This is a genomic window from Alteraurantiacibacter aestuarii (genome assembly GCF_039523595.1).
GTDB lineage: Bacteria > Pseudomonadota > Alphaproteobacteria > Sphingomonadales > Sphingomonadaceae > Alteraurantiacibacter > Alteraurantiacibacter aestuarii.
The window spans coordinates 1-113,042 of sequence record NZ_BAAAFP010000001.1; the positions used below are offsets into that span (position 1 = coordinate 1).

The 113,042-nt window shown below is 62.9% G+C and carries 105 protein-coding genes and 2 tRNA genes (1 of these 107 running past the window's edge); 40 read left to right on the top strand and 67 right to left on the bottom strand.

The genetic code is table 11. The features are described 5' to 3' along the window. The 10 genes from ABDZ98_RS00005 to ABDZ98_RS00050 all read right to left on the bottom strand — a co-directional run. The coding region (locus tag ABDZ98_RS00005) for an outer membrane protein (protein WP_343805033.1) at positions 1-728 on the bottom strand (728 nt) is incomplete at its 3' end. 371 nt (positions 729-1,099) lie between these two features. Then, positions 1,100-1,438, bottom strand: a complete 339-nt coding sequence (locus ABDZ98_RS00010; RefSeq protein ID WP_160591031.1) for a P-II family nitrogen regulator — start codon at positions 1,436-1,438, stop codon at positions 1,100-1,102. A gap of 201 nt (positions 1,439-1,639) precedes the next feature. Then, the gene (locus ABDZ98_RS00015; RefSeq protein WP_160591030.1) at positions 1,640-2,977 is read right to left on the bottom strand and encodes an ammonium transporter; all 1,338 of its coding nucleotides are present in this window, start codon (positions 2,975-2,977) and stop codon (positions 1,640-1,642) included. Between the two features lie 29 nt (positions 2,978-3,006). After that, positions 3,007-3,345, bottom strand: a complete 339-nt coding sequence (locus ABDZ98_RS00020) for a P-II family nitrogen regulator (protein WP_160591028.1) — start codon at positions 3,343-3,345, stop codon at positions 3,007-3,009. 160 nt (positions 3,346-3,505) lie between these two features. After that, positions 3,506-4,198, bottom strand: a complete 693-nt coding sequence (locus ABDZ98_RS00025; RefSeq protein WP_160591026.1) for an endonuclease/exonuclease/phosphatase family protein — start codon at positions 4,196-4,198, stop codon at positions 3,506-3,508. Positions 4,199-4,207: 9 nt separating this feature from the next. Beyond that, the gene (locus ABDZ98_RS00030) at positions 4,208-4,783 is read right to left on the bottom strand and encodes a pyridoxamine 5'-phosphate oxidase family protein (protein WP_160591024.1); all 576 of its coding nucleotides are present in this window, start codon (positions 4,781-4,783) and stop codon (positions 4,208-4,210) included. 32 nt (positions 4,784-4,815) lie between these two features. After that, positions 4,816-6,348, bottom strand: a complete 1,533-nt coding sequence (locus ABDZ98_RS00035; protein WP_160591022.1) for a peptide chain release factor 3 — start codon at positions 6,346-6,348, stop codon at positions 4,816-4,818. 17 nt (positions 6,349-6,365) lie between these two features. After that, complete coding sequence (gene pheT / locus ABDZ98_RS00040; protein WP_160591020.1) at positions 6,366-8,768, bottom strand: phenylalanine--tRNA ligase subunit beta; 2,403 nt, start codon at positions 8,766-8,768, stop codon at positions 6,366-6,368. Further along, positions 8,765-9,865, bottom strand: coding sequence for a phenylalanine--tRNA ligase subunit alpha (gene pheS, locus ABDZ98_RS00045; protein ID WP_160591018.1), 1,101 nt, complete (start codon positions 9,863-9,865; stop codon positions 8,765-8,767). Before pheS ends, pheT begins: the two co-directional genes overlap by 4 nt. A gap of 97 nt (positions 9,866-9,962) precedes the next feature. Then, a complete protein-coding gene (locus ABDZ98_RS00050) occupies positions 9,963-10,838 on the bottom strand; it encodes an AraC family transcriptional regulator (protein ID WP_343805055.1) in 876 nt (291 codons plus the stop codon). Positions 10,839-11,106: 268 nt separating this feature from the next. Here ABDZ98_RS00050 and ABDZ98_RS00055 point away from each other — a divergent pair, with 268 nt between their 5' ends. Next, positions 11,107-11,988: an SH3 domain-containing protein gene (locus ABDZ98_RS00055; RefSeq protein ID WP_160591014.1), complete on the top strand. Its 882-nt coding sequence runs from the start codon at positions 11,107-11,109 to the stop codon at positions 11,986-11,988. A gap of 120 nt (positions 11,989-12,108) precedes the next feature. Here the strand turns inward: ABDZ98_RS00055 and rplT are convergent, their stop codons facing one another. The 6 genes from rplT to glpX all read right to left on the bottom strand — a co-directional run bounded on the left by rplT (position 12,109) and on the right by glpX (position 16,166). Further along, positions 12,109-12,468 carry a 50S ribosomal protein L20 gene (rplT, locus tag ABDZ98_RS00060; protein WP_160591012.1) on the bottom strand — a complete coding sequence of 120 codons (360 nt, stop codon included), beginning with the start codon at positions 12,466-12,468 and terminating at the stop codon, positions 12,109-12,111. A 29-nt stretch (positions 12,469-12,497) separates the two neighbouring features. Further along, complete coding sequence (gene rpmI, locus ABDZ98_RS00065; protein WP_160591010.1) at positions 12,498-12,701, bottom strand: 50S ribosomal protein L35; 204 nt, start codon at positions 12,699-12,701, stop codon at positions 12,498-12,500. Positions 12,702-12,860: 159 nt separating this feature from the next. After that, positions 12,861-13,643 carry an inositol monophosphatase family protein gene (locus ABDZ98_RS00070; protein WP_160591008.1) on the bottom strand — a complete coding sequence of 261 codons (783 nt, stop codon included), beginning with the start codon at positions 13,641-13,643 and terminating at the stop codon, positions 12,861-12,863. 10 nt (positions 13,644-13,653) lie between these two features. Further along, positions 13,654-14,067 carry a cupin domain-containing protein gene (locus ABDZ98_RS00075; RefSeq protein ID WP_160591006.1) on the bottom strand — a complete coding sequence of 138 codons (414 nt, stop codon included), beginning with the start codon at positions 14,065-14,067 and terminating at the stop codon, positions 13,654-13,656. Between the two features lie 2 nt (positions 14,068-14,069). After that, the gene (locus ABDZ98_RS00080; RefSeq protein WP_160591004.1) at positions 14,070-15,005 is read right to left on the bottom strand and encodes a ribose-phosphate pyrophosphokinase; all 936 of its coding nucleotides are present in this window, start codon (positions 15,003-15,005) and stop codon (positions 14,070-14,072) included. Between the two features lie 150 nt (positions 15,006-15,155). Further along, complete coding sequence (gene glpX, locus ABDZ98_RS00085) at positions 15,156-16,166, bottom strand: class II fructose-bisphosphatase (protein ID WP_160591150.1); 1,011 nt, start codon at positions 16,164-16,166, stop codon at positions 15,156-15,158. A 55-nt stretch (positions 16,167-16,221) separates the two neighbouring features. Between glpX and ABDZ98_RS00090 the strand changes: the two genes are divergently transcribed. After that, positions 16,222-16,773 carry a hypothetical protein gene (locus tag ABDZ98_RS00090; RefSeq protein WP_343805072.1) on the top strand — a complete coding sequence of 184 codons (552 nt, stop codon included), beginning with the start codon at positions 16,222-16,224 and terminating at the stop codon, positions 16,771-16,773. Between the two features lie 37 nt (positions 16,774-16,810). Here ABDZ98_RS00090 and ABDZ98_RS00095 read toward each other — a convergent pair whose 3' ends face one another. Then, positions 16,811-18,115 (bottom strand): homoserine dehydrogenase, encoded by a 1,305-nt coding sequence (locus tag ABDZ98_RS00095; RefSeq protein WP_160591001.1) that lies wholly within the window; start codon positions 18,113-18,115, stop codon positions 16,811-16,813. Positions 18,116-18,217: 102 nt separating this feature from the next. Continuing rightward, entirely contained in the window at positions 18,218-19,015 is a 798-nt protein-coding gene (locus ABDZ98_RS00100) for a hypothetical protein (RefSeq protein ID WP_237437449.1), read from the bottom strand. A gap of 397 nt (positions 19,016-19,412) precedes the next feature. On the opposite strand from ABDZ98_RS00100, the gene ABDZ98_RS00105 reads away from it, so the two are divergent. The 4 genes from ABDZ98_RS00105 (at position 19,413) to ABDZ98_RS00120 (ending at position 21,987) form a co-directional block, all read left to right on the top strand. Then, positions 19,413-20,078 carry an energy transducer TonB gene (locus tag ABDZ98_RS00105; protein WP_160590997.1) on the top strand — a complete coding sequence of 222 codons (666 nt, stop codon included), beginning with the start codon at positions 19,413-19,415 and terminating at the stop codon, positions 20,076-20,078. A 39-nt stretch (positions 20,079-20,117) separates the two neighbouring features. After that, entirely contained in the window at positions 20,118-20,888 is a 771-nt protein-coding gene (locus tag ABDZ98_RS00110) for a MotA/TolQ/ExbB proton channel family protein (protein ID WP_160590995.1), read from the top strand. A 79-nt stretch (positions 20,889-20,967) separates the two neighbouring features. Then, positions 20,968-21,507, top strand: coding sequence for an ExbD/TolR family protein (locus ABDZ98_RS00115; protein WP_202385982.1), 540 nt, complete (start codon positions 20,968-20,970; stop codon positions 21,505-21,507). A gap of 45 nt (positions 21,508-21,552) precedes the next feature. Beyond that, on the top strand, positions 21,553-21,987 hold the full coding sequence (locus ABDZ98_RS00120; RefSeq protein WP_160590993.1) for an ExbD/TolR family protein: 435 nt from the start codon (positions 21,553-21,555) through the stop codon (positions 21,985-21,987). A 213-nt stretch (positions 21,988-22,200) separates the two neighbouring features. Here the strand turns inward: ABDZ98_RS00120 and ABDZ98_RS00125 are convergent, their stop codons facing one another. Genes ABDZ98_RS00125 through ABDZ98_RS00150 form a run of 6 tightly spaced genes read right to left on the bottom strand, consistent with a single transcriptional unit; the run spans position 22,201 to position 29,522 of the window. Further along, entirely contained in the window at positions 22,201-24,651 is a 2,451-nt protein-coding gene (locus ABDZ98_RS00125; RefSeq protein ID WP_160590991.1) for a ligase-associated DNA damage response DEXH box helicase, read from the bottom strand. 39 nt (positions 24,652-24,690) lie between these two features. Beyond that, a complete protein-coding gene (locus tag ABDZ98_RS00130) occupies positions 24,691-26,046 on the bottom strand; it encodes an MFS transporter (RefSeq protein ID WP_160590988.1) in 1,356 nt (451 codons plus the stop codon). Between the two features lie 51 nt (positions 26,047-26,097). Next, positions 26,098-26,940, bottom strand: coding sequence for an arylamine N-acetyltransferase family protein (locus tag ABDZ98_RS00135; RefSeq protein WP_160590986.1), 843 nt, complete (start codon positions 26,938-26,940; stop codon positions 26,098-26,100). Positions 26,941-26,948: 8 nt separating this feature from the next. Further along, on the bottom strand, positions 26,949-28,355 hold the full coding sequence (gene pgmG / locus ABDZ98_RS00140) for a phosphoglucomutase/phosphomannomutase PgmG (protein WP_160590984.1): 1,407 nt from the start codon (positions 28,353-28,355) through the stop codon (positions 26,949-26,951). A 39-nt stretch (positions 28,356-28,394) separates the two neighbouring features. After that, complete coding sequence (locus ABDZ98_RS00145; protein WP_160590982.1) at positions 28,395-28,682, bottom strand: J domain-containing protein; 288 nt, start codon at positions 28,680-28,682, stop codon at positions 28,395-28,397. Between the two features lie 3 nt (positions 28,683-28,685). Further along, on the bottom strand, positions 28,686-29,522 hold the full coding sequence (locus ABDZ98_RS00150) for a division plane positioning ATPase MipZ (protein WP_337190188.1): 837 nt from the start codon (positions 29,520-29,522) through the stop codon (positions 28,686-28,688). 92 nt (positions 29,523-29,614) lie between these two features. On the opposite strand from ABDZ98_RS00150, the gene panC reads away from it, so the two are divergent. Genes panC through ABDZ98_RS00165 form a run of 3 tightly spaced genes read left to right on the top strand, consistent with a single transcriptional unit; the run spans position 29,615 to position 32,355 of the window. After that, entirely contained in the window at positions 29,615-30,475 is an 861-nt protein-coding gene (gene panC, locus ABDZ98_RS00155) for a pantoate--beta-alanine ligase (protein WP_160590980.1), read from the top strand. Continuing rightward, on the top strand, positions 30,475-31,965 hold the full coding sequence (locus tag ABDZ98_RS00160) for a DUF4403 family protein (protein ID WP_160590978.1): 1,491 nt from the start codon (positions 30,475-30,477) through the stop codon (positions 31,963-31,965). The genes panC and ABDZ98_RS00160 overlap by 1 nt, the downstream gene beginning before the upstream one ends. Before the next feature lie 9 nt (positions 31,966-31,974). Continuing rightward, positions 31,975-32,355: a nuclear transport factor 2 family protein gene (locus ABDZ98_RS00165; RefSeq protein ID WP_160590976.1), complete on the top strand. Its 381-nt coding sequence runs from the start codon at positions 31,975-31,977 to the stop codon at positions 32,353-32,355. A gap of 16 nt (positions 32,356-32,371) precedes the next feature. On the opposite strand, the gene ABDZ98_RS00170 is transcribed toward ABDZ98_RS00165, so the two are convergent. The 6 genes from ABDZ98_RS00170 to ABDZ98_RS00195 form a co-directional block, all read right to left on the bottom strand. Further along, complete coding sequence (locus ABDZ98_RS00170; protein ID WP_160590973.1) at positions 32,372-33,664, bottom strand: sugar MFS transporter; 1,293 nt, start codon at positions 33,662-33,664, stop codon at positions 32,372-32,374. 33 nt (positions 33,665-33,697) lie between these two features. Next, positions 33,698-36,097 carry a glycoside hydrolase family 3 protein gene (locus tag ABDZ98_RS00175; protein ID WP_237437448.1) on the bottom strand — a complete coding sequence of 800 codons (2,400 nt, stop codon included), beginning with the start codon at positions 36,095-36,097 and terminating at the stop codon, positions 33,698-33,700. Positions 36,098-36,176: 79 nt separating this feature from the next. Next, positions 36,177-37,379 (bottom strand): MFS transporter, encoded by a 1,203-nt coding sequence (locus ABDZ98_RS00180; RefSeq protein ID WP_160590971.1) that lies wholly within the window; start codon positions 37,377-37,379, stop codon positions 36,177-36,179. After that, complete coding sequence (locus ABDZ98_RS00185; protein ID WP_160590969.1) at positions 37,372-38,439, bottom strand: substrate-binding domain-containing protein; 1,068 nt, start codon at positions 38,437-38,439, stop codon at positions 37,372-37,374. Before ABDZ98_RS00185 ends, ABDZ98_RS00180 begins: the two co-directional genes overlap by 8 nt. A 4-nt stretch (positions 38,440-38,443) precedes the next feature. After that, positions 38,444-39,412, bottom strand: coding sequence for a glycoside hydrolase family 16 protein (locus tag ABDZ98_RS00190; RefSeq protein ID WP_160590967.1), 969 nt, complete (start codon positions 39,410-39,412; stop codon positions 38,444-38,446). Positions 39,413-39,540: 128 nt separating this feature from the next. Continuing rightward, a complete protein-coding gene (locus ABDZ98_RS00195) occupies positions 39,541-42,852 on the bottom strand; it encodes a TonB-dependent receptor (protein ID WP_160591143.1) in 3,312 nt (1,103 codons plus the stop codon). 282 nt (positions 42,853-43,134) lie between these two features. On the opposite strand from ABDZ98_RS00195, the gene ABDZ98_RS00200 reads away from it, so the two are divergent. From ABDZ98_RS00200 to ABDZ98_RS00225, 6 genes are all read left to right on the top strand, one after another. Beyond that, a complete protein-coding gene (locus ABDZ98_RS00200; protein WP_160590965.1) occupies positions 43,135-44,655 on the top strand; it encodes a tryptophan halogenase family protein in 1,521 nt (506 codons plus the stop codon). 107 nt (positions 44,656-44,762) lie between these two features. After that, positions 44,763-48,137 carry a transglutaminase family protein gene (locus tag ABDZ98_RS00205; RefSeq protein ID WP_160590963.1) on the top strand — a complete coding sequence of 1,125 codons (3,375 nt, stop codon included), beginning with the start codon at positions 44,763-44,765 and terminating at the stop codon, positions 48,135-48,137. A 5-nt stretch (positions 48,138-48,142) separates the two neighbouring features. Continuing rightward, on the top strand, positions 48,143-50,635 hold the full coding sequence (locus ABDZ98_RS00210) for a circularly permuted type 2 ATP-grasp protein (protein ID WP_160590961.1): 2,493 nt from the start codon (positions 48,143-48,145) through the stop codon (positions 50,633-50,635). After that, the gene (locus ABDZ98_RS00215; RefSeq protein WP_160590959.1) at positions 50,632-51,531 is read left to right on the top strand and encodes a transglutaminase family protein; all 900 of its coding nucleotides are present in this window, start codon (positions 50,632-50,634) and stop codon (positions 51,529-51,531) included. The genes ABDZ98_RS00210 and ABDZ98_RS00215 overlap by 4 nt, the downstream gene beginning before the upstream one ends. Positions 51,532-51,828: 297 nt before the next feature. Further along, the gene (locus ABDZ98_RS00220; RefSeq protein WP_160590957.1) at positions 51,829-54,375 is read left to right on the top strand and encodes a TonB-dependent receptor plug domain-containing protein; all 2,547 of its coding nucleotides are present in this window, start codon (positions 51,829-51,831) and stop codon (positions 54,373-54,375) included. A 65-nt stretch (positions 54,376-54,440) separates the two neighbouring features. Further along, complete coding sequence (locus tag ABDZ98_RS00225; RefSeq protein WP_237437447.1) at positions 54,441-55,493, top strand: cytochrome-c peroxidase; 1,053 nt, start codon at positions 54,441-54,443, stop codon at positions 55,491-55,493. A 13-nt stretch (positions 55,494-55,506) separates the two neighbouring features. On the opposite strand, the gene ABDZ98_RS00230 is transcribed toward ABDZ98_RS00225, so the two are convergent. Beyond that, positions 55,507-56,250 carry an energy transducer TonB family protein gene (locus ABDZ98_RS00230; protein ID WP_160590955.1) on the bottom strand — a complete coding sequence of 248 codons (744 nt, stop codon included), beginning with the start codon at positions 56,248-56,250 and terminating at the stop codon, positions 55,507-55,509. A gap of 101 nt (positions 56,251-56,351) precedes the next feature. Continuing rightward, positions 56,352-57,263 carry a LysR family transcriptional regulator gene (locus ABDZ98_RS00235; RefSeq protein ID WP_237437446.1) on the bottom strand — a complete coding sequence of 304 codons (912 nt, stop codon included), beginning with the start codon at positions 57,261-57,263 and terminating at the stop codon, positions 56,352-56,354. 237 nt (positions 57,264-57,500) lie between these two features. Between ABDZ98_RS00235 and ABDZ98_RS00240 the strand changes: the two genes are divergently transcribed. The 4 genes from ABDZ98_RS00240 (at position 57,501) to ABDZ98_RS00255 (ending at position 60,323) form a co-directional block, all read left to right on the top strand. After that, the gene (locus ABDZ98_RS00240) at positions 57,501-57,953 is read left to right on the top strand and encodes a carboxymuconolactone decarboxylase family protein (RefSeq protein WP_425543024.1); all 453 of its coding nucleotides are present in this window, start codon (positions 57,501-57,503) and stop codon (positions 57,951-57,953) included. A gap of 75 nt (positions 57,954-58,028) precedes the next feature. Next, positions 58,029-58,646, top strand: coding sequence for a pyridoxamine 5'-phosphate oxidase family protein (locus tag ABDZ98_RS00245; protein ID WP_160590950.1), 618 nt, complete (start codon positions 58,029-58,031; stop codon positions 58,644-58,646). Next, a complete protein-coding gene (locus ABDZ98_RS00250; RefSeq protein ID WP_160590948.1) occupies positions 58,646-59,110 on the top strand; it encodes a nuclear transport factor 2 family protein in 465 nt (154 codons plus the stop codon). The genes ABDZ98_RS00245 and ABDZ98_RS00250 overlap by 1 nt, the downstream gene beginning before the upstream one ends. Positions 59,111-59,372: 262 nt before the next feature. After that, positions 59,373-60,323 (top strand): CPBP family intramembrane glutamic endopeptidase, encoded by a 951-nt coding sequence (locus ABDZ98_RS00255; protein WP_160590946.1) that lies wholly within the window; start codon positions 59,373-59,375, stop codon positions 60,321-60,323. Between the two features lie 32 nt (positions 60,324-60,355). On the opposite strand, the gene ABDZ98_RS00260 is transcribed toward ABDZ98_RS00255, so the two are convergent. From ABDZ98_RS00260 to pepN, 9 genes are all read right to left on the bottom strand, one after another. Continuing rightward, positions 60,356-60,429, bottom strand: a tRNA-Gly gene (locus tag ABDZ98_RS00260). 57 nt (positions 60,430-60,486) lie between these two features. Next, a complete protein-coding gene (locus tag ABDZ98_RS00265; protein WP_160590944.1) occupies positions 60,487-61,092 on the bottom strand; it encodes an OmpA family protein in 606 nt (201 codons plus the stop codon). 23 nt (positions 61,093-61,115) lie between these two features. Beyond that, complete coding sequence (locus tag ABDZ98_RS00270) at positions 61,116-62,972, bottom strand: cation:proton antiporter (protein ID WP_160590942.1); 1,857 nt, start codon at positions 62,970-62,972, stop codon at positions 61,116-61,118. A 79-nt stretch (positions 62,973-63,051) separates the two neighbouring features. Further along, positions 63,052-63,585: an adenine phosphoribosyltransferase gene (locus ABDZ98_RS00275; RefSeq protein WP_160590940.1), complete on the bottom strand. Its 534-nt coding sequence runs from the start codon at positions 63,583-63,585 to the stop codon at positions 63,052-63,054. Between the two features lie 10 nt (positions 63,586-63,595). Then, positions 63,596-64,447: a cytochrome c1 gene (locus ABDZ98_RS00280; protein ID WP_160590938.1), complete on the bottom strand. Its 852-nt coding sequence runs from the start codon at positions 64,445-64,447 to the stop codon at positions 63,596-63,598. Positions 64,448-64,475: 28 nt separating this feature from the next. Further along, positions 64,476-65,765 carry a cytochrome b gene (locus ABDZ98_RS00285; RefSeq protein WP_160590936.1) on the bottom strand — a complete coding sequence of 430 codons (1,290 nt, stop codon included), beginning with the start codon at positions 65,763-65,765 and terminating at the stop codon, positions 64,476-64,478. 16 nt (positions 65,766-65,781) lie between these two features. Beyond that, a complete protein-coding gene (gene petA, locus ABDZ98_RS00290) occupies positions 65,782-66,348 on the bottom strand; it encodes a ubiquinol-cytochrome c reductase iron-sulfur subunit (RefSeq protein ID WP_160590934.1) in 567 nt (188 codons plus the stop codon). 180 nt (positions 66,349-66,528) lie between these two features. Continuing rightward, the gene (gene pgeF / locus ABDZ98_RS00295; RefSeq protein WP_160590932.1) at positions 66,529-67,323 is read right to left on the bottom strand and encodes a peptidoglycan editing factor PgeF; all 795 of its coding nucleotides are present in this window, start codon (positions 67,321-67,323) and stop codon (positions 66,529-66,531) included. Continuing rightward, positions 67,295-69,949 (bottom strand): aminopeptidase N, encoded by a 2,655-nt coding sequence (pepN, locus tag ABDZ98_RS00300; RefSeq protein ID WP_160590930.1) that lies wholly within the window; start codon positions 69,947-69,949, stop codon positions 67,295-67,297. The genes pgeF and pepN overlap by 29 nt, the downstream gene beginning before the upstream one ends. A 53-nt stretch (positions 69,950-70,002) precedes the next feature. On the opposite strand from pepN, the gene ABDZ98_RS00305 reads away from it, so the two are divergent. Continuing rightward, a complete protein-coding gene (locus ABDZ98_RS00305) occupies positions 70,003-70,818 on the top strand; it encodes a Rossmann-fold NAD(P)-binding domain-containing protein (protein WP_160590928.1) in 816 nt (271 codons plus the stop codon). Here ABDZ98_RS00305 and ABDZ98_RS00310 read toward each other — a convergent pair. The 5 genes from ABDZ98_RS00310 to ABDZ98_RS00330 form a co-directional block, all read right to left on the bottom strand. Continuing rightward, on the bottom strand, positions 70,796-71,725 hold the full coding sequence (locus ABDZ98_RS00310; RefSeq protein WP_160590926.1) for a DMT family transporter: 930 nt from the start codon (positions 71,723-71,725) through the stop codon (positions 70,796-70,798). The genes ABDZ98_RS00305 and ABDZ98_RS00310 overlap by 23 nt on opposite strands. Then, on the bottom strand, positions 71,722-72,717 hold the full coding sequence (locus ABDZ98_RS00315; protein WP_160590924.1) for a threonine aldolase family protein: 996 nt from the start codon (positions 72,715-72,717) through the stop codon (positions 71,722-71,724). Before ABDZ98_RS00315 ends, ABDZ98_RS00310 begins: the two co-directional genes overlap by 4 nt. Positions 72,718-72,790: 73 nt before the next feature. Continuing rightward, positions 72,791-74,374, bottom strand: coding sequence for a PH domain-containing protein (locus ABDZ98_RS00320; protein WP_160590922.1), 1,584 nt, complete (start codon positions 74,372-74,374; stop codon positions 72,791-72,793). Continuing rightward, positions 74,371-74,835 carry a PH domain-containing protein gene (locus ABDZ98_RS00325; RefSeq protein ID WP_237437445.1) on the bottom strand — a complete coding sequence of 155 codons (465 nt, stop codon included), beginning with the start codon at positions 74,833-74,835 and terminating at the stop codon, positions 74,371-74,373. The genes ABDZ98_RS00320 and ABDZ98_RS00325 overlap by 4 nt, the downstream gene beginning before the upstream one ends. Before the next feature lie 91 nt (positions 74,836-74,926). Further along, positions 74,927-75,001: transfer RNA gene (locus ABDZ98_RS00330), tRNA-Thr, on the bottom strand. 183 nt (positions 75,002-75,184) lie between these two features. Here ABDZ98_RS00330 and ABDZ98_RS00335 point away from each other — a divergent pair. The 9 genes from ABDZ98_RS00335 to ABDZ98_RS00375 all read left to right on the top strand — a co-directional run bounded on the left by ABDZ98_RS00335 (position 75,185) and on the right by ABDZ98_RS00375 (position 83,191). Next, complete coding sequence (locus ABDZ98_RS00335; protein ID WP_202385980.1) at positions 75,185-75,361, top strand: hypothetical protein; 177 nt, start codon at positions 75,185-75,187, stop codon at positions 75,359-75,361. Between the two features lie 98 nt (positions 75,362-75,459). Then, positions 75,460-76,146, top strand: coding sequence for a 2,3-diphosphoglycerate-dependent phosphoglycerate mutase (gpmA, locus tag ABDZ98_RS00340; protein WP_160590920.1), 687 nt, complete (start codon positions 75,460-75,462; stop codon positions 76,144-76,146). A 6-nt stretch (positions 76,147-76,152) separates the two neighbouring features. Then, positions 76,153-76,638 carry a 5-(carboxyamino)imidazole ribonucleotide mutase gene (gene purE, locus ABDZ98_RS00345; RefSeq protein ID WP_237437444.1) on the top strand — a complete coding sequence of 162 codons (486 nt, stop codon included), beginning with the start codon at positions 76,153-76,155 and terminating at the stop codon, positions 76,636-76,638. A gap of 12 nt (positions 76,639-76,650) precedes the next feature. Further along, a complete protein-coding gene (locus ABDZ98_RS00350; protein WP_160590918.1) occupies positions 76,651-77,715 on the top strand; it encodes a 5-(carboxyamino)imidazole ribonucleotide synthase in 1,065 nt (354 codons plus the stop codon). Between the two features lie 9 nt (positions 77,716-77,724). Then, entirely contained in the window at positions 77,725-78,264 is a 540-nt protein-coding gene (locus ABDZ98_RS00355) for a dihydrofolate reductase (protein ID WP_237437443.1), read from the top strand. Then, the gene (locus ABDZ98_RS00360) at positions 78,255-79,178 is read left to right on the top strand and encodes a bifunctional riboflavin kinase/FAD synthetase (protein WP_160590914.1); all 924 of its coding nucleotides are present in this window, start codon (positions 78,255-78,257) and stop codon (positions 79,176-79,178) included. Before ABDZ98_RS00355 ends, ABDZ98_RS00360 begins: the two co-directional genes overlap by 10 nt. Before the next feature lie 91 nt (positions 79,179-79,269). After that, the gene (gene ileS, locus ABDZ98_RS00365) at positions 79,270-82,245 is read left to right on the top strand and encodes an isoleucine--tRNA ligase (protein ID WP_160590912.1); all 2,976 of its coding nucleotides are present in this window, start codon (positions 79,270-79,272) and stop codon (positions 82,243-82,245) included. Next, on the top strand, positions 82,242-82,754 hold the full coding sequence (gene lspA, locus ABDZ98_RS00370; protein WP_160590910.1) for a signal peptidase II: 513 nt from the start codon (positions 82,242-82,244) through the stop codon (positions 82,752-82,754). The genes ileS and lspA overlap by 4 nt, the downstream gene beginning before the upstream one ends. Before the next feature lie 29 nt (positions 82,755-82,783). Then, on the top strand, positions 82,784-83,191 hold the full coding sequence (locus ABDZ98_RS00375) for a DUF3035 domain-containing protein (protein ID WP_160591135.1): 408 nt from the start codon (positions 82,784-82,786) through the stop codon (positions 83,189-83,191). 468 nt (positions 83,192-83,659) lie between these two features. Here ABDZ98_RS00375 and ABDZ98_RS00380 read toward each other — a convergent pair whose 3' ends face one another. Next, complete coding sequence (locus ABDZ98_RS00380; protein WP_160590908.1) at positions 83,660-84,952, bottom strand: hemolysin family protein; 1,293 nt, start codon at positions 84,950-84,952, stop codon at positions 83,660-83,662. Between the two features lie 147 nt (positions 84,953-85,099). Between ABDZ98_RS00380 and ABDZ98_RS00385 the strand changes: the two genes are divergently transcribed. After that, the gene (locus ABDZ98_RS00385) at positions 85,100-85,780 is read left to right on the top strand and encodes a YiaD family glycine zipper/OmpA-like lipoprotein (RefSeq protein WP_160590907.1); all 681 of its coding nucleotides are present in this window, start codon (positions 85,100-85,102) and stop codon (positions 85,778-85,780) included. Between the two features lie 53 nt (positions 85,781-85,833). On the opposite strand, the gene ABDZ98_RS00390 is transcribed toward ABDZ98_RS00385, so the two are convergent. Beyond that, entirely contained in the window at positions 85,834-86,616 is a 783-nt protein-coding gene (locus tag ABDZ98_RS00390; RefSeq protein ID WP_160590905.1) for a 3'(2'),5'-bisphosphate nucleotidase CysQ, read from the bottom strand. A gap of 106 nt (positions 86,617-86,722) precedes the next feature. On the opposite strand from ABDZ98_RS00390, the gene sucC reads away from it, so the two are divergent. The 4 genes from sucC to ABDZ98_RS00410 all read left to right on the top strand — a co-directional run bounded on the left by sucC (position 86,723) and on the right by ABDZ98_RS00410 (position 91,008). Further along, the gene (gene sucC, locus ABDZ98_RS00395) at positions 86,723-87,922 is read left to right on the top strand and encodes an ADP-forming succinate--CoA ligase subunit beta (protein WP_160590903.1); all 1,200 of its coding nucleotides are present in this window, start codon (positions 86,723-86,725) and stop codon (positions 87,920-87,922) included. Positions 87,923-88,243: 321 nt separating this feature from the next. Next, a complete protein-coding gene (locus ABDZ98_RS00400; RefSeq protein WP_160590901.1) occupies positions 88,244-88,993 on the top strand; it encodes an electron transfer flavoprotein subunit beta/FixA family protein in 750 nt (249 codons plus the stop codon). After that, positions 88,990-89,925: an electron transfer flavoprotein subunit alpha/FixB family protein gene (locus ABDZ98_RS00405; protein ID WP_160590899.1), complete on the top strand. Its 936-nt coding sequence runs from the start codon at positions 88,990-88,992 to the stop codon at positions 89,923-89,925. The genes ABDZ98_RS00400 and ABDZ98_RS00405 overlap by 4 nt, the downstream gene beginning before the upstream one ends. A 129-nt stretch (positions 89,926-90,054) precedes the next feature. Continuing rightward, a complete protein-coding gene (locus ABDZ98_RS00410) occupies positions 90,055-91,008 on the top strand; it encodes a hypothetical protein (protein ID WP_202385979.1) in 954 nt (317 codons plus the stop codon). 36 nt (positions 91,009-91,044) lie between these two features. Here ABDZ98_RS00410 and ABDZ98_RS00415 read toward each other — a convergent pair whose 3' ends face one another. From ABDZ98_RS00415 to ABDZ98_RS00440, 6 genes are all read right to left on the bottom strand, one after another. Then, entirely contained in the window at positions 91,045-92,253 is a 1,209-nt protein-coding gene (locus ABDZ98_RS00415; RefSeq protein WP_160591133.1) for a DUF445 domain-containing protein, read from the bottom strand. A 77-nt stretch (positions 92,254-92,330) separates the two neighbouring features. After that, positions 92,331-95,774, bottom strand: a complete 3,444-nt coding sequence (locus ABDZ98_RS00420) for an efflux RND transporter permease subunit (RefSeq protein ID WP_160590897.1) — start codon at positions 95,772-95,774, stop codon at positions 92,331-92,333. A 10-nt stretch (positions 95,775-95,784) separates the two neighbouring features. After that, the gene (locus ABDZ98_RS00425; RefSeq protein ID WP_160590895.1) at positions 95,785-96,981 is read right to left on the bottom strand and encodes an efflux RND transporter periplasmic adaptor subunit; all 1,197 of its coding nucleotides are present in this window, start codon (positions 96,979-96,981) and stop codon (positions 95,785-95,787) included. Between the two features lie 263 nt (positions 96,982-97,244). After that, complete coding sequence (locus ABDZ98_RS00430) at positions 97,245-97,511, bottom strand: GlsB/YeaQ/YmgE family stress response membrane protein (RefSeq protein ID WP_160591131.1); 267 nt, start codon at positions 97,509-97,511, stop codon at positions 97,245-97,247. 176 nt (positions 97,512-97,687) lie between these two features. Continuing rightward, a complete protein-coding gene (gene sciP / locus ABDZ98_RS00435; RefSeq protein ID WP_160590893.1) occupies positions 97,688-97,987 on the bottom strand; it encodes a CtrA inhibitor SciP in 300 nt (99 codons plus the stop codon). Next, positions 97,984-98,304, bottom strand: coding sequence for a hypothetical protein (locus ABDZ98_RS00440; RefSeq protein WP_160590891.1), 321 nt, complete (start codon positions 98,302-98,304; stop codon positions 97,984-97,986). Before ABDZ98_RS00440 ends, sciP begins: the two co-directional genes overlap by 4 nt. A 114-nt stretch (positions 98,305-98,418) precedes the next feature. On the opposite strand from ABDZ98_RS00440, the gene mnmA reads away from it, so the two are divergent. Beyond that, positions 98,419-99,570 carry a tRNA 2-thiouridine(34) synthase MnmA gene (gene mnmA, locus ABDZ98_RS00445; RefSeq protein WP_160590889.1) on the top strand — a complete coding sequence of 384 codons (1,152 nt, stop codon included), beginning with the start codon at positions 98,419-98,421 and terminating at the stop codon, positions 99,568-99,570. A gap of 21 nt (positions 99,571-99,591) precedes the next feature. Here the strand turns inward: mnmA and ABDZ98_RS00450 are convergent, their stop codons facing one another. Beyond that, positions 99,592-99,930 (bottom strand): hypothetical protein, encoded by a 339-nt coding sequence (locus ABDZ98_RS00450; RefSeq protein WP_160590887.1) that lies wholly within the window; start codon positions 99,928-99,930, stop codon positions 99,592-99,594. A 32-nt stretch (positions 99,931-99,962) separates the two neighbouring features. Here ABDZ98_RS00450 and ABDZ98_RS00455 point away from each other — a divergent pair, with 32 nt between their 5' ends. Then, positions 99,963-101,105: a serine hydrolase domain-containing protein gene (locus tag ABDZ98_RS00455; protein ID WP_160590885.1), complete on the top strand. Its 1,143-nt coding sequence runs from the start codon at positions 99,963-99,965 to the stop codon at positions 101,103-101,105. Here ABDZ98_RS00455 and ABDZ98_RS00460 read toward each other — a convergent pair. From ABDZ98_RS00460 to pdxH, 3 genes are read right to left on the bottom strand one after another with little or no spacing between them, the layout of a single operon-like run. After that, positions 101,090-101,890: a PhzF family phenazine biosynthesis protein gene (locus ABDZ98_RS00460; RefSeq protein ID WP_160591129.1), complete on the bottom strand. Its 801-nt coding sequence runs from the start codon at positions 101,888-101,890 to the stop codon at positions 101,090-101,092. The genes ABDZ98_RS00455 and ABDZ98_RS00460 overlap by 16 nt on opposite strands. A gap of 2 nt (positions 101,891-101,892) precedes the next feature. Beyond that, positions 101,893-102,837, bottom strand: coding sequence for a cation diffusion facilitator family transporter (locus ABDZ98_RS00465; RefSeq protein WP_160590883.1), 945 nt, complete (start codon positions 102,835-102,837; stop codon positions 101,893-101,895). After that, positions 102,834-103,439: a pyridoxamine 5'-phosphate oxidase gene (gene pdxH / locus ABDZ98_RS00470; RefSeq protein ID WP_160590881.1), complete on the bottom strand. Its 606-nt coding sequence runs from the start codon at positions 103,437-103,439 to the stop codon at positions 102,834-102,836. Before pdxH ends, ABDZ98_RS00465 begins: the two co-directional genes overlap by 4 nt. A 98-nt stretch (positions 103,440-103,537) precedes the next feature. Here pdxH and ABDZ98_RS00475 point away from each other — a divergent pair, with 98 nt between their 5' ends. Further along, complete coding sequence (locus tag ABDZ98_RS00475) at positions 103,538-104,494, top strand: DnaJ C-terminal domain-containing protein (protein ID WP_160590879.1); 957 nt, start codon at positions 103,538-103,540, stop codon at positions 104,492-104,494. 89 nt (positions 104,495-104,583) lie between these two features. Here the strand turns inward: ABDZ98_RS00475 and ABDZ98_RS00480 are convergent, their stop codons facing one another. Then, a complete protein-coding gene (locus ABDZ98_RS00480; protein ID WP_272916786.1) occupies positions 104,584-104,706 on the bottom strand; it encodes a hypothetical protein in 123 nt (40 codons plus the stop codon). On the opposite strand from ABDZ98_RS00480, the gene ABDZ98_RS00485 reads away from it, so the two are divergent. The 3 genes from ABDZ98_RS00485 to ABDZ98_RS00495 all read left to right on the top strand — a co-directional run bounded on the left by ABDZ98_RS00485 (position 104,699) and on the right by ABDZ98_RS00495 (position 106,811). Beyond that, the gene (locus ABDZ98_RS00485) at positions 104,699-105,550 is read left to right on the top strand and encodes a YihY/virulence factor BrkB family protein (RefSeq protein ID WP_337190186.1); all 852 of its coding nucleotides are present in this window, start codon (positions 104,699-104,701) and stop codon (positions 105,548-105,550) included. The two genes, ABDZ98_RS00480 and ABDZ98_RS00485, sit on opposite strands and share 8 nt — an antisense overlap. After that, the gene (gene fabI / locus ABDZ98_RS00490) at positions 105,547-106,350 is read left to right on the top strand and encodes an enoyl-ACP reductase FabI (protein ID WP_160590875.1); all 804 of its coding nucleotides are present in this window, start codon (positions 105,547-105,549) and stop codon (positions 106,348-106,350) included. Before ABDZ98_RS00485 ends, fabI begins: the two co-directional genes overlap by 4 nt. A 62-nt stretch (positions 106,351-106,412) precedes the next feature. Then, on the top strand, positions 106,413-106,811 hold the full coding sequence (locus ABDZ98_RS00495) for a GFA family protein (RefSeq protein WP_160590873.1): 399 nt from the start codon (positions 106,413-106,415) through the stop codon (positions 106,809-106,811). A 13-nt stretch (positions 106,812-106,824) separates the two neighbouring features. On the opposite strand, the gene ABDZ98_RS00500 is transcribed toward ABDZ98_RS00495, so the two are convergent. The 8 genes from ABDZ98_RS00500 to ABDZ98_RS00535 form a co-directional block, all read right to left on the bottom strand. After that, positions 106,825-107,199 (bottom strand): hypothetical protein, encoded by a 375-nt coding sequence (locus tag ABDZ98_RS00500; RefSeq protein WP_160590871.1) that lies wholly within the window; start codon positions 107,197-107,199, stop codon positions 106,825-106,827. A gap of 10 nt (positions 107,200-107,209) precedes the next feature. After that, positions 107,210-108,520, bottom strand: coding sequence for a UDP-N-acetyl-D-mannosamine dehydrogenase (wecC, locus tag ABDZ98_RS00505; RefSeq protein ID WP_160590869.1), 1,311 nt, complete (start codon positions 108,518-108,520; stop codon positions 107,210-107,212). A gap of 85 nt (positions 108,521-108,605) precedes the next feature. Continuing rightward, positions 108,606-109,733, bottom strand: a complete 1,128-nt coding sequence (gene wecB, locus ABDZ98_RS00510; protein ID WP_160590867.1) for a non-hydrolyzing UDP-N-acetylglucosamine 2-epimerase — start codon at positions 109,731-109,733, stop codon at positions 108,606-108,608. A 48-nt stretch (positions 109,734-109,781) separates the two neighbouring features. Beyond that, positions 109,782-110,375: a hypothetical protein gene (locus ABDZ98_RS00515; protein WP_160590865.1), complete on the bottom strand. Its 594-nt coding sequence runs from the start codon at positions 110,373-110,375 to the stop codon at positions 109,782-109,784. A 142-nt stretch (positions 110,376-110,517) separates the two neighbouring features. Further along, a complete protein-coding gene (locus ABDZ98_RS00520; RefSeq protein WP_160590863.1) occupies positions 110,518-111,051 on the bottom strand; it encodes a demethoxyubiquinone hydroxylase family protein in 534 nt (177 codons plus the stop codon). After that, a complete protein-coding gene (locus ABDZ98_RS00525) occupies positions 111,048-111,515 on the bottom strand; it encodes a disulfide bond formation protein B (protein WP_160590861.1) in 468 nt (155 codons plus the stop codon). The genes ABDZ98_RS00520 and ABDZ98_RS00525 overlap by 4 nt, the downstream gene beginning before the upstream one ends. An 11-nt stretch (positions 111,516-111,526) precedes the next feature. After that, a complete protein-coding gene (locus tag ABDZ98_RS00530; protein ID WP_160590859.1) occupies positions 111,527-112,864 on the bottom strand; it encodes a S41 family peptidase in 1,338 nt (445 codons plus the stop codon). Between the two features lie 98 nt (positions 112,865-112,962). After that, positions 112,963-113,042, bottom strand: the end of a protein-coding gene (locus ABDZ98_RS00535) for a murein hydrolase activator EnvC family protein (protein ID WP_160590857.1). The gene runs 1,126 nt beyond the window's last position; 80 of the gene's 1,206 nt are visible here — the last part of the coding sequence; its start codon lies off the right edge, out of view; its stop codon occupies positions 112,963-112,965.

Sequence of the window (113,042 nt, forward strand, 5' to 3'; positions counted from 1 at the left end):
GGCGGCGGAGGCGGCGGAGGCGGAGGCGGCGGGGGCGGAGGAGGCGGCGGCGGCGGCGGCGGAGGAGGCGGAGGCGGCGGTGCCACCGGCTCGGAACCACCGAAGTTGTAGATCAGGCTTACCAGCGCAGAGTGCGTTGCCAGATCAAACTTCGCCGAACGGCCAGCAGTATCGGTAACCGTGAAATTGCCGGTGTTGAGATACTTGTACTTGATGCCAACGTCGAAGTTCTTGGAGGCCGGAATACGCAGAGCAGCAATGCCCTGCCATGACCATGCGTGGTCCTGCGAATCAATGAAACCAGGGCCGGTGGAAGCGATAGAGGTTTCGCCGCTCATCCAGGTGTGGCCGAAACCGCCACCTACAGAGAAGCCGATGCTGTCATCGCCACCAAAGTCGACCAGGGCATTTGCCATCACGGAGGTGAGACGGGTCTCACCACCGGCAGCGAATACACCAGTGCGAAGAACGCCGGCACGGTTGGCAATTTCGCCACCGGTTACGCCGACAACCGTCGAAGACAGCTGCTCAGGATTGAATTCCTTGTAGGAACCTTCAATTTCCGTGCGGACCGGGCCGAAGTCATAGCCAAGAACGCCAGCGGCTTCCCAGCCAGTGTCGCTTTCAACCAGAACTGCGTCAGGTGTGCCGTTGATGTCGATATTATAGCTGTTAGGGAAAACAGCGCCACCATCGACGCCGAAATATCCCTGGCCGTCTCGTGCCATTGCAGGCGCCGCAAGTGCGGTAGCCGCAACGCCGAGGCAGAGCGCAAACTTTCTCATATTTACTTCCCCTTTGAACCTACTGAACACGTCATAATTGCAGCCGCATTCTCTGGCAACCGCAAGAAACGTTAGAAGCCTTATCATTTTGTGATGCGGTATGTCCGCAATCAACTCCTGTCGAAAGGTTGAACTCCTCTGTGGTTCCCGAGAAACGGCCTTTTCCGCCGGTTTTCCCAATAAACTGACCGATTTGCATGCGCCTTGTGGTAAATATGTAACAGGCCGAAGGACTTAGCTGCCAGAAGGCCTGTTCGCACAATTCTGGCTTCAGAATCAGCTGTCTCGTCAACTTGCGGTCGGACTGCAGCCTCTCAAAGCGCCAATTCGCCCGTTTCGCCGGTGCGAATCCTGACCACTTCGGGAAGGTCGAGAACGAAGATCTTGCCATCTCCGATGGACCCGGTGCCGGCCGCCTGGCGAATGGTCTCCACGATCCGCGGTGCCATCTCATCGCTGGTGGCAATTTCCAGCCGGACCTTGGGCAGCATGTTCACTGCATATTCTGCGCCGCGATAGATTTCCGTCTGGCCCTTCTGCCGGCCAAATCCCTTCGCCTCTGTAGCGGTCAGTCCGGCGACGCCTATAGCGGAGAGGGCTTCGCGAACCACTTCCAGCTTGAACGGCTTGATCACCGCAATCACCAGCTTCATTGCAACTTCCCCTTAAGATCAGAAACAGGCCGCGCGGCCCTCTTGCTTCACACCTGTATAATGGACCTGCCTGCTCTGCTGGCAACAAAAAAGGGCCGGAGCGACTGGCTCCGGCCCAAAGTTTGTACGTTCGCAGGAGGAACGTGGGGAGGCGGGGTCAGGGGGAGAGGAGGAGAAGTCCTGCCCCCGCCAAACTTGTGATCAGTTGTAGGCGCGCTCTCCGTGCTCGGAGATGTCGAGGCCTTCGACCTCGGCTTCTTCCGAAACCCTGAGACCGATGACTGCCTTGACGATCAGGCCGACAATCAGCGTACCGATGGCTGCCCATGCAATGGCAACAACCACCGCAACAACCTGGATACCGACCTGAGCCATCATGCTTTCAGCAGATCCGTTACCCGGACCGCCCCACAGCGTGTTGACGAAGCCGGTGCCGATGGCGCCGACGATGCCGCCGATGCCGTGGATGCCGAAGGCGTCGAGCGAGTCATCATACCCCAGTGCAGGCTTGAGCTTGGCAACTGCGAAGTAGCAGATCACCGAAGCCACGATGCCCAGCACAACGGCGCCGAACGGGCCCGAGTTGCCGGCAGCAGGCGTCACCGCAACCAGACCGGCGATGATGCCCGAGCAGAAGCCCAGTGCCGAACCCTTGTGGCCAGCCAGCTTTTCAGTGACCATCCACGCCAGACCACCGGCCGCAGTTGCGACGAAGGTGTTGATCATGGCGAGGCCAGCAAAACCGTCGGCTTCCAGCTCGGAACCGGCGTTGAAGCCGAACCAGCCAACCCACAGCAGGCCCGTGCCGATCATCGTCATGACCATCGAGTGCGGAGGCATCTGCTCATCGGGATAGCCCTTGCGCTTGCCCAGCAGGTAGGCGAGCACCAGGCCGGATACACCGGCGTTGATGTGAACCACCGTACCACCGGCAAAGTCCAGGGCGCCCATTTCGAACAGCAGACCGCCGCCGGCCCACACCATGTGAGCGATCGGGAAGTAGACAACCGTAAGCCACAGCACCGTGAACAGCATGGTGGCGCTGAACTTCATGCGTTCGGCCGTTGCACCCAGAACCAGCGCGGCAGTGATTGCAGCAAAGGTCATCTGGAAGCTGACGAACACATATTCGCTGATCACTTCGTCAGAGAAGGTCGCAGCGGTCGAGTCCGGCGTAACTGAGGAGAGGAAGTAGGCGCCAGTGCTGAAGAACTGGCCCATGAAGCCTTCGATCGCAGTCGGACCGAATGCCAGCGAGTAACCCCACATGATCCACACCAGCATCGCCAGAGCGGCGGTGGCGCCGATCTGGGTCATGGTGGAAAGCATGTTCTTGGAACGGGTCAGACCGCCATAGAACAGGGCCAGGCCGGGCAGGATCATCATCATGACCAACACGGTGGCGGTCATCATCCAGGCATTATTGCCCGGGTTGGCGACGGCAGGTGCAGCCTCTGCAGCTTCCTGTGCGAAGGCGGCGGTTGCCACCAACGTGGAAGCGCCGAAGGCACCGACGCCGCAAATCAGTTTGCGGATCATTGTATTACCCCTTTGTCCAGATTCGCTTATCACAGCGCGGTCTCATCGGTTTCGCCGGTGCGGATCCGCGTGGTCGACGCGAGGTCGAGAACGAAGATCTTGCCGTCACCGATGCTTTCCGTGCTGGCGGTTTGCTGGATGCATTCGACGACCTTGGGCATAAGTTCGTCGCTCACGGCGATTTCGAGCTTAACCTTGGGGAGCATGTTCACCGAATATTCGGCACCGCGATAAATCTCGGTCTGTCCCTTTTGCCGGCCGAAGCCCTTGACTTCGGACACTGTCATGCCCGCCACGCCGAGCCCGCCGAGCGCCTCACGCACTTCGTCAAGCTTGAATGGTTTGATTATGGCGATGATGAATTTCATCACTGACCCCTATTGCTTTACCGGTCAAAAACCCGGCCAAGGGTCACCAATGCAAAGGCCGTGCCAGTTGCAAGTTTCGGACTGTTTACATGCCGTTAACGATTATGACAGCACCCCAGCCCCCGCCAGCAAGCCCGAATCTTGTGCAGCTGCCTGATTTTTAGGCAGTCAGTTCCAGCTCGGCGCGGACGGGCAGGTGGTCTGATGCGCTGACTGCCAGGGCGCTGTGGTAAACATGTGTTTCGTGGCAGTGCCAGTGGGGTGAATGGACGATCCGGTCGAGCGGGGCGAGCGGGTTGCTGCCGGGGAAACTGCGACCGGGTGCCAGCACCGACCAGGAATCGCCAAACGATCGTAAAGCTCCCCCGCGGGCAGACCATTCGTTCAGGTCACCCAGGATCACGCTCGGCGTATCGTCCAGCGCCATAGCCTCGCACACGGTTTCAATCTGCTTGCGGCGCAGCACGCCGGAAAGGTCCAGGTGCATGCCTACCACATCGAATTCCCGTCCTTCCAGTGAAAGCCGGGCATGCACCGCCCCGCGCGGTTCCAGCGAAGGAAGATGGATCGGCGCGGCATCGACGATATCAATGCCCCGGCGCGCCAGAATGGTGTTGCCGTGCCAGCCCATGCTGCGTGGACGCATGCGCAGCGGGACGATCTGCCAGTGCTGTTCCTCAACCATCCGGCGCGGCAGCACCGCCGCACGGGTGCCGAAGCGCAGGTCAACCTCCTGCAAGGCGACCACATCGGCATCAAGCTCATGCAGCACGCGCAGGATGCGATCGGCATCGCGCCTGCGATCCAGCCCGACGGCCTTGTGAATATTATAGCTGGCGAATTTCAGGCGCATTCGTTTGGCTTAGTCCGAGGTTTCCGCCGTGTCCCCGGCGATATAGCGATCCGTCGGCCTGGTCGGCAGGCCGTCTATGCTTTCGCGGCGGCGCTTGTGCTTGCCCGCCCATTCGCGCGGATCGGAGCGGGCGTGATATTTCACCAGCGTATCGCGCTCCTTCTCCAGCGCCATCAGCGGCACGCCGTACCCGCAGGAGGTCTGCACGCTCTGCACCTTGATATCGAAGATCTGCCGCGTTCCGGGAAGCAGGGTGAAATGGGCGGCAAGCTCATCCCAGTTGCGCTCCCACGGCAGCACAGGTTCGCCGTGGCCATAGATGCGCAGGATCTGCGCCGGCTGCTGGAAATTGCAGAACATGATGGTGATGCGCCCGTCGGCCAGCAGGTGGGCGTTGGTCTCATTCCCCGATCCGCCAAGGTCGAGCCATGCCACGCGGTCGGGCGACAGGATGCGGAAGGCGTCATAGCCCTTGGGGCTGAGGTTGATCCGCGCGCCCTGCGCAGCGGTGGCCACGAAGAACACCGGCTGCCGGGCAATCATCGCCATGTGCGGGGGCAGTAATGTGTCGGTGAATTCGGCCATCGCACAAAGTCTATTGGCGATGGGTCACGATGTCACCTCTCCTTGGTGGCGGAAAATACCAGATCGGGGTTCTTTTCCTGCTGGTAGTTAACGTCCCACGGCGATCTGGCCATGAACACGAGGTCCCCGTCGCGGTCCTTCGCCAGGTTCGGACGGTTGAATTCCTCGAAAGTCTTGAGCGCCGCATCGCTGCCCTTGATCCAGCGCGCGGTGGCAAAGGGAGAGGCTTCCAGCATCGCTTCCACCTTATATTCGGCGGACAGGCGCGAGATCAACACTTCCAGCTGCAATTGCCCGACCACGCCGACAATCCACTGCGCGCCGATTTCAGGATAGAACACCTGAATCACGCCTTCTTCGGAAAGATCGTCCAGCGCCTTGCGCAGCTGCTTGGTCTTGGTCGGATCCACCAGTTGCACCCGGCGCAGGATTTCCGGCGCGAAATTGGGCAGGCCGGTGAAGCGGATGTCGTTCTTCTCGCTCAGCGTATCGCCCACACGCAAGGTGCCATGGTTGGGGATGCCGATGATGTCGCCCGCCTCAGCCGTGTCGGCAATCTCGCGGTCCTGCGCGAAAAACAGGATCGGCGAATGGATGGCGATCGGCTTGCCCAGCCCCGAAGGGATCAGCTTCATGCCGCGTTTGAACGTGCCCGACACCTGCCGCATGAAAGCGATGCGGTCGCGGTGGTTGGGGTCCATGTTCGCCTGCACCTTGAAGATGAAGCCGGTCACCTCGTCCCGGTCAGGGCTGATCTGTTCCTCCCCGGCTGGCTGCGGGCGCGGCGGCGGCGCATATCTGGCAATCGCGTCAATCAGATCGACCACGCCGAAGTTCTTCAGCGCCGATCCGAAATAGACCGGGGTCAGATCGCCGTTGCGATAGGCTTCCAGGTCAAATGCGGGATAGCCGATCTGCGCCAGCTCGGCCTCTTCGGCCCATTGTTCGGGAAGCACCGGCTTTTCATCGATTGTGCCGAGGAATTCCTTGCTCGGCCCTTCCGGGCGCGCGACATTGCCGGTGGCGAAGTCCAGAATGCCTTCAAACTGCCCGCCCATGCCCACGGGGAAGGTTTGCGGGCTGACATCCAGCGCCAGCATCTCGGCAATCTCGTCCAGCAGTTCGAACACCGGGCGGCCCTCGCGGTCCACCTTGTTGACGAAGGTGATGATCGGCACGCTGCGCAGTCGGCAGACCTCGAACAATTTGCGCGTCTGCGGCTCAATACCCTTGGCCGCATCGATCACCATGATCGCCGAATCGACTGCGGTCAGCGTGCGATAGGTGTCTTCGGAAAAGTCTTCATGGCCCGGCGTATCGAGCAGATTGAAGGTGATGCCGTCGCGCTCGAACGTCATGACCGAACTGGTGACCGAGATGCCGCGCTGCTGCTCGATCTTCATCCAGTCAGAGCGCGCACGCCGCGCCTGCCCGCGCGCCTTGACCTCACCGGCAAGATGGATCGCGCCGCCTTGCAGCAGCAGCTTTTCGGTCAGCGTGGTCTTACCCGCGTCAGGGTGCGAGATAATGGCGAAGGTACGCCGGGAGTTATGCGGACTGGACATGTCTGGTCAGGCGGCGATCAGCCGCGCAGCTCCCCGCCCAGCTTGGCAGCAGCAGCCACTATTTTCTCGGAGATCGCCTTGATCTCCTCATCCTTGTAGCTTTTCTCACCCGGCTGGAGGGTCACTTCCACGGCGAGCGACTTCTGTCCCTCGGGCACGCCCTGGCCTGCGAACAGGTCGAAGATCCGCGCATCGACGATATTGGCCCAGGGCAAATCCCGCCCGGCGCCCTTGACCGCGCGCAGCAGATCGCCCGCCGGAAGAGCCTGAGGCACCAGGAAGGCGAAATCGCGCGTCACGGCCTGCAGGGCTGGCGGCGCATAATGGGTGCGGGCAAATGCCGCAGCCTTCCTGGCCGGGATCGCATCGAGGAAAATCTCCACTGCCACCACCGGGCCATCCACATCGAAGGCGGCCAGAGTGGCGGGATGCAGCGTGCCGAACCGCGCCAGCACCTTCTTGGGGCCAAGCCGCAAGGTGGCGGACTGGCCGGGATGGAACTGGTCGCCTGAACCATCCATTACCATCAGATTGGCGACGGGGGCTCCGGCCTCTTCCAGCAGGGCCAGCGCCTCTGCCTTGGCATCGAAGGCATCGAAATTCGCGGCCTTGCCAGCGGCCCAGCCGCGCGGCGTCTTCTCGCCCGCCAGCACCACGCCCAGCGTCGGGCGTTCACCGCTCATCCCGCCCTCGCCGCGCAGATAGGACCGGCCAATCTCGAACAGGCGCAGGCTGGTGGCTCCGCGATCGAGGTTGCGCTTTGCGGCGGACAGCAATCCGGGAATGAGCGAGGGGCGCATGGCCTTCATGTCCTCGCTGATCGGATTGTCGAGAATCCACAGGCCACCGTTGCCGCTGGCGAAATGCTCGGCCTCGGCTGGCGGGAGGAAGGACCAGGTGATCGCTTCGTTGAGGCCGCGCCCGGCAGCGGCGCGGCGCAATTTGCGTTCCAGCACCTGTGCCGGAGTGGCGGTTGGCCGGGCCACGCCGACATTGCCTGTCAGTGGCACGCTTTGGACATGCTCCAGCCCGTGGATGCGGACCACTTCTTCCACGATATCGGCAGCGCCTTCCACATCGTGGCGGCGCAGCGGCACTGTGACCTGCCAGTCATCGGACACGGTGAAATCCAGCGCGGCAAGGATCTGGCGCTGCTCCGCCTCATCCACCTGCACACCGCCCAGCCGGGCGCTGAGCGCGGGATCATAGGCGATGATTTTCGGCGCGCTGGGGGCAGAGCCTGCCCGCACCACATCGGACGCCTCACCGCCGCACAGGCGCAGGATCAGCGAGGTCAGGCCTTCCAGCCCGCCATCCAGCCATGCCGGGTCCACGCCGCGCTCAAACCGCGTGCGCGCATCGGTGGCAAGGCCCAGCTTGCGACCGGTAACGCCGATCTGCTCCGGGTTGAAATAGGCGATCTCCAGCAGCACGTCCGTGGTGCCATCGGTCACGCTGGAATGCTCACCGCCCATGATGCCGGCAATATCGTGCACGCCATTGTCATCGGCGATCACGGTCATGCTGGGATCGAGCGTGTAGGTCTTCTCGTTCAGCGCCAGAACCTGTTCGCCATCCCTGGCTCGCCGCGCGACGACGGCGCCGGTCAGCCTGGCCAGATCATAGACGTGCGCCGGACGCCCGAAGGCCAGCATCATGTAATTGGTAATGTCGACCAGCGCGCTGATCGGTCGCTGTCCCGCCGAAATCAGCCGCTGCTGCATCCACTCGGGGCTGGCACCATTGGTCACTCCGCGAATGACGCGGCCATAGAATGCCGGACAGCCCTCAGCGTCATCGGTGCGGATTTCTACCGGACAGGGAAAGCTGCCGGGCGTCACATCGTCCCGCAGCGGCTTGAGCGTTCCCAGCCCAGCTGCCGCCAGATCGCGCGCAACGCCGTAAACGCCCATGCAGTCCGGACGATTGGGAGTGATCGCCACGTCGAAGATCGGGCTGGCGCCGTGATAGGTGGCAAAGTCCTGTCCCACCGGAGCATCGGCGGGCAGCTCGATGATCCCCTCGTGATCGTCGCCCAGTTCCAGCTCCCGCGTGGAGCACATCATGCCGTTGCTCTCCACGCCGCGGATGGCGTTCTTGCGCAACTGCATGCCATTGGCAGGCACCACCGCGCCGGCCAGGCCGAGCACGCCCTTCATCCCCGCGCGCGCATTGGGCGCACCGCAGACGACCTGCACCGGATCGCCTTCGCCGGTATCGACGGTGAGCACCTGCAGCTTGTCCGCATCGGGATGCGGCCCTGCGGTCAGCACTTCGGCCACGCGGAAGCCTGCCAGCTTTTCAGCCGGGTCCTCAAGACCTTCCACCTCAATGCCGATGGCGTTCAGCCGGGCAGAGATCTCCGCCACCGAAGCCTGGGTTTCGAGGAAGTATTTCAGCCATTCGAAAGAGAACTTCATGAGCGCGCTCCCACACCGCCCGAGAGCGTCGGCTGGTCAAAGGCGGAGAAGCCGTAATGCTGCAACCAGCGGACATCGCCATCAAAGAAGGCGCGCAGATCGTCCATGCCGTATTTCAGCATGGCCAGCCGGTCCACGCCCACGCCAAAGGCAAAGCCCTGCCATTCGTTGGGGTCCAGCCCGCTCATTTCCAGCACGCGGGCGTTGACCATGCCGCTGCCGAGCAGCTCCATCCAGCCATGACCTGCCGCATCGCCGCTACCGCCCAGCACCCGCTTGCCGTCAACGATGGCAAAGCCGACGTCGACTTCCACCGATGGTTCGGTGAAGGGGAAATAGGACGGGCGCAGCCGCAGCACGATATCGTCGGTTTCGAAAAAGGCCTTGAGGAAGGTCTCCAGCGTCCATTTGAGGTGGCCAAGATGGATGCCCTTGTCGATCACCAGACCTTCCACCTGATGGAACATCGGCGTGTGCGTGGCGTCGCTGTCGCTGCGATAGACGCGGCCCGGCGCGATGATGCGCACGGGCGCACCTTCGGCCAGCATCGTGCGCACCTGAACCGGGCTTGTGTGCGTCCTCAGCAGCATTCTGCCCCCTTTGGGGGCGGTGTCGGGGAAATAGAATGTGTCATGCATCGCCCGCGCCGGATGGCTTTCAGGCATGTTGAGCGCGGTGAAGTTGTACCAGTCGTCCTCAACCTCCGGGCCGGTGGCGACGGCGAAGCCCAGATCGGCGAAAATCTCCGCCAGCTCATCCATCACCTGGCTGACCGGGTGGACAGAGCCACGCGGCGCATCGGGTGCAGGCAGGGTCAGGTCGAGCCGTTCCGAAGCCAGCCGCACCTCAAGCTCCGCCGCTTCCAGCACGGATTTGCGCTGCGCCAGCGCATCGGTGACGGACTGGCGCAGGGCCTGAATGGCCGGAGCCTGCGCCTGTCGTTCGTCCGGGCTCATCTTGCCAAGCGTCTTGAGCAGGGCAGAAACGCTCCCCTGCTTGCCAAGGAATTCGACCCGCAAGGCCTCAAGCGTTGTCAGGTCTTGCGCGGCAGCGATGCGCGCCTGGGCGTCATTATGGATGGTTTCGAGTTCGGACATGATCTTCGATTATTCGTGAAAGGGCGGAATTCGTGAAAATTGGGCTGGCGCGCCTGTTAGCGGCCCCAGCCCTGACGCCCAAGCCCTAATCTGACCATCAGGTCTTCGTGGAGTAGCGCAGCACCGTGGGCATGTCCGTCTGGGGCACCACGCCCTGATCGGCCATGCGCTGTGCCATGATGCGGTCAAGGATGGGGTGCGGTGTATCGGCATATTCGCTGGGCGTCATGCCCATGAAGCTGCGAAAGTCGCGCACGAAATGGGCCTGATCGAAATATTGCCCGTCCAGCGCATTGCTCCAGTTGCCTTTCGGTTCCAGCATGTAGCGCGCCAGACTGCGCAGGAAGCGCTGGCGGCGCAGCAGCAGCTTGGGTGGAAATCCGAAGTAGCGGCTGCACATCCTCTCCAGCGTGCGGCGCCCCGTCTCCAGCCTGTCCGCCAGCATCGTGACATCGGCAATTTCGGGATCGCGCAGGGCGTGCTGGCAAGCCAGAATCTTGTCCTGACCGGGAACCGGGCGATGATCCTGCTCCAGCAGGTGGTTGTTGATGCGCCGCGCGGTATCATCGGAATCGGGCGATGCGGTGCGGACCACCTCAAGGATGGGAGCAAACACCTCAAACGCCGCACTCGTGCGCGCATCAACTATCCGGTCAGCCAGGTCTGCGGCGGGCACCGGCACATATTTTGCCCAGCCAACGGGTTGCAGACCCAGCCCCCAGATGCGTGACTCGCGCAGGCCGAACTTGATGGCCCTGCTGGTTGGTCCGCTGGCAACAAACGGCCAGGTCGGCTGGACTTCGTCAGGGCAGACAGATGCGACAGGCTCCACGCCGCTTTCGGTGAAGCGCATGGTCGCCCATTCAGGATGCAGCCGGTCTTCGATCAGCACATCGTCAGCGCAGGTGATGGTAAACGAGTAGAGCGCGGTAAAATACGGCTGCAACTCCTCCGACAAGCGGAAAAACTGCACGTCTATTGCGAATTGATCCGGCATTTTGCGACCCAGCCCCAAACTATCATCGAATCCGCAGACTGACGCTGTCTTGTAATTCGATTGCGCTGCTTTGTAACAGTGAGAGCCCTTGAAGTCCAAAAACTTGCTCTATGCATATGACAATATCGTTTTGGTTATGACAAGTCCTGTTAGGTCGGTTCCGGACCATTGCCATTGATGCCCGCGTTCATCGAAATGCTGCTGGCGCGCCTTTTTGGCGGCGCCGCCGTAATTGGGGGACACCATGAGCAAGAACAACATCACACTGACAGTAATGGCCGCAAGCCTGATCGCGCTGGCTGCCCAGCCCGCCGCAGCGGAAGACGAAGTGGAGCTGGCCCGCTGCGATGAAAGCCTCGGTTCGATCGCGCTGGTCGATGGCGCAGGCGCGGGCTGGAGCCAATGGAACCTTGGTTCTCCGCGCGCTCTGATCACCAAGCTGGCGACCGAGTCGGGCTGTTTCACGCCGCATGGCGGCGGCAATGAGCCGGCTCGCTACCTGGTCACCGCAGTGGCCGGAACCGAGGAGGAAGTGGACCAGGGCCTTAACCTGGCCGGGGCAGCGGCCAGAGAAGCGCTGATTCGCAGCGGTGCTGCTTCCAGCGTCCTTTCGCGCGTACCCTTTGGTGGCGCGGCTGCCGGCCTGCTGGGCGGTCTTGGCGGTCGCCGGCGCACAGTGGCTGCGGGCCTCACAGTGGTGAGCCCGTCCAATGGCCAGCCGCTTGCCGTGGGCAGTGGCTCCGTCAGTTCCTCATCGCTCAGCTTTGGCCGCTCTGGCGGATCATGGGCACGCGGCCTCGCCGAGGGCGCGGGCTATGCCGAAAGTCGGGACGGACAGAAGCTGACCGAGGCCTATATCATCGCCTTCAACCAGATCGTGGCGCAGCGTGCCGCGCTGGAAGCGGCGCCGGCGCCGGGTGCCAGCGCCGCAGCCGATGCGTCTCCTGCTGCCATCGCCGCAGTTGACACGGTCATGCGCTCAGGTCCCCTCGCCAGTGCAGCCGAGGTCCGCACCCTGCGGGCAGGCACAGAGCTGGCCCCGACAGGCAAGCGCGAAGGGCTGTGGATCGAGGCCGAGGACAATTTCGGCACCAAAGGCTGGGTCTCTGTAGAAGACCTGCAGTAAAGGTCCCCCGAAAGCACCCGGCGTACACGACCCTTCGCCGGGTGTTTGCGGGAAAAGGAAGGGCGCGGATGACCCAAATCATCCGCGCCCTTTTTTGCGTTCCGAATCTATCCCGCAGGATCAGGCCGGAAGTGCACCCTTGGCCTGCTTGATGATGAGGCCGAATGCTTCGCCCTCATTCATCGCCAGGTCGGCCATGACCTTGCGGTCCAGCTCAATCCCGGCCAGCTTCACGCCGTGCATGAACTGCGAATAGGTGAGGCCTTCGGCGCGCACCGCAGCGTTGATACGCTGGATCCACAGGGCGCGGAAATTGCGCTTCTTAACCTTGCGGTCGCGATAGGCGTACTGGCCGGCCTTTTCGACGGCCTGACGAGCAACGCGAATGGTATTCTTGCGGCGACCGCGAAAGCCCTTGGCCTGGTCCAGTATCCGCTTGTGCTTCTGGCGCGTGGTCACGCCGCGTTTAATGCGAGGCATATCTTATCTCCTGATAATGCGCAGCGATCTCAACCGAGACCGTAGGGGGCCCATTTCTTCACCGCAGCCGTATCGGCCTTGGAAAGAACCTTGGTCCCGCGTTGCTGGCGGATATACTTCGCATTGTGGCTGATCAGGCGGTGGCGCTTGCCAGCGACACCATGCTTGAGCTTGCCGGTGGCGGTGAGCTTGAAGCGCTTCTTAACGCCGCTCTTCGTCTTCAGCTTGGGCATTTTCGTCTCCCCTAAAAGGATATGGGTTCGAGAACACGTCCAACCAGCCCTGGCAGCCCTTACAGCCAGACCGGAAGATAATCACGTGTCAGTGAAGCGCGCGCAACTAGAGCCAATGCGCGCGAAAGGCAAGCGGGAGTTTCGCCATTGGCCGGCGGATCAATGCGCTGCGGCCATCGCCTCCAGCACATCTTCCAGCCGCGCGGGATCGCCCAGCGCCAGCACCTGCCCGTCCGATCCTGCGTGGAGCGGCTCGCCCCGCCAGTCGCTCATCACACCGCCGGCACCCTCCACCACCGGGACAAGCGCGGCATAGTCGTGAATCTTCAGGCCCGCCTCGCACACGATGTCGATATGGCCGGAGGCGAGGCAGGCGTAATTATAGCAGTCGCCGCCCATCACCATGCGCTTGTGATCGGTGCGGCTGGCCAGCGTCATGAAGGTGTGGCCCTGATGCTCATCGAAATAATGCGGGCCGGTGGTGGCCAGCGTGGCGCTGGCCAGTTCGCGGCAGCGGCGGGTGGAGACGACCTGGCCATTGAGCGTGGTGGCCTGCCCCATCACTCCCAGCCAGCGCTCCCCCAGCACCGGCTGGTCGATCATGCCCAGCACCGGAAAGCCTTCCACCAGCAGCGCGATCAGCGTGCCGAAGGTGGCGCGGCCAGCCAGGAAGGCAGTGGTGCCGTCGATCGGATCGAGCACCCACTGGCGGCCCGACTTGCCCGGCTCGATGCCGAACTCCTCGCCATGCACGCCGTCCTGCCCCGCTTCCGCCTTGAGGATACGGCGCATCGCTTCTTCGGCATTGCGATCGGCAATGGTGACAGGCGTGGCATCGTCCTTCGCCTCACTGTCCACCTGCGTGCGGAACAGCGGCAATATCTCCGCCCGCGCGGCATCGGCGAGGCGGTGGGCAAGTGCGATTTCGGCTTTGAGGTTCATTGCGGGGATTTCACTGATCTACCGGCACCATGGTCGGCTCGCCCTCATTGTGGACGCGAATGATGATGGCGCGCACGCCATCGGGGCCAGCGCGCGGCGTGTGCACCGCCTGCGCGGGGATGATGAAGGACTGGCCAGCCACCAGCGTCCCTTCGCCAAGATCGGCAACATCCACCTTCGCGCTGCCTTCGATCACGTAGAGATATTCCTCCCACGGATGATAATGGGTGGCGCCTACAGCGTCCGGCCCCAGCAGCAGATCCGTCACGATCAGCTCATGCCCCGGCGCAGCGCCGGGTTCACCGCGGAAAATCTCGTTGGAGCCGATGGGCGGGCGATATCCGCTTGCTTCTGGCTGCGGCACCGGTGCCTGTTCCTGCGAACAGGCGGTGAGTGCCATTGCCGCCAGGAAGATCGTGCGCATCGTCAGTCAAACAGGCTGGAGACCGAGCTTTCGTCGGCGATGCGGCGCACGGCCTCGCCCACCAGCGGGGCGATGGTGAGGACGCGGACCTTGGCAGAATCCCTGGCGGCATCGGTCGGCATGATGGTGTCCGTGATCACCAGTTCCTTCATGCAGGAGCCGTCAATCCGCGCCACAGCGCCGCCCGAAAGCACGCCGTGGGTGATATAGGCGGCCACGCTTTTGGCGCCCGCCGCCAGCAGGGCTTCGGCCGCATTGCACAGCGTGCCGCCCGAATCGATGATATCGTCGATCAGGATGCAGTTGCGGCCCTTCACATCGCCGATGATGTTCATCACTTCGGATTCGCCGGGCCGCTCACGGCGCTTGTCGACGATGGCCAGCGGCGCATTGTCGAGCCGCTTGGCCAGCGCGCGGGCGCGGACCACGCCGCCCACATCGGGGGACACGACCATCAGGTCATTCTCCCCATATCGCGCCTGGATATCGGCTGCCATCACCGGCGCGGCATAGAGATTGTCCGTCGGAATATCGAAGAAGCCCTGGATCTGTCCGGCGTGCAAATCGACCGACAGCACGCGGTCTGCGCCCGCCTCGGTAATCAGGTTCGCCACCAGCTTGGCCGAGATCGGCGTGCGCGGGCCGGGCTTGCGGTCCTGTCGGCCATAGCCGAAATAGGGCACCACGGCGGTGATCCGGCTGGCCGATGCGCGCCTCAGCGCATCGATGCAGATCAGCAGTTCCATCAGATTGTCATTGGCCGGAAAACTGGTCGACTGCAGGATGAAGACATCCTCGCCGCGCACGTTCTCATGGATCTCAACGAAGATTTCCTCATCCGCAAAGCGGCGCACGCTGGCATCGGTGAGCGGCACTTCGAGATAGGCCGCAATGGCGCGGGCAAGCGGCAGGTTGGCATTGCCGGACATGATTTTCATGGACTGGCCTTCTCCTGGCGCGCGTTCGGATTCGCTGGGGCAGGCTCTAGCCCAGCGTCATATGATTGCAACCTGCAGCTTGGGGCTAGATGGGGAAATGCGACAAACTTGGCCCCATGCAAGATCATTTCGCCCGATCATTTGGCCCCATCATCTGGCCCGGTGCTCGCCCTCTACCCAGCGCACCGTTCCCGATGAGGCGCGCATGACCACGCTCTGCGTCGTGATGATCGGCTCTCCATCGGGGCGGCGCACGCGCTTGACCCCGTTCAGCAGCGATCCGTCGGTCACGCCGGTGGCGGCAAAGATGCAATCCCCGCTGGCCAGGTCCTCCAGCGAATAGATGCGATCGAGCTGCTCTATCCCGCATGCCACGGCGCGGCGGCGCTCGTCATCATTGCGATAGATCAGCCGCCCCTGGAACTGACCGCCCACACAGCGCAGCGCGGCGGCGGCCAGCACGCCTTCAGGTGCGCCGCCAGACCCCATGTACAGGTCAATCGTGGTGTCAGGATCGGTGGTGGCGATCACCCCGGCAATGTCGCCATCGGGGATCAGCTGGATGCCGCAGCCGATCGCCCGCAATTGGCCGATCAGTTCGCCATGGCGCGGACGGTCGAGCACGCAGACCATCAGCTGGTCCGGCGCAACGCCCTTGGCCGCGGCCACGGCGGCGACATTTTCCTCCGCGCTCTTGTCCAGGTCGATCACGCCTGCGGGATAGCCCGGCCCCACGGCCAGCTTTTCCATATAGATGTCAGGCGCGTTAAGAAGGCAGCCCTTGCCGGCAATCGCCAGCACCGCCAGCGCATTGGCCCCGGCCTTGGCGGTAATGGTGGTGCCCTCCAGCGGATCGACGGCGATATCGACTTGCGGCGCACCCGGAGCGGCGGCACCCACTTTTTCGCCGATGAACAGCATGGGCGCATTGTCACGCTCCCCCTCGCCGATAACGACCGTGCCGTTGATGGGCACCAGATCGAATGCGGCGCGCATCGCCTCAACCGCTGCCTGGTCTGCCGCCTTCTCGTCACCCCTGCCAGACTGGCCGGAGGCGGCAATGGCGGCGGCCTCGGTCACGCGGACCATTTCGAGCGCCAGCACACGGTCAAGCGGGCTTTCAGCTGCCGGTGAAGCCTTGCCGGAAGATGCGGTGTTCATACGCAATTCACCCTCGAAACCGATGTTGCGCATCCGTTAGGCTGGGGGGTGCGCGATGTCGAGCGTGGCAGGACGGATATTGCTTGCAGGACTGGCCACTTCCTTGAGCGCGGCGGCGCGCGGGCAGGAGGCGGAGGTCCTGACCGCGGAGCAGGCGATCGAGAATTCGCGCGAATACTGGTCTGTCGAACCGGAAGATACCGACGATTGTGCCGATGCTCAGGCGGAAGATCCCGATGTCATCGTGGTCTGCCGCGATGTCGCCGATCCGGAACGCTACACGTTCGAACGCCCTCCACGGGCGGATGTCGAAGTGACCGGCAGCGGCGCTCCGCGGGCGCAGGACCCGGGCGGAATGCTGATGCCTTGCAGTGCCTACACCTTGTGCGTCGGCAAGCTGGGCAGGGTTCCGCCGCCTGCCGTGGTGACCGATTTCGATGCCCTGCCGGAAACGCCAGCCGGATCGGAAGCGGCGCGGCTGTATGGCGGGCCGACCGACGCCGACGACATCGCCGCTGCCACGCGCGCCGCTCAGCCGGTGCCGGAGCCGGTTGATACCGGTGCCCAGACCAAGGCCGGGCTGGAGGATGATGTCTATGGACCTTGAACGCAGGCCCTGAGCTGGCCCCATAAAGGCCCGCGACCTAGCCCAGCAGGCGCATCACCAGCGGCGGTTCAGACAGGCTGGGCGATCCGTCAAGCAGGTCCAGGGCAGCGCTCACCGCGCTTTCAGGCCCTTCATGGCTGACGATTGCCACCAGCACATCGCCGCCCTCCTCGGGATGGCCGTGCTGGATCATGCTTTCGATGGAAACACCCGCATCGCGCATGGCAGCGGTGATCTCTGCCAGAACGCCGGGGCGATCTGCCACCACGAAGCGCATATAGGCGCGGCTGACCCGGTGGCCCGGATCGGCCGGCGCGGCGCTTTGCAGGGCCGATACCGGCAGGGAGAACGGCGGGGCGACGCGGTCGCGGGCGATATCGATCAGGTCTGCAACCACGGCGCTGGCTGTGGGGCCATCGCCCGCACCGGCACCTTCGAACAGCAGGCGGCCGGCGAAGTTGCATTCGGCCACCACCGCGTTGGTCGGCCCGTCGACAGAGGCGAGCGGATGCTGCTTGGAGACGAGATAGGGCTGCACGCGCTGGAACAGGAAGCGCTCGCCGCCCTTGTCCTCGCAGTCGGCCACACCGATCAGGCGAATCACATAACCCAGCGCATCGGCCTGGGCGATATCGGCGGCGCGGATCTTGGTGATGCCGGAAATGTCGACTGCGGCAAAATCCAGCTGCGTGCCGAACGCCAGCGCGGCCAGGATGGCCAGCTTGTGCGCGGCGTCCACGCCTTCAATGTCAAAGGCGGGATCGGCCTCGGCATAGCCAAGGTCTTGCGCGTCCTTCAGCACATCGCCAAAATCGGCGCCGGTGCTCTCCATCTGGGAGAGGATGTAATTGCAGGTGCCGTTGAGGATGCCGTAAATTCCGTCGATCCGGTTGGCCGCGGCACCTTCGCCCAGCCCCTTGATCACCGGAATGCCGCCGGCCACGGCTGCTTCATATTTCAGCGCCACGCCCTTGCCCTCGGCCAATGCGGCCAGTTCCATGCCGTGATGGGCGATCATCGCCTTGTTGGCGGTGACCACCTGCTTGCCGCTGTTGAGCGCATTGCGGGCCAGCGCCAGCGCCGGGCCATCAGACCCGCCGACCAGTTCGACCACCGCGTCCACGTCGTCGCGCGCGGCCAGCGCGGTCATGTCATCTTCCCAGGCATAGGGTGACAGATCGATCCCGCGATCCTTGGTGCGATCACGGGCGCACACGGCCACCACCTGCAAGGCGCGGCCTGCACGCGCGGCGATAATGTCGCCATTGGCTTCCAGCAGGCGGATAACGCCCGCCCCAACCGTGCCAAGGCCCGCCAGAGCGATGCGAAGAGGTGCTGTCATAAATTCCCCCGGAAGAGTGCGTGTACTGCAATGAGCCTGATCTCAGGCGCGCCGCGTTAAAGCGCGCGATTGCGCTTGGCTAGGGGGATGCGCGCGCCAGCTTCAGTTATTGCGCACGCAGGGACCGAGCTGGCCCAGCACCATGCGATAATCCTCACGTGCCCGATCGCGTGATTCGCGGTCGCGCTGGATGAACGCGTCTTCGGGCAGGTCTGCCGGCAGGAAACAGGCCAGCGCATACCATTCCAGCGTCTGCGCCTGCGGCGGGCGCGCTGCCTGATCGACAATGTCGGTCCACGAAACACCCCATTGGGCCGTCATGCCGGGACGGCGGATTACCGAAAGCGACACCGGATCGCCGCTGCGCGTCTCAAGGAATATCTGCGTTTCCGATTCCCCCACCAGATTGCCGGGCACGGACATGGCCTCGCGCACGCCGGTGATCACGGGCGGGCGAGCACTCTCCGCCAGCTGGGTCAGCACCTGGCGCACGCGCTGTTCCAGCGCAGGCGTGGCAGGCTGCATGGCGCCCTGTCCGGCAAGATAGACCTGTCCCGGCCGCCCCTCCACCGAGCGGGCAAATATCAGGAACACCTGTTTCTTGAGCTTGGGCGCCCGGCCCCTGGCATCAGCCGGCAGATCGACCAGAAAGGCAAGCGATTCGCCAATTGCAATGCGCCCGCCCAACAGGGCCTGAGTTATCGATTCAGCATAGATGCGAACTTTGCCGGGAGCGACATCTGGCGCGCGTTCGGCTCTCAATGTTGCCTGATCATCGATTTGCACACGCGCCACGATATCCGCCGCCAGCGCCAGTTCCACCAGTTCCACATAGCTTGGCTCAATTGGCGCAGCCGGACCTGCAACGACCTGCGCCTGTGCCGGATTTGCCAGTGGCATCAAGGCCATAAGGGAAGCAAAAAGGGCAGTCGAAAGATTCGCCAAATTGGGGAATCGGTACAAAATCGGCATCGCAAGCTCCTGAAACGGAGAATCGGAAATGGCACATTTGATCGCCAGATACATGGTTTAGCCTGCGTTTATCCGGTGAATCAGTGCTTAACCGATAAAGCGTTTGCCCATGCGGAAGTGTGCCGTTAAGACCCGCCGGGAACGGACCTACCGACAAAATAATAGCGGGGGTCTGGCGTCTGGAAGGGCTTGGGATAGTCTTTCCAATATCCGCTCCCGATAAATCGGGACGGAAAATCTTCGATGCGGCAAACAGGGTTGGGCCTGTTTTATGCTGTTATGGCCGGGCTTGCCCTGGTGGATGAAAATGGAGTGATGGGACTGGATGGCTTACGCTGACCAAGAGATGAGCGGTAGTCGAGTTGTATCGATTATCATCGTTGCCCTGATCCACGTAGTGATCGGTTACGGACTGATAAGCGGACTCGCCATTTCGGCGATGAAGGAAGTTGTTCAGCGCGTGACCACCGTGGATATTGAGGAGCCTGAACCAGAGCCGGAGGAACCACCGCCGCCGCCGCCGGAACAAGATGTTTCGCCGCCGCCGCCGGTTGCGCCGGCGCCACCGATCAACGTGTCGGTCGCGCCTCCGCCAATCCGGACGCAAACGAATATTCCGCCTCCTGCACCTGTGATTCGGACGGTTCCGCCGCCCGCACCAGTGGTTGCGCCCCCGCCGCCTCCGGCGCCTTCGCAGGCCCGGGCTGCGCAGCGCGACAATTTCAATCGCTGGTCTTCACGTATCCAGGAAGCCTATCCCTCGCGCGCCGTACGCCGTGAGATTGAAGGCAACGTGGGTGTGAGTGTGACGATCGGACCCGATGGCCGCGTGCAGTCTTGCTCCGTGACTTCCTCAAGTGGTGAATCGATCCTCGATGAAGCCGCCTGCGAGGGCATGGAACGTTACGCGCGTTACGAGCCGGCGCTCGATGCCAGTGGCAATCCGACCTCCGGTCGCGATTCACTCACCATCGTTTACCGTCTCAGCTAATTTTCAGAATTTCAGTTATTCTCAAGAGAGGACTTTCGCATGCTTATTGAACTCCTGGCAGCTGGTGCTGCAGAGGCCCCGCAGAACCAGTTCGGCTTCATGGAAGCGATGGAACAGGGCGGCCCCGTCGCCTGGTCCATTCTTACCGTTCTTGTCATCCAGTCGGTTGGTTCGTTCTACATCCTGATCACCAAGTGGCTCGAGCAGAATAAGGTGATGAAGCAGTACCGCGCTGGCCGTCCTGCATTCTGGCGTGCAAGCACGCTGACCGAAGGCGCCACCAAGTTCGACAAGAACAGCGCATGGCGCCAGCTGGTTGACGATGCACACGCCGCTCAGGCGCAGAGTGCAAAGATGACCGACAATCTGGAATCGCATGACTGGCTGCACGGATCGCTGGCTCGTTCCGAGTCCGCCATCAACGGCAAGCTTGCCGGCGGCCTTCCCTTCTTGGCAACCACGGGTGCAACCGCACCGTTCGTTGGTCTGCTGGGTACGGTTATCGGTATCTACCGCGCTCTGATCAACATCGGCATCGCCGGTTCGGCATCGATCGACAAGGTTGCCGGTCCGGTTGGTGAAGCCCTGATCATGACCGCCATCGGTCTGCTCGTGGCTGTGCCTGCCGTGTTCGCCTACAACTTCCTGCAGAGCCGCAACAAGAAGATCGCTGCGATGCTCTCCGGTTTCTCGACCGAACTGCTGGCCAACATTTCTTCGAATGGCACTGTGAAGCCTGCGATGGCGGCTGCTCCGGCTGCAAAGGCAGCTCCTGCCGCTGCAAAGCCGGCTGGCGCACCGAAGGCCTGAAGCTGATACTCAAATGGGGGCGGGCGCAAACCAGCGCCCGCCTGCCCCTTGCAGCTTAATTTGAGATAGGACGAGAAACATGGCCATAGCGACTGGTGGAGACGGCGGCGACAAGCCGATGTCTGACATCAATACCACCCCGCTGGTGGACGTCATGCTGGTGCTGCTGATCATCTTCCTGATTGCAGTCCCGGTCGCCATTCAGACGGTCGAGAAACTTGAAGTTCCGATTATGGTTTCCATACCTTCGGACGACAAGGTCGAGAACCTGCTGCTTACCGTCACCACGACGGATGAAGCGGGTCGGACGCCGGGCACAATCAGGACTGATTATTCCGGTGCAACCCGTAATGGCGAATGCCGCGTGTACATCAACAACACAACGCTGGTCGATTCGGGCGAGCTGTATGACCAGGCGTTCGAAAAGCTGGACAACATCGTACAGCGTGCGGGCGGCCCTGAAGCCATTCGTGCACAACCGGAGCTCATTCCGCAGGTTCACATTCGCGGCGACGTGAATGCACCCTGGCGCTGTGTTGCCGGCACGATCTTTAATGTGCAGGCGGCGGGTTATCCAACTGTCGGCTTCATTTCCAATCCGGTCGATCCCAACGGCTAATCGCCGTCGATCCCGGATTAGATAGAACACGAGGAGTAAACACTCATGGCAATGTCAGGCGGAAGCGACGATGGCGAGCCGATGATGGAAATGAACACGACGCCGTTGATCGACGTCATGCTCGTTCTCCTCATCATGTTCATCATCACGATCCCGGTTGCGACCCACGCGATCAACATCGATCTTCCCTCGCCGGATCCGAATCCTCCGCCAGAGGACATGATCGATCCGGTCACGAACAAGATCGTTCTCACCCCCGGTGGTGAGATTCTGTGGAACGCAACACCGATCAATTCGAACGAACTGGTTCGCAATCTGCAGGAAACGCTCAACTTTCAGGTTGAGCCGGAACTGCAGTTCGAGCCGGAAGCAAACGCCAGCTACGAACTTTCGGCACGCGTGCTGAACATCATCAAGGGTTCTGGCGTCACCAAGTTCGGCTTCGTCGGAAACGAAAAATATCGCAGCTTCGGCAAGTAACGGCCCAAGCCAGTGAAACAGATCAAGGGGCGGGTTTTCCCGCCCCTTTTTCTTTGCCCGCAATCCATACGGTGGTCGTCAGCCGGCCCGGTGCCAGCCAGACCCGCAGGCCAGCTATGACATATCGGTGCAGATCATCGCGATGGTGGGCGGCGCTGGCCTGAGGAAATTCGCCTTTATCGGCAATGAGCAGTTTCGCAGCTTCGGACGGGATTAAAGCGGCATATCCCGTTCCATCGCCGCGCTGGCCAATGCCTCGGCCTCCAGCAGCAGTTCATCGTCCGCTGCCCCTTGCGGAACGGCTTCGCGGCCGATCATCACCATCACCGGAACGGCCAGCGGGCTGACACGCTCAAGCTGCACATGCTCAAGCCGCTCTGCCGCATGGTCCAGCAGATCGCCCAGCCGCTCTATGTCGGTCATGCGTGATCGGGCATCGGCCCAGGCCGCTTCGATCAGCACATGGCCGGGCTCATATTTGCGCAATACGTCATAGATCAGATCGGTCGAGAAGGTGACCTGGCGGCCGGTCTTGCGCTTGCCGGGATGCTGCCGCTCCACCAGTCCCGCAATCACCGCCACTTCGCGAAACGCGCGCCGCAGCAGGTAGGAATCCTGCACCCAGTCGATGAATTCCTCCTGCAGGATCGTGGGTGAAAGCAGTGCAGCAGGGTCCTCCACCGGCTTCAGGCCCCACACCGCCAGCGAGTAGTCATTGGCCACGAAGCCACCTGGCATCAGCCCCATGTCCTCCATCCGCTTGGTGACCAGCATGCCCAGCGACTGGTTCGCATTCCACCCGGTGAAGGTGTAATAGACGCTGTATTCACGGCCCCCGTGCGGGAAGCTTTCCACCAGCAGATTGTCCGGTCCGGGAAGCTGCGATCGCCAGTCCTGTACCTCCAGCCATTCGCGCACATCGTCGGGGAAACGTGCCCAGCCCGCCCGGTCCACCAGCAAGGCGCGAACGCGGCTGGCCAGATGGGTGGTGAGCGGCAGGCGCAGACCGCCATAGGACGGGATCATCGCCGCCTTCCTGCAGGCCCGCACCACCAGCTCCATGTCCCGCAGCTGCTCGACCTCAAGGTTGAGCCCGGCAAACTGGAAGGTGTCCCCCGGCGTGAGCGATGCGGCAAAGCGCTCCTCCACCTTGCCTAGCGACCGGCCATTGCGAAAGCGCACGCTGAGCATTTCACTATCGACGATGATGCCCGCGTTCATCCGGTGGCGCTGCGCCTGGTCTGGGTGAGTCAGCCGCCACACGCCGTGCCCGTCGCGCGTGATCCGCTTGAACTTGTCATAGGCGCGCAGGGCATATCCGCCGGTAGCGATGAAGCTGAGCACCCGCTCCCACACGCTTTGATCCACCCAGGAATAGGACAGACAGGCGCGCACGTCCGCCAGCAATTGCTGTTCATCGAATGGCGCGGCACAGGCGCAGGCCATCACGTGCTGCGCCAGCACATCAAGGCTGCCAGGGCGGAAATCCTCGCCGTCGCGCTGGCCTTCATCCACCGCGTCCTTGGCCGCCCACGCCTCGAGAAATTCAAAGCGGTTGCCCGGCACCAATAGCGCGCGGCTGGCCTGATCGAGCCTGTGATTGGCACGCCCGATCCGCTGGAGCAGACGCGATGATCCCTTGGGCGCGCCCATTTGCACCACCAGATCTATGTCACCCCAGTCGACCCCCAGGTCGAGGCTGGCGGTACACACCAGCGCGCGCAATTCCCCGCGCGCCATAGCCGCTTCCACCTTGCGCCGCGCCTCGGTGGATAGCGAGCCGTGGTGGATGCCGATGGGCAGGTTCTGCTCATTCGCCTCCCACAGTTTCTGGAAGATATATTCGGCCAGAAACCGCGTGTTGGTGAAGATCAGAGTGGTACGACATTCGCACACGCGGCGGTACAATTGGGGAATGGCCCAGATCGCCGCATGCCCGCCCCAGGGCACGCGCTCCTCTTCTGGCAGAAGGATTTCCACCTGTGCCGCAGCGCCCCGCTCACCCGCCACCAGCGCGACCGAATCCACATCGCCCCACGGCGCCAGCCATTCGCGAAAGGCCTCCGGATCGGCAACGGTGGCGGAAAGTCCCACGCGCTGCATATCGGGCGCAATCGCCTGTAAGCGCGACAGTGCGAGCGCCAGCAGATCCCCGCGTTTCTGCGTGGCGAAGGCGTGGATTTCGTCCACCACCACCCGCTTCAGCCCGGCAAACAACGCAAAACTCTCAGGGAAGCTGAGAAGCAGAGAGAGGCTCTCAGGAGTGGTCAAGAGGATCTGAGGCGGGCGGGAGCGCTGGCGGCGCTTGCGGTCCGATGGCGTATCCCCGCTGCGCGTCTCTATCCTGATATCCAGCCCCATATCGGCCACCGGGGTGAGCAGATTGCGCTGCACATCATGCGCCAGCGCCTTGAGCGGCGAGACATAGAGCGTGTGCAGGCCATCGGGCGGCGCCGCGCCATTCAGCACCGATGGGCAGAACGCCGCCAGCGTGGGCAGGAAGCCAGCAAGCGTCTTGCCGGCGCCGGTATCGGCCACCAGCATGGCATGCTTGCCGGCCTGCGATGCGGCCAGCATATCGGCCTGATGCTGGCGGACCCGCCAGCCGCGCCCGGCGAACCAGTCGGCAATTTCTTCAGGGACCTGCGCCGCAATCTCCACCATCGTTACAAGATGGCAGGCCGCCAGCGCATTTCCAGTGCCCTAATCCCGGATCGGCGCAATCCCTTCTGCCTGCGGCAGTTCATGCGCCGCCTCATGCTCGGCCACATTCTCTTCCGGAAAGCGCGCGAAGTAGATCACGACGGCAACCAGCGTCCAGATTCCGGCCAGCGTGTAATAGAACAATTGCGGATGGCCCTGCCCGGCCGTCATCGCGGCAAGGCTGGCCCCCAGAGGCCTGCCGAAATTGCCGACCGCCATATAGATGGTGAACTGCGTGGCGGCGACGGCGGGCGAGCACATGCGCATGCAGATGGGGATCATGGCGATGGCATAGAACAGGCCGACAAATTCGATGGCGCCGGCAAACCCCATCAGGAACCAGCTCTCGCTCCACAAGGATTGGCTCGCGCCCATGATGATCAGCAGGGCGATGCCGATGATCACCGCGATCAGCATGGATCGCTGCGCGCCAATCGCATCGATCAGCCAGCCGCCCACCACCAGCCCGACAACGCCGGTGGCCAGCCCAAGGGTGGAGGTGAAATTGGTATATTCGGTCAGCTTCCAGCCGCCCACGTCCTGGAACAGGATCGGGTGGAAGCTCTCAAACCCGCCCCACGGCAGGGACCGGAACAGCAGCACCGGGATCAGCATCAGGCTGAGCGGGACGATGATCGCCTTCACCGCATTCACCAGCAGCGGCCACCATGCCTCTACCTGGATATCCAGATTGCGCCTGTGGCTTTGCCCGTGGGTCCACGGCAGGCGGCGCTCCCCGCTGCGTTCGCGGATGATGATGCCATAAAGCATGACCACGCCCGGCACGACCGCGCCCACCATCAGGCAGGCGGATATGCCGGAAGCTGCCAGCAGCGCCCCGCCGCCAGCGGTGGTGGCGGCAATGCCCAGCAATTGCGCGCCGAACATGATGCCGCCGGCCTTTGCCCGCTCATCCTCCTCCATGATATCGACGGCAAGGCTGTCTATCCCCACGTCCTGGAAGGTGACCGCCATATTGGCGACAAAGCCAATGGCCGATAGCATCGCGATATCGGAATGTTCGGGTGCAATGACCGCGCCTGCCAGCAGAATCAGCACGATCAGCGCCTGCGCGCCGATGATCCACACGCGCCGCCGCCCCATCGGCAGGAAGGTATAGCGGTCAATCAGGAAGCCGTTGATCAGCTTGAGCGACCACGGCAGCGACGCCGTGGCCACAACCGCGCCGATTTCCCCCGTGCCCGCGCCATTGGCCGCCATCCATGTGGGAACGGCATAGAAGAACAGGCCGATGGGGAAGCCCTGGGTGAAATAGAACAGCAGCAGCGTCAGCAATCGCAGCGGCTTGCTGCGTGTCAGGATAAGCGCGGATTGCTCCGCCGGAATGCTGGCCATGTCTTGAACCCCCCTGTGAACGGGCGAGTATGCCGCAACTTGCGGATTTGTCTAACTGTCAAACAGGCGCAGCTGGCTGACCTGCGCCAGGTCCAGATCGATGGCGAACAGATCGGCCAGGGCGGCGCGCCATTCTTGCGCGTCCTGCAACTCGCGCCGCTCGGACTGGTCGCCCTGTGCGATGCTGAGCGATGTGCCGGACAGCGCCATGAAGCCCCCCGGCAGCACCCGGCTGACAATAGGCCCCAGCACAAAGCGCGATTGCGGCCAGGTGGCGGTCCAGTGATTGGCCTGATCCATATCCGCCTGCGCGACCGGTGCCAGATCGAAGCTGTATTGCGCCTGCCAGTCGCCATGTGGCTGCGCGCGGCCATCGGTGGTGGCGCGCGGGCCTGATCGTTCGAGTAGCCAGTCGCCGTCCGCCCGGCCGATATGGCGCAGGCGGTGGCGCGCACCATCCGGCGTGCGCGTTTCTGCACCGTCCGTCAGCGGCAGTGGCGGGACGTAGGAGCCGCCAAATCCGGCATCGGCAAGCCACTTTTCACCGCCAAGATCGGCCAGCAACAGCACATGCGTTCGCGGCGGGATCACATTATCGGGAATGGCCAGCCGGGGACGCGCCAGCAGCGGGCGGCTGGCAATCCCCATCAGCGCCAGCATATCTGCATAAAGCCGGTTCTGTTCAAAACAGTACCCGCCACGGCCCGCCGTCACCAGCTTGGCAAAGACATCGTCACTGCCGATCAGGATCGGACAGCCCAGCAGCACGTCCAGATTCTCGAACGTGATCGCCTGCCGGTGGGCCGATTGCAGCAGGGCAAGTCCCGCCGCATCGGCCCCCGGTACTTCGTCCAGCGCCAGTCTGGCGCAATAGGCGCCCAGCCGATCACCCATCGGACGGGTTAGTGCCCGGCTTGCGGGCCGCGCTTGAGGCCGGACAGGCTGAGCTGCTCGTCGATCTGCGCCATCAGGCGGGCGAGCCCTTCCTCACTGTTGCTCTCGGCACGGGCCACCAGCACGTCCTGCGTGTTGGATGCGCGCAGCAGCCACCAGCCATCGTCATTGGTGACGCGCACGCCATCGGTATCGTTGACGTCCGCGGTGGTCCTGGCCAGCCGCTCCTTCACTTCATCGATGGCGGCGAACTTGCGGCTTTCATCCACCTGGAAGCGCATTTCCGGCGTGTTGAGCATCTGCGGCATGTCGCTGCGAAGCTGGGTCACCGATTTGCCCAGCCGTGCAGACGCCGCGATCAGCCTGATTCCGGCATAAAGCGCATCGTCAAAACCATAATATGTGTCGGCGAAAAACACGTGTCCGCTCATTTCCCCGGCCAGCGGCGAATGAGTTTCCTTCATTTTGGATTTAATCAGCGAGTGGCCGGTCTTCCACATCAGCGGCTTGCCGCCGCACTCCGCAATATGATCGAACAGCGCGCGGCTGGCCTTCACATCGGCGATAATCGTCGCGCCCTTGCGCGTCTTGAGCAGATCTTCGGCATAGATCATCAGCAGCTGATCGCCCCAGATCACCCGTCCCTGGCCATCGATTGCGCCGATCCTGTCGCCATCCCCGTCGAATGCCACTCCGAAATCGAGGGATTTTACGGAGACAAGCTTCCGCAAATCCTCAAGATTTTCCTCAACAGTAGGATCAGGATGATGATTGGGAAATTCGCCATCGACTTCGGTAAACAGCAGATGATGCTCCCCGGGCAGGCGCGCGGCGAGCTTTTCCAGCGCGGGTCCGGCAGCACCGTTGCCGGCATCCCAGCCGACCTTGAGACCGGCCAGGACCTGGGGATCGATTCCATCGAGACCCTGGAGCAGGCGATCGATATAGGCGTCCATGATATCGACGCTCTCGACGCTGCCCGGCGCGGCATCGATCCAGTCTCCGGCCGCGGCCATCTTGCCCAGCAGGAGGATATCGGCGCCGAAGAACGGACGCCCGCGAAATACCATCTTGAAGCCATTGTAATTGGCGGGATTGTGGCTGCCAGTTATCTGAATGCCGCCATCCACCTCTTCGGCTGAGGCTTCTGCGTAATAGAGCATGGGCGTGGCGGCCATGCCGATCCGCCGGACATCGCAGCCGGTGGCCGTAAGCCCTTCGATCAGCGCCGCTTCCAGCATGGGTGAGCTGACCCGGCCATCATAGCCAACCGCCACCTTCTTGCCGCCATCGCGCTGCAACAGCGTGCCGAAGCCGCGCCCGATCGCGCGGGCATCTTCCACGCCCAGCGTCTCGCCGACAATACCGCGAATATCGTATTCACGAAGAACCGTGGGATTGAATGTGTGGGTCATTTTGGCTCCTGCTAATTGACCGATGCTAATTGATCGATGCTAATTGACCGATCGGCCGGGAAGTTCATCAAACAACAAATCACGCGCAGCATTGGCTTCGTGCACCTGTTCATTGGTGCCGCCCTTGTCTGGATGCACCATAGTGACCAATCGCTTGTGCGCTGCAACAATTTCTTCCCTGCCGGCGCCTGCTTCAACCCCCAGCAACCTGCGCGCCCGATAGATCGCAAGGCCGCGCGTGGATATTTTCTTTTCCCATGGCCAGCGCCCGGTGATCATCTTGAAGGCGATACAGCCAAGAGCGGCAAGGACGATCAGGCGCGTCATGGCTCAGGCCGCCTCGCTGGGTTGCAGCGCCAGTTCGGAGGGGCGGGCCGGCATGGGCAGTTTGAGATTGGCGACCAGCGCGCGCAATTCCTGCCGCGCAACCAGATGGCTGGTGCCCAGTTCGCCCAGATGCCCCTTGTCCAGCAGTGTCAGGCCGGACGGAAACAGCTCGCGGTACACCACGCGCTCCGACAGGCCGTGCGAAATGCGAAAGCCCACGCGCTTGGAAAGTTCTGTCAGCGCCTGATCGATGCGGCGCTGGTTGCGGGCATCGGTGTGGCCGGTGCGGTTGCGCACCACCACCCAGTCCATTTCCCGGCGCTGCTGCTCCACCGTGGCGCGGCTGCGCTTCAGACGTGCTTCCCAGATCAGCTCTGCATAAAAGCTCAGGCGGCGGACCTTGAAGGTTTCCGCATCGACCTGCCCGATCAGGTCGAAATCGACGAAGCTGTCGTTCATCGGCGTGACCAGCGTATCGGCCTCGGTGGCGACATGGCGGGCAAAGGGATCATCGCGTCCCGGCGTATCGAAGATGATGAAGTCCATGCCTTCACCCAGCCGCGCGACCTGTTGCTCCAGCTGGGCAATATCCTCGCCTTCGAACACGGCACACTGCGGGCCGGGCAGATCGATCTGGCGGCGCTCACGCGTTTCGGCGCGGTTTTCGCAATAGCGGTGCATGGTGCGCTGGCGGGTATCGAGATCGATCGCGGCGACCTTCGCGCCCTGATAGGCAAGCGCCACCGCCACATGCACGGCGGTGGTGGATTTGCCGGTCCCGCCCTTCTCATTGGCGAAGACGATCCGGTGGGCGGGGCGATGGGCTGTATTTGCGCTCACGATAAGGGCAGGCTTTCTCTATCAGGCAGCTGAGGCTAGGCAGGCAGCTGAGGCCAGGTCTGTTGAGGAGACCTTATCGGAGGGGAGAGCCCGTGCAAACCATCAACCACATCACACATTTGCGTGAAGCTGTGGATGACTTGCGCGAACAGGGCAAGATTGCCCTGGTCCCCACCATGGGCGCCTTGCATGACGGCCATCTGACTCTGGTGCGCGAGGCGAAGAAATATGCGCCCCACGTGGTGGTTTCGATCTTCGTCAATCCCACCCAGTTCGGCCCGAATGAGGATCTGGACGCCTATCCGCGCCAGCTGGAGCGGGACAAGGCCTTGCTGGAGAGCGAAGGCGTGGCACTGTTATGGGCGCCGGATGGAGCCGAGATGTATCCCGGCGGCTTTGCCACATCGATCACCGTGGCAGGCGTGAGCGAGGGCTTGTGCGGCGCCTCGCGTCCCGGCCATTTCGACGGTGTGGCCACGGTGGTGTGCAAATTGTTCAATCAGGTGCGCCCCGATGTCGCTCTGTTCGGGGAGAAGGACTGGCAGCAGCTGGCGGTGATCCGCCGCATGGCGCGCGATCTGGACCTGATCCTGCCCCATGCGGGCAATATCATCGGCATACCGACCGTGCGTGAGTCCGACGGGCTGGCGATGAGCAGCCGCAATGCCTATCTCTCACCGGCAAACCGGCAGGCGGCAGCACGGCTGAATCAGGCCATGCGCGAGGCGATTGCGCGGATCGAGCGGGGCGAGGATGTTGCCGCCACGCTGGCATGGCTGGAGCAGCAATTGCTCGCCGCCGGTTTTGCCTCAGTCGATTATGCCAGCCTGGCCGATGCCGAAAGCCTGGCGCTGCTGCCGGGCACACCGCAAAGGCCCGCCCGCCTGCTGGTGGCGGCACGGATCGGCCAGACCCGCCTGATCGACAATATGGCCGTAGAGGCGCGCATCTGATGCGCTTCGCCGCCATCAGGGCCATGACGGCGGCCGCGATGATGGCTCTGGGTCTAACGGCATGCAGCAATGAAATCGAGGTCGAGCCGCCAGCGCGCGTGGAAACCGCGCCGGTCATCGATACCGCCAGTTCGACCATGCGCGTGCCGCTGGCGATCTCGCTCGATCAGTTGCAATCCGCGTTGCAGGATCGCATCCCGCGCCGCCTGTGGTCGATTGACGAGCAGCGCAGCAATTGCATCCCGGCCCAGCGCGTGCGCCGCCTTGGGCTGGATATTGCGCTCACCCCCGATATCGCCTGCCGCATATTGGGAGAGGCGACGCGCGGGCGCATCACCTTGTCGGGCCGCGGGCGTGACCTGCTGATCCGCCTGCCGGTCAATGCCAGCCTGCGGGCAGAGGATATCGGCGGCATACTGGAAGGCGAAACCGCCACCGGCTCTGTCATGGCCACGCTTCGCGCGCGGCTTTCGGTCACGCCGGACTGGCGGCTGCGCGCCAATATCGACGTATCCTATGACTGGAGCGAGGAGCCGGGGATTGATTTCCTGGGACAGCGCATCCGCCTGACCAGCCACGCAGACCGCGAGTTGCAGGGCCTGGTCACCAGTCTGGAACGAGAGCTGGAGCGCGAATTTGCCCGTATCCAGCTGCATCCCTTTGTCGATAATGCCTGGGAGAAGGGCTTTGCCGTGATCTCCCTCAATGGCGAGAACCCGCCTGCATGGATGCGCATCACCCCGCAGGCGCTGGGCGTGGATGGGTACCACTTCGAAGGACGGCAGATGCTGGTCGACATCGCGCTGGCCGCGCGCACGGAAACGGTGATTGGCGACCGCCCGCCCGCGCCCACACCCACCGCGCTGCCGCCGCGCGCTCAGAACATCAGCCGCGACGGGCTGCATCTGGCGGTGCCCGTGCTGGCGCAATATGCCCATCTGGAACCGGTGCTGCTGCGGGCCTTGCGAAAGCTCAACGAAAAGGGCCTGTCCCTGCCGCAGGTGGGCGCGATCACTGCGGATTTCCGCTCAGTGGAAATCTACGCGACCGAGAATGGCCGCATCGCCGTGGGCGTGGATGCGCAGGTGGCGCCAAGCGAAGGCATCGCCTCGCGCTATGGCAGCGCGCAGGGCAAGGTCTGGCTCACCGGCATCCCCTTCAATGAACCTGACAGCGCCGTGATCGCAATCCGCGACCTGACCATTTATGGCGACAGTGACCGGCCCGCAGTGGACCTGCTCACCCGCATGGTTGCAGGCGAAGAGCTGCGCGCCGGGATTGAACAGGCGCTGGTGGGCGATTTCACCCGCGAATATGAAGGCGTTATTGCCGATGCCCGCGAAGCGCTGGCCAATCTTGCCGCAGAAGGCGTGCAGATAAATGCCTCCATCACCAGCGTTGGTCACGGTCCGATCCAGGTGACCGGACGGGGCCTGTTCCTGCCGGTGGCCGCAGTGGGCACGGCGCGGCTATCGGCAAGCATCAATTAGGGAGAAGGCATGATGACTGAAGAGGATTTCCGGTCCTATGTGGCGGCGTTCAACGGCAATGATTTTGACGGGTTCGGCCGTTTCTATGCCGATGACGTGGTGTTCGAGCTGGGCGGATCGAAGACAATCGTCGGGCGTGAGAACATCCTGTCCTTCTACCGCGAGGTGAAGGCGCATATCACCGAGGTGGTCACCCCGCTGGACGTGATCGTCACCCCCACCCGCATCGCCATGCACTGCCGCACCACTTTCGATACCTTCAAGGACTGGCCGGACTTTGAAATCTGGCCAACCAGGGCAGGCGATCACCGCACGGTTGAAACCATCGCCATGTATGAGCTTGCAGGCGATCAGTTCACCCACATCAGAGGCGCGCGTTTCAAACCGTGAGGTGCGGGAGTTCCCGTCAGGCGGGGCGCCGGGCGAAAATCCCGAAGCCGGCGATGATGGCATAGCAGATCACCGGCAGCATCAGCGCGAATGTCAGGCTGCCGCTGGTATCGGCAATCACTCCGAACAGCAGCGGCACGATCGCCCCGCCGCAGATCGCCACATTGATGATGCCCGATCCATCCGCCGCACGCGGACCCAGCTTCTCACAGGCGAGCGAGAAGATGGTCGGGAACATGATCGAATTCATCAGGCCCACTGCCAGCAGCGTATAGGCCGCCACTTCGCCGGTTGAATTGGCCGAGATGGCGATCAGCGTGATCGCGCCCGCCGCCACGAAGGCAAGAATCTTGCCCGGACTGAGCATGCGCAACAGCGCCGATCCGATGAACCGGCCAACCATGGCGCCGCCCCAGTAAAGCCCGATCATCGGCCCGGCGACATTCTCCGCCACGTTGAGCACGTGCGCCTGCATCAGATAGCTGACGATGATCGAACCGATGGAAACCTCGGCCCCCACATACAGGAAGATGCACAAGGCGCCGTAACCGAACCGCCCGCGCTTCAGCAGGTCCAGTCCGGCCAGTCCGCCCGATGCCTCATGCTTTTCACCCTGCAGGCGGTTGCGGAACAGCCACACCACGGCGGCAACCAGGCCGATCAGCACGGCAAGGCCCAGATAGCCCTGCCAGATCGCTTCGCTTTCGGCCTGCCGGTAAGCGGTCAGTTCCGCGCCCGAAAGCTGGTCTGCGCTGATGGTGGCAAGGCTGCCCAGAATGATGATCGAGCCGACGATGGGAAACACGGTGGTGCCCAGCGAATTGAACGCCTGCGCAAAAGTCAGGCGGCTGTGCGCCGTACGCGATGGGCCAAGCAGGCTGATCAGCGGATTGGCCACCACCTGCACGATCACCACGCCGCTGGCGAGAATGAACAGCGCGAACAGGAACAGCGCATAGGTGGCCGTCTGCGAGGCAGGAATGAACAGCAGGCAGCCCGCCATCATGATCACCAGCCCGGCCACCGCCCCGCGCATGTAGCCCAGTTTCTTGACCAGCCGTGCGCCCGGAATGCCGACAATCGCATAGGCGGCAAAGAAGCAGAACTGCACCAGCATGGCCTGCGTGTAATTGAGCGTGAACAGCTCCTTCAACTTGGGGATGATCACATCGTTGAGCGAGGTGATGCCGCCAAAGATGAAGAACAGCGCGAACACGAAATATTGCAGCCCGGGGGCGTTGATGTGCTCGCCGCTATCCTCGATCGGATTAGGGTCTGTGCTGGTCGCGATATTGGGTGCCAATGCCATGATAATTCCCCTCCGGCGGCCTTCTAGATCGGGCTAGAACGGTCCGTTACATGAATGCGTTGCTTGCCCCGGAACGATGGCGAGCGATGCTATGGTGATTTCAGCAGCGCCATCGGCCGCAAGGCCAAGAATGGCAGGTGCCTTGTTGCCAAGACAGGCAAGCGCAATCGTGGCCCGGCGGCGGCCCTTGCCCACTGCCAGTTCGATGGTGTCGGTTATGTCCAGCGTGCCGCTGTCACTGATCAGCGAGAGCGAACTGCCCGGCCTCTCGGCGGCGATATATTCGATGGCGATCGCTGCATTGGGGGGCAGCTGCGCCCCTTCCGCCAGCACCAATTCCAGGCGGGCCGGACCAGTCCAGCTGAGCAGGCGGGCATCTTCCTGTGCGTCCAGATCGACACCCGATGCGGTGAACGTGCCGCTGGCAGATGTGCCGCGCAACCGTGGCAGATCGCTGCTGGCCGCACCTGCCGATACTCGGGCCGTCACATTCTGGGCGAGACCCCGGTCGAAAAGTGCGATCCTGCCTGCCTGTGTGGCATTCAGGGCGCTGCACTGGGTCGCATAATTGCGCGCAGCAGGCGGACGGGCGTAGGAGCCGCCAAAGCCAAGCGGGAACAACAGATCGGATTGCGCCAGGCAGCCCGAAGGCCAGCCGAATGACAGTTTGCCGGTGAAATCATGCCGCGCAGCTCCATCGGCGGTGCCGATCAGCACATCGGCCACGCCCTGCCCCTCGCTGCCCGGCAACCATGCCGCCACAAAGGCATCCGCCTCCGCCAGCTCCCGGTTAACCCACAGCGGGCGGCCGGAAAGGAACACGGCGACCGTGGGTATGCCCGCGCGCTTGAAGCGGCGCAGCAGTCCCAGACCTTCCTCATCCCGGAAGGCGAGATCGGCCCTGTCGCCTTCGAATTCGGCATAGGGCTGTTCGCCAAACACCACGATTGCGGCATCGGCGCGGCCAGTGAATGTACCATCGCTGGCAAGGATGGCCTCACCCCCGCCCTCGCTCATGGCTGCGGCGATACCGTCATAGACGGAGGTTGCGCCCGGCAGATTGTCCTCGGTCAGCTCACCGCCGCCCTGCCAGGTGACCGTCCAGCCGCCCGACTGGCGCACCACGTCATCGGCAGCCGCGCCCGCCACCACGATGCGCGCGGAGGAGCGGATCGGCAGGACGCCGTCGTTCTCCAGCAGGACCAGCGATTTGCGAACGGCCTCGCGGGCGATTTCGCGGTGCTGGGGTGATCCGATGATATCCCAGTCGCCGCCCACGGCGCGCTCCGACGGGCGTGGCTTGGTGAACAGGCCATAGGCCATCTTCAGGCGCAACATGCGGCCAACGGCCTCGTCTATGCGCTCCATCGGAATGGTGCCGGCACGCGCCTGCTCCAGCAGGCTGTCATACAGATCGCGCCAGTCTTCGGGCACCATATAGACATCCAGTCCCGCCAGCAGCGCATCGGGGCAGTTGGAAGCCGTGCAGCCGGGCAATTGCCCATGGCCGTTCCAGTCACCCACGGTCAGCCCCTCAAAGCCATATTGATCGCGCAGCAGGCCTTTGAGCAGCGGCTCATTGCCGTGCATCTTGACGCCGTTGATGCTGGAAAAGGAGACCATGACCGTCTGCACACCGGCGGCGATGGCCGGGATATAGGGCGTGCCGTGCACGGCGATCAGTTCGTCCAGATCACCTGCGGCATCGCCCTGATCCAGCCCGTTGGTGCCGCCATCGGCAAAGAAGTGCTTGGCCGTGGCGATAACGTGGCGCTCATCCAGAAAGCTGTCGCTGGCCGGATCGCCCTGCAGGCCGATAATGTTGGCCGCACCCAGCCGGGCGACCAGATCGGTATCTTCGGAGAAGCTCTCATAGGTCCGGCCCCAGCGATCATCGCGGGCAACCGCAATGGTGGGGGCAAAGGTCCAGTCGATGCCGGTCGCGGCGATTTCCGCAGCCGTGGCCTCGCCGATGCGGACCATCAGGTCCTCGTCACCCGCCGCGCCAAGGGCGATATTGTGCGGGAACAGCGTGGCACCGGGGATGTTGCTGTGACCGTGCACCGCATCGGTGGCCCACAAGGCCGGAATGGACGGCTCCTCCGCGCCCAGCGGAGCGCTCGACGCTTCCCACACTGCATCGGCCAGGTCCAGCCACAGGGGAGCGGCAGCCAGATCATCGCCGCCCGGCCCGCTGTTTCCGCCGTTCAGGATCATGCCGAAGCGGTATTGTTCGACATCCTCCATCGTGATGGTGGAGATGTCGGGCATGATCAGCTGGCCGATCTTGTGCTCCAGCGTCATCGCCTCGAGAATTTCCTCGACGCTCATCTCTGCCGGATTGGGGCCTTGCTCCAGCGGCGCCTGTGCACAGCCCGAAAGGCCCAGAACAAACGCGATTGCAAAGCCCATGCGGCGCTTTGTGGACATCATCCCCGAATTCTCTTTATTGCTTCTATGTGAACGTTCTCAATAACCCGCCCGGGTCATCTTCACAAGGGGGTAGCGAAAGCTATTTTGGACGGGGAAGCGCCACCAGCAGCAGGCCTGCCACAACAGCCAGCGCCGTCAGCAGGACAAACAGGCCCGAAAAGCCGAACAAGGGCACCATCGCCAGCGTGAGGCCGGGCATGATGAGCGAGGGCACCGTGTTGGTCAGGTTGAAGATGCCCAGGTCCCGCCCGCGGTGTTCGGGCCTGGGCAGCACGCGCAATGTCTGGGCCGAATGGAGCGCCAGGAAGATCGCCGAGGCGATACCGAACAACACATAGCCGGCAATCGCCAGCACCAGATCCTGAGCTGCGGCCATGGTCAGCAGGCCGACGGCGGACAGCGCTGCCCCCACCACCAGCGGCAAATTGGGCCGGTTGTGCCGGTCCACCCAGCGCCCGCACAGCAGGGAAAACGGCACGGAGACCAGCAGCACCAGCCCAAATACGCGGGCCACGTCATTGTCGCCAAAGCCGGGGGAGATGGAGCGGAACCAGAAGTACAGATACGCAAACAGGGCGGCTTCGGATATCTGCATCAGCAGGCGGGCGATCCACATGCGGATGGCAGGTGTCAGTGCCGCCCAGTCTCTCGCCTTGCGCGGTGTTTGGTCGATGGCGGAAGGCTGGTTGAGTTCGGGGAAGCGGCGCGGCGCCCCCATTATCAACACGGGCGAGACACAGCCCACCACCATGGCGGCAACCAGCATCAGCCGCACGTCATCGGACGCCATTCCCGGATGGGTGACGACCACGCCCGCCAGTGCACCCAATGCCGGAGAGAAGGACAACAAGCCGCCAAGCAGGCCCTTCTGCCGGTCAGGAACGCAATCGCCGGCCCATGCGGTCAAAGGCGCAAGCATCATGTTGAGGCACAATTGCCAGACCACGATCACCGCGATCAGTCCGGTCAGGTCCTGTACCTGCGTGACGCACAGCAGCAGGGCGCAGGACAGGACCATGCCGCACGCAATCCATCCGCGCCGGTTGCCGGTGATATCGCTGAGCCAGCCGAAGCCGATATTGGAAAGGCTGGATGCTATGGCGCCGAAAAAGGCGACATAGGCCAGCCAGGCAATGTCCTGCGCCCCGGCAAGATCGGCAACCCGGACAGGCAGCAGCACGGTGAGGAAGGGAACATAGGCAGTGGCCCCGCCGGCAGCGGCCAGGGCATAGAGCAACATGAAGCGGGTCGATTGGCGCGTGTCCCGGCCAGCGTTATTCATATCGGCTCTGGTCGCCCGGGGCGGCAACCGATTTGCGCTCCACCAGACTTCCCGCGATGTTGACCGGCCCATCCGGTGCAGCTTCGCCGTTCTTGGCCTCTATGATCAGTTCCACCGCGCGCGACACGGTTTGCGCAATCGGCTGGTCGATAGCGGTCAGCGGCGGCTGGATGAAGCGCACCACGGGCGTGTTGTCGAAGCTGATCAGCGAGAGATCGGACGGGACGCGCAAGCCCATCTCCGCCGCCACGGCGCGGGTCGCCAGCGCCATCTGGTCGTTACTGGCGATGATTGCCGTTGGCCGGGCAGACTTGCCCAGCAGTTCGCGCGCCGCCTTCACCCCGGACTGATAGCTGAAGTCCCCCTGTGCCAGCAGACCTTCGACCGGCAAACCGGCGTCTTCCATTTCCTGTCGCCAGCCGTCCACCCGCCAGGCGCTGAGGCTGTATTCGGGCGAGCCGGCAATAAAGCCGATGCGCTTGTGGCCCTTGTCGATCAGGTGCCGTGTGGCCAGCCGGGCCGATCCTTCATCGTCCATCGTCAGGGCCAGGCCAGGCCCTCCGCCCTTTGAACCGATGCGCGCGAACGGAATATTCTGCCGTTCCAGCAGGCCGATGATCAGCGGGTTGTCCGAATGCGGCGGGGTGAGGATCACACCGTCAGGCAGCAGGGCGGCGATGGCATTGCCCAGTTCGCGCTCGACATGATCGTTATGCGTGTCGACCAGTTCGAAAATCAGGCGATAGCCGTGCTCTGCGCATTTGAGCATTCCGCCCAGCAGCATCTGGTCCACCCAGTCGCTGCCTTCGCGTGCGCGCCAGTCCTTGATCGTCCGCTCACGGTCATTCAGCGCCAGGATCAGGTAGGACCGCGATCCGCTCATGCGCTGGGCGGCGATCGAGGGCACATAGCCCAGCTTGTCGATCGAGGCCTGCACCCGCTGCTGCATTTCCGGGCGGACATTGGGTTCATTATTGATGACGCGGCTGACCGTTTGCAGGGAGACCCCCGCATCAGCTGCAACATGTTTGATGGTGACCGCCTGCCGACGCCTTGCCACGGCCTTAGCTCCCCTCGATGGCGCAGGTATCCGGACTAGCCGGATCGGAACCGCATTGCCAGACGCGAACCCAGTCTATTTCCATGGCCTTGGGGAAATTTTCCCGGGACACGCCGCCCAGACCGCGCCGTTCGGGCAGTCCGCCACCGATGGCCAGGTTCAGGATCAGGTGGAAACGCTGGTCAAAGGGGGCACCGGGTTCGTCCGATGAGGTGGTGAACCATTCGCGCGCATCCCGTGTGGCATAGACCTCGCCATCCACTGTCCAGGTGAACTGCCCGCGGCTCCATACCACGCCGAACGTGTGGAAACCTTCCAGCACCTGCGGATAATGAATCTCGGTGCTGGCCAGCTCATTGTCCGGCCAGGCGCCGCCAAAATGCAGCGTCCCCAGAATCGTGTCTTCGCGGCCCGTGGGACATTGCGGGCACGCCACGCCCAGATTGACCGCTTCCAGAATGTCGATCTCTCCCGACCGTGCCCAGCCCCCATACAGGTCGTCTTCGGGAAGCATCCAGATGGCCGGCCAGGTGCCCTGACCCTGCGGCAGGCGGGCGCGTATCTCGATCTTGCCATAGAGCCACGATGCATTGCCGCGCGTGGTCAGCCTGGCGGAGGTGAAGGGCCTGGTGGCAGTTACATCGGGATCGGCAACGTCGCCGCGCATGTGGATGGGCCATGCCGGGCCGCTCGCCTGTTCGTCGCGGGCGGTGATGACCAGCCTGCCATCGCGGACCGCGGCATTGCGCGGATTATCGGTGTAGCACTGCTGTTCGTCATTGCCGCCGCCCCAGCAATCGACATCGAATGCCCATTTGCCTGTGTCGATCTGGCTACCCGCAAACTCATCGGACCACACGAGCTGCCACTGCGCGGTGGGTTCAGTCGCTGGCGCATTTTCACGGGCACCGGGGTCAGCGCCGACACTTGCGCAGCCCGTCAGGCCCAGCAGGCAGGCGCCAAGTGCGGACATCGAAATACAGCGCCTGATCATCATGTCCCGCTATCCGGTTCGTTTGTATTCTGCCTGACTATCACGAAAAACAGGCTCTTGCCGAAGCAAGAGCCCGTTCCCGTCCAACCCCGGGGGAGAGAGCTTCGTCAGAGAGCGAAGCGCGCGAGGAAGGTGAAGCGGCGGTCATTGCGGAATGCCGAACGCGTCACGCGCGTCCCGTCAAAATCAATGACCTGCGAAGTGCGGGTGACGGCATCGAGCAGGTTCACACCCTGAACGCCGACCTTGATGCCTTCCGACACCTCATAGAAGATCGAGGCATCGAGCTGGCCGGTCGATTCCTGCCAGATCGGCGAATAAGGCCAGATGTCATCACGCGGCGTAATCAGGAAGTCCGACCGCCAGTTATAGGCAGCACGGGCAGACAGCGGTCCCTTCTCGTAGAAGATCGTCGCATTGAAAGTATGCTCGGAAATTCCGGCCAGCGGCTGGAGCGAGACGAATGTGCCCCCGCCCAGCGTGCCGCCGGTATCGCTGTCGAGATTGGCCGGTGAGAAGTTGCCGCCATCGACATAGGTATAGGTGAACTGCGAACCCAGCCCGCTGAGCAGTCCCGGCAGGAAGTCATAGGTCTGCTGATAGGTCATTTCAAAGCCGGTCAGCTTGCCGCCCTGATCATTGGCCGGTCCGTTGACCTCCACATCCAGGGACACGCCGCTGTCGCTGGTATAGTTCACCAGGGTGGCACCCGTGTTCACAAATCCGCTGATGTCCTTGAGGAAGGCGGAAAAGGTCAGCGAACCCAGGGCATCGAAGTACCATTCGGCCGAGATGTCATAGTTCCACGATTCGACCGGACGAAGATTGCGGTTGCCGGTGGACAGCTGGAACAGCGGCCCGGTTTCCAGCGTACCGCCAGCCAGCAGATCATTGGTGTTGTCACCAAGTCCGCCGCCAGCGCGGAACAGTTGCAGATCCGGGCGGGCGATGTTCTTGGAAACCGCAGCACGGAACAGCAGGCCACCGCCCACGTCGAGCTTGGCATTGAAGCTTGGCAGCCAGTGTTCGAAGGTGATGTTGCGATCATCCACCAGGATTTCGCCCGTGTGCGCAGCGGCAAATTCGGCCAGACGCTCAGGCGAAAGCTCGCAATAGCCGCGCGCCGCGCCGCCAGGGGCAGGCAGTGTACAGGCTTGCTGGATTTCAGAGACCTGCACCACGCCATCGCCATCGCCGCCCGGTCCGCTGTCAAAGAAGAACGGGTTGGGGAAGCCGATCAGGCCGCCGGTTTTCACCTTGGTCCTGACATAGCGCATGCCGAAATTGCCCTCCAGCGTCATGCCGCTGTCGAAATCATGGCCAAAATCGATCCGGCCATAGGCGGCATTGGTCACTTCGGTAACGTCGGAGATCTCGGACGGGCAGAAGGGATCGCAGGCCACCGTTTCGCCGCTCACGGCATTGGTGAACTGGCGACCCTGCACCCCGAAGAAGGGGTTGGGCGTAACCGAGAAGGCGTTGATTTCCTGCGCCTGTGCAAGTGTATCACCGGCCAGATATTCGCCCAGCAGATCGTCACCGCCGAAGAACCATGCCGAATTGTCCGCGATTGGTGCGGGAGAAGTGCCGCGCTGGAAGCCGTCGGCAAACGGATTGCGGGTCTGCGAGTAGTTGGGGAAGTCGTCGGTGAAGGCACCGCCACCCGTGGCGAATTCCTGTCCGTCCAGGCCGGTATAGAGTCGGCCAGGCTCGAACGTACAATCCGCACCGGTCGAGGTCTGGCCCCACGGGGCGCAGCCGGCGCGGCCAGCCCAAGGCGCGGACAGGTTGCCCCAGGTGCTGAAATCGGTGTTGCGCGTCGTGCGCGTGCGGTCCGACCAGCGCGCGCCGAAGCGTGCCGCCTTGAAGAAACCATCGTCGCTCAGGTCATATTCCGCATCGAAGCGCAGGCTGTCGAGCTGGCCGTCATTCTGCTCGGCGCTGTCGAGCACGAACCAGTAATAGGAATAATCGCCGCTGGTGAAATAATCGTCCGGAGCGCCGGTGGGCTTGAGGAACTGCACCTGCGGAGTTCCGCGCGAGGTATCCAGGGCAATATCGGCCCAGGTATTCATCGCGCCGATGATGGAATCGCGCGACAGGTTGGAACTGATGTGCTGGGCTTCGAAGTTGAAGCGCAGGCGATCGGTCGCCTCGAAGTCGAGATCGAGCGACACGTCTTCCGTGTTGGCCTTGGTGGCGCGCTGGAAGCGCACCGTCTCGGTGCGAATGCCGCCGAACGGGCTGGCATAGCCGCCAAAGTTGCTCAGCGTCAGGACGCCGGTCTGGAATATCCCGTTTTCGTCGAACGTCCAGGTGCTGCCCGGAGCTTGCTCAGGCGTCTCGCCATCATTGTTGACCTGCGCCAGTATCGCGTTTTCGTCAGTGAAGAACTGCGTTTCAGCGCGCAGATATTCCACCGTTGCCAGGAAGCGGCCATCGTTGCTTTCCCACTGGGCCACGCCCGAATAGGCCTGGCGGTCACGCTCCAGCTCGGTCGTGCGGACACCGGCACCCTTGGGCACAACCAATGAGCCAGAGGGCGGGAAGTTGCTCGCATCAAACTGCGGATCGCCATCGAAACCGCCGTCGATCACGGTCAGCGCGCGGATACAGCCATCGTCGCCGGTCAGGCCGGAGCGATAGCACGGATCGGTGATCTGCGAGGCGTCAGTGCGGCTGATCAGTTCCGACTGGGCATAGCCGAACTGCAGGCCGAAGGAGCCCGCTCCGGTTTCCCAGGTGTTGGACGCAAGCACGGAGAAGCCGGGCGACCATTTGTCTGCCAGATCGCCCACGGTTGCCTCTATCGTGCCGGCGATATTCAGGCCGGCATTGTCCAGCGGCCTGCGGGTCACCAGGTTGACCGTGCCGGCAATGCCGCCGTCGATCATGTCCGCCGTGACGTTCTTGAACACTTCCACGCGGCCCAGCAGTTCGGGCGACACGTCGTTGAAGCTGAGCACGCGGCCACCGGTGGCGGAGAAGATGTCACGGCCGTTCAGTTCGGAGCGAACGAAGGGCAGGCCGCGAATGATGACGCCCGTGCCCTCGACCGAGAAACGGTCAGGATCGGTGGTCTTCTCGAAACGGCCGATGTTGACGCCCGGTACGCGCTGCAACGCCTCGGCGACAGAGCGATCAGGCAAGGCGCCTATGTCTTCAGCTGAAATGACATCGACAAAAGTATCCGCATTACGCTTGATGCCCTGCGCGCTTTCCAGCGCGGCGCGGTAGCCGGTAACGACGATAAGATCACCGTCATCTGGTGCCGCTTCGGGCGCGGCAACCTCGGTTGCATCAGCCTGCGCATCGCCGACTTCCTGCGCGGCCGCATTTCCGGCGAGCACGAAGCTGAGGGCAATGGTGGACGCGGTTCCAAGCGCGCGAACGCGATTGGCCGACAGGTTATGGATCATGGACTTGCGCACGGTGATTATCCCCTCTCATGACCTGGCGCGTTATCGATTCGCGCTTTCCAAGTCGAAAATACGTGATTTGACCTTTTGATTGCAGTCTGGTTAGCGGCAATTGTGAGCGTTCACAACCATCAAAATGAACGTTCACAAATTTTGCCCGCGATGCTATCTGATTGTCGCAATATGGTAACACCATACGCGAAGCAGGCTGATTTACGGGCGCGATTTGTCCGCAGCTTCGTGGCATGAAGTTGATGCTGACAACGAATGGGAAATGGATAGATGACCGCACCAAAGGCAATCGAACGAATTGTAATCGTTGGCGGCGGGACGGCGGGATGGATGGCGGCCGCGGCCCTTTCGCGACTGAAGAATGGTCACAACATCGATATCGTCCTGATCGAATCCGAACAGATCGGCACGGTGGGCGTTGGCGAGGCGACCATTCCGCCATTCGTCGGTTTCAATCAGCTGCTTGAAATTGACGAGCGGGAGATGCTCGCCGCAACGCAAGGCACGTTCAAGGTGGGCATCCAGTTCGTCAACTGGGGCAAGCAGGGCGACAGCTACATCCATCCGTTCGGCAATTATGGCTATGAGATGGGCGGCATTTCGTTCCATCAGGTGTGGCACCGTTTCCGCCAGGATGGGGACAGACGCCCGATCCAGGCGTTCAACCTGGAAACCATGGCCGCCCATTTCGGCAAGTTCGCACGCACACAGGATTATCAGCGCGATGACCTTCCGCCGATGAACTACGCCTATCATCTCGACGCCACGCGCTATGCCCGCTTCCTGCGGTCCTATGCCGAGGATCGCGGCATCATCCGGCGCGAAGGCAAGGTCTGCGATGTGACACTGGACGGCGAAACCGGCTTTGTCACCAGTGTCACGATGGATGACGGGCAGGCTGTTTCGGGCGACCTGTTCATCGATTGCTCCGGCTTTCGCGGCCTGCTGATCGAACAGGCGCTCAAGACCGGATATGAAGACTGGTCCCATTACCTGCCCTGCAATCGCGCCGTGGCCTTGCCCTGCATGCGCGAAGACGGCAGCCCGCCCGCGCCCTATACAAGGGCCACCGCCCATTCCGCCGGCTGGCAGTGGCGCGTGCCGTTGCAGCATCGCAACGGCAACGGCCATGTCTATTGCAGCGAGTTCATGGGCGACGATGAAGCGCATGACATCCTGGTGAACAATCTGGACGGCAAGCCGGGTGCAGAGCCGAACTTCCTGCGCTTCGTCACCGGCCGCAGGAAGAAGTTCTGGAACAAGAATGTCGTCGCGCTGGGTCTGTCGGCAGGATTCATGGAGCCGCTCGAATCCACGTCCATCCACCTCATCAACACCGGGATCAACAAGCTAGTGGCAGTCCTGTCGCTGGACGGCATCACGCAGGCGCAGGAGGATGCCTTCAACCGCCTAACGGGCAAGGAATATAACGGCATCCGCGATTTCCTGATCCTGCATTACAAGGCCACATCGCGCGACGATTCCGAATTCTGGAATTACTGCCGGACGATGGATGTGCCCCCCAGCCTGACGGAAAAGATGCAGCTGTTCCGGTCGAACGGGCTGATCTTCAGGGAGGATGACGAGCTGTTCACCGAAACCAGCTGGGCTGCGGTGATGATGGGGCAGGGTATCGCCATGGCCGGACACAATCCCATAGCCGACGCAATGGCCGGTCCAGACCTGAAGCACGAATTTGACGAGATCGAACGGTCGATCGCCCACCTTGTCAAACACATGCCCAGCCACGCCCAGTATCTGCAGAAGTACTGCCCTGCGCCGCCTCTATGATCCGGGTTCTTGATCTGAACTCTTGATATGTCGGAGAGATCAATGCCCCGGAGCGGGAACCTGCGATTTCTGTTGCGCCGCAACACAAATGGCTGGACTACTGCTCCATGATCAAAGCAGCCCTGCATCACCTCACCCGCTATCGCTACAACCGTCCGATCCGATTGGGGCCGCAGGTCGTGCGCCTCAGGCCCGCGCCGCACAGCCGCACCGCTGTGCCCAATTATTCGCTCAAGATCAGTCCGCCCAACCATTTCCTCAACTGGCAGCAGGACCCGCACGGCAACTGGCAGGCGCGGATCGTCTTTCCGGAGCCTGTCGACCACTTCACCGTGGAGGTGGATCTGCTGGCCGAACTGGCGGTAATCAACCCGCTGGACTTCTTCATCGATCCCTATGCCGAAAGCGTGCCGTTCTCCTACGATCCCTCGCTGAGTGAGGATCTTTCGGCCTATTTCGGGGCCGAGCAGCACGGGCCGCTGTTTGATGCGCTGGTGGCGCAGTTCTCCGGCTGGAAAGGTCGCACGATCGATTTCCTGGTCACGCTGAACCAGGAACTGGCCAACCGCATTGGCTATGTCATCCGCATGGAGCCGGGCGTGCAGTCACCCGAAGAAACGCTGAGCCTGGGCACCGGATCGTGCCGGGACAGCGCCTGGCTGCAAATCCAGATATTGCGCCGGCTGGGCTATGCCGCGCGCTTCGTCTCCGGCTATCTGATCCAGATGAAGGCCGATGTGGAGGCTGTCGAAGGTCCCAGGGGGCCGGAAGAAGACTTCACCGATCTGCATGCCTGGACAGAGATCTATCTTCCCGGTGCCGGCTGGGTCGGGCTTGATGCGACATCGGGGCTGTTTGCCGGCGAAGGGCATATCCCGCTGGCCGCCACGCCCCATTTCAACACCGCCGCCCCCATCAGCGGCGCGGCAGAGCCGGCCGAGGTCGATTTCCACTTCGAGATGAGCATTGCCCGCATTGCCGAGGCCGTGCGCATCACCAAGCCGTTTACCCCGGCGCGCTGGCAGGCGCTGCTGGAACTGGGCCAGCAGGTCGATGCCGATCTTGTGGCGCAGGACGTTCGCCTGACCACAGGTGGTGAGCCGACCTTCATTGCCGACGATGATTTCGAAGCGCCGGAATGGAATGCCGATGCCGTGGGCCCGACCAAGGCGGCCTATGCCGACCGGCTGATCCGCAAGCTGCGCCAGCAATTTGCGCCCACTGCACTGCTGCATCACGGACAGGGCAAATGGTATCCCGGAGAGAGCCTGCCGCGCTGGGGCTATTCGCTGTACTGGCGCGCCGATGGCGTGCCGGTGTGGCGCGATCCCAGCCTGATTGCGGGTGAACCGATCGAGGGCGAGGCTGCACGCAAGCAGGATGAAGCGATCCAGGAAGGCGCGCTGCCGTTCCTGCAGGAAGTCGCCGACGGTTTCGGGCTGGATCAGGACTTCATCAATCCGGTGTTCGAAGACGCCGCCAGCTGGATCGTCAAGGAAGCCCAGCTGCCCGATAACACCAGCCCGGACGATCCCAAGATCGACGATCCGGAGGAACGCAGCCGCATCATGCGCACGTTCCAGCGCGGACTGTCCAGGCCGGTTGGCTATGTGCTGCCGATCCAGCGCTGGAACAGTGAACCCTCGCGCCAATCCCGCTGGAAGAGCGAAAAGTGGAAAGTGCGGCGCGGCGCGCTGTTCGCAGTGCCGGGAGACAGCGCGCTGGGATACCGCCTGCCGCTGGGATCGCTGCCCTATGTGCCGCCGTCCGACTATCCCTATATCCACCCGCGCGACACCGCCGAACCGCGTGAGCCGCTGGCCGATTACCGGGTGCAGGGTGTCGAACATGCCGACGCTGCCCCCGAAGCAAGGCCCGCACCGGCACAACGCAAGGAGCGCGTGGCCAGTGGCGGCGATGACCAGCAGGAGCGTTCGGAACAGAAGATCATCGAAGGCGCGGTCCGCACCGCGCTGACGATAGAGCCGCGCGGCGATCACCTGTCAGTGTTCATCCCGCCGGTGGAGGCGCTGGAAGACTATCTGGAAATCGTCGCCCGCATCGAAGCTGTGGCCGAGGCGCAGCGCATGCCGGTGCGCATCGAAGGCTATCCGCCGCCGCCCGATCCGCGCCTGCGGGTGATGAAGATCACCCCCGATCCCGGCGTGATCGAGGTGAACGTCCAGCCAGCGGCCAGCTGGGATGAAGCGGTGTTCATTACCGAAACGCTTTATACCGCCGCGCGCGAGTGCGGGCTGACCGCCGACAAGTTCATGGTGGACGGGCGGTCCATCGGGACGGGCGGTGGCAACCATCTGGTGCTGGGTGGACCAAGCCTGCTGGATTCGCCGTTCATCCGCCGGGCCGACCTGCTCAAGAGCTTTGTCCTCTACTGGCAGCGCCATCCCTCGCTCAGCTATCTGTTTTCGGGAATGTTCATCGGCCCGACCAGCCAGGCCCCGCGCATCGACGAGGCGCGCCATGACAGTATCTATGAGCTGGAAATCGCCCTGGCGCAGGTCCCCTCGCGCGATGAGGAGGATCAGCGCCCGTGGCTGGTCGACCGGCTGTTCCGCAACCTGCTGGTGGACGTGACCGGCAATACCCACCGCACCGAAATCTGCATCGACAAGCTGTTTTCGCCAGACGGCCCGACCGGGCGGCTGGGACTGGTCGAATTCCGCGGGTTCGAGATGCCGCCAGACCCGCAGATGTCGCTGGCGCAGCAATTGCTGCTGCGGGCGCTGACAGCATGGTTCTGGCGTGAGCCGCAGGATGGCGGACTGGTGCGCTGGGGCACGGCGCTGCACGATCGTTTCCTGTTGCCGCACCCGGTATGGGCGGATTTCATGACCGTGCTGGAGGACCTGCGCGGGGCCGGATACGACTTCGATCCCAACTGGTTCGAAGCGCAGCGCCAGTTCCGCTTCCCGGTCCACGGCGAAGTGGAAGGCGGCGGCGTCACGCTGGAAATCAGCCACGCGCTGGAACCGTGGAACGTGCTGGGCGAGACCGGCGCGATCGGCGGCACGGTGCGCTATGTCGACAGTTCGACAGAGCGCTTGCAGGTGCGGGCCAAGGGCCTCACCCCCGGTCGCCACATCATCGCCTGCAACGGACGGCGGGTGCCGATGACGGCCACCGGCGTGCCGGGTGAAGGCGTTGGCGGGGTGCGTTACAAGGCATGGGCCACGGCCAATTGCCTGCATCCCACGATGAAGGCGCACGCCCCGCTGACGTTCGACATTCTCGACAGCTGGAACGGGCGGTCGCTGGGCGGATGCGTCTATCATGTGGCACATCCGGGCGGGCGGTCGTATGATGATGTCCCGGTCAACAGCTATGAAGCTGAATCGCGGCGCAAGGCGCGGTTTCAGGATCATGGCCATTCCCCCGGAACCGTTGCCATGCCGCCCGAAGAATTGCCTGGAGAATTTCCCATGACTCTTGACCTGCGACGCCCGGCGCGTGCCGGATCATAAGCGCAATGGAAAAAACTGCCGTGACAAGGGGTGATCCCACCCCTGACAATGCCCTTGGCGCCTATGCGCCCAGTTCGCAGCGCGGCGATCTTTATGCAGGCGCCCAGCCCAACGTCGCGGCCAAATGGGAAACCACTGCACGTCGCCTGCTGTCGCTTTCACAAGGGGCGCACGGCAATATTCAGGAACAGGTGGCGCGTGAAAGCCAGGAACTGGGCCTCACCTTCCGCCTGATCGGCGATGAGGATGAGCGTCCCTGGCCGCTCAGCCCCATGCCCTTGCTGATTGGTACGGAAGAATGGGATCAGGTCGCCCAGGGTTTGATCCAGCGCGCCAGCCTGCTGGAAAGCATCGTGGCCGATATCTACGGGCCGCAAAGGCTGGTGGCAGAAGGCCATCTGCCCGCCGCCGTGATCTCGGGCAGTTCGCAGTTCGTCCCCAAGATGGTGGGCATCAAGCCCAGCGGCGGCCATTACCTGCACGTTTACGCCGCCGATCTGGCACGCGGCCCCAATGGCGAATGGCGGGTGCTGGCAGACCGCACGCGCTTTGCCACCGGGATCGGCTATGCGCTGGAAAACCGGCTCGCCCTGTCGCGCAGCACCGGTTCGCTATTGTCGGATATCAACACCCGCAGGCATGCCGGTTTCTATGGCGATCTGCGGCGCGGGATTGCTGCTGACAACCACCGAGATGAACCGCGCATCGCCCTGCTGACCGCCGGGCCTTACAACCAGAGCTATCCCGAACAGGCGCATCTGGCGCGTTATCTGGGCCTGCCGCTGGTCGAAGGGCGGGACCTGACGGTCATCAGCGATCAGCTGTTCGTGCGCACCATTGCCGGGCCAAAGCGCATCGATGCCATCTGGCGCTGGATCAACGCCCGGCAAATCGATCCGCTGGCTTTCGATTCCCATTCGCAGATCGGCATTCCCGACCTGTTTCAGGCGTGGTCGAATGGCGGGCTGACGGTGGCCAACTGGCCCGGTGTCGGCGTGGTCGAATCGCATGCATTCTCCGCCTTCATGCCCCGGCTGGCAACCAAGCTGCTGGGATCGCCGCTCAAGCTGCCCAATGTCGCCACATGGTGGTGCGGGCAGGAGACCGAGGCCAGCACGGTCAAGGCGCGGTTCGAGGATCTGGTGATCAGTTCCGCCTTCGGAGGCCATGTCAAAGGCCTTCCGGCAGGCCGGACGCGCGCCGGTGCGCAGTTCAGCGAGGCGGAGAAGGACACGTTGCTGGCCGCCATGCAACTGCGCCCGATTGATTATTGCGGGCAGGAGATCGTCCACCTTTCCACCAGCCCGGTGCTGGTCGATGACCAGTTCGTCCCCCGCCCCTTCACGCTGCGTGCCTTTGTCGCCCGCGATGGAGACGGCAACTGGCAGGTGATGCCCGGCGGCTTTGCCCGGCTGTCATCATCTGGTGATCTGCGCACGTCATTGATGGGCGATGGAGACCTGTCCGCTGATGTGTGCGTTGTCGATGATGTTCCGATCCAGCAGGAAAGCCTGCTGGGTGCCGGCGAATCCCCGCCGATCCTGCGCAGCGGCGGCATTCTGGCCAGTCAGGCGGCAGACAATCTGTTCTGGTTCAGCCGCTATGCCGAGCGCGCGGAGATGACCGTCCGCGTCATCCGCAGCCTGGCCGGCAGCCCGATCGATGTGGATGGCGGCGCGGGCAGAGGCCCCGACACCATCGCAAGGCTGGTCGATATCCTCGTCCAGTGGGGCGCGATCAAGGCAGAGCAGGCCAGGTCTCCGGTCATCAGGATTTGCGGCAGCGCATTCGCAGAAAAAGGATCGCCGGGCGGGGTTGCCGCGCTGATCGGTCGGACGCGCGAGATCGGTCGCGGACTGCGCGATCGCATGTCGACCGATTTCTGGCGCGTTGCCAATCGGCCAGTGCCTTCGTTCGACGCGGATCACTCCGAATCGCTGCTCAACGCATCGAACATGCTGATTGAACGGCTGAGCACGCTTTCTGGTCTTACTGCCGAGAACATGGTGCGAAGCCCTGCATGGCGCTTTCTGGAGCTTGGCAGGCGGCTTGAACGCGCGCTCAATTGCTGCCGCCTGACCCGCCAGTTCGCCTTCGGGGACAGCAGGGTGGATGATCTGGGCGCGCTGCTGGATCTGTGTGACAGCCAGATCGTCTATCGCACGCGCTATCTTACCGGGCCGATGCAGGTGCCGGTTATCGATCTGGTACTGCTGGACCCGAACAATCCGCGCTCGCTGCTGTTTCAGCTGAACCATATTGAGGAGCACCTCGCCAATCTGCCGCTGCTGGTGGAGGATGGCGTGCCGGAACGGCCACTGCGCGAAACCCGCGCCATGCTGGCCGATCTCCTCAGCCTTGAGGCTGCGGGCGTGACTGAAGAGGCCGTGCAGGAAGTTGAAGTGCGCCTGCTGTCTCTGTCGGAAGCGCTCTCGCAGCGCTATTTCCTGCAAGTGGAGCGGCCTGATCGCAACACGCAGGGCAGTCTGCTGGGATGATTTTCCGCGTCCTGCATGTGACCGATATCCGCTATGCCGCACTGGTGCGGCTGGCCCGCTTCAACGTTCGGCTGGAACCCACCGCCTGGGCGGGCCAGCGCCTGTTCGACTATCGCCTCACCGTTACGCCCCACGCCAATTCCGTGGTCAGCGCGCATGGGCCTTACGTCGTCAATTCCAGTCGCCTGCTTCTGAGCGAGCCGATTTCCTCGCTGCGGATTGAGAGCGCCTTCTCGATCGAGGTTGCGCCGCGGGTGCTGGATCTGACCGTGCCCTGCCCCAGCGTGGCTGAGATCCGCCGCGCGGGCTGGCGCAGCCGCGATCTGTCGGAATCCGGGCCTGCGCTCTATCTGTTCAATTCCCCGATTGTGAAGATCGATGCGGAGATCGGTGACTGGGCGCATTCCTTCCTGAACCCGGCGGACAGCGTGCTGCAGGCGGGCAAGCTGCTGATGCACGCCATCTACTCGCAGTTTTCCTATGACAGCGATGCCACCAAGACGGAGACTCCGCCGAAGGAGGCATTCCGCCAGCGGCGCGGCGTATGCCAGGATTTCGCCCACATCATGATCGCGGCGCTGCGGTCCCACGGCATTCCGGCAGGCTATGTCAGCGGCTATCTGCGAACCATCCCGCCACCGGGCCGCGAGCGTCTGGTGGGCTGCGATGCGATGCACGCCTGGGTCAACATCTGGTGCGGAGAGGAACTGGGCTGGGTCGGCTTTGACCCGACCAATGATCTGGTGGTCGGCGGCGATCATATCATCGTGGCGATGGGCCGCGATTATGCTGATGTCGCGCCGGTGGACGGGGTGTTTCACGGCAACGCCGGCCAGACCCTGCAGGTTTCCGTGGACGTGCTGCCGATCGAATCGTCCGTTACGTCCATCGATTGACGTTCCGAAAGCGCGGATCACTTCACCGGCGGCGGCGCTGGCATGATGCCGTTTTGCCGGGATTGAAGGCAACTCCACCCACTCGCAGGTAATCGCCCTGCATTGCGGCCCGACCTGGCACGCTTTTCCCGGTGTTACCTCTGCGTAGCGCCCGCATTGGCGCAATCTCCCCTTCAGCCTGCCGATCCCGCAAGGGCCATTGAGCCAGGACTAGGTCATTTTATGCTAATGCGAATCGCTTGCATTAGCTGTTGTGCATTGTTACCTGCCGGCCCGTCGCGCCAACCGGAGGTATTCATGTTCACCAGATCCCACACATCCATTCTTGCCCTTGTCGCCAGCCAGGGCCTGCTGCTTGCGCCAGCAGTTCAGGCGCAGGACGTGCAGGCCGTCACGCTTCCGGAGATCATTGCCGAGGGGGACGGTGTCGGCGAAAGCTACACCATCAATTCGGGCGCGGACGATACGGGTGTGGATTCAGGCACGTCGATAATCGGCGAGGATGAGATCGAGGACCGCACCCCCGGCTCGGGCGATGTGAACCAGCTGCTCAAGATCCTGCCGACCGTCCAGTTCACGCGCGAAGAGGGCCTGGCCTCACCCGATGACATCATTGATCTGCGTCCGGCGAACATCTCGATTTCAGGCGGGCGGATTTATGAGAACCTGATCACGATAGACGGCATGGACGTGAACAGCCGGCTCGATATCACCAATGACAACGTCTACAATGCCAACGAACCTGCCGGAAATTCGGCGCAGACAATCTGGCTTGATTCCAGCCTGATCGGCGAGATCATCCTGCGCGATTCCAACATATCGGCCGAATATGGCAGCTTCACCGGCGGCGCGCTGGAAATCACCACGCGCACGCCCCGGCGCTATCTCGCTGCCGAAGCCTACGGTTTTTACACCGGTGACGGCATCACCGGTTTCAACGTATCCGATGCCACGCTGGCGGCCTTTGGCGACGATCCATTGCCGGTCTCGCCGCAGTTCCACCAATGGCGCTTTGGCGGCAGCGTGGATATGCCGCTGTCCCAAGACGTGGCGATCCTGCTCGCCGCAGGACGCAAGATTGCCGAGGTGACCAGTTACCGCCACCCGAATTACGGCGGCGGCAGCTACACCGAGAGCAGCACCAGCGACAATTACCTGGCCAGCATCGTTGCCGATCTGTCGGATGACATGACGCTGCGCGCCAAGGCCGCCTATTCACCGTATGAAACGATGAATTCGCGAAACAATGCGCTTGGTCTTGATGTCCTGACCAAGGGTGGTGGCTTCACTGGCGAGATCGAGCTGGCGAACAGGGGCGATCTGAACTGGGAAGTTGTCGCAGCCTACACCCATTCCAACAGCGGCCGGGAATCATCCACGCCAGGCTATTCCATCCCGTCCAACACGACCTTCGGCGGCGTCTGCAGCAGTTCCACCTGCTCATTGGGCGGCAATGGCAATCTGGACCAGACGCAGGACAATTACGCGCTCAGCTTCAACGCCTCCAGCCAGATCGGTGCGGGAACATTGCGCGGCGGCTTTGGCTATGAGCGTGTCGATGCCTTTCGCAGCCGGCCGGAAGACCAGTACTCCTACTCACGCGGTGATACGGTGGCGGACCTGCCGGGCAGTTATGGCGTTACCGGAACGATCATCTGTCAGGACACCACTGCCAACACCTGCGCGGATGGCGAATATGCGCTTGGCCAGTATAATTTCGGCAAGCAGTATGATGTCGCCGTCGGGCTGGATAAGCTGTTTGCCTGGGCCGAGTATAGTCTGAGCGCCGGGGCGTTCGACCTGCGCGGCGGCTTGCGTTATGACTACGAAAGCTTCCTCGGCAATCACGATTTCGCGCCGCGCCTTGCCGCAAGCTGGAACCTGCCGCTGGAAGGCTGGGTCCTGACTGCCGGCGCGAACCGGTATTATGGCAAGAGCATGCTCGCCTATGCCATTCGCGAGGCCTATCCGCGCACGATCCTGTACCGGCGCGAGGGCACCGTTGTCGGCAATGATGTGGTCTTTGCCGACAGCGACTGGACGCTCTATCGCGAGACCCAGCCCGCCAGCTACGGACAGGCCGATCTCGACACGCCCTATTCGGACGAGCTGACCGCAGCGCTGACCGGCACCGTGCTGGGCGGACAGGTGCGGCTGAAAGGCATCTATCGCCGGGGCAAGGACGAATTCGCCAGTTCCCCCTCCGAGCTGGTGACGGTGGATACAGCGACCGGCACCAGCCTCTATCGTTCCTACACAATCACCAATGACGGCAGGAGCACTTACAAGGGTATCTCCCTCGAATGGCTGCGCAGTCTGGGGACCCGCCACTCACTGGCGCTGAACATGAATTACAGCACCACCAGAAGCAATAATGCCGACTACTTCGAGACATCGGATGATGAGGAATTCGGGGAGGACATCTTCCTTTATCATGGCGATCTCATCTCCGGACTCGAAATCAAGCAGATGAACCGCCGACTGGACTATGCCGCGCCCTTCATCGCCAACGCGACATGGACGGCCTTGTGGCTGGACGACCGCGTGACCACCAATCTCAACTTCCGCTACCGCACCGGCTTTGACCAGATTGAAGATACGACGGTCAATCAGACGGTCGATGGTGTGCGTTACGATGTCTATGACGATGTCCGCTATCGCGACAATTTCGATGTGAACCTGAACGTCCAGGTCGAGGTGATCCGCAGCCAGTTTGGCAGCCTGACGGCTGACCTGCGGCTGGAGAACATGCTGAACCGCATCCCGTCAAAGGAGCATGTCAGCATCAGCTATCCCTATCAGTATGGCCGTCAGGCTTGGCTGGGGCTGAGGTACAACTTCTGATGCGCGGGGACCGGAAGACCGACATGGGCTTTCCGCTCGCAAGGACTGGCCGGATTGCCCTGGCCTTGGCCGCGCTGATTTTCGTTGTCGCGGCCACGCAGCGGGAGGAACCGGCGGGGCGGATTGCCCAGTTGCGGCAGGCCTATGCCGGCCCTGTCGAGAGCTGGCCGGCGGCGCAGGTTGACGAGGGCGCGGTGTTCAGCGAATTCGGCCCGCTGCCGCCGCGTGTGGCGCTGGAAGGCAATGCCGCATTGCGCGCGCAGCTTGGTGCGCGGCTGTTCGAGGAACGGCATCTTTCAGGTTCCGGCCAGCTCGCCTGTGCATCTTGCCATAATGTTGAGCTTGGCTTTTCAGACGGGATCAAGACGTCGATCGGTCATGATCGGCAGCGCGGCCAGCGCAATGCGTTGAGCCTTTATGCCGCGTCGCAGATGGACAGCCTGTTCTGGGATGGGCGCAGCCCCTCACTGGAAGCGCAGGCAATCGAGCCGATCATCAATCCGATTGAGATGGCGGCGGACCCGGCGCAGATAGAGGCATGGATCAACACGCGCGAAGACTATCGCCAGGAGTTTGCCGCTGCCTATGGCACCCCCCGGATCGCCATAGGCGATATTGCCCTGGCGCTGGCCGATTTTGAGCGGACCCTGCGCCCGCGGTCGAGCAAGTGGGACCGCGTTTTCCGCGATGGAACAGAGGTTCTGGCGGACGACGAGCTGCTGGGATTGCACCTGTTTCGCACCCGGGCGCGCTGCGCCAATTGTCACAGCGGCACCTACCTGACTGATGGCAGGTTCCACAATCTGGGCATCAGCTTCTATGGCCGCACGCTGGAGGATGTCGGTCGCTATGCGGTTACCGGCGATCCGGCCGATGTGGGATATTTCCGCACACCTTCGTTGCGCGGCGTCAGCCGCAGCGATCCTTACATGCATAACGGGATATTCCCGCATCTGCGCGGTGTGGTGGCCACCTATGCCGGCGGAGGTGGGCGCGATCGCACGGTGCAGAGCGAGACCACCGATGCTCCGCCGCCTCTGCCCGATCCGCTGCTGAAGGATCTCGATCTCACCGCCGGGGAACGCGCCGCGCTCGTCGCCTTCCTCAATACACTCTAGGCTGGCGGGCCAGTCAGGCGGGGCGCTGGCGATAGGTCATCGGAATCCGAAAGATACGCTGCGCATGGCCGGGCGGCATGCCGAATGGTCCTGCCGCGCGGATATGGCTGAGTGCCAGCTCGTCAATATCCGCCTCTTGCGATCCGTCGATCACCGTCATTCCCGCCAGATGGCCCCTGCCGTCGATACGGATCTCAACCAGGACTGTGCCGCTGCGGCCACGGCGTGACAGCCAGCTTGGATAGACCTGCTTCGCGCGAATCTTGCGCAACACCGCCTGCGCATAGGCATCCACAGCATCTTGCCCGGCGGTGCCGGACGTGCCGCCACGGGCATTGCCCTGCCCCTCGCCGGAGGCTGGCGATGCCGAAGGAACGCCCGCATCGGCTGCGGGGATATCGCGCGCCGATTGCGTTGGGGCCGGGGAAATGGCCAGGCTGACGGCCGGTAACCGGCTGAGTGGAATGGCAAAAGGTGTCGGTACAGGCTCTGGCAGATGCACCGCGAGCGGGGCCGCCTGCCCATCCGCAGCCGCGCCTCTGGCTGGCTTTGGCTTGTCAGCATGCGGCGGTGCCTCAGTCTGCGAAGCGGGAACCGGGGCGGTAATCGAAAAGGTGGTGAGCGTGGCGCTCTGTGTGCCGACAACGCCCGCAGGCCTGAGTGCCAGAGCAAAGGCAATCGTCAGCAGCGCCGGAATCGATGCCGCCAGCGAGGCCGAAAGATAGCGTTCGGCAATCGACAATTGCGAAAGATACATCGCGCCTCTTCAACTCCCGCATCTCAATCTGACAAACGAAGGGGAGTGATGACAGCAATTATCGCTATTGACAACTATTCGCAATAGATGCGGACAGGATTTCAGGCCAGCCCCTTGTGGTCGAGCGTCTGTTCAACAGCCCTCAGGCCGGACTTCAGCCGAGGTATGGCAAAATCGGTAAAGGCTCTGAGCTTCAGGGGCACAATGGTCTGACCGGCATGCACCAGGTGCACCGGTAGCGGCTCAAGTTGATAATCCTCCATCACGGGAACCAGCCGCCCATCGGCAATTGCGCCGGCCGCCTGATAGGACAGGACGCGGGCAATACCTGCCCCTGCAAGTGCGGCATCGAGCGCGCCGGTTGCAGTGTTGACAGCAAAGCGCGGGCTGAAGGGCACAGCAACGATCTCAGTGCCCTTTTGAAAGGTCCAGCTGTCCGTGGAGTAGAGCCTGTCGAAGGAGATGCAATCATGCTGGTCCAGATCAGCAAGGCTCTGCGGGATTCCACGTTCGGCGAGGTAGGCGGGACTGGCACAGGTGATCCAGCGCACGGCACCCAGCCTGGTTGCGACCAGGCTGCTATCAGGCAACTGGCCAATCCGGATGGCCAGATCCACCTGGTTTTCAACCAGATCGACAATGTAATCCGCAAGTCTCAAGCGCACGTTGATTTCGGCAAAGTCATTGAGAAAGTCGAGCACGACAGGCTCAACGTGCAGCCTCCCGAACATGACTGGCGCCGTGATCAGCAGGTCTCCGCGCGGCGTGCGGTATTCACCCGTGGCAGCGCGCTCGGCCTGATCGAGTTCGTCCAGCACACGCCGGCAAGTGGCCACGAAGGCGTGGCCCACATCGGTCAGTATAAGCTTGCGACTGGTGCGCACGACAAGCTGCGCACCAAGGTGAGCCTCAAGGTCTGACACGCGCCGGCTCACCGTGGGCAGTGGCACGCCCAATGACCGGGATGCTGCGGACAGGCTGCCGCCGTCGACTGACGCGACAAGCGATCTCATGGCTTCAAATCGATCCATTCAATATTCCATAAACCGGAAGGGTTGTTTCCAATCATCAGGGATACTTCATGATTTCGCAACCTACTATCTAGCCTGCACCGGCCGATCCCCAGCCGCCAACCAGAAAGGAACCTTTCAATGTCCCGTATCCCTCAACCCGCTTCGATCGCTGATGCACCGGCAAAGTCACAGCCTCTGCTGGAAGCGGTCGCGAAGCAGCTTGGCTCCGCGCCGAACATGTTTCGTCTGAGCTCGATCAGCCCCCAGGCACTCGAAGGATATCTGGCCATGTCCGGCGCGCTCAACAAGGGCGCCCTTCCGGCCGCAACCCGTGAGCGGATCGCGCTTGCAATCGGCCAGGTGAACGGGTGCAATTATTGCCTGTCGGCGCACACCTATCTGGGCAAGAACCTCGCCATGCTGGACGATGCTGAGATTGCCGCCAACCGGGCCGGTGGATCGAATGATCCCAAGGCCGATGCTGCCGTCCGTTTCGCTGCCAGGGTGGCAGTGGATCGTGGGCATATCACTGACGCCGATTTTGCCGCGGTTCGCCTTGCCGGCTACAGCGATGGGCAGATCATCGAGATCGTCCAGCATGTCGCGCTCAACACCTGGACCAACTATTTCAACGAAGTGTTTCAGACCGAAATCGACTTTCCCGTCGTCGACGCCCGTCAGGCTGCCTGACCTGTCGGGAAGCGGGCACCGGTCGTCCCCGTCCACCGGTGCCCGCCCATCCTGCCCTGCGCCAGAGAGAAACCCATGAAACCCGCAAGCGACATTGCCTTCACACCCGCCGTCAAAGCCTTGCAGACGGCGCGCGGTTCGCGGGCCAGCTATGCCCGGATGGAAGACCGGGGCGGTTTTCGCACCCGGATTACCGACGAGCTGGCTGACTTTATCGCCGCCGTCGATACGGCCTATCTGGCCACCGCCAATGCCGAAGGTCAGTCCTATGCGCAGCATCGGGGCGGCCCCAGGGGGTTCATTCGCCTGATCGGTCCAGCCACCCTCGCCTTTGCCGATTACACCGGCAACAGGCAGTATATCTCAGCCGGCAATCTGGCCGAGAACGACAAGGCGTTCCTGTTCTTGATGGATTATGCGCATCGCCGCCGTATCAAGATCTGGGGCCGCGCGCGGGTGATCACCGACGATGCGGTACTGATCGAACAGCTTCTGCCGGAAGATTACCGCGCAAGGGCCGAACAGGCGATCCTGTTCGAGGTAGAGGCATGGGACATCAATTGCCCGCAGCATATACCGATAAAGATCGATGCGGCAGATGTGGCCGAAACCGTCAGCAGGCTGGAAGCGCGCATCGAAACCATTGAGGCAGAAAATGCCGCCCTGATTGCAAAGTTGGAAAGGAAACCCTGATGAGCCGTCCTCCACTCCCGCCTTTCACCGATGAAACCGCCGCCCAGAAGGCGCGTATGGCCGAAGACGCGTGGAACAGCCGCGATCCCGCGCGCGTTGCCCTGGCCTATACGCCGGACAGCAGGTGGCGGAACCGCGCTGAATTTGTAACGGGCCGCGATGCCATTGTGGCCCTGCTCACCCGCAAGTGGGCGCGCGAACTGGACTATCGCCTGGTCAAGCAGGTTTGGGCGCATGCCGGCAACCGGATTGCAGTGCGGTTCGCCTATGAATATCACGATGACAGCAACAACTGGTTTCGCGCCTATGGCAACGAGAACTGGCAGTTTGACGCAGATGGCCTGATGGAAATCCGGATTGCCAGCATCAACGAACATCCCATTGACCAGGCGGACCGCAGACTCCTGTGGCCCGAAGGGCCGCGCCCGGTCGACTATCCTGACCTTACCGCCCTTGGACTCTGATCCGGCTGGTCGACTTTTCGGACCTCAACGGATGGCACGCCAGCGCCGGGCGTGAACACGCGATCAGCCAGCACGCCAATGCCCGTGTCGAATATCGCTTCACGCAAGCGGGAAACAGGCGCAGTCATTGCCAGCGCCAACCAGCCCTTGTTGGCGTTGCCTGCAGATTCTGAACCTCGATCAAGGGCCAGCCTACAATCTGAATGTGACCGGCAGGTCGCCGACAAAAGCAAGTAGCCAGGACAAAGGTCGAGGACCCGCAATGTTTGGACTGCAATTTGGTATTCAGCCAGTTTTGGGCAATCAGCGGATTCTGCGCCCGGGCAGGTGGCTTTGGGCACGGGCACTTGTCTGGATTGTCATCCTGATTTTTGCCGTAATGATCCCCTTCGGACTCGCTTCAGAATGGCTATCGAATGCACTGCCGGATCAGCCAGGCTTTCAATTCCTGGCGCATGGCGCAGGCGCGGTTATTGTCCTGAGCTGTTACGCCCTGCTCGTGAGAATTGGTGAAGCGCGCGCACCCAGCGAAATTGCTTTGGCATCGGCGCCGATGGGTCTCCTCGCGGGTCTGGCCATCGGGCTGGCCCTGTTCAGTTCAGTTATGGGCATTCTGATTGGCACAGGCCTTTATGACATGTCCTTCCAGGGCCTCGCGCCCGCCTGGCGCGGTGCCGGGCTGGCGATTGAATCCGGCATTCTGGAGGAAGTCCTCATTCGGGGAGTCATCCTGCGGCTGCTATGGCGCAGTGTCGGTCCCTGGCCGGCTTTGGCAGTCTCGATGCTGCTGTTTGGCGCCGGTCATCTTGCCAATCCGGGCGCGACACTTCTTCCAGGCATTTGCGTCGCCATCGAAGGTGGATTGCTGCTCGGCGCATTCTACGTGTTGACCGGTCGCCTGTGGGTTTCGATTGGCGTCCACGCAGGATGGAACTTCACCCAGGGCTATATCTTCGGCGCCGCTGTTTCAGGCGGAGACTTTGGCGGGGCGATGGCCGTCAGCACCGCAAGCGACCAGTTTCCAGATTGGCTCACAGGCGGCGCATTCGGTCCAGAAGCCTCATTGCTGGCATTGGTCGTATGCAGTGCCGTGGGAGGCCTTGTCCTGTGGCTCGCGTGGCGTTCGGGTCGCTTCGAGGCCTGGTCCAGAGAGTTCGCTCCGAACTGTGCGGGACCTTCTACCGGACATAAGCCACCGAACACCACCGCCTGACGGGCTGAAGGCGGCATTGGCGGAAAGGCGGCTGGAGCGGGTAGAGGGAATCGAACCCTCATAGCCAGCTTGGAAGGCTGGTGCTTTACCACTAAGCTATACCCGCCCGCTCGCCGCCGCGATTGCCACCGGCAGGGGCGGTTCGTCAAGCGCCCTGATCGGCTTACGGCGCAGAAGAGGGTGCCGGACCTGTTTCGGGAGCAATTTCGATCTCCACCCTGCGGTTGCGCGCCCGGCCCGCTTCATCGGGCATGCCGTTGGGCAGGGCATTGGGCGCAATCGGGTTCTGTTCGCCAAAGGCGATCACCGTGATTCGCTCATCATCCACGCCGCGTTCCACCAGCCATGCGGCCACGGCCTCTGCGCGTGAGCGTGAGGCGCGCAGATTGGCGCTGTCATTGCCCGAACTGTCCGTATGGCCGCGCAGGATCACCGGCCAGCCTTCGCGCAGGGCATCGCTTTCAAGCACTTCGCGCAGCACCTGCTGTGCATCCGCGCCCAGTTCATTGCCGCTGTTGCCCAGCGGAACAGTGACTTTCAGCGCCTCCACCGGTGTCGCCAGTTCCTCCCGGCGGGCATCGTCGCGAATGATCGATGCGGCGGGCGTTTCTTCCATCACGGTGGTGGCTGTGGATGTGGGCGCGGGGTCTGCCGGCTGCCCGCTCGTGGCCGGTTCCGGCTCGCCGCCGCCTTCCTGTCGCAGTTCGCATGCCGATACCAGCAACGCCGCCGCGCTGATCATGATCAGTTTGCCCGGGGTGATATCCATGCCTTGCTTCCTCATCCTTTGTATCATGCTGTCTGCACCTTTGCGGCGCCTGCCTTGGCGGCTCTTCTGGCGGCAGCACTTTCTTCTTCGCCCTTCTTCCCTGGCGGTGAGAAGCTGATGACAACATCTCCTGCCTGCGGCTCCGGCGCGGAGGCATGGGTGAAAAAGCGCATGCGGCCGTTGGGCTTTACCAGCAGCAGCATATTGGTGGCTTCGGGCAGAACGCCCTTGGCATCTTCTATATCGAAATGATCGGACAGCTTGGTCTTGCGGAAGACCCAGCCTTCCATCTGCCGTTGGTGCACATCGGCGACGCTGAAGCCCGATGCAAACAGAGCGCGGCCACGCAGGCTGGCGGGCATCTTGCGGTGATCGCCATCATCGCCGCCCTCACCCAGCTGGTACACCGAATCGGTGCCGATTTCGGGCGCGAATTCGGAACAGACGAGCGTGTTGTACGCCTCGTTGTCGGTGGCGGCGATCAGCACGTTGAAGGGCGTGAGATCGAGGTTGTGTTCGGTCGCTTCGTTGAGGATTTCGCCGTGATAGGTGGGAATGCCCGCCGCGCGTGCGGGTTTGAGCCGCAGCCAGCTGGCATCGACCAGCATTACCGGCGTGCTGATACCGTGCATCTGTTTTGCCAGGGCAATGGTCCACGGCGTGGCGCCGACGATCAGCAGGCCAGGACGCGATTCGCCACGAACCTTGAGCCATTTGGCGACGATGTTAATCGTAAAGCCGTGGGCCACGATAGTGGTCACCACCACCGCAAAGCTGAGGCCGATCAGGATCGAGCCATCAGCATAGCCCAGATCCGACAGGCGCAGGGCGAACAGGCCGCTGATGGCCACCAGCACGATACCGCGCGGGGCGATCCAGGCGAGGAACAGCCGCTCGTTCCACGGCACGCTGCTGAATGCCAGACTGATCAGCACGGTCGCCGGGCGCACCACGAACAGCAGGGCGAGCAGGAACAGGCCGAACTGCCATTCAAACTGGCGCAACTGGGCAAAATCCAGGCTGGCGGACAGCAGGATGAAAATGCCCGACACCAGCAGCAAGGCGATGTTCTGCTTGAAGGGATGAATGCTGCGCAGTGAGGCGACATTCATGTTGGCCAGCGCGATGCCCATGACGGTAACCGCCACCAAGCCAGCTTCATGCTCGATCGCGTTGCACAGCACGAAGACGCCGACAACCACGACCAGCAGCACCGGCACCTTGAGGAATTCGGGCACGAAACCGCGCGGGAAAGCCCAGGCGATAATCCATGCCGCCGCATAGCCGATCAGCCCGGCGATGACCGCGGCGATGATCAGAGGCGGCACGATTTCCACCATCGTGGCGCCATCGCCGACATAGCGGAAATATTCGTAGGCAATCACCGCGCACAAGGCGCCGAAGGGATCGTTGACGATGGCTTCCCATTTCAGCAAGGCGGCGGGGCGCTGTTGCACCGTCGATTGCCGCAGCAAGGGCATCACCACCGTGGGGCCGGTAACCACCAATATGCCGGCAAACAGGATGGCCACCGGCCACACCAGCCCGGCCACGTAATAACCCGCCAGCGATCCCAGCAGCCAGCCCAGCGGCACGCCGATGATCACCAGACGCCAGACGCCGCCGCCATATTTGCGCAATTCACGAAAATCGAGGCTGAGCCCGCCTTCGAACAGGATCAGCGCCACGCCGATGGAGATCATCGGCACCAGCATATCGCCAAAGGCTGCCTGCGGATCGAGTATGCCCAGCGCTGGGCCGGCCAGGAAGCCCGCCGCCAGCATCAGCACGATGGCGGGCCAGCCGGTCCGCCACGCAACCCATTGCGCGCCGATTCCCAATATGCCGACAAGGGCGATGACGAAGGCCTGTTGTTCCATGAAGCTCCGGTCAGAGGCCTAGCGCATACGGGCCTGTTGTTCAAAACGTCCGAACGCGACGTTCTTTCCCGTAACTTGCCTAATGGCCAGCAAAATCCATCAGCGCATGCGAAGCGATGCCGGCATCACGCAACCGGTCGGCCCCGCCAAGTTCGGGCAGATCGATCACGAACAGCGCGTTATCGCAGCGTGCGCCAGCCCGGCGCAACAATTGCGCCGCGGCCAGGGCGGTGCCGCCCGTGGCGATCAGATCGTCCACCAGCAGCACCTGTTCGCCGGGGCTGAGCAGGGTCGGATCGATCTCCACCCGCGCTTCGCCATATTCCAGCGCATAGTCCTGGCCGATTGTCTCCACCGGCAGCTTTCCGGCCTTGCGCACGGGGATGAAGCCCACGCCCAGACGCGCTGCCAGAGCGGTTCCGAAGATAAAGCCGCGCGCCTCTATGCCAGCGACAGAGGCGGTGCCGGGAGGGGCAAGCCGGGCAAGATGATCGATAGTCGCGGACAAACCACGCCCATCTGCGATGAGCGTGGTGATGTCACGAAACTGGATACCTGCGGCCGGAAAATCCGGGACAGTGCGGATCAGGGTCTTGAGGTCATCTCGGGTCAAAGCCCGGACCTCAGTCTTCCTTGCGCTTCGGCTTGGCGTTCGCCCAGACCTGCTTCTTGGCCAGCCATGCCAGGATGGTGGCAAACAGCAGGAAGCCCAGAACCGGCCAGCCGGCACGCTTGCGTTCCACCAGCGAAGGCTCTGCGGTCCATGTCAGGAAAGCGGCCACGTCCTGCGCCATCTGGTCGATGCTCGCTTCCGTGCCATCGGCATAGGTGACCTGGCCATCGGCAGTCAGCGGGGGCGCCATCGCCAGGTTGAGATTGGCGAAATACGGGTTGTGGTGCAGGCCGGTGGCCGGAGCAGCCTCGGGATAGCTGGCGAGCAGCTCCGCCGAAGGCTCCTGATAACCGGTCAGCAGCGAATAGACATAGGCCGGGCCGTGATGCCGCGCCTTGGTCATCAGCGAAAGATCCGGCGGAATGGCGTTGTTGTTGGCCGCACGCGCCGCCACGTCATTGGCGTAAGGTCGCGGGAAATTATCGGTCGGCGTGCCCGGACGGGTGGACGCTTCGCCGGTGTTGGGATCAACGCCCGGAACCACCCAGTTGGCAGCCTCAGCCTTGACCTCATCCTCGTTATAGCCAAGCTCCGACAGGTTGCGGAAGGCGATCTGGTTGAGGGAGTGGCAGGCGCTGCACACTTCCTTGTACACCTGATAGCCGCGCTGAAGCTGCGCCAGGTCCCACGAGGGGAACAGGCCGTCATGCTCAAACTCGACATGCTTGGGGGCCAGATGGAACACGCTCTCTGCCGTCGGCGGAGTGTCGTCCGAAGCCCAGTTCGCAAAACCGAACGCGAAAGCCAGCAGCACCACGAAGGTGAAACCCAGGCCAACAAGAATTCCTACAAGGCGGATCATGATCTCGTCTTTCCCCTAAACCCGCGCGTCAAGCAGCCGGCTTGGCGTTGTCGCCCAGCACTGCCTTGTCGTCCTCACCCAGCACAGCCTCGGTAATCGAGAAGGGCAAGGGCTCCGGCCGCTCTATCGAAGAGATGATCGGCAGGATCACAAGGAAATGCAGGAAGTAATATGCGGTCGCGATCTGGCTGAACATCACATAGGGCTCTTCCGCCGCGGCGCCGCCGAGCCAGAACAGGATCAGCATGTCGACCACCAGCAGCCAGAAGAACTTGCGGAACAACGGGCGATAATGGCCGCTGCGAACAGGTGACTTGTCCAGCCAGGGCAGGAAGAACCACACCAGGATCGCGCTGAACATGGCGAGCACGCCCCACAGCTTGGCCGGCAGGATGAAGTCAAAGGTGAAGGCGCGCAGGATGGCGTAGAACGGCCAGAAGTACCATTCGGGCACGATGTGCGCAGGCGTGGAGAGCGGGTTGGCCGGGATATAGTTGTCCGGGTGGCCCAGCGCATTCGGCATGAAGAACACGAACGCCATGTAGATGATCAGCGCAACGCCCAGGCCGAAGCCGTCCTTCGCCGTGTAATACGGGTGGAAAGGCAGCGTGTCGCTTTCGCTCTTCACTTCCACGCCCGTGGGGTTGGAAGATCCGGGAATATGCAGCGCCCAGATGTGCAGGATCACACAGCCGGCGATCACGAAGGGCAGCAGGAAGTGCAGGCTGAAGAAGCGGTTGAGCGCGGCATTGTCCGGCGCATAGCCACCCAGCAGCCAGATCTGCAGCGGCTCACCCACAACCGGGATGGCGCCAAACAGGCCGGTAATCACCTTGGCGCCCCAGAAGCTCATCTGCCCCCAGGGAAGCACATAGCCCATGAAGCCGGTTGCCATCATCAGCAGGAAGATGACCACGCCGATCAGCCAGACCATTTCGCGCGGGGCCTTGTACGAAGAGTAGAAGAAGCCGCGGAACAGGTGGAGGTAGATCACCACGAAGAAGAAGCTGGCGCCATTGGCGTGCGCATAACGCATCAGCCAGCCCCAGTTGACGTCGCGCATGATGTGTTCGACCGAATTGAAGGCCACTGCGTCATTGGCGGCATAATGCATCGCCAGCACAACGCCGGTGACAATCTGCAGAACGAGGCAGAACCCGGCCAGAACGCCGAAATTCCACATGTAGGAGAGATTGCGCGGAACCGGATATCCGGCACCCACGGCATTGAAGACCAGACGCGGGAGAGGCAGCTTCTCATCGAGAAACTTCATCACCGGATTGGTGGGTTCGTATTGCTTGGCCCAGGGAAAACTCATTGCGCTATCTCTCGCCTCAACCGATCACGAGTGTCGTATCGGAGGTGAATTCGTATGCCGGCACTTCCAGATTCTTGGGGGCCGGACCTTTGCGAATGCGGGCGGCCGTGTCGTAGTGCGAACCATGGCACGGGCAGAAGTATCCGCCAAATTCGCCCTTGTTCTCACCCTCGGCAGCGCCCAGCGGAACGCAGCCCAGATGGGTGCACACGCCCATCACCACCAGAATGTTCTCATGGCCCACGATGGTGCGTTCAGCCAGCGTCTGCGGATCGCGCAGATCGTCAACCGGAACGGCATCGGCAGCCTGCATTTCCGCAGGCGTCAGATGACGCACGAAAACCGGCTGCTTGCGGAACACCGCCTTGATCGACTGGCCCGCTTCGAGCGAGGTAATATCCAGTTCGGTGGTGCTTTCGGCCAGCACGTCCTTGGACGGTGCCATCTGGCTGACCAGCGGCAGCACCGCGATCAGCCCGCCAACGCCCGCCGTTGCGACGGCAGCAATTTCGATGAAGTCACGACGGCGCACGCCGCCTTCGGCTGCTGCATCCGTAAACGCCGTGTCAGTGGTGGTTGCCATTACCTTGCCTTGCCTGCCCGTTTGCCCCTGCAAAAAGCTGCCGGACAACGCGAAAAGAATTCTGACCAGCCGCGCGCCGAACGGGGCCCCGGGGCGGCGACTTGGCGCGGCTGATAGACGAGCAAATCGCCCCTGCCAACCCGCCTTTTGGCGCTAATGTGACAGGCGGGCACTTTGTGGCTAGCCCGGCAGGGCGATGATGGAGAACTGGCGGCCATATGTCGGCTCGTGCTTATGCACCGATCGGCGGTGCGAAAAGAACCGCTGCTCATCGCCATATGTGTCCAGCCCAAGCTTCTCCACGCGCCCCAGTTTGCGCGATTCCAGCCGCGCGGCGACATAGGATTCAAGGTCGAACTGCCACTTGCCCGGCCTGCCCAGAGTGAAGAAATGCGCGTCCTTGTCGTCAAATTTCTCGCGCAGGTCATAACCCACCTCATAACTGGCCTGGGCAATGCACGGACCGATGGTGGCGTGGATTCGCCCGGCAACGGCGCCCAGCTCCTCCATCCGCCTGACGGTTGCCTCCAGCACCCCGCCATGCGCGCCGCGCCAGCCGGCATGGGCCGCGCCGATCACGCCCGCCTCTCGGTCTGCCAGCAGCACGGGGGCGCAATCCGCCGTCACGATGGCCAGCGCCAGTCCGGGCGTGCTGGTGACGATGGCATCGACCTCGGGCCGCTCGTCTTCTGCCCACGGAGCAGTCGCGGTCTCGGCGCGCGAGGAATGGACCTGCTTCACCGTAACCAGCTGCGCGCCGGGGCAGACGGCATCGAGCGCGCGGCGGCGGTTTTGCGCCACATGCACATCGTCATCGCCCGCGTTGAAGCCGACCTGCAATCCGGCCACCGCGCCCTGGCTGACCCCGCCGATGCGGCCCAGAAAGCCATGCGGCAACCCGGCCAGCGCGGCGCTGCGAATCACCTCGACAGGAGGTACGCCAAGATCAGCCAAGGCTGCGGGCCACCTGTTCATGCGTATCGCGTGACAGATTATCCGCCGCCGCAATACGCTCCAGCTCGCCGCGCATCAGCGCCGCGCGGCCCGGCTCGATTCGCCGCCACCGGCCAAGCGGCGGGACGAAGCGCGCCGCCGTCTGCGGATTGAGCGGGTCGAGCGCCAGGATCAGGTCCGCGATCATCCGGTAGCCCTCGCCATCCTCGGCATGGAAGCCGTGCGGATTGGCGGCAAAGGCCATGTACAGCGAGCGTACGCGGTTGGGGTTCTTCAGGGTGAATTGCGGGTGATCCGCCAGCGCCTTCACATGCGCCAGCACCTGCGGATGCAGCGAACCGGCCTGAATGGCGAACCACTTGTCGATCACCAGTTCATTGTCATGATAGCGGTTGTAGAAATCGAGCAGCTTGTGCGTGCGTTGCGCGCTTTGCAGCCCCGCCAGCACCATCAGCGCGCCCTGACGGTCGGTCATGTTATCCGCCGCATCATATTGCCCGGCTGCCATCTGCGCGGCGAGATCGGGATTGCCGCTGGCCATATAGACCAGCGCCTGTGTCTTCACCTTTCGAGCCCCACGAGCCCTGGCATCAAGGCTGAAGGGAACCGCGCTGGCGCGATCGTGCAGGGCGACGAATTCCGCCTCCAGCTGCTCACCCAGCCATGCGCGCAGGCCCTGGCGTTCATGATGGATGGCGCCCGGATCGGCGATCAGCATCTGTTCGGCCAGATAGGTGTTGCTCGGCAAAATCAGCAGTTCGCCGCGCATCAGATCATCCAGCCGGTCATCTGCCAGCACCGCTGCCAGCGCCCGGCCAATGGCTTCGCGCCCGGTCTGGCGATCCTGTTCCGACAGGTTTCCGCCCACGGCATCCTTGAGGTGGGTGACGACCAGTTCCTGCATCGCCTCATAGCGGGCGAAGGGATCATCGTCATGCGCGGCCAGGAACACCAGATCCTCTGCCGAGGTCTGGTTCTCGATCGCCACCGGCGCGGTAAAGCCGCGGTTGACCGACAGGACAGGCTCACTCGAAACTCCCTTGAAGCGGAAGCTGTCCTGCGCCTTGTCCAGCACGATCAGCTGCTCGCCGCCATGTGCGCCGGTTGCCCGGTCGAACAGCGCGATGCGCAGCGGGATCGGCATGGGCTGCTTGGTCGGCTGGTCGGGGGTTGCGGGAATGTCCTGCGACAGGTGGAGCACCACCTCATCGCCTTCCGCCTCCATCCTGATCGATACGCGCGGCGTGCCGGCCTGCGAATACCACAGGCGGAACTGCGCCAGGTCCAGCCCGGCGCCATCCTCCATCGCCTTGATGAAGTCCTCGCAGGTCGCGGCCTCCCCGTCATGCCGATCGAAATACAGGTCGCAACCCTTCCTGAAGGCCTGCTCTCCGCACATGGAGCGCATCATGCGGATCACTTCTGCGCCCTTGTTATAGACGGTGGCGGTGTAGAAGTTGGAGATCTCTCGATAGGAATCGGGCCGGATGGGATGCGCCAGCGGGCCTGAATCCTCGGGAAACTGCACCCCGCGCAACACCCGCACATCCTCTATCCGCTTGACCGGCTCGCTGCCCATGTCCTGGCTGAACAGCTGATCGCGCAGCACGGTGAAGCCTTCCTTCAGGCTCAGCTGGAACCAGTCGCGGCAGGTCACCCTGTTGCCCGACCAGTTGTGGAAATATTCGTGGCCGATAACGCCTTCGATGCCGTCATAATCGCCATCGGTGGCGGTTTCTGCGTCGGCCAGCACATATTTGGTGTTGAAGACGTTGAGGCCCTTGTTCTCCATCGCGCCCATGTTGAAATCGGACACGGCGACGATGTTGAACGTATCGAGGTCATATTCGCGGCCGAACACGCGCTCGTCCCACAGCATCGACTGCTTGAGCGATTCCATCGCATGGGCGGTGCGGTCCAGATCCCCGTCGCGCACGTAAATGCCCAGATCGACCTTGCGCCCGCTCATGGTGGTGAAGCTGTCCTTGTTGACCACAAGGTCGCCCGCCACCAGCGCGAACAGGTAAGACGGCTTGGGCCAGGGATCGTGCCACTCGGCCCAATGGGTGCCGTCGTCATGCGTGCCGGTATCGGTGCAGTTGCCGTTGGACAGCAGCACGGGGAACAGCGCCTTGTCGCCCGTCATCCGCACCCGGTAGTTGGACAGCACATCGGGCCGGTCCGGGAAGAAGGTGATGCGGCGGAAGCCCTCCGCCTCGCACTGGGTGCACAGCATTCCGCTGGAGGCATAGAGGCCCATCAGCTGCGTGTTGTCCGATGGTGCCAGCCGGGTGGTGATCTGCACGTTATGCGCATTGCCGGGCAGGGTGACGAGCAGGTCGGCCCCCTCCATCACCCAGCTGTTCACCGCTTCGCCATCCACGCGAACTTCTATCGGTGACAGCCCGTCCCCATTCAGGCGCAGCACCGGATCGGCCTGTGCCGCAGGGTTGCGAGAAACCGCCAGCCGCGCCTCCACCAGCGTCTCGTCCAGTCCCAGCGTGAAATCCAGCGCGACTTCGGGCACCAGCCAGGCGAAGGGCCTGTAATCCTCGCGGCGAATGGTGACCGGCGCCTTTGGCCCGGTGGCAGCATCGGCCATTTCGGGGTTGCCATCAGGGTTCGAAGGGGTGCGTGCAATATCCATAAGCTGCGATTTAGGTCCTTTCGCTGCGCCGTCCAGTGAGTAGAACGCGCAACATGGCTCAACTGTTCATTTTTGGCCTCGGCTATAGCGCGGGCTACATCGCCGATACCATGCGCCAAAGCGGCTGGCATGTCGATGCGACCGGCAGTGCGGGCAATGTCGATTTCGCCGATCCGGCGGCGGTGGCAGCGGCTTTGGCAAGGGCCAGCCACGTGCTGTCCAGCGTGCCGCCATCGGCGGGCAGCGACCCGGTGCTGGATGCTTATGGCGACAAGTTACCGGGCAAATGGCTGGGTTATCTGTCCTCCACCGGAGTCTATGGCGATACCGATGGCGCATGGGTGGATGAAAGCGCGCCCACCGGCACCGGCAGGCGCAGCGCGCGGGCGCAGGCCGATGCGCGCTGGCTGGATCTTGGCGCGCGCGTGTTCCGCCTGCCCGGCATCTATGGTCCGAGCCGCAGCGCGTTTGAGCGCATCGCCAGCGGCAAGGCGCACCGGATCGCCATTCCCGGACAGGTGTTCAGCCGCGTGCACGTGGCCGATATCGCCAGCGGCGTTGTGGCGGCGATGACGGGCGACGCCCCGGCGGGCGCGTATAATCTGTCCGACGACCTGCCGTGCAGCCAGAATGCGGTGATCGAACATGCCTGCCGGTTGATGGGGGTGGAGCCGCCGCCGCTGCAATCGCTGGAGGAGGCAGATCTGTCCCCGATGGCGCGCGGATTCTATCTGGAGAACCGCCGGGTGGCGAATGGCCGGGCGAAGCGCGTGCTGGGCTGGAAGCTCCAATTCCCGACATATCGTGAGGGGCTGGCAGCTATTCAGGCGGAGGTCCAGGCGGCGATCAGTCGATCTGGCGCCCCCTGAGCGCCACCAGCATGCCGAGCAGCGCCAACACCGCACCGGCAATCGCCAGCCGCGACCACTGGTAATTCTCGAACACGGTGGACAGCGCCATCGCCACCACCGGCACCAGCACGCCATTATAGGCCGCGCGGCCCGGTCCCAGATCGCGGATCAGCTTGAAATAGAGCGGAAAGGTGACCACCGACCCGATCAGGCCCAGATAGGCAACGCCGGCCCAATAGCGCGGCTCCACCGGAATCACCGGCGGCCCGGATACCGACCACGCCAGCGTGATATCGAACAAGGTGCCCCACGCCATCGCCCAGGCGAGCAGCAGGACTATCGGCTGTTTGCGGGCGGTCTCGCTGGCCTGCATGACATTGGCGATGGAGGCGGCCAGAATGCCCAGCACGGTGAACACCAGCCCCAGCTCGATACTGGTGCCAGGGTCCATCGCCATGCTCTCATGCGCCAGCAGCAGAGTGATGCCGCCCAGCGCGATGACCGTGCCGATCAGGAAGCGCCCGGTAACAGTCACGCCCAGAAACACCCGCCCCAGCAGAGCATTGGGCACCATCAGCAGCGCAAACAGCACCGCCACTATGCCCGATGTCAGGTGCAGTTCGGCGCGGTAGACGAAGTTGAAATTGCCAAAGAACTGCGACAGGCCGATGCCCAGTGCAAACAGATGGCCGCTCGCCGTCATGCGAAAACCCGTGCCCTGCCGCGCAGCCAGCAGGGCCATCCCCGCCGTGGCGATGGCAAACCGGTAGGCGACAGACCAGCTGGGCGGTGCCGCCCCCAGCTGATCCTTGATCACCAGCCAGGTCGATCCCCAGATCAGCGCCACCAGCAGGAAGGGTATCGCCACTTCAGGGCGCAGCAGCGCGTGCCTGCGGCGGTGATGCAACTGCGGGGAAAGGCTCATAGCGCGGCGATTGCCGTGGCCAGCGCCTGCGCATCTTCGCCGCGCGTATCCCAGCTGGTGACCAGCCGCACGCTCGCATCGTCCCAGTCGTAAAAGGCAAAACCCTGCGCCCGCAGCGCCGCGCGCTCATCCGCATTCATGCGCATGAACAGCTCGTTCGACTGCGGGGCGTGCAGCAGGCGTTCGCCTGCGCCCGAAGCGATGTGCGCTGCCGCATCATTGGCCGCGCGCGCCAGTTGCAGCCACAATCCGCCTTCCAGCAGCGCCAGAATCTGCGCCGCCAGAAAGCGGCCCTTGGAATGGAGGTGGCCTGCCCGCTTGCGCCGCCAGCGGGCCAGATCGGCCTGTTCGCCATCGAAGAACACGATCGCCTCTGCGTCCATGCCGCCATTCTTGGTGAAGCCGAAGCTGAGCGCGTCGACCGGGCCAGCTGCCTGCGCGGGCGAGCAGCCGAGATAAGCCACCGCATTGGCAAAGCGCGCGCCGTCCATATGCAGGCCAAGGCCATGTTCGCGCGCCAGCTCGCCAATCGCCGTCAGTTCCTGCGGTGCATAGGTCAGCCCGTATTCGCTCACCTGCGTGATGGAGATGGCGTGCGCCTGCACCTGGTGAATGCCGCGGGTAATGCCCGCCAGCACTGCGCCGATGCTGTCAGGCGTCAGCCTGGCCCCGGTGCCGTCTGCCAGCAGCAGCTTGGCCCCGTGAAGGTAGAAACCAGGCGCGCCGCATTCATCGCTTTCGATATGCGATTCGCGGTGACAGATCACCCCGCCGTGCGGCTGCACCATCGTCGCCAGCGCCAGACAATTGGCAGCCGTGCCGGTGCTGGCCCACAGCACCGCGCATTCACGCCCGAACAGATCGGAGAACACCGCATCCAGCCGCTGGCTCAACGCATCGCCGTCATAGGGCGAATCGGGAGCGTCGGCGGCCTTCATGGCCTCCCACACCGCAGGGTGCACGCGTGCTGCATTGTCGGACAGGAATTGCATCGCAGTGCAATGGCCGCAGGGCGCGATCTTAGCAAGATGGCCTTATGGCGATGGCCCTGTCAGCTCGGTTCAATCAGCGCGGAAGTCTTGAGAAATCGACAGAGGCAATGGAATCGAGGACCGCAGCGCGCATCGCCTGCGCCTCTGCAATCGACAGGCCGTGGAAGGCAAAACTGCCCCCGGCCAACCCGAACTTGAGATCGGCATAGCCGCGCCTGCGGGAAATCGGCCCCTGCGCAATCTCCACCGAATGCAACTTCACCCGATTGGCGATCTGGAGCCTTGGCACCAGCCAGCCGCGCCGCGAAATGATCTGCCGCGCATCCAGCGCATGGCGTTCATGCAGCCACAGGAAATGCTGCTGCGCGATGATGAAACCGGCAAGGCCGAACAGCGCCAGTCCGGGCAGAACAGAGGGAATGAATACCAGCGCCGCACTGCCGGCCAATGCGGCAGGAATGGCCCCCATCAGCGCCTTGTCCAGCCGGTATTTGCGGCTTGGTCTGTGCCAGTCCGCATCGGCAGCGGGCAGGGTGAAATGGGCAGCCTCGGCAATCGGCGCGATCTCCTCCAGCTGGGCCAGCGGGGCAACCACGTGATTGGCCGATTTGGCATCCTGCGCCAGGCTGACGAAGGACAGGCTGTGCCAGCCCCAGACGCGCCGCAGCAGGCCGGTGCCCACGGTAATCGCCTGAACGCGGTGCGCAGGCATGACCACATCGGTCTTGGTCAGCAGTCCGCGCCGCCGCCGGAAGCCCTTGGGCGTCTGGTCGAGGCGGAAATCCCAGTCGCGCAGGAAGGTGCGCAGCACGCCTGTGCCCAGCCCCACCACGCCCAGCACCGCAATGGCGATGGCCATGCCAACGATCTGCGCCGCCCAGCCCAGTCGCATCAGCCATGCGCCGGGGCCGGAAACCAGATGCTGCCACTCGCCCACGTCCCACAGGTTGAACGGCAGCAGGAAATCGAGCTGCTGTGCCGCGCCGCCCAGCACGGCAATGGCGATCAGCGAAAATTCGAACAGGCCCAGCAACAGCAGCCGGCGCGGACCCATGGCGAATAGCTGCTTGCTGCGTTCGCTTTGCCCGGACGGTCCCGCTTCGCCCGCTGCGCCAGTTGCAATATCCTGCCCGCCATCGGCCACGCCAGCCGCCACACCATCAGCCACACCGTCGCGCAGGTCGCGCACCACATCGCGCAGGCGCTCGCCTTCATCCTTGCTGACATAGGCCAGCTGCAGTTCGTCCTTGCCGCCCGCACCCGTCTCGAATCGTACCTCCACCAGGCCGAGCAGGCGCGGAATGGGCTTTTGTTCCAGGCTCACATCCTGAATGCGCTCATAAGGAACCGCGCGGGCAGAGCGGCTGATCAGCCCCTTCTCCACGCGAATGTCATTGGCCCCGACGCAGTAGCGCACGCGCCGCCAAGTCAGCCATGCGACGGCAAGGTTTATGGCGATAATGCCGCCTGCAAACAGCGGGACAATCCATGCGGCATTGTCCATGCTGCGCGATCCGAACATCACCGCCACAATCGGCAGGATCGATTGTTGCAGCCCGCGCAGGCCGCTGGCCACTATCGCCAGCGGATGGGTGCGCTGCCAGCCTGGGCCGGCAGCCTCGCCGGCAGCCTCAATCTCTGCTGCAGTGTCGTTCACATCGTCTCGCGCTTGACGTGGGCGCGGATCGCCTCGCGCATGGCGGCGGCATCGTCATAAGCAAGGCCGGGCAGGGTGACGGAGGCATTATGCGTTCCCGCCGTATGCAGCACCAGCCGGGCAATGCCGAAGGCGCGTTCCAGCGGGCCCTGTTCCACATCGATATGCTGCACCCGGCTGAACGGCACCACCGTGTCCGACCGGAACAGCAGCCCGCGCACCACGCGCAGGCGATCATCGGCCATGTCATATCCGCGCGCGTTGAAGCGGCGCAGCGGCACCATCAGGATCAGGAACACGGCCACCAGCACCACCGGCACCAGAAAAGCGCCGGACATCAGCATGCCGCCGATCTCTCCCACAAGCGCGCCGATCACGAAAGGAATCGCAGTGAGCACCGCCTGAATCCGCATCACGGTGACATAGGCGGGATCGAGCTGGGTGAGTTTGTCCTCTGGCATGGTGCTCTATAAGCACAATACACCTGCTTCTGGCAAGGCGCCAAAGCGGGTGTCGGCGCGGCGGGCGGCAATGCGGGAGGAGTGGGGGAAATGGTGCTGCTAGAGAGAATTGAACTCTCGACCTCACCCTTACCAAGGGTGCGCTCTACCACTGAGCTACAGCAGCATGCCATTTCGCCTGCGAAAACTCCGTCTTCGGAGGCAGGCGCGCGCTATTGTCGCGGGGGCAGTGAAAGTCAAGGCGGGTTTGCATGCTGCCACTTGAGACGCACCCTTGAGACGCACTCTTGAGACGCACTCTTGAGACGCACTCTTGAGACATGGCCGCTTTGGCGGCAAGGGTGCGCCCATGACCGGCACCGAAAAAACGTCCCCGCGCAAAACTCCGACGCGCGAAGAGCGCCTTGCCGCCAAGCTGCGAGAGAATCTGCGCCGCCGCAAGGCGCAGGCGAAGGCGCTCGATAGTGCCGGGGATAGTGCCGGGACCCGCACCGGGGACTCTGGAGCAGACGACAAGACCCCGTGATGCCCGATGGCTTCGGGTTGGCCTGGGGCCGCCTGCCCCTTCCCAATTGCGAATCGAAAAGCTAACGGGTGGCGCTCCCCTATGAAGGAGCCCGATACGTGCCGACCCTGATCCTTGTGCGCCACGGCCAGAGCCAGTGGAACCTGGAAAACCGCTTCACCGGCTGGTGGGATGTGGACCTGACCGAGCAGGGCGTGGCCGAGGCCATTGCGGCGGGCGCGTTGCTGGCCGAAAAGGGCCTGCTGCCCACGCGCTCCTACACTTCCGTGCAGCTGCGCGCGATCAAGACGCTGCATCTGGCGCTGGAAGCCTGCGGGCGGCTGTGGATTCCCGAAACCAAGGACTGGCGCCTGAATGAACGGCACTATGGCGGGCTGACCGGCCTCAACAAGGCCGAAACGGCGGAGAAGCACGGCGATGAGCAGGTGCTGATCTGGCGCCGCAGCTTTGACGTTCCGCCGCCGCCGCTGGAAGCGGGCGGGCAATTCGATCTGTCGGGCGATTTCCGCTATGCCGGGATCGATATCCCCGCCACCGAAAGCCTGAAGCTGACGATCGAGCGCGTGCTGCCCTATTGGCAGGAGGAAATCCTGCCGGTGCTGGCCAGCGGCGAGACGGTGCTGGTTTCCGCGCATGGCAATTCTCTGCGCGCATTGGTGAAGCACCTGTCGGGAATTTCAGATGATGAAATCACCGGGCTGGAGATTCCCACCGGCCAGCCAATCGTCTACGACTTCGATGACGCCATGCAGCCGGGTGAACGGCATTACTTGAAGGATCGGTAACAGACCATGTCCCCGCCAGTTGCAATCGTAATGGGCAGCCAGTCTGACTGGCCGACCATGAAATGCGCCGCCAGGGTGCTGGACCAGCTTGGCGTGGAGCATGATGACCGGATCGTTTCCGCCCACCGCACGCCGGACAGGCTGCACGCCTTTGGCAAGGGCGCGGCGGATGATGGCTTCAAGGTGATTATCGCCGGCGCAGGCGGCGCGGCGCATCTGCCGGGCATGATTGCCGCGCTGACCCACCTGCCCGTGCTGGGCGTGCCGATCCAGTCGCGCGCGCTGTCGGGTCTCGATAGCCTGCTTTCGATCGTGCAGATGCCCGCGGGCATTCCCACCGGCACGCTGGCGATTGGCGAGGCAGGGGCAACCAATGCCGGCCTGCTCGCCGCCTCCATTCTGGCGCTTTCCGATGATGCGCTGGCCCGGCGGCTGCAGGACTGGCGCGCGGCGCAGACCGGCACCGTGGCCGAGACTCCTTCGGACAAATAGGGCACAGCACACATGAGCTTCACCGCCCTCCCCGCAGGTGCGACAATCGGGATTCTCGGCGGCGGACAGCTTGGCCGGATGATCTCCATGGCCGCCGCCCAGCTTGGCTACCGCGTGCACATCTATGCGCCGGAGAAGGACAGCGTGGCCGCCGAAGTCTCCGCCCGCTTCACCAGTGCCGCCTGGCATGACCGCGAAGCGATGCAGGACTTTGCGCAGGCCTGCGACGTGGTCACCTATGAATTCGAGAATGTGCCGGTGGCCCCGCTGTCGGCGCTGTCCGGCGGCCTGCTGGCACCCGGCACTCTGGCGCTGGAAGTGGCGCAGGATCGCTATCGCGAAAAGCGCTTTGTCGAGCAGTTGGGCGGCAAGCCTGCACCCTATGCCGCCATCGATCATGATAACGAGATGGCCGACGGCATCGCCAGGGTCGGCGCACCGGGCATCATGAAGACACGGCGCGATGGCTATGACGGCAAGGGCCAGTGGAAGATCGCCTCACCCGCCGATGGCGCCGGCGTGCGCGTGCCCGAAAGCGGGCTGGTCTATGAAGGTCTGGTCCATTTCGAGTGCGAATTCTCGGTCATCCTGGTGCGCAGCCGCACGGGCGAGGTGCGGTTCTGGGATTCCACCCGCAACGTGCATGACAATGGCATTCTGGCGCATTGCGAACTGCCCGCGCCCGATATCGTCGCCGCGCAGATCGATGACGCGCGCGAGCTGGCCCAGAAGGCCGCCGAGGCGCTGGATTACGTAGGCGTGATGACGATGGAATTCTTCGCCACGTCGGTCGGCCCGGTGTTCAATGAAATGGCCCCGCGCGTGCACAATTCCGGCCACTGGACAATCGAGGGCGCGGTCACCAGCCAGTTTGAAAACCACGTGCGCGCGATCTGCGGCCTGCCGCTGGGCGATACCGCCAGCGTTGCCGCCACCATCAGCATGGATAATCTGATCGGCGCACAGGCGCTGGACGTGGTCGGCCATTTGTCCGACCCCAGGGCGCATCTGCACCTGTATGGCAAGGCAGAGGCACGCGCGGGGCGCAAGATGGGCCATGTCACGCGTGTCGGCTGAAAGGGCAGGATGATGGACCAGGCGGCGGACCGCGAAGTCCTGTTCATCGTCGCACGCGCGACCAATGGCTGCATCGCCAGAGATGGCGACGTGCCGTGGGCGATCAGCGAGGACCTGAAGCGCTTCAAGAGGCTGACGATGGGCCGCAGTGGCACCGGCATGCCGATGGTGATGGGCCGCAAGACCTTTGACAGCCTGCCCGGCCTGCTGCCCGGCCGCGCGCATATCGTGCTCACCCGCGATCCTGACTGGAAGGCCGAGGGGGCGCTCACAGCCAACAGCATGGAACAGGCGCTGGAGCTTGCCGGACCGGGCGATTTCTCGGTCATCGGCGGGGGCGAGATATTCACGCTGATGGCAGACCTCGCCTCCCGCTGGGAAATCACCGAAGTGCATGAGGATACGCAGGGCGACGTGTTCATGGATGCGCTCTCGCCCGTTGAATGGGTGGAAACCGCGCGCGCGCGGCATCCCGCCAGCGACAATTGGCCGCCCTATGATTTCGTCACCTACCTGCGCCCCGAAAGCCAGCGCGGTCCATGCGGCTGACCCATCGCGATCCGATCCCCGAAGCCTTGCGCGGCGCGATCGTGGCGCTGGGCAATTTTGACGGCTTCCACCTGGGACACCAGAAGGTGGTGGCAGAAGCGGTGGACTGGGCGCGCGCCGAGGGGCGGCCCGCCATCGTCGCCACATTCGATCCGCATCCGGTGCGCCATTTCGCGCCGCATGTGCCGCCATTCCGCCTCACCAGCCTGAATCAGCGCGAGGAATTGTTCGCCGCCGCCGGGGCCGATGCCATGTTGGTGTTCCAGTTCGATGATGAACTGGCGGCAATGGATGCGCGCGATTTCGTGGCCACACTGCTGGCCGGGCACATTGGTGCGGCAGGGGTGGTGACGGGCGAGGATTTCACCTTCGGCAAGGCCCGCAGCGGCAACGTGGGCGTATTGCGCGATGTGGGCGCGACCTGCGGCATAGAGGCGCGGCAGGTTGGCCCGGTCAAATCGGGCGGGCAGGTCGTCTCCTCCAGCCGCATTCGCGATGCGCTGAAAGCCGGGGAATGCGATGTGGCGGCCAGATTGCTGACCCGCCCCTTCGCCCTGCGCGCAGTGGTGCAGCACGGGGACAAGCGCGGCCGCGAAATCGGATACCCCACCGCCAACATGGACCTTGGCAGCTACCTGCGCCCGCGCTTTGGCATTTATGCGGTGACCGGCCGCGTGCTCGCCACGGGTCAGCAACTGCACGGCGCGGCCAATGTCGGCGTGCGCCCGATGTTCGATCCGCCCAAGGAACTGCTGGAACCGCATTTCTTCGATTTCAGCGGCGATCTCTACGGGCAGGAAATCGAGGTGGCGCTGTGTCACTTCCTGAGGCCGGAGGCAAAGTTTGCCAATCTGGACGATCTGATGGCGCAAATGGCGCACGATTGTGATGAGGCGCGGGACCTGCTGGCATGACCGTTCGGGCACCGGTGATGCGGCGGTGAAGGAACCGGGCGTGCGCTCTCCTGTTGCCGCAAACCGCGTTTCCGCCTAAGCGCGCCCGCATATGAGCGACACCACACCCAAGCGGGATTACCGGGACACGGTCTTCCTGCCGAAAACCGATTTCCCGATGAAAGCCGGCCTTCCGCAGAAGGAACCGGGCATTCTCGAACGCTGGCAATCGGCGGACCTGTACCAGCAGGTGCGCAAGGCCCGCGCGGGGCGTGAGAAGTTCATCCTCCACGATGGCCCCCCCTATGCCAATGGCGACATGCATATCGGCCATGCGCTGAACCATGTGCTGAAGGACATGGTGGTGCGCACGCAGACCCTGCTGGGCAAGGATTCGCCCTACGTTCCGGGCTGGGATTGCCACGGCCTGCCGATCGAATGGAAGGTGGAGGAAAAATACCGCAAGAAGAAGCTCAACAAGGATGAGGTTCCGGCGGAAGAATTCCGCGCCGAATGCCGCGAATATGCGCAGCATTGGGTGGATGTGCAGCGCGAACAGCTCAAGCGCCTGGGCACGCTGGCAGACTGGGACAATCCCTATCTGACCATGCAGTTCGAAAGCGAAGCGGGCATCGTCACCGAATTGCTCAAATTCGCCCAGAGCGGCCAGATCTATCGCGGCGCCAAGCCGGTCATGTGGAGCCCGGTTGAAAAGACCGCGCTGGCCGAGGCTGAGGTCGAGTATGAGGACATCGTCTCGACCCAGATCGACGTGGCGTTCGAGATTGTCGAAAGCCCGATCAAGGAACTGGTCGGCGCGCATGCGGTGATCTGGACGACGACGCCGTGGACGATCCCGGTGAACCAGGCCTTGGCTTATGGGCCGGAGGTTGAGTACGGCCTGTTTGGATACAGGCCTCATGTCCAAGCTTCGAGTGAGAGCGACGATCTACAGCAAGGTCTGGATGCAATTCAGAATCTGCTTGGCGATCTCACCTTTGTCGCAGCGACAGCTTTAGCCGAGAGCCACTTGGAACGGGTGGCTTATCAGTTATCCACGAGACAACAGACATTAGGTAATTCTGTCCGAATTTCCCTTGAACCAGTTTTGCTTCGGCCGTTCAAAGGCGCAGACCTAGCCGGAACCATCTGCCGCCACCCGATGCACCATCTCGGCGGGTTCTATGCCGAGCCGCGTCCGATGCTGCCCGGCGACTTTGTCACCACCGACAGCGGCACCGGCCTTGTCCATATGGCGCCCGATCACGGCGAAGACGATTTCGATCTGTGCAAGGCCCACGGCATAAATCCGGTGTTCGCGGTGCAAGGTGACGGCAAGTACCGCGAGGACTGGTTGTGGCTGGGCGGTCAGGGTTCGGTCATCAACCCCAAGTTCAACGCCCCCGATGGTCCGATTTGCACAGACCTCAAGGAAGCGGGAGCTTTGCTCTCGGCCTCCGCAGATTATCCACATAGTTATCCACATAGCTGGCGGTCCAAGGCCAAGGTCATCTTCCGCTGCACGCCGCAATGGTTCGTGCCGATGGACAAACCTGTTGCGCCCTTCGACTTTGAAGTGGCGCCGCTGGGCGCCATCGGCGGGGCGGTGGCGCTGGCCACTCATGCGGGCAAGACCGCCACGCTGCGCGAAACCGCGATGAAGGCGATTGCGGCCACCCGTTTCGTGCCGGAAAAGGGCCGCAACCGCATCAGCTCGATGGTCGAAGGCCGCCCGGACTGGGTGCTGTCCCGCCAGCGCGCCTGGGGCGTGCCGATCACTCTGTTCGTGAACCGCAAGACCGGCGAATATCTGTGCGATCCGCAGGTCAACGCCCGCATCATCGAAGCCGTGCGCGCCAAGGGCGTGGATGCGTGGAGTGACGAGGCGGCGCAGGCGCTGCTCGGCAACGAATACGATGTCGACGACTACGAGCGCATCACCGACATTCTCGACGTGTGGTTCGATTCTGGCTGCACCCACGCCTTCGTGCTGGAAAGTGCGCGCTGGCCGGACCTGCAATCCCCCGCGGACCTGTATCTGGAAGGCAGCGACCAGCACCGCGGCTGGTTCCAGTCCAGCCTGCTGGAAAGCTGCGCCACGCGCGGCCGCGCGCCCTACAAGGCGGTGCTCACCCACGGCTTCACCATGGATGCCAAGGGCGAGAAGATGTCCAAGTCCAAGGGCAACACCATCAGCCCGCTGGACACGATGCGCGATTATGGCGCGGATATCATCCGCCTGTGGGCGCTGAGCGTCGATTTCACCGAAGATCACCGCATCGGGCCGGAAATCCTCAAGGGCGTGGCCGACCAGTACCGCAAATTGCGCAACACCTTCCGCTATCTGCTGGGCGCCCTGGCCGATTACGATGCGCAGGCCGAAGCGCTGCCGGTGGACCAGATGCCGGAGCTGGAGCGCTACATGCTCAGCCTGCTGGGCGATCTGGATGCCACCATGCGCAAGGCGGTCGATGATTTCGACTTCAACACCTATGTCCGCACGCTGGTGGATTTCTGCAATGAGGACCTTTCGGCCTTCTATTTCGATATCCGCAAGGACAGCCTCTATTGCGATGGCGCAGGCGATCTGCGCCGCCGCGCCGCGCGCACCGTGTTCGACACGCTGTTCCACGCGCTGGTCCGCTATGCCGCGCCGGTGCTGGTGTTCACCAGCGAAGAGGTGTGGGGCACGCGCTTCCCCGATGCCGACAGCGTGCATCTGCTCGAATGGCCGGAAGTTCCCGCCGCATCGGCAGACCACCGGCGGTGGGACGATCTGCGCGCCTTGCGTGAACGCGTAACCGAAGCGATCGAGCCTTTCCGCCGCGAAAAGACCATCCGTTCCGGGCTTGAGGCCGAAGTCAGCGTGCCTGCCAGCGCCGTGCCTGCAGGCTTTACCGAAAGCGATTTGGCCGAACTGTTCATCACCGGCGCGGTGACGCGCGGCGATGGTGACGTGGTGGCGGTGAGCAAGAGCGGCGATGCCAAATGCGGCCGCTGCTGGCGCCTGCTGCCCGAAGTCACCGAGGATGGCGATCTGTGCCAGCGGTGCGAGGACGTGGTGACCGAACTGGATGCGTCGGCATGACCGACCTTAAGCGCATGCGCATGATCGGGGTGGGCATGGCGCTTGTTCTGTTTGCCGCCGACCAGTGGCTCAAGCATTTCGTGGTCGAAGTGCTGGGTCTGCGGCAGGTGGGCGATCATTACGGCCTGCTGCCGTTCTTCGATTTCACCCGCACCAATAATTATGGTGTGTCGCTCGGCATGTTGCCGGCGAACAGCATGGAAATGCGCTGGGGGCTGGTGGTGATGACCAGCATCATCGCACTGGTGGTGCTGGTGTGGATGCTGCGCGAGCGCAAGATGTGGGATATCAGCGCGCTGGCGCTGATCCTGGGCGGGGCGCTGGGCAATATCGTCGATCGCTATCGCTTCGGCTACGTCGTCGATTTTGCCGATTTCCACATTGGCAGCTTTCGCCCCTTCCTGATTTTCAACCTGGCAGATGCGGCAATCACCATCGGAGTGGTGATTCTCCTTGCCCGCGCCTTGTTCATGCGCGAGAAACCGGCCACAGAGCAGGAAGAAATTTGAGCGGACATTCACCCGCGGAGACAGATTACATGCGCAATTTCACCCGTATCACTCTCGCAATCGGCACTGCGGCCATGCTTTCGGCCTGCAGCAGCGGCCTGATCGCCAGCCGTGAACGGCCAGACGAATTCGCCGTGCAGCGCCAGGCGCCGCTGGTGATCCCGCCAGATTTCGAACTGGTTCCCCCCGCCCCCGGCGCTCCGCGTCCGGTGGAAGGAACTGCAGCGCAGCAGGCTCTCGAAGCGCTGTTCCCCGCTGCCCAGCGCAGCGCGGTGGAAACATCCGCTCTCGATCGTGCCGGAGAAGCCGAAATCGCGATTCGCTCCACCGTGGGCGATCCGGGCACCTATACGGTCGACAAGGGCGCCACCACCCGCGCCATCATCGCCGCACCCGAAGGTGACGGCCAGGCCGCACGGGCAGTAATACCTTCCTGATTTAAGCGTAGGGTTTTGTTTTTCGCACGCCCATCCGGGCGCGCGTCCTCGGCGCTGATCCCTCCGCTTCGCTGCGGGGCACCTGCGGGCGGCCTTTGGCCTTGCGGTCCGCTGGTCGCGGACCGAGCCAGCGCACTCCAGTGAAGATCTGGGAATGGTTCGGGCTGCGTCCAGCAACCCGCAAGCGCGAACGCGCGCCCGCAGCGCCGAAGGCGCGAGGAAAGCCTAAGGGGCCGTATGGCCCCGCCGGCGCCTGAGGCTCAAAAAAGCCGCGCGCGCGGATGCGCGTGCGCAGAACAAACTTACTCGCGCGGAAACCAATCACCCCCGCGAATCTTCCAACCTCAGATTCTACTCACNGATGGCCCCGCCGGCGTCTGAGGCTCAAAAAAGCCGCGCGCGCGGATGCGCGTGCGCAGAACAAACTTACTCGCGCGGAAACCAATCACCCCCGCGAATCTTCCAACCTCAGATTCTACTCACCAGCAATTTATCGATCTTGCGGCCATCCATGTCGATGACTTCGAAGCGCCAGCCCTGTTCCACGAAGCTTTCGCCTTCGAGCGGAAGCTTCTTGAGGAAATACAGCACGAAGCCTGCGGCGGTGGCGAATTCGCGTTGTTCGGGCAGGTCTATGGCGAGCTTTTCCGCCAGCGCATCGGCGGGCATGTTGCCGGACACCAGCAACGTGCCATCGTCGCGCTCCACCACCATCGGCTCATCGCCTTCGTCCTGGTGGCTGGCAAAACTGCCGGCAATCGCCGTCAGCAGGTCTGCCGGGGTCACGATGCCGTCCAGATGGCCGTATTCATCGTGCACCATGGCCATGCCCACGCCCGATTGCTGGAGCACGCGCAGCGCGTCCATCGCATCCAGCTGATCGGGCACGACTTCGGCCTTGCGCACCAGCGCGTGGATGTTCACCTCGCCGCCCGCCACCATCAGGGCCAGCACTTCGCGCACCTTGATCACGCCCAGCACCTTGTCCGGCGAACCTTCCGCCACGGGCAGCAGCGAATGCGGGGTTTCGGCAATGACCTTCATCATCTCCGGCACATCGGCCTCCGCATCGATCCAGTCGAGCTGGGTGCGCGGGGTCATCAGTTCACGCACGGGCTTTTCATTCAGCCGCATGATGCCCGAAAGGATCGCGCGCTCCTGCTCCTCGATCACGCCGGTGCTGGTGGCATCGCTGAAGATCATGTGGATCTCCTCCGCCGTCAGCCCGTGTTCGCCCCCTTTACGCACACCCATGATGCGCAGCATCAGGCTGGAGGAGGTATCGAGCAGCCACACAAACGGCGCCGCGATGCGCGCCAGCAGCGCCATCGGCCGGGCCATGACCAGCGCGATGGGCATGGCCGCGCGCAGGGCCACCTGCTTGGGCACCAGCTCTCCCACGACAAGGCTGAAATAGGTGGTCATCACGATCACCAGCACAAAGCCGAAATCGTCCGCCAGCTCCGGATCGAGGCCGAGGTAAACCAGCCGCTCCCCCATAGGGCCGCCCAGCGTGGTGCCAGAATAGGCACCGGCGACAATGCCGATCAGCGTGATGCCGATCTGTACGGTGGAAAGGAACTTGCCCGGGTCTGCGGCCAGCGAAAGCGCCACTTTCGCGGCGGCGCTGCCATCATCGGCAGCCATGCGCAGCCGTGCGGTGCGGGCAGAGACAATCGCCAGCTCTGACATGGCGAAAACGCCGTTGAGCAATATCAGCCCGGCCAGAATGGCGACATCGAACCAGGGGAAAGGTGACATGAGAAAGCTTGCGCTAGCAGATTGTGCGGCTGAGTCTAAGACTATGTTCACGCAGGTTTCAGGAACACTCAGGCTACTTGCTCGTTTTTGAGGGCATCAGTCTATTCAGTTTCGGGCCGTAACAAGAATTTTGAGAGGAAAATCTCCATGCAAAGATCTCGCTTAGTCGTCTCCAGCCTCGCCGCGCTTTCGATGGTAACCGTCACCGCCTGTGTGACCGATCCCAACACCGGTGAGCAGAAGATTTCCCGTACCGCGATCGGCGGCATTGGCGGCGCCGGTCTGGGCTACCTGCTGGGTGGCCTGATCGGCGGCAAGACCGCCCGCATCGTGGGCGCAGGCATCGGCGGCGCAGCTGGCGGCTATGTCGGCTATCGCATGGACGAGCAGATTCGCGAGCTGGAAGAGGCAACCGCCGGCTCGGGCGTGGACGTAACGCAGACACCGGGCGGCGATGGCATCCTGGTCAACCTGCCCGACGTGACCTTTGCCGTCGATTCCACCGCCATCAGCCCGAACATGCGCAACACGCTGGACGGCGTGGCGCAGAGCCTGGTCAATTATCCCAATTCGCTGATCGACGTGATGGGTCACACCGATTCGACCGGCAGCGAGCAGTATAATCTCGACCTGTCGCGCCGCCGTGCCGATTCGGTCACCAATTACCTCGTCTCACGCGGGGTATCGCGTGCGCGCATCGAATCGATTGGTTATGGCGAGCAGTACCCGGTGGCAGACAACACCACCGAATCGGGCCGTGCGCAGAACCGCCGCGTGGAAATCCGCATCACGCCGGTAACGCAGGCTGACGTTAACGCAGCCTACTAGGTTTCAGGCATTGTCTTGGGAAAAGGGCGTCCTTCGGGGCGCCCTTTTTCTTTTCACACCACCGAATATTCCGCTGCGCGGTCTGCCAGTCTTGCGACGGCGGCATCGTGGATGCCGGGTGCGCACACCAGCAGGCCGAAGGCGCGCGGATCGCGCTTGTTGAAGTTGAGCGGATGGCCGAAGGCGTCCGTCACCTTGGCCCCGGCCTCGCGCGCGATCAGCGTGGCGGCGGCGATGTCCCATTCAAAGCCCCAGCGCAGGGTGGCCACCAGATCGGCGCGGTCATCCGCGACCATGGCGATGCGCAGGGCGATGGAATTGGGCCGGTCGACCATGGTCAGGTCCTTGTCTTCCTCGGCCAGCGAATGCGTCGGCACGCGCGATCCGGGAAAGGTCGCGCGCTTGCTGGCCACCAGGTCCTGCCCGTTGAGCCGCGCTCCCTTGCCCGCCGTGGCGGTCCACACCTCTCCGCGCGCAGGGGCGACCAGCAATCCCATCAAGGGCCTGCCCGAACTCACCAGCCCGACAGAGATCGCCCAGCCATCGCGCCCGTGGATGAAATCGCGCGTCCCGTCGATCGGATCGACGCACCAGATCAGCCCCTTGCTGAGCCGCGAGGGATCATCGCCCGTCTCTTCCGAAAGCCACCCGGCAGAGGGCAGCAAGCGCCCCAGTTCCTGCTTGAGGAAGCCGTCCACTTCGATGTCGGCGGCGCAAACCGGGCTGTCACCGCCCTTGTCCCACGTCTCTACCTCATGCCCGTGGCCCGGCCATTGCCGCAAAGCGATGTTGCCTGCTTCAACGCAGATATCTCTGAGGCGTAGGCGGTCTATCATGCAGCCGCACAGTTGGTATGTGCCAGAACACATTGCAAGCGCGGCGCGATGATGCTTTAGCGATTATTGCATTGCACCATCCCACAGGCAAAGGTTCACAGCACAAATGAACATCCACGAATACCAGGCCAAGGAACTGCTCGCGAAGTTCGGAATCGGCATCCCCACCGGCTATGCCGCGATGAGCGTGGAAGAAGCCGTGGCCGGGGCAAACAAGCTTCCCGGGCCGCTCTATGTGGTCAAATCGCAGATCCATGCAGGTGGACGCGGCAAGGGCAAATTCGTGGAGCTGGGCCCGGATGCCAAGGGCGGCGTGCGGCTGGCCAAGAGCATCGCCGACGTGGAAGCCGACGCGAAGGACATGCTGGGCAACACGCTGGTCACCATCCAGACGGGTGCCGCGGGCAAGCAGGTCAATCGCCTGTATGTGACCGATGGCGTTGATATTGCGAAGGAATTCTACCTCTCCATGCTGGTCGACCGGGCCAGCAGCAAGATCGCCATGATCGTATCCACCGAAGGCGGCATGGATATTGAGACGGTGGCGCATGATACGCCCGAACTGATCACCACCATCACCATTGATCCCGCCACCGGCTTCATGCCGCACCACGGCCGCGCCGTGGCCTTTGCGCTGAAGCTTTCGGGCGATCTGGCCAAGCAGGCGCAGAAGCTGTCCAGCCAGCTTTATACCGCCTTCACCACGCTGGATTGCGACATGCTGGAGATCAATCCGCTGGTGGAAACCAAGGACGGAAACCTCCTCGTCCTCGACACCAAGATGAGCTTCGACTCGAACGCGCTCTATCGCCACCCCGATGTGGAAGCGATGCGCGATGAGACCGAGGAAGATCCGATGGAGGTCGAAGCCAGCAAATACGATCTCGCCTATATCAAGCTGGATGGCGATATCGGCTGCATGGTCAATGGCGCAGGCCTGGCCATGGCGACGATGGATATCATCAAGCTGAACGGTTCATTCCCCGCCAACTTCCTCGATGTGGGCGGCGGCGCGACCAAGGAAAAGGTCACCGCAGCTTTCAAGATCATCCTGTCCGATCCGGCGGTAAAAGGCATTCTGGTCAATATCTTCGGCGGCATCATGCGCTGTGACACGATTGCGGAAGGCATCGTCGCCGCCGCGCGTGAAGTGGACCTGGACGTGCCGCTGGTTGTCCGCCTGGAAGGCACCAATGTGCAGAAAGGCAAGGATATCCTCGCCAATTCCGGCCTGCCCATCGTCTCTGCCAACGACCTGGGCGATGCCGCCCGCAAGATCGTGGCCGAGGTCAAGCAGGCGGCCTGACAGTTTCGGCCAGCAACACCCGGCGCTGACAGGCTGCCGGGTCTTTCCTACACAAGAGCCGCGCGCCTAACTGGCCGCGGCTCTTTGTATGTGGGGCGTATGGACAAATGACTTGCGCGGCCCCTGCGGCGCGGTGTCACCTGCTTCCAGGCACGGAAATGCGGTGTAAGTTGTTGGTTTAATGAAGTTTCATGGTGAAGGCGTGTAAGGTGACGGGGTGTCACCTTTGTCACCTTGCACTCTTGACCTGCGGCGCAAGGAAGGCGAAGGCGGCGCAATAATATTACAGCGCTTTTGCGATGCCCACAGGAGGGGCGACCGATGAAGATTCTGGTGCCTGTGAAACGGGTGATCGATTACAATCTCAAGCCGCGCGTGAAGGCCGACGGCAGCGGCGTGGACCTGACCAATATCAAGATGAGCATGAATCCGTTTGACGAGATTGCCGTGGAAGAGGCGATCCGGCTGAGGGAAAAGGGCGCCGCGAGCGAGATCGTCGCTGTCTCCATCGGTCCGGCCAAGGCGCAGGAAACCTTGCGCACAGCGCTGGCCATGGGCGCCGACCGGGCGATCCTGGTGGAAACCGACGATCAGGTGGAGCCGCTGGCCGTGGCCAGGATCCTGAAAGCCATCGCCGATGAAGAAGCGCCGGGAATGGTGCTGATGGGCAAGCAGGCGATTGACGATGATTGCAACCAGACCGGCCAGATGCTGGCCGCGCTGATGGGCCGCCCGCAGGGGACTTTCGCATCGCTGGTAGCGATCGAGGGCGATCACGTGTCGGTCACCCGCGAAGTCGATGGCGGGCTGGAGACGGTGAAGCTGGCGCTGCCTGCGGTGGTCACCACCGATCTGCGCCTGAATGAGCCGCGCTATGCCTCCCTGCCCAATATCATGAAGGCCAAGAAGAAGCCGCTCGATGTGAAATCGCCCGCCGATTACGGCGTCGATACCACTCCGCGCCTGACCACGCTGAAGGTTGAGGAGCCGCCGGTGCGTCAGGCCGGCGAAGTGGTCGGCTCGGTCGACGAACTTGTGACGAAACTCAAGGCTATGGGAGCCGTGGCATGAGCGCGCTGGTCCTTGCAGAACACGATGGCGGCGTATTGAGCGCCGCAACTCTGGCCACAGTAACCGCCGCCGCCGCACTGGGCGGGCCGGTGCATGTGCTGGTGGCTGGCGGCGATGATGCCGCTGGCGTCGCCGATGCCGCCGCCGCCATTGCCGGGGTGGAGAAGGTGCTTGTGGCGCAGGATGCCGCCTATGGCGCGCAGCTGGCGGAGAATGTCGCGCCGCTGATCGCGGGCCTGATGGATGGCTATGACGCCTTCCTCGCGCCTGCCACCACCACGGGCAAGAACATCGCTCCGCGCGTGGCCGCCCTGCTCGACGTGATGCAGGTGTCGGAGATCATTTCGGTTGAGGGACCAAAGACCTTCACCCGCCCGATCTATGCCGGCAATGCCGTTGCCACGGTACAGAGCAGCGATGCCAGGCTGGTTATCACCGTGCGCACGACGACCTTTGACAAGGCTGCTGCCACGGGCGGCTCCGCCACTGTCGAGGCGGTTTCGGGACCGGGCGATGCAGGCCTGTCCAGCTTTGTGGGTCTGGAAGCATCCAGGTCCGAACGCCCCGAACTGACCAGCGCCGGGATCATCGTATCGGGTGGCCGCGCGCTGAAGGATGCCGAGACATTCAGCCAGATCATCACTCCGCTGGCAGACAAGCTTGGTGCCGCCATCGGTGCCAGCCGCGCGGCAGTGGATGCGGGCTATATCTCCAATGATTATCAAGTCGGCCAGACCGGCAAGATCGTCGCGCCGGACCTGTATATCGCCGTGGGCATATCGGGCGCGATCCAGCATCTGGCGGGCATGAAGGATTCCAAGGTGATCGTGGCGATCAACAAGGACCCCGATGCACCGATCTTCCAGATTGCCGATCTGGGACTGGTCGCAGACCTGTTCCAGGCAGTGCCGGAACTGACCGGGAAGCTGTAGCGGCGGCGCTTGCCGTTACACTTATGGACAAATGCCAGCTTGACCTTGGCGGCGCTATCAATAGCTTCGTGGTCGGGAGGGATGTCTATGAAAACCGGTAATCTGGCTGCCTTGATGGCGGCAACTTCAATGGCCACGGCGCCACTGACTGCGTCCGCGCAGGAAGCGCCTTTGGTCTATACGCAATCAGGGCCGTGGTCGCTCGATTTTGGCGATGATTATTGTCAGCTCGCATCGATCTATTCGAATGGCGATAATGAGATCGCGCTGGCGCTGGAACGCAACCGGGCCGACAATTCGGTTCGGATGATCCTGGTCAGCGATTCAATCCGCACCTTCCGCGCCGCCGACCAGATCGGCTACAGCTATCTGCCGTCGGGCGGTGAGCGGACGGCGAGGTACATCAAGTCCGAAACACCGGACGGGCGCGACTATTTCAACTTTGGCAATATCATCATCGGTCCCGATCCTTTCGCCGGATTCGGCGCGGGTGGTCCGGGTGGGCCCGGTGGCCCCGGTCCCGGCCCCGGTGGTCCGCCGCCGGGAGCAGGTGCTGGCGCGCAAGGGGCAGATGCGCCGTTCGTCCAGCCACCCTATGATCGCGCCGCCGAGCTGGAATTTGCCGCCGGCATCAACGGTATCGCGTTCGATGAAGGCCTGCTGCGCGGGTTCAGCCTGCAGACCGGATCGCTGCGCGCGCCGTTGGAAGCGTTGCAGACCTGCATGGACGATCTGCTGGTCACCTGGGGCCTGGATTACGAAAAGCACCGCACCATGACGCGCCGCGCTGCACCTGTGGGTCAGGCCTTTGAATGGATTCCGCGCGGCACCGTGGGCTTTCAGGAATTCGGTGCATTTGGCGGTGCCCGCAATCCCTTCCGCGTGATGATCGATGCGCAGGGCAAGCCGACCAGCTGCACGGTGCACTGGCCTTCGCTGGCAGAGCGCAAGAATGAGGCGATTTGCAAGGGCATCATGGAGAACGGCTCCTTCACTCCCGCGCTGGACGCCGATGGCCAGCCAATGGCGAGTTACTGGATGGTGGATTACGTCTTCGGACTTAACCGGCCGTTCGGCCAGTAACGCCAGCCTGAGGACCCGCGCCCTCGCGCCTGCTGGCTAGAACAGCTGTGTGAGGGCGTGGATCGTCACCCCGACAAGCCCGCCCACCAGCGTGCCATTGATGCGGATGAATTGCAGGTCACGGCCCACCGCGCTCTCGATCCGCCCGGTGATGGTGCGCGCATCCCAGCGCTTGACCGTTTCGGAAACCAGCTGGACGATCTGTTCGCCATAACGCTGGGCCACGCCCACCAGCGTGCGCCGGGCAAGGCGATTGACCTGCAGTTGCAGCGCCGGGTCCTCACGCAGCGTCTTGCCCAGTTCCTGCATGCTTGATCCCAGCTGGCCCGCCATCGCACTTTGCGGATTGCGGGCCATTTCGATCAGCGCATGGCGCAGGCGTTCCCACACACCCATCCACCATTCGCCCAGCGCCGGATTGGCCAGCATGTCGGCCTTGATCCGCTCCACCTTGGCGCGCATCTCGTCATCGTGTTGCAGGTCCTGCGCGAATTTCGCCAGCCCTTCCTCCACCTTGCCGCGCAGCGGGTGCTGCGGATCGACCAGTATCTCCGCCAGCAGGCGATAGAGGCCATCGAGCACGGAATTGGAGAGCCTTTCGTCCAGCCCGGTCCAGCGCAGCAGGGCATTGGCGCGCGCCTGGATCATGTCGCGCACCATCTCCTCATTGTCTTCCAGCGTCAGCCCCGCCCAGCGGATCATCGCATCGATCAGCGGGCGATGGCGATTGTCCGCCATCGATGTTTCGAGCATCTTGCCGAGCAGGGGTGAGACGTCGATCTTCTCCGCCTGTTTCGCCAGACCCGCCCTGACCTGCTTGCCGAGCCGCTCCGGATCGAGCGATTCGAGCAGGTCGACGAACAGTTCGGCGGCTCCTGCACGGATGCGGCCGATCTCTCCCTCACGCCTCTCGATCAGGAAGTCACCGGCAGCCCGGGCCAGGTTCATGTCCCGCATGCGGCGCGCGACCACCAGCGGTGTGAGGAAATTGTCGCGCAGGAAGCCCGCCATCGTATCGGCGATGCGATCCTTGTTTTCCGGAATGATCGCCGTGTGCGGGATGGGAATGCCCAGCGGATGGCGGAACAGGGCGGTTACCGCGAACCAGTCCGCCAATCCGCCGACCATAGCCGCCTCCGCAAAGGCGAGGACATAGCCCCAGGCCGGATGGGCCGCTTCATTGAAATGGGCGAGGGTGAACACGCCGGCCATGGCGACCAGCAAGCCGGTGGCGGTATAGCGCATGCGGCGCGCGCGGTCCGGGGCAAGGCCGGGCCTTGGCATGAAAATGGAGGGAGGTTTGCGGCTCACAAAACGCCCCCTCACTCTGCGGGAGCGGCCTCCGTCGAACCGGAGCGGTCATCGCCCGGCTTGAAGGTGAGGAAGGTGTTGCGCAGCCACGGGCCGAGGCGCTTTTCCAGTCCATCCGCCAGGCTGAAGCCGGCCGGCACGATCAGCAGCGTCAGCGCGGTGGACAGCAGCAGGCCGCCGATCACCACCGTGCCCATGGGCGCGCGCCAGGCCGAGTCGCCAGTGAGCGACAGGGCGGTGGGCACCATGCCCGCAGTCATGGCCACCGTGGTCATGATGATAGGCTGGGCACGCTTGTGGCCCGCCTCCATAATCGCTTCACGCTTGGATTTGCCCAGCGCCATCTCTTCCAGAGCGAAGTCGATCAGCAGGATCGAGTTCTTGGCAACAATGCCCAGCAACATCAGCATGCCGATGAAGACCGGCAGGGAGATCGGCTGGCCAACGGCGGCCAGCAGGATCATCCCGCCAAGCGGTGCCAGCAGCAGTGAGCCCATGTTCACCAGCGGCGAGACAAGGCGGCGATAGAGCAGCACCAGCACGGAGAACACCAGCAGGAAGCCGGTCAGCACGGCAGTGATGAAAGCGCCGATCAGATCCTGTTGCCATTCATCGGCGCCCACCGGCTGTTCGGTCACGCCCGTGGGCAGGTTCTGCATGATCGGCAGCGCCTGAATGGAGTTGTAGACCGTGCCGCGGGCAAAATCGGCAGCCACATCGACGCCTACGAAGACGCGGCGATTCTGGTTGTAGCGCTCGATCGAGGCGGGGCCCATGCCGAAGGAGATATCGGCCACACGGCTGAGCGGGACGGAGCCGCCCGTTCCGGTTGGCACAGGCAGGTTGCGAATGGTCGACACGTCGCGTCGCGCATCCTCCGCCAGACGGACACGGATCGGGATCTGGCGATCGGAGAGCGAGAACTTGGCGGCATTCTGGTCAATATCGCCAAGTGTGGCGATGCGGATCGCCTGGCTGAGCGCCTGCGTTGTCACGCCCATGCTGGCGGCCAGATCCTCACGCGGGGTGATGATCAGTTCCGGCCGCTGCAGATCATAATCGATACGCGGCGCAACCGCACCTTCCACCGTGGCCATCTGTTCGACCAGGATATTGGCGGTTTCGTTCAGTTGCTCAGGATCGGAACCTGACAGGAGGATGGAAATCTCGCGGCCCGTTCCGCCGCCGCCGCCATTCTGCTGGTTCTGGAAATTCACCCGCGCATCGGCAATATTCTGCAGGACGGGCGTCATCTCGCGTTCGAAATCAATGCTGGAGCGCACGCGGTCCGGAGACAGCACCAGTCGCACCATGCCCGACCCTTCATTGACGATGCCCAGCGCCAGATCGACTTCCTGCTCCTGCTCCATCCGGTCGGCAATTTCCTGGATGACCTTGTCGGTCTGCTCCAGCGTGGTGCCCGGCACCATCGAGACCTGGATCATCGCAAAATCGCTGTCACTGTCAGGGAAGAACTGCTGCGGCAGGTTGGCGCCGATCAGCACGGTAATGCCCAGCGACACGAAGCCCAGCAGCATCATCCAGATGCGGTGATCGAGCAGGCGCGCGGCAAGATAGCGCGAGCGCGCGATGAACTGGAATCTCTCATAACCAACGAACAGGCCGGCAATCAGGCCGATCAGGAAATTGATGATCCCGCCGATGACATAGGCACCGGCAAGGCCAAGCATCATCATCGGGAAGGATGGCCACTGCCGCCCCTGCTCCGATGCGTCCACTGCGCCAGCCGCGCTCGCCGCGCTCGCCGCTTCATCACCGCCGCCGCCCATGAATTGCATGATGCCATAAATCACCAGGCCGCCCACCACGATTGCAGCAAGGTGGAACCACAGGCGGGTCGACGTCTTGCCGATCCGTTCGCGCATGGCGCGATATGCAGTGGTGTCGATCGACCAGCGCAGCACCTTCATATAGGCATCCATCAGCGGGCCTTCGCCGTGCGAGGCCTGCCCCTTAGCCTTGAGGAAATAGGCTGCGATCATGGGTGTGATCATACGCGCAACCGCCAGCGACATCAGCACGGATGCCACCACGGTCAGGCCGAAATTCTTGAAGAACTGGCCCGAAATACCCGGCATCATGCCAACCGGCAGGAACACGGCGACAATACAGAAAGTGGTCGCCACAACCGCCAGGCCAATCTCGTCAGCCGCATCGATAGACGCCTGATAAGCGCTTTTGCCCATGCGCATGTGGCGCACGATATTCTCAATCTCGACAATGGCGTCATCGACAAGGACACCCGCCACCAATCCGAGTGCGAGCAATGACAGCGTGTTCAGCGAAAAGCCGAGCAGGTCCATGAAATAGAAGGTCGGGATGGCCGACAGCGGAATCGCCAGCGCAGCGATGATGGTCGCCCGCCAGTCGCGCAGGAACAGGAAGACGACGACAACCGCGAGCAACGCGCCCTCGACCATCAGCGCCATCGAGCTTTCGTACTGCTCGCGGGTGTAATCCACCTCGGTAAACAGGCGGGTGAACTTGATGCCCGGATTCTCCGCCTCAACCCGCTCAAGAACCTCGACTGCCTCGTCATAGACGCGGACATCGGATTCACCGCGAGCACGGCTGATGGAGAAGGTGACAACCTGCTTGCCGTCAATCTTGGCGAGCGAATTGATCTCCCCGAAGGAATCGCTGACGCTGCCGATATCGGAAAGTTTCACCGTGCGCCCGCCACCCAGCGAGATCTGTGTCTGTGACAATTCATAGGCAGAATCGGCATTGCCCAGCACGCGCACAGACTGGCGAGACCCGGCGATTTCGGACTGGCCGCCCGCAGCATTCAGATTGAGCTGGCGAAGCGCATTGTTGACCTGGCTAGCCGTAACGCCAAGCGCCTGCATCTTGCCCGGATCGAGGATAACCAGGATTTCCCGATCGACCCCGCCGCCGCGGCCCACTTCGGCAAGGCCCGGAACTGTCAGCAGTTCCTTGGTGATCGTGTCATCGATGAACCAGCTCAACTGCTCCAGCGTCATGTCGTCAGCCGTGACGCCAAAATAGACGATCGGCTGCGATGACGTCTGTTGCTTGGCAACGCGCGGCTCCAGAATGCCGTCAGGCAATTCGCCGCGAATATTGTCTATCTCGCTCTTAACCTCATTCACCGCTTCGGCGATATCGGTGCCAAGGGCGAATTCGATATCCGTGAAGGAACTGCCTTCCGAGGCGGTCGAACGGATGGTTTCAATCCCGTCGAGCGTCTGCACCGCAGCCTCTACGCGCTGGGTGATCTGGTTCTCAATCTCGGGCGGCGCGGCGCCGGGCAGCGAAATTCTGACCTGAACAGCCGGGAATTCAATGTCCGGACGATCCTGGATATCCATATCCTGGAACGAGGCGATGCCGGCCATCATCAGGCCGATGAAGGCCAGGATGGGGACGATCGGATTGCGGATCGACCAGGCGGAGATGTTCCGGAAATTCATGCCGTTATGATCAATCTGCCGAAGAGGCGAGGACGGGGCGGATGCTTTCGCCGGGTGACAGGAAACCACCGGCCCGGGCAACGATACGTTCGCTGCCATCCAGACCCGACGCGACCACGATGCCCTCATCGCTGATCATGCCCAGTTCGACATTGCGTCGCTCCACCTTGTCATCGGCATCGACGATATAGACATAGCTGCCCTTGTCGTCAGACAGGATGGCGCTTTCCGGCAGGCGGGGAGCAACAACTGCTCCGCTGTTGATTTCAATCGAGGCGAAGCCGCCCGGGCGCAGCGCGGCATTATATGGCATGGCGCAGCGGGCTGTACCTTGCCGCGTCATCTCATCGATTACCGGGCTTTTCTGCCAGACCTGGCAGGTGAAGCTCTGGTCCGTGCCAACCGGCACCACCGTGCCCGTTGCGCCAACGGGGATCATGCTGAGTTCGGTCTCGCCAATCTGGGCCAGCAGTTCCATCTGTCCGCCCTGCGCGATGGAAAACAGCACGCCCGAACCGGCGCCAACGACCTGTCCCGGCTCCACATTGCGTTCCAGCAGCAAGCCGGCCGCCGGAGCCACGATATTGAGCTGGGCATTGCGCGCCTGGCGCTCACCAAACTGCGCCTGGGCAACCCGTACGCGGGCCACTGCCGCATCCCTTGTGGCGGTCAGCCGGTCGATATCGGCCTGGCTGATGAAGCCGCGCGCCACCAGTTGCGTGGCACGGTCCAGGTTGGCCTGCGCCAGGTTCGCATCGGCCTGGGCCACTTCGATCTGGGCTGCGGAACTAGCGGTCTGCTGCGTCTGGACGGAACGGTCGATAACCGCCAGCACCTGTCCGGCACGCACCCACTGGCCCGCTTCTACCGGAACGGAAACAACGCGGCCGCCTTCGCCCACAACACCCACAGGAAGTTCGCGGCGCGCAGCAAGTGTGCCGGTGACATTGATCATGCCGGCATAGGTGCCGGAGCCGGGGCTGATCACGGTCACGGCTGGCGTGGTGCCATCCTGTTCGGGCGCGAACGGGGTTTCGCTTTCACCGCCGACAAGCATCAGGGCGGCTATGATGATAGCCGCAACGGCCACCACCACAGCAATAATCATCCGGCGTTTGCGGCTTGCTTCACCGGACGGCGCATCGCCATCCGCCATCACGCCATGGTCTGACGCATCGCTCAAATTTACCCGAGTTTCGTAATTCATCCGCGCTATCAGCCTCTGTTTCCGGCGTTCCGGATCCATACCATGGATCACAATGGCGGGCGACAGGGCCCAATTGCCGTATGGTCAGCGCCATATACCGAAGCTGTGTGCACCGCAACGCAGCCTTCGGCCAAGGATTGATGGCGCACGACCAAGAGTTGCAAGTCGCAACCAAAAAGGGCCGGAAAACCAGCGTTTCCGGCCCCTTTGTAGGAATTGTAACATTTTGTCGAAGCCCTCAGGGCTCCCGCAAACTCGCCGAATTAGCGAACTTTGCCCCGCTGGACGAGGTTTACGACGCCCAGCAGCACAACGGCACCGACAACTGCGACGACCAGGCCGATAATCGAGAATTCCTGGATCGAGGTGTTGATGCCGAGCAGCGGGCCAGCAAGCAGATTGCCGATCAGCGAGCCGACAATACCAACAATGACATTCCACATAATGCCCATCGAGGCATCACGGTTCATGACCTTGCTGGCCAGCCAGCCGGCAACGCCGCCCACGATAATTGCGATAATCCAACCCATAAAACTCTCCTCCTGCTTGCTAGCGCCGTCCAGCCCCGCGATCATTCAACGCCGCAAATAGCCAGACGTTCCGGCGATCATACGCCGCGCATGGGTGGAAGCATGCCTTCCTGCAAGCCAAGAGTCCAAGGATTTGATGCAGGCTGCCCCGTTGGCACCATCGTGGAGGAATGCGATCAGTATTTCAGCTGACGCTCATACAGATCGCGGTAGTGCTGGATGCGCGTGACGCGCAGGCCCTGCATGCCGGAACGATCGACCGCCCGCTGCCAGCTGGCGAATTCTTCCAGCGTCAGCCCATAGCGTTCGAGCACTTCGTCGATGGTCAGCAGGCCGCCATTGACCGCAGCCACGACTTCAGCCTTGCGCCGCACCACCCAGCGCTTCGTCTTGGGCGAAGGCAAGTCGGCCACGGTCAGGGGTTCCCCGAGTGGGCCAATTACCTGCGCAGGACGTATTTTCTGGTTCTCTATCATGAATTTCCTCGGTCGGTGCAGGTGTCATCATCTGACGATGTGACCCTTCTGCAACCAAGCTCTTTGCCAATGGCTAAATCATCAGGGTTAACGGGCTGTTTGCTATCTGCCAGTGCAGCAATGTGCCGCGCATGATGGGCATCGAAACTGGCAACGCCATCTTCGTGTGCATGGCCCATGGCCGCGTGCAGGTCATGCGCCGCCTCCAGCCGGGCGCGCAGATCGCTCCAGGTCATTTGACGCAGCGATCCGGCACGGGCGGATTGCTGTGAAAAATCAGGCGCGAAGTGCGCTTTTGGAAGTTTTCCTTCAAACATGACGCGGCCTTACAACGGCAACTCTCAAGAAGCGGTAAAGCCAAACTTAACGGTAAGTTACCACTTCACCTGGGGAATTGGCGCACAGGCGCAGGAAGTGTATGGGCGCATCGCATGAACGCACCTGCCTTTCTCGACAATGCGGTTAACGCCGCGGCGCTGTTTGATCTGCCGCGCCCGGCGGCGCAGTGCCGCATCGTGGTCGCCATGTCGGGCGGAGTGGACAGCTCTGTCGTTGCCGCACTGGCTGCGGCCAGCGGCGCGGAAGTGATCGGCATTACGCTGCAGCTGTATGATTACGGCGCGGCCACCGGGCGCAAGGGCGCCTGCTGTGCGGGCGACGATATCCAGGATGCGCGGATGGTCGCAGACCGGCTTGGCATTGCCCATTACGTGTTCGACCATGAAACCGCCTTTCGCGAGGAAGTGGTTGAAACTTTCGCCGATGAATATCTCGCCGGGCGCACGCCGATTCCGTGCATTCGCTGCAATATGGGGCCAAAGTTCACCGATCTGCTGCGCATGGCGCGCGAGCTGGGCGCAGATTGCCTGGCCACCGGCCATTACGTACGCCGGGTGGAGGCTGAAGGCGGTGCGCAATTGCACCGCGCGCTGGATCCGGCGCGTGACCAGTCATATTTCCTCTATGCCACCACAGATGCGCAGATGGATTTCCTGCGCTTCCCGCTGGGCGGCCTGCCCAAGCAGGAAGTGCGCCGCATTGCCGAGGAATTCGGCCTGACGGTGGCCGCCAAGCCGGACAGTCAGGACATCTGCTTCGTGCCCGATGGAGACTATGCGCGGATCGTCAAGGCGATGCGGCCCGAAGCCGGGCGCCCGGGCAATATCGTCCATGCACAGAGCGGCGAAGTACTGGGCCAGCACCCGGGCATCATCCATTTCACCGTCGGCCAGCGGCGCGGTCTGGAAATCGGCGGACAGGCAGAGCCGCTGTACGTGGTCAATCTCGATCCCGAGAGCGCCGAGGTGCGCGTGGGGCCAAAGCGCATGCTGGCGGTAAGCGCGGCGCAGATCGTCGAAACCAACCGCATCGGCCCGATGCCGGTAGGCCAGCTGACGGCAAAGGTGCGGTCATTGTCCAAACCGGTTCCGGTTACGCTGGAAGGTTCGCTGGGCGAAGGTGCCAGCTGCACGATACGCTTCGAAAATCCCGAATTCGGCGTGGCGCCGGGGCAGGCGGCCGTCATCTATCACGGTGAGCGGGTTGTCGGCGGTGGCTGGATCGCGGCGACAACCGCCGCCTGATCGCAGGCCCAATCCCAGTTTTCAGGCGCCGTCCCAGCCATCCAGCACGCAGCCGAAGCCCTCACGGTAACGCGCGGTGTTGCTGGCGATCAGCGGGATATAGGCGGTAACGGCGCGCTCATCCTCGTCATCGGACAGGAAGACGGCCTCCATCCCCGGTACGAAATCCTCCTCGCAACTATCCAGTCCGCGTCCGGCAAGATAACGGCAGGAACAGGCGTTCTTGGCGCCGTAAGCCGTGCCCGCCGCACCATAGCCCGCGATCGTACCGTGATAGAAATAGGCGCCACCGCCCACTGCCAGCACGCCCACGAACAGATAGCTGAGCCACCCTTTATGTCTTGTCTTTGCGGTTGCCATTCTCGCCTGCCTGCAGGATTAGGGGTGCGCCCATGATGCGCCGTTCCCTCTCTAGCCGCCGATGCCTGCTGTGGCCAAGCGTTCTGGCGCTTGCGCTGCTGGCAGGGTGCAATGAAACCGGCCCGCCGCCCCTGCCGCCGCTGCCCGAAGGCGCGCTGGAGGCTGTCGCGGTAGAGCCGGGCGTTCCGCGAGAATCGCTGGCCCGCGCCGTGGATGCGCTGTTTGCACGCGATGGCATTGGCGAGACGCGCGCCGTGCTGGTGATGCACAACGGCAAGATCGTGGCCGAGCGCTACGCCGAGGGTTTCGATGCGAAGACGCGCTTTGTCGGCTGGTCCGTTTCCAAGACCGTTACCGGCGTTCTGCTGGGCATGATGGTGGCCGATGGCCGGCTGGCGCTCGACGATTCGCCGCCCATCGAACACTGGCAGCGCGCCGGAGATCCGCGCGGCGAGATCACCCTGCGGCAGTTACTGCAAATGCGATCAGGCCTGCGCCATCAGGAAATGGCCGAGCCGACCTACGATTCGGCAGAGGTCCGGATGATGTTCCTGGACGGGCGCGATGACATGGCCGCCTGGGCTGAGGCGCAGCCGCTGGAGCAGGAGCCAGGCCGCGTTTTTCAATATTCCACGCCCAGTGCAGTCATCCTGTCCGATATCGCAACTCGCCTGCTGGCACCCGATGGCGACCCCGCCGAACGCCAGCAGGCCATGGCCCATTTCATCGATTCGCGGCTGGCGGTGCCGCTGGGAATGGATTCGCTGGTGGCGGAATATGATGCGGCGGGCACGATGGTTGGCGGCAGCTCCATCTGGGCCAATGCGCGTGACTGGGGCCGGTTTGGCGAGCTGCTGCGCAATGGCGGATCGGTTGGCGGTGTGCAGGTGGTGCCGCGCGGCTGGATCAGCTTCATGCGCAGCGAGAATACTCGCGCGCCCGATTATGGCGCGATGGTCTGGCTCAACCGCCCATCGGGAACAGACCGCGACGTGCTGTTTGCCGATCAGGGGCCGCAAAGCCTGTTCGCTGCGGTTGGCCATCTGGGCCAGTATATCCTCGTCTCGCCAAGCCAGGGGCTGACGGTTGTTCGACTGGGCAAGACGGATGAGGAAGACCGCGCCGCCCTGGTCGATGTGCTGGCGGAGCTGGTGGCGCTCTACCCGGAAAGGTAGAAGCGGCCCTCCACCACACTCACACATTCGCCGGCAAGCGACACCCGGTCACCGTCAAGGCGGCAGACAAGGTCGGCGCCGCGTGAGGATGCCTGATGTGCTGTGAAGCTGCTCTTCCCCAGCCGGGCCGCCCACAATACGGTCAGCGCAGCATGGGCTGATCCGGTGGCGCTGTCTTCCGGAATGCCCGCTCCCGGCACGAACACGCGGCTGACGACGTCCACCGCCTCACCCAGGGCAGTGCAGATGAACATGGTGTCACCGTATTGGGCCAGCGCTGCCATGTCGGGATCGAGGCCGCGCACGGCCTGCTCATCGGCATAAAGCGCGATCACATAGCCGCGATCGTCGGCGAAGCTTTCAATCGGATCGCAGCGCAGACCGGCAAGCATTTCCGCGCTCGCCGCGCCGGTCACGTGAATGGCAGGCAAGCCCAGCTCATAGCCCGCTTGTGCACGCCGAACTTCCAGCACACCGGCCTTGCGCGTGCGAAATGTCACTGCCTTGCGGTCGCGCTCCTGGCCGAGCACGACATGACCGGAGGCCAGAGTGGCATGGCCGCACAGCTCCACTTCCACTTCCGGCGTGAACCAGCGCAATTCATAGTCGGCCGCGCCGCTGGCGTCGGGCAGGAGGAAAGCGGTTTCGGCGAACATGTTCTCTGCCGCCGCCGCCTGCAGCACATCATCCGCCGGCCACTGATCCAGCATCATCACCGCCGCCTGATTGCCGCCGAACAGCTTTGAAGCAAAGGCATCGACATGCCAGTAAGGGATTGTCGCCAGGCTCACTGCGCGCTCCTCAGATTGTCGAATTCATCCATTTCCACCAGCGGGTTGCCCGGCTCGTCCACATGGCCTTCCGGGTCGATATGGATGAGGATTTCGGTGCCGGGGAACGCCCTCATCAGATCGGTTTCAACACGGGCGATGATGTCATGCGCGGCATCGATGGTCATCTCCCCGGGCAGATCGACATGGAACTGCACGAAATCGGTATTGCCCGCGCTGCGCGTGCGCAGATCGTGCATGCGGCTGAGTTCGGGGTGGCGGGCTGCGCGTTCCACGAATGCGCGGCGCTTTGCATCGGGCCATTCGGCATCCATCAGCTCACCAATCCCGGCGGCAGAGGCGCGCCATGCGCCAAAAATCAGCCACGCGGCGATCGCCAGACCGAATACCGGATCGGCCCAGCCGATATCGAGATAGGCATCCAGCCCCAGCGCCGCGATCACCGACAGGTTGAGGAACAGGTCCGACTGGTAATGGACATGATCCGCCCGGATCGCCACCGACCCCGTGCGCGCCAGCACGAAACGCTGCCACGCCAGCAGGGCCACGGTCGCCACAATCGCGATCAGCGATACGCCGATCCCTTCGGGAGCAGACTGTATTCGCGTGCCATCGATCAGCTGCGTGGTGGAGCGATAGGCAATGCCGGTGGCCGAAATGGTGATCAGCAGGACCTGGAACATCGCCGCCAATGCTTCTGCCTTGCCGTGGCCAAAGCGGTGATTCTCGTCTGCGGGCTGTGCCGCAATCCAAACGCCCAGCAGCGTTGCAACGCTGGCGACAAGGTCCAGCGCGCTATCCGCCAGACTGCCGAGCATGGCCGCGGAACCCGTCTTCCATGCCGCCCATGTCTTGAGCGAAACAAGCAATATGGCCACGCTGATGGAAGCGAAGGCGGCGCTTTTTGCCAGCGCACTCTTGCTGAAACGGTCCAGGCTCATGGATAGAGCAACGTGCTGTTCCACTGGTCACCCGACAAGGTGAACTGACGCCGTTCATGCAGGCGGTTGGGCCTGTCGATCCAGAATTCCATCCGCTGCGGGGAAAGGCGAAAACCGGTCCAGTGCGGCGGTCGCGGCACTTCCCCTGCCGAACTGAACGCTTCGGAAATTTCCTCCACGCGGGCCAGATAGGTGGCGCGGTTGTCCAGCGGGCGCGACTGGTCCGAAGCCGCCGACCCCACCTGCGAGACGAAGGGCCGCGAATGGAAATAGTCATCGGCCTCCTGCGCGCTCACTTCTTCCAGCGGGCCTTCAATGCGAATCTGGCGGCGCAGGCTCTTCCAGTGGAACAGCAAGGCTGCCTGCGGATTGGCGAGAACCTCCCCGCCCTTGCGGCTGTGCGCATTGGTATAGAAAACGAAGCCGCAGGCATCGTGACCCTTCAGCAGCACCATGCGCACAGACGGTGCGGCGTCGGGCGTGGCCGTGGCCAGAGCCATGGCGTTGGCGTCATTGGGCTCGGAAGTGCGGGCTTCGGCGAACCATGCGTCAAACAGGGCGAAGGGATCGGTGGCCGGGATCACGTTGCTTTCATCAGTCATGGTTTCAGCCTCTAGTCGTCCTGCCCGGTGGAGGAAAGATGCATGCTGGCATGCACCAGCGCTTGCCTAAGACCATTGCATTACCTAGCTAATACACCATGAGCGACCCTTACAGCACACTTGGCGTACCGCGCAGCGCGAGCGAGCAGGACATCAAGTCCGCCTATCGCAAGCTCGCAAAGGAGCTGCATCCGGACCGCAACGCCGACAAGCCCGACGCATCCGAACGGTTTTCCGACGTGACCAGGGCTTATGACCTGCTGTCGGACAAGGACAAGAGAGCCAAGTTCGATCGCGGGGAAATTGACGCCGATGGCAATCCCGCCATGCCGTTTGGCATGGGCGGTGACCGGTCGGGCGGCGCCGGTGGCCCGTTTGGCGGCCAGCGCGGCTATTCCTCCAGCGGCTTTGGCGGCGGTGAGGAAGTCGATATCAGCGACCTGTTCGAAGGCCTGTTCGGCCGCGGCGGCGCACAGCGCGGCCCATCCGGAATGGGTGGGCAGGGTTTCAACCGCAGGCCACCGCCCCCGCCGCAACGCGGTGCCAATGTCAATTACCGGCTCAAGGTCCCCTTCGTGGATGCCGCCACGCTCAGCCCCCAGCGGATTACGCTGGGCGATGGCAAGACCATCGATCTCAAGCTTCCCGCCGGTGTCGAGGATGGCACGCAGATGCGGCTGAAGGGCAAGGGCCAGTCGGGTCCTGCGGGCAATGGCGATGCGCTGGTGACCATCGAAATCCAGCCGCATGGCTTCTTCACCCGCGATGGAGACGATGTCCGCCTGGAGCTGCCCATCACGCTGGATGAAGCGGTCAACGGCGCCAAGGTGAAGGTCCCCACGGTTGACGGGCCGGTCATGCTGACAGTCGCGGCAGGCTCCGGATCGGGCAAGGTGCTGCGGCTCAAGGGCAAGGGCTTTTCACGCAAGGCCGGTGGCCGCGGCGATCAGCTGGTCGCGCTGGAAATCGAATTGCCCGAGGATATTGCCGAACTCGCATCCCGGCTGGAAGGCTGGAAGGACGAAAGCGACATCCGCGGCGATCTGGGCGTCTGAACGCGCGCCATTGCTCGACACACGGGCCACGCCTGTTAGAAGTACAAGGCGATGGCTAATCCCGGCACACAGTCCGATCTGAAAGCAGATCAGCCAAAGTCCGGCCGCTCTGCTGAAACGCGGGCCAGACCGGCGGGTGGATCGGTGTCGCCGCACAGGCAGCTGCGCTCGGCGGCGGTCAGCGTGTGGGCAATTGTCCGGCGCGTGGTCATCGGCTGCTATAATGACGGGCTGATCCACGCCGGCAATCTGGCCTATATGTCGATCCTGGCGATCTTCCCTTTCTTCATCACCGGGGCCGCAGCCTTCTCGCTTGTCGGGGAGCAGGCCGACCGCGCCGCCACGATTGGCGCAGTGCTTTCCGCCCTGCCGCCGGTAGTGGGTGATGTGATCGAACCGGTTGCCCGCAATGTGGTGGAAGCGCGTACCGGCCCGTTCCTGTGGGTCGGCGCGCTGATCGGCCTGTGGACCGTAGGCAGCCTGATCGAGACGATCCGCGATATCCTGCGCCGCGCCTATGGGGTGCAGGCGACAAGGGCCTTCTGGCAATATCGCCTGTTCTCCACCGGCATCATCATCGTGGCGGTCCTGCTGTTGATCTTCTCGCTGTTCGCGCAGGTTGTCATCGGCACTGCACAACAGGTGATTTCGGCCTATTTCCCCCAGTTTACCGACGCATTGGGACAGCTCGCCTGGTCCAGGATCGTCCCCGGGCTGGGCCTGTTCGGTTCGATCTACATGCTGTTCTACACGCTGACCCCCACGCAATTTCGCCGCAGCCGCTATCCCAAATGGCCCGGCGCGATGCTGGTGACACTGTGGTGGGTGGCCGTTACCGCCATGCTGCCGCGGGTGTTGCGATCCCTGTTTGCCTATGACCTGACCTACGGATCTCTGGCGGGCATCATGATCGCACTTTTCTTTTTCTGGCTTGTAGGACTAGGGATGGTCGCAGGTGCGGAACTCAACGCCGCGCTTGCCGGAACGTCCGATGACGAGCAGGAGGGCGCCGGTAACACAGACAAGAGCGAAAAAGGGCAGGAGAATACGGCATGACTTCGCTGATGCAGGGTAAGCGGGGCCTGATCATGGGGCTGGCCAATGATAAATCCTTGGCCTGGGGAATCGCGAAAAGGCTGCATGAGGCCGGGGCCGAGATGGCTTTTTCCTATCAGGGCGAAGCGTTGAAGAAGCGCGTCGGGCCGCTGGCCGAACAGGTCGGGTCGGACTTTCTGATCGAATGCGATGTGTCTGACATGGCGGCGATGGATGCCGCCTTTGCGCAGATAGAGGCGCGCTGGGGCAAGATGGATTTCCTGGTCCACGCCATCGGCTTTTCCGACAAGGCGGAGCTGCGCGGCAAATATGTCGACACCAGCCTCGAAAACTTCCTGATGACGATGAACATCTCCGCCTATTCGCTGGTCGCCGCTACCAAGCGCGCGGCACCGCTGATGACGGACGGCGGATCAATCGTCACGCTGACCTATTACGGCGCGGAGAAAGTCGTGCCGCATTACAATGTCATGGGCGTGGCCAAGGCGGCGCTGGAATCGAGCGTGAAATATCTCGCCAATGACCTTGGGCCGGACAATATCCGCGTCAACGCGATCAGTGCGGGGCCGATCAAGACGCTGGCCGCCAGCGGCATCGGCGATTTCCGCTACATCCTCAAATGGAACGAATTGAACGCACCTTTGCGCCGCAATGTGACGATTGAGGACGTGGGCGGATCGGGCCTGTATTTCCTGTCCGACCTCTCATCCGGCGTTACCGGCGAGGTGCATCATGTCGATGGCGGCTATCACGTCGTGGGCATGAAGCAGGAAGACGCGCCGGATATTGCCCTGACCTGAGCCCTTTCATGACCCGTGCCGTTCGTGATATGTTCCAACCGACTCGGCCGGGAGGATGAAAGATGATTACAGGTGGGTGCCGCTGCGGGAATATCCGTTACGAGGCTGAAGGTGACAGCGCGCACCACGCGCTGTGCCATTGCCGCGACTGCCAGATGGGATCGGGCGCACCGATGGTGGCCTGGATTGCCTTCAGATCGGACAGTTTCCGGATCACCAGGGGTGAGCCGAGCGCCTATAATGGCTCTGGCAAATCGATCCGCAATTTCTGCGGCAATTGCGGCACGCCGCTGTTCTTCTTCAATGAGGATTTCCTGCCCGGAATCGTCGATATCCAGACGGTGACGCTGGATGATCCCGATGAATTTGCGCCGACGGCCCATGTTCAGGTGGCGGAGCGCCGCAAGTGGATGGAAACGGTTTCGGACCTGCCTGAGTTCGAGCGCTTTCCGGGCGGATAGGAGCCGCGGGGATTCAGCGCATCCAGTGAAACATCAGGTCCGAAAAGAAACCGAGCCACGCCGCGAAGCCGAGATACATGAATGAGCGCATGTAGGGTGCTGGCGGCCGTGCAAGATCGGGCCGGCGGGCCGGGAAGCTGAGAACACGCTCGCTCCCGACAGGCGGCGTGGGTGACACATGTGCGGTCGGGCCGGGCACCTCGCACATCTTCTCGCGCAGCTGGAAACGGTAGATGGCCACGAAACCGTCAGACCCCGATTCATGCCGGGAAACCTTGGCGCGGACATGGCTTGTGCCCTGTGTCAGCCGCAACAGATCGGGCGAGCCGACAATCCACAAGGCATAAAGGCCCGCCACCAGTGCGGGGACTGCGATAATCTCGACCATAAGCGCGGGGTTAGCCCGCCTTGCGCACAGCCTCAATCACAGGTTCCGCATTTGCGCGCGGCTGGTCTGGCCAGATGCCGCGTGTGTCATAGACCTGCTTGTCCGCGCGCTCTGCCAGCGGGACGGATTTGAACACGTCGTGATCGACCAGCACGATCATCACATCGCATTCCTCCAGCGCAGTATCGACATCCACCTGCACGGCGCCGGTCCCTTCAAATTCGCGCGGGAGTTCGGCGGCATAGGGTTCGACCACGCGGATGCGATCCCCAAAGCGGCGCGCCAATGTGGCGGCGACCAGCCTTGCGGGGCTTTCGCGGAAATCATCGATATTGGCTTTGAAGGCGAGGCCGAGGCAGGCGATGCGGGCATGCGGATTGGCTTCCACCAGCGCCGCCGCCCTGGCGATCACGTGATGGATCTTGCCATCGTTCACGCCGCGCGCGGTGCGGATCAGCGGGGAATGTTCAGGCGCACCGTTGACGATGAACCACGGGTCCACCGCGATACAATGCCCGCCCACGCCGGGGCCGGGAGTGAGAATGTTCACGCGCGGATGGCGATTGGCGAGACGGATCACCTCCCACACGTCCAGCCCCATCGCGTCCGAAATCATCGAAAGCTCATTGGCAAAGGCGATGTTCACATCGCGATAGGCGTTTTCGACCAGCTTGGTCATTTCCGCACTGGCGGCATCGGTGGTGATGCAGGTGCCGCGCACGAAGCGCTTGTAGAATGACAGCGCCTTGCGCGCACAGCGCGGCGTGATCCCGCCGATGGATCGGTCATTGTTGGTCAGTTCTTCCAGAATGCGGCCGGGCAGCACGCGTTCCGGGCAATAGGCAATCGCCACATCGGGCGTGCCATCGCACAGGCCGGGCATGGCCAGATCGGGGCGCTGGGCGGCGATCATGTCGCGCATCGCCTCGGTAGTGCCGACGGGCGAAGTCGATTCCAGAATGATCACATCGCCAGCCTTGAGCACGGCAGCAACACCCCGCGCGGCTTCGAGCACATAGGAGATGTCGGGCGTGTGCTTGCCGTCCTTGGCGAAGGGCGTGGGCACGGCGATCACGAACACGTCGGCGGGCGCAACCTCGAGCGAGGCCTTCAGCAGGCCGCGCTGGACCACGCCCTGCACCAGGCCATCCAGATCGACTTCCTCGATATGAATCTCGCCGCGGTTGATCGTGTCGACCACATGGCCGGACACGTCCACACCATGCACCTGCATGCCGCCACGGGCGATGATGGCCGCCGTTGGCAGGCCGATATATCCCAGTCCGATAACGCTTACAGTGGGAAGCTGCTCGCCGCGCATACATCTGCCTTTCGTTCAAAACTCACGAAGGCGTCTGCCCGAAAAGGGTTGATATTGCGGTAACGATGGAAGGAATTGTGCCCACTCAGCTGTGCTGGCAGAGCAGATCGCAAATACGCGCGGCGCTGTGGCCATCGCCAAAGGGATTGTGCGCGCGGGCCATCGCCAGATAGGCGTCATGGTCATCCAGCAGACGATTGGCCTCGGCCACGATGCGGTCGGCATTGGTGCCCACCAGCATGGCCGTGCCCGCTTCCACGCCTTCGGGCCGCTCGGTCGTATCGCGCATCACCAGCACCGGCTTGCCCAAGGCGGGCGCTTCTTCCTGCACGCCGCCGCTGTCTGTCAGCATCAGATCGGAGATGCCGATCAGCCGTGCGAAATGCGGATAGTCGAGCGGTTCGATCATCGCCACGTCCTCAACCCCGGCAAGCTGCTCGTCCATCACCTTGCGGACATTGGGATTGAGGTGGACGGGGAAGATCACCGCCACTTCAGGCCGCGCAGCCAGGCGGCGGATGGCATCGGCAATAGCCTGCATGCCTTCGCCAAAATTCTCCCGCCGGTGGCAGGTCACGCCGATGATGCGCTTGTGGGCAAAGCGCTTTTCCAGATCCGCCAGACCGGCGGCCAGCCGGGGCTCCTTTTCGATCCGCGCGGTGATCCACTGCAAGGCATCGATCACCGTATTGCCGGTGACGTGGACAATGCCGGGGTCGACATTCTCGGCCAGCAGGGCGGCCTGGGCCGTTTCCGTCGGTGCGCAATGGAGGGCGGCAATATTGCCGATGATCTTGCGGTTCACCTCTTCCGGCCAGGGCTGGTAGATATTGCCGCTGCGCAGGCCCGCTTCGACATGGCACACCGGAATCTTGCGGTAATAAGCAGCCATCGCACCGGCCATCGCGGTGGCAGTATCGCCCTGCACCACCACCCAGTCCGGCTGTTCGGCATCCATCACACGGCCAAGCCCGGTCAGCAGGCGGGCGGTCAGCTCATCCAGCGACTGGTCGGGCTGCATCAGGTCCAGATCGTGATCGGGAACGACGCCGGAAATTTCCAGCACCTGATCGAGCATGCCGCGATGCTGGCCGCTGACGCACACGCGCGAGACGAACCGGTCGTCCGCCCGCAAGGCATGGACGAGCGGGAAGAGTTTGATGGCTTCGGGCCGCGTGCCGAAAACCGTCAATATGCGCCTGGGACCTGTCATATGAAGGCCCTTAGCCGGGTTTTCGTTAACTATGCGCTACCCTTGCGTTCAATTGGCAGGCGGTGCGTCGGGAATTTCGTCGGGATCGACCAGTTCGGGCAGGTCTTCCTCACCCGGAAGCGGCGCATCACGTTCGGCTTCCAGCTTGTCCATATAGGCCCGCTCCAGCACTTCCACGCGCCGCTGCGTGGCAGCAGCCTCGGCATCGATGGTGGAGAGGCGTTCCTGCCGTTCATCCGCAATCAGCTGGCTGAACCGGACATTGGGGTTCTCCGCCCGCTCCTGATAGGCTTCCTCGATCATCTGCGCCGTGCAGCCCAGCTCACTGCCACCACCGATATTGGTGCAGGACAGCGGGCCAAACGCGCCGACAGCTTCAAAACTGCGCACACGATTGGTCCAGGAAGTGTTTTCAGGGTCCCGGCTCTGGCGCAGGTTTGGCGGAATGCGATAGCGTTCGCTTTCATCCATGCGCGCGCAAACGGTGATCGTATCGCCTTGCGTGGCGGGACATTCATCATCGCCATAGATGATGACCGTGTTGTAGCTTTCGGAATCCTCGCCCTCGCCCTGTGCTAGAGCGGGCGACGATACGATGCCGACCAGGGCTGTGGTTGCGGCGAGCGCGATCAGGCGTTTCATTTCATAATCCTGTAACATCCCGGCCTGTGGAACCGGGCCCACCTGCTGGCCTCAAATGGCAGCAACAGGCCTGAACCATAACTGAAGCGGGGCAGACCGGCACTGATACCAATCAAACTTGCCCCGTTCGAACTCACTTCGATCAAATCTTCTCCGACAGCCGAATGGCAGCGCGGCAGCCCATGCGGATGGCGGCGGTCAGCAGCGCATAGCCGGGCGCCTTCTCTGCGCCTGCTGCAAGTGCTGCATCGCGGTGCTCGCGCTCATCTTCGCGGAAGCGGGCGATCATGTCGGCCAGTTCCGGATCATCGCCATCCCGTTCCAGTTCTTCCAGCTGCTGCGTGTAGTGGCGGTCTATCTCTTCCTCGATCGCGGCGGTGCAGGCCATTGCCGCTTCCGGCCCGATCATGGCGGTGCCCGCTCCAAGCGCGAATCCGGCCACATTCCAGAACGGCTGCAACGCCGTGGGGCGCACTCCGCGCCTGGCCATCAGCGCATCGAATTCCGCCCTGTGGCCCACTTCCTGCTCGGCCATGGCGCGGATCTCTGCCGAATGTGGGCCGCGATCGCCCATCACCGCCAATTGCCCGGCATAGATGCGCGTGGCGCCAAATTCGCCCGCCTGATCGACGCGGATCATTTCCGACCGGTCCGGGCCTGTAACGCTCTCGCTCATAGCTTGTCCTTCCTTGCCAGCAGCGACCATATGGTGACTGCCCCGGCGATGGAGAAGATCGCGTTGAACCCGGCCAGCGAAATGCCCATCATGGTCCACGCCGGCTGATCACAGCGAATGATCGGCTGGGCCAGAATGGCCTCCAGCGGATCGACGCTGGCGCTGGGCGGCAGGGAGCAGCTGGTCAGCCCTTCCCACAGTCCATATTCCACGCCGGCATGGAACACGCCGATCAGGCCCGACACCAGAATTCCCCCCGCTGCCAGCGCCACGAACAGGCGTTTTGGCGGGATCGCAAAGGAAGCGAGCGCCAGCGCCAGCGCGGCGAAGTGCGGCCAGCGCTGCCACCAGCACATCTCACACGGATAGAGGCCAAAGCCATATTGCGAGATATAGGCGCCGCCCAGCAGCAGGGCGGGAACCAGCAGCGCCAGACGCTGCGCCATCACATCCGGTCTAGTCATCGCCGGACCCTTCAGCGACGCGAGGCAAGGTTGGTGCGATTGGTGCGGCGCATGGTTTCCAGCGCATAATGCAGCTGGAAGTCGTCGATCCCCTGCTCCTCAAGCTGCTCTGCGGTGAGCATGAAGCGCGGATCGGCGTTGCGATCCCGCTCCAGCGATTCGTCCTCATAATCCAGCTCGTTGATCAGGTGGCCGCGCAGATCGCTTTCGCGCAAGGCATAGCGCTGGCGGCGTTCGGCATCGGGATCGGACAATTGCGGCACGCGGATATCGGGCTCTATCCCGCCTTCCTGCACGCTGCGGCCCGACGGCGTGTAATAGCGCGCGGTGGTGAGCTTGAGCGCGGTATCGCGGGTGAGCGGCAGCAATGTCTGCACACTGCCCTTGCCAAAGCTGCGCTGGCCCATGATCAGCGCGCGGTGATGATCCTGCAACGCACCGGCCACGATCTCGCTGGCGGAGGCGGAGCCTTCATCGATCAGCACGATCATCGGCAGGCCATCGACAACATCGCCGCGATAGACGGTTTCCGCCTCGTAATAGACCGTGTCGCGCCTGGTGCGGCCGCGCTGGGAGACGATCTGACCCTGCGCCAGGAACAGATCGGTCAGGGCCACCGCTTCATCCAGTGAACCGCCCGGATTGCGCCGCAAGTCCAGCACCAGCCCGGAGAGGCGTCCGGTCGCCTGGCTGCGCAAGTCGGCAATCGCCGCATTCACGTCTGCGCCAACATCGCGGCTGAATTCATTGACGCTGATATGGCCGATATTGCCGCTCATCAGCTCGGATGTGACCGGCTCCAGCTCAATCACGCCGCGCGTTACGCTGATCTCGATCGGCTCATCGCGGCCAGGGCGGAAAATCGTCAGGTTGATGGCCGTGCCCGCCGGCCCGCGCATTTGCGACACGGCATCGTTGATCTCCAGCCCATAGATCAGGTGGCCATCGATATGGGTGATAAAATCGCCTGCCTTGACCCCGGCAATATCCGCCGGACTGCCACGGAAGGGGGATACCACCTTCACCGCGCCATCATCCATCTGCACCGAAATACCCAGCCCCTGGTAATTCCCGTCAATCATGGTCTCCAGCCGCTGAAGCGCTGCGCCATCGATGTAGGAACTGTGCGGGTCCAGCGATGCGAGCATGCCGTCAATCGCACCGCGGATCAGCTGCTCATCATCGACAGGTTCGACGTAGCTGGTCTTGATCCGCTGATAGGTGGCGAAGAGCTTGGCAAATTCGGGCGATGCCCTGCCCTCCACCTGCGCAAAGCCCGCCGTGGTGGCAGGCAGCAAGGCTATCGCCGTGCAAAGGGCGGCGGCGCGAAGTGCAGGGGCGAATTTCATATCACGATATCCTGTTGGGTCCCGGAGGCTTTTATCGCAGCCGCGGGCTGAACGCCAGATGAGGGATTTTGGGTGCCAGTGCGGGACGGATGACGGGCCTACCCGGTAAATTGCAGCGGATTGACGGCCTCCCCTTCGCGGCGCAGTTCCACGCTGATGGTCGGGCGGCCCGGCCCGG

What these genes read in the sequence shown, in the direction of transcription:
- ABDZ98_RS00280 (WP_160590938.1), bottom strand. Translation starts at nt 64,447, where the DNA reads ATGATCCGCCTTGTAGGAATTCTTGTTGGCCTGGGTTTCACCTTCGTG.
- ABDZ98_RS00315 (WP_160590924.1), bottom strand. Translation starts at nt 72,717, where the DNA reads ATGCAATTCCTGTCCGACAATGCAGCACGCGTGCACCCTGCGGTGTGG.
- ABDZ98_RS00100 (WP_237437449.1), bottom strand. Translation starts at nt 19,015, where the DNA reads ATGCCACTGGCAAATCCGGCACAGGCGCAGGTCGTTGCAGGTCCGGCT.
- ABDZ98_RS00180 (WP_160590971.1), bottom strand. Translation starts at nt 37,379, where the DNA reads ATGAATAACGCTGGCCGGGACACGCGCCAATCGACCCGCTTCATGTTG.
- ABDZ98_RS00420 (WP_160590897.1), bottom strand. Translation starts at nt 95,774, where the DNA reads ATGAATTTCCGGAACATCTCCGCCTGGTCGATCCGCAATCCGATCGTC.
- pgeF (WP_160590932.1), bottom strand. Translation starts at nt 67,323, where the DNA reads ATGAACAGGTGGCCCGCAGCCTTGGCTGATCTTGGCGTACCTCCTGTC.
- ABDZ98_RS00070 (WP_160591008.1), bottom strand. Translation starts at nt 13,643, where the DNA reads ATGAACCTCAAAGCCGAAATCGCACTTGCCCACCGCCTCGCCGATGCC.
- pgmG (WP_160590984.1), bottom strand. Translation starts at nt 28,355, where the DNA reads ATGACCCACACATTCAATCCCACGGTTCTTCGTGAATACGATATTCGC.
- ABDZ98_RS00385 (WP_160590907.1), top strand. Translation starts at nt 85,100, where the DNA reads ATGCAAAGATCTCGCTTAGTCGTCTCCAGCCTCGCCGCGCTTTCGATG.
- ABDZ98_RS00035 (WP_160591022.1), bottom strand. Translation starts at nt 6,348, where the DNA reads ATGTCCAGTCCGCATAACTCCCGGCGTACCTTCGCCATTATCTCGCAC.
- ABDZ98_RS00210 (WP_160590961.1), top strand. Translation starts at nt 48,143, where the DNA reads ATGGAAAAAACTGCCGTGACAAGGGGTGATCCCACCCCTGACAATGCC.
- rplT (WP_160591012.1), bottom strand. Translation starts at nt 12,468, where the DNA reads ATGCCTCGCATTAAACGCGGCGTGACCACGCGCCAGAAGCACAAGCGG.
- ABDZ98_RS00130 (WP_160590988.1), bottom strand. Translation starts at nt 26,046, where the DNA reads ATGGCCAGCATTCCGGCGGAGCAATCCGCGCTTATCCTGACACGCAGC.
- ABDZ98_RS00520 (WP_160590863.1), bottom strand. Translation starts at nt 111,051, where the DNA reads ATGAGCGAGAGCGTTACAGGCCCGGACCGGTCGGAAATGATCCGCGTC.
- ABDZ98_RS00325 (WP_237437445.1), bottom strand. Translation starts at nt 74,835, where the DNA reads ATGCCAGAGGACAAACTCACCCAGCTCGATCCCGCCTATGTCACCGTG.
- wecB (WP_160590867.1), bottom strand. Translation starts at nt 109,733, where the DNA reads ATGACAGGTCCCAGGCGCATATTGACGGTTTTCGGCACGCGGCCCGAA.
- ABDZ98_RS00310 (WP_160590926.1), bottom strand. Translation starts at nt 71,725, where the DNA reads ATGAGCCTTTCCCCGCAGTTGCATCACCGCCGCAGGCACGCGCTGCTG.
- ABDZ98_RS00380 (WP_160590908.1), bottom strand. Translation starts at nt 84,952, where the DNA reads ATGTCACCTTTCCCCTGGTTCGATGTCGCCATTCTGGCCGGGCTGATA.
- ABDZ98_RS00120 (WP_160590993.1), top strand. Translation starts at nt 21,553, where the DNA reads ATGGCAATGTCAGGCGGAAGCGACGATGGCGAGCCGATGATGGAAATG.
- ABDZ98_RS00135 (WP_160590986.1), bottom strand. Translation starts at nt 26,940, where the DNA reads ATGGGTGATCGGCTGGGCGCCTATTGCGCCAGACTGGCGCTGGACGAA.
- ABDZ98_RS00090 (WP_343805072.1), top strand. Translation starts at nt 16,222, where the DNA reads ATGTCGAGCGTGGCAGGACGGATATTGCTTGCAGGACTGGCCACTTCC.
- ABDZ98_RS00220 (WP_160590957.1), top strand. Translation starts at nt 51,829, where the DNA reads ATGTTCACCAGATCCCACACATCCATTCTTGCCCTTGTCGCCAGCCAG.
- sciP (WP_160590893.1), bottom strand. Translation starts at nt 97,987, where the DNA reads ATGATAGAGAACCAGAAAATACGTCCTGCGCAGGTAATTGGCCCACTC.
- ABDZ98_RS00025 (WP_160591026.1), bottom strand. Translation starts at nt 4,198, where the DNA reads ATGCGCCTGAAATTCGCCAGCTATAATATTCACAAGGCCGTCGGGCTG.
- ABDZ98_RS00285 (WP_160590936.1), bottom strand. Translation starts at nt 65,765, where the DNA reads ATGAGTTTTCCCTGGGCCAAGCAATACGAACCCACCAATCCGGTGATG.
- ABDZ98_RS00480 (WP_272916786.1), bottom strand. Translation starts at nt 104,706, where the DNA reads ATGACCACGCGCCGGACAATTGCCCACACGCTGACCGCCGCCGAGCGC.
- rpmI (WP_160591010.1), bottom strand. Translation starts at nt 12,701, where the DNA reads ATGCCCAAGCTGAAGACGAAGAGCGGCGTTAAGAAGCGCTTCAAGCTC.
- ABDZ98_RS00110 (WP_160590995.1), top strand. Translation starts at nt 20,118, where the DNA reads ATGCTTATTGAACTCCTGGCAGCTGGTGCTGCAGAGGCCCCGCAGAAC.
- ABDZ98_RS00415 (WP_160591133.1), bottom strand. Translation starts at nt 92,253, where the DNA reads ATGCGCTATACCGCCACCGGCTTGCTGGTCGCCATGGCCGGCGTGTTC.
- pheS (WP_160591018.1), bottom strand. Translation starts at nt 9,865, where the DNA reads ATGTCCGAACTCGAAACCATCCATAATGACGCCCAGGCGCGCATCGCT.
- ABDZ98_RS00375 (WP_160591135.1), top strand. Translation starts at nt 82,784, where the DNA reads ATGCGCAATTTCACCCGTATCACTCTCGCAATCGGCACTGCGGCCATG.
- ABDZ98_RS00165 (WP_160590976.1), top strand. Translation starts at nt 31,975, where the DNA reads ATGATGACTGAAGAGGATTTCCGGTCCTATGTGGCGGCGTTCAACGGC.
- ileS (WP_160590912.1), top strand. Translation starts at nt 79,270, where the DNA reads ATGAGCGACACCACACCCAAGCGGGATTACCGGGACACGGTCTTCCTG.
- pepN (WP_160590930.1), bottom strand. Translation starts at nt 69,949, where the DNA reads ATGGATATTGCACGCACCCCTTCGAACCCTGATGGCAACCCCGAAATG.
- ABDZ98_RS00170 (WP_160590973.1), bottom strand. Translation starts at nt 33,664, where the DNA reads ATGGCATTGGCACCCAATATCGCGACCAGCACAGACCCTAATCCGATC.
- ABDZ98_RS00075 (WP_160591006.1), bottom strand. Translation starts at nt 14,067, where the DNA reads ATGCGCACGATCTTCCTGGCGGCAATGGCACTCACCGCCTGTTCGCAG.
- ABDZ98_RS00030 (WP_160591024.1), bottom strand. Translation starts at nt 4,783, where the DNA reads ATGGCCGAATTCACCGACACATTACTGCCCCCGCACATGGCGATGATT.
- ABDZ98_RS00360 (WP_160590914.1), top strand. Translation starts at nt 78,255, where the DNA reads ATGCGGCTGACCCATCGCGATCCGATCCCCGAAGCCTTGCGCGGCGCG.
- ABDZ98_RS00215 (WP_160590959.1), top strand. Translation starts at nt 50,632, where the DNA reads ATGATTTTCCGCGTCCTGCATGTGACCGATATCCGCTATGCCGCACTG.
- ABDZ98_RS00430 (WP_160591131.1), bottom strand. Translation starts at nt 97,511, where the DNA reads ATGGGTTGGATTATCGCAATTATCGTGGGCGGCGTTGCCGGCTGGCTG.
- ABDZ98_RS00350 (WP_160590918.1), top strand. Translation starts at nt 76,651, where the DNA reads ATGAGCTTCACCGCCCTCCCCGCAGGTGCGACAATCGGGATTCTCGGC.
- ABDZ98_RS00205 (WP_160590963.1), top strand. Translation starts at nt 44,763, where the DNA reads ATGATCAAAGCAGCCCTGCATCACCTCACCCGCTATCGCTACAACCGT.
- ABDZ98_RS00410 (WP_202385979.1), top strand. Translation starts at nt 90,055, where the DNA reads ATGGCCACGGCGCCACTGACTGCGTCCGCGCAGGAAGCGCCTTTGGTC.
- ABDZ98_RS00255 (WP_160590946.1), top strand. Translation starts at nt 59,373, where the DNA reads ATGTTTGGACTGCAATTTGGTATTCAGCCAGTTTTGGGCAATCAGCGG.
- ABDZ98_RS00105 (WP_160590997.1), top strand. Translation starts at nt 19,413, where the DNA reads ATGGCTTACGCTGACCAAGAGATGAGCGGTAGTCGAGTTGTATCGATT.
- ABDZ98_RS00390 (WP_160590905.1), bottom strand. Translation starts at nt 86,616, where the DNA reads ATGATAGACCGCCTACGCCTCAGAGATATCTGCGTTGAAGCAGGCAAC.
- ABDZ98_RS00425 (WP_160590895.1), bottom strand. Translation starts at nt 96,981, where the DNA reads ATGAATTACGAAACTCGGGTAAATTTGAGCGATGCGTCAGACCATGGC.
- ABDZ98_RS00335 (WP_202385980.1), top strand. Translation starts at nt 75,185, where the DNA reads ATGACCGGCACCGAAAAAACGTCCCCGCGCAAAACTCCGACGCGCGAA.
- ABDZ98_RS00455 (WP_160590885.1), top strand. Translation starts at nt 99,963, where the DNA reads ATGATGCGCCGTTCCCTCTCTAGCCGCCGATGCCTGCTGTGGCCAAGC.
- ABDZ98_RS00195 (WP_160591143.1), bottom strand. Translation starts at nt 42,852, where the DNA reads ATGATCCATAACCTGTCGGCCAATCGCGTTCGCGCGCTTGGAACCGCG.
- glpX (WP_160591150.1), bottom strand. Translation starts at nt 16,166, where the DNA reads ATGAACACCGCATCTTCCGGCAAGGCTTCACCGGCAGCTGAAAGCCCG.
- ABDZ98_RS00245 (WP_160590950.1), top strand. Translation starts at nt 58,029, where the DNA reads ATGAAACCCGCAAGCGACATTGCCTTCACACCCGCCGTCAAAGCCTTG.
- ABDZ98_RS00020 (WP_160591028.1), bottom strand. Translation starts at nt 3,345, where the DNA reads ATGAAATTCATCATCGCCATAATCAAACCATTCAAGCTTGACGAAGTG.
- ABDZ98_RS00515 (WP_160590865.1), bottom strand. Translation starts at nt 110,375, where the DNA reads ATGAAACGCCTGATCGCGCTCGCCGCAACCACAGCCCTGGTCGGCATC.
- ABDZ98_RS00450 (WP_160590887.1), bottom strand. Translation starts at nt 99,930, where the DNA reads ATGGCAACCGCAAAGACAAGACATAAAGGGTGGCTCAGCTATCTGTTC.
- pdxH (WP_160590881.1), bottom strand. Translation starts at nt 103,439, where the DNA reads ATGACTGATGAAAGCAACGTGATCCCGGCCACCGATCCCTTCGCCCTG.
- ABDZ98_RS00015 (WP_160591030.1), bottom strand. Translation starts at nt 2,977, where the DNA reads ATGATCCGCAAACTGATTTGCGGCGTCGGTGCCTTCGGCGCTTCCACG.
- ABDZ98_RS00115 (WP_202385982.1), top strand. Translation starts at nt 20,968, where the DNA reads ATGGCCATAGCGACTGGTGGAGACGGCGGCGACAAGCCGATGTCTGAC.
- purE (WP_237437444.1), top strand. Translation starts at nt 76,153, where the DNA reads ATGTCCCCGCCAGTTGCAATCGTAATGGGCAGCCAGTCTGACTGGCCG.
- ABDZ98_RS00400 (WP_160590901.1), top strand. Translation starts at nt 88,244, where the DNA reads ATGAAGATTCTGGTGCCTGTGAAACGGGTGATCGATTACAATCTCAAG.
- ABDZ98_RS00465 (WP_160590883.1), bottom strand. Translation starts at nt 102,837, where the DNA reads ATGAGCCTGGACCGTTTCAGCAAGAGTGCGCTGGCAAAAAGCGCCGCC.
- ABDZ98_RS00230 (WP_160590955.1), bottom strand. Translation starts at nt 56,250, where the DNA reads ATGTATCTTTCGCAATTGTCGATTGCCGAACGCTATCTTTCGGCCTCG.
- ABDZ98_RS00500 (WP_160590871.1), bottom strand. Translation starts at nt 107,199, where the DNA reads ATGGTCGAGATTATCGCAGTCCCCGCACTGGTGGCGGGCCTTTATGCC.
- ABDZ98_RS00055 (WP_160591014.1), top strand. Translation starts at nt 11,107, where the DNA reads ATGAGCAAGAACAACATCACACTGACAGTAATGGCCGCAAGCCTGATC.
- ABDZ98_RS00355 (WP_237437443.1), top strand. Translation starts at nt 77,725, where the DNA reads ATGATGGACCAGGCGGCGGACCGCGAAGTCCTGTTCATCGTCGCACGC.
- ABDZ98_RS00080 (WP_160591004.1), bottom strand. Translation starts at nt 15,005, where the DNA reads ATGAAAATCATGTCCGGCAATGCCAACCTGCCGCTTGCCCGCGCCATT.
- ABDZ98_RS00265 (WP_160590944.1), bottom strand. Translation starts at nt 61,092, where the DNA reads ATGGATATCACCCCGGGCAAACTGATCATGATCAGCGCGGCGGCGTTG.
- pheT (WP_160591020.1), bottom strand. Translation starts at nt 8,768, where the DNA reads ATGAAGTTCTCTTTCGAATGGCTGAAATACTTCCTCGAAACCCAGGCT.
- fabI (WP_160590875.1), top strand. Translation starts at nt 105,547, where the DNA reads ATGACTTCGCTGATGCAGGGTAAGCGGGGCCTGATCATGGGGCTGGCC.
- sucC (WP_160590903.1), top strand. Translation starts at nt 86,723, where the DNA reads ATGAACATCCACGAATACCAGGCCAAGGAACTGCTCGCGAAGTTCGGA.
- ABDZ98_RS00270 (WP_160590942.1), bottom strand. Translation starts at nt 62,972, where the DNA reads ATGGAACAACAGGCCTTCGTCATCGCCCTTGTCGGCATATTGGGAATC.
- petA (WP_160590934.1), bottom strand. Translation starts at nt 66,348, where the DNA reads ATGGCAACCACCACTGACACGGCGTTTACGGATGCAGCAGCCGAAGGC.
- ABDZ98_RS00145 (WP_160590982.1), bottom strand. Translation starts at nt 28,682, where the DNA reads ATGACGCGCCTGATCGTCCTTGCCGCTCTTGGCTGTATCGCCTTCAAG.
- ABDZ98_RS00240 (WP_425543024.1), top strand. Translation starts at nt 57,501, where the DNA reads ATGTTTCGTCTGAGCTCGATCAGCCCCCAGGCACTCGAAGGATATCTG.
- ABDZ98_RS00405 (WP_160590899.1), top strand. Translation starts at nt 88,990, where the DNA reads ATGAGCGCGCTGGTCCTTGCAGAACACGATGGCGGCGTATTGAGCGCC.
- ABDZ98_RS00525 (WP_160590861.1), bottom strand. Translation starts at nt 111,515, where the DNA reads ATGACTAGACCGGATGTGATGGCGCAGCGTCTGGCGCTGCTGGTTCCC.
- ABDZ98_RS00440 (WP_160590891.1), bottom strand. Translation starts at nt 98,304, where the DNA reads ATGTTTGAAGGAAAACTTCCAAAAGCGCACTTCGCGCCTGATTTTTCA.
- ABDZ98_RS00475 (WP_160590879.1), top strand. Translation starts at nt 103,538, where the DNA reads ATGAGCGACCCTTACAGCACACTTGGCGTACCGCGCAGCGCGAGCGAG.
- ABDZ98_RS00495 (WP_160590873.1), top strand. Translation starts at nt 106,413, where the DNA reads ATGATTACAGGTGGGTGCCGCTGCGGGAATATCCGTTACGAGGCTGAA.
- ABDZ98_RS00200 (WP_160590965.1), top strand. Translation starts at nt 43,135, where the DNA reads ATGACCGCACCAAAGGCAATCGAACGAATTGTAATCGTTGGCGGCGGG.
- ABDZ98_RS00235 (WP_237437446.1), bottom strand. Translation starts at nt 57,263, where the DNA reads ATGAGATCGCTTGTCGCGTCAGTCGACGGCGGCAGCCTGTCCGCAGCA.
- ABDZ98_RS00175 (WP_237437448.1), bottom strand. Translation starts at nt 36,097, where the DNA reads ATGATGTCCACAAAGCGCCGCATGGGCTTTGCAATCGCGTTTGTTCTG.
- ABDZ98_RS00190 (WP_160590967.1), bottom strand. Translation starts at nt 39,412, where the DNA reads ATGTCCGCACTTGGCGCCTGCCTGCTGGGCCTGACGGGCTGCGCAAGT.
- lspA (WP_160590910.1), top strand. Translation starts at nt 82,242, where the DNA reads ATGACCGACCTTAAGCGCATGCGCATGATCGGGGTGGGCATGGCGCTT.
- ABDZ98_RS00010 (WP_160591031.1), bottom strand. Translation starts at nt 1,438, where the DNA reads ATGAAGCTGGTGATTGCGGTGATCAAGCCGTTCAAGCTGGAAGTGGTT.
- mnmA (WP_160590889.1), top strand. Translation starts at nt 98,419, where the DNA reads ATGAACGCACCTGCCTTTCTCGACAATGCGGTTAACGCCGCGGCGCTG.
- ABDZ98_RS00125 (WP_160590991.1), bottom strand. Translation starts at nt 24,651, where the DNA reads ATGGTGGAGATTGCGGCGCAGGTCCCTGAAGAAATTGCCGACTGGTTC.
- ABDZ98_RS00250 (WP_160590948.1), top strand. Translation starts at nt 58,646, where the DNA reads ATGAGCCGTCCTCCACTCCCGCCTTTCACCGATGAAACCGCCGCCCAG.
- ABDZ98_RS00305 (WP_160590928.1), top strand. Translation starts at nt 70,003, where the DNA reads ATGGCTCAACTGTTCATTTTTGGCCTCGGCTATAGCGCGGGCTACATC.
- ABDZ98_RS00530 (WP_160590859.1), bottom strand. Translation starts at nt 112,864, where the DNA reads ATGAAATTCGCCCCTGCACTTCGCGCCGCCGCCCTTTGCACGGCGATA.
- wecC (WP_160590869.1), bottom strand. Translation starts at nt 108,520, where the DNA reads ATGCGCGGCGAGCAGCTTCCCACTGTAAGCGTTATCGGACTGGGATAT.
- ABDZ98_RS00095 (WP_160591001.1), bottom strand. Translation starts at nt 18,115, where the DNA reads ATGACAGCACCTCTTCGCATCGCTCTGGCGGGCCTTGGCACGGTTGGG.
- ABDZ98_RS00160 (WP_160590978.1), top strand. Translation starts at nt 30,475, where the DNA reads ATGCGCTTCGCCGCCATCAGGGCCATGACGGCGGCCGCGATGATGGCT.